The sequence below is a fragment of the Dyadobacter jejuensis genome, from assembly GCF_003149085.1.
Taxonomy (GTDB): Bacteria; Bacteroidota; Bacteroidia; order Cytophagales; family Spirosomataceae; genus Dyadobacter; species Dyadobacter jejuensis.
This window is the reverse complement of record NZ_QGDT01000008.1, coordinates 1-115,343: the sequence shown is the minus strand read 5'-3', so window position 1 is coordinate 115,343 and position 115,343 is coordinate 1. Positions and strand designations below refer to the sequence as shown.

Annotated in this window: 94 protein-coding genes and 1 tRNA gene (1 of these 95 running past the window's edge); 52 read left to right on the top strand and 43 right to left on the bottom strand. The window is 44.8% G+C overall.

From position 1 onward, the window contains the following. The 14 genes from CLV98_RS15365 to CLV98_RS23460 form a co-directional block, all read left to right on the top strand. Positions 1–299, top strand: the 3' portion of a protein-coding gene (locus CLV98_RS15365; RefSeq protein WP_109675474.1) for a hypothetical protein. 547 nt of this gene lie to the left of the window's left edge; the window shows 299 of its 846 coding nt (coding positions 548–846); the start codon falls outside the window, past its left edge; the stop codon is at positions 297–299. Positions 300–937: 638 nt separating this feature from the next. Further along, on the top strand, positions 938–1,576 hold the full coding sequence (locus tag CLV98_RS15360) for a Crp/Fnr family transcriptional regulator (protein ID WP_146202290.1): 639 nt from the start codon (positions 938–940) through the stop codon (positions 1,574–1,576). Between the two features lie 157 nt (positions 1,577–1,733). Then, the gene (gene serA, locus CLV98_RS15355) at positions 1,734–3,638 is read left to right on the top strand and encodes a phosphoglycerate dehydrogenase (protein WP_109675470.1); all 1,905 of its coding nucleotides are present in this window, start codon (positions 1,734–1,736) and stop codon (positions 3,636–3,638) included. Positions 3,639–3,751: 113 nt separating this feature from the next. Continuing rightward, a complete protein-coding gene (locus CLV98_RS15350) occupies positions 3,752–4,825 on the top strand; it encodes an aminotransferase class V-fold PLP-dependent enzyme (protein WP_109675467.1) in 1,074 nt (357 codons plus the stop codon). Between the two features lie 196 nt (positions 4,826–5,021). Then, positions 5,022–5,597: a Crp/Fnr family transcriptional regulator gene (locus CLV98_RS15345; RefSeq protein WP_109675662.1), complete on the top strand. Its 576-nt coding sequence runs from the start codon at positions 5,022–5,024 to the stop codon at positions 5,595–5,597. A 197-nt stretch (positions 5,598–5,794) separates the two neighbouring features. Then, entirely contained in the window at positions 5,795–6,529 is a 735-nt protein-coding gene (locus CLV98_RS15340) for an SDR family oxidoreductase (RefSeq protein WP_109675465.1), read from the top strand. A 120-nt stretch (positions 6,530–6,649) separates the two neighbouring features. Beyond that, positions 6,650–8,101 (top strand): Gfo/Idh/MocA family protein, encoded by a 1,452-nt coding sequence (locus CLV98_RS15335; RefSeq protein WP_109675463.1) that lies wholly within the window; start codon positions 6,650–6,652, stop codon positions 8,099–8,101. A gap of 128 nt (positions 8,102–8,229) precedes the next feature. Beyond that, positions 8,230–8,850 carry an RNA polymerase sigma factor gene (locus CLV98_RS15330; RefSeq protein WP_229203402.1) on the top strand — a complete coding sequence of 207 codons (621 nt, stop codon included), beginning with the start codon at positions 8,230–8,232 and terminating at the stop codon, positions 8,848–8,850. A gap of 89 nt (positions 8,851–8,939) precedes the next feature. Further along, entirely contained in the window at positions 8,940–9,188 is a 249-nt protein-coding gene (locus CLV98_RS15325; RefSeq protein ID WP_146202289.1) for a hypothetical protein, read from the top strand. Positions 9,189–9,512: 324 nt separating this feature from the next. After that, on the top strand, positions 9,513–13,037 hold the full coding sequence (locus CLV98_RS15320; RefSeq protein WP_109675459.1) for a PVC-type heme-binding CxxCH protein: 3,525 nt from the start codon (positions 9,513–9,515) through the stop codon (positions 13,035–13,037). Positions 13,038–13,056: 19 nt separating this feature from the next. Next, positions 13,057–13,791, top strand: coding sequence for a ThuA domain-containing protein (locus CLV98_RS15315; RefSeq protein ID WP_109675457.1), 735 nt, complete (start codon positions 13,057–13,059; stop codon positions 13,789–13,791). 63 nt (positions 13,792–13,854) lie between these two features. Beyond that, the gene (locus CLV98_RS15310) at positions 13,855–14,973 is read left to right on the top strand and encodes a Gfo/Idh/MocA family protein (RefSeq protein ID WP_109675455.1); all 1,119 of its coding nucleotides are present in this window, start codon (positions 13,855–13,857) and stop codon (positions 14,971–14,973) included. Positions 14,974–15,048: 75 nt separating this feature from the next. Then, positions 15,049–15,894 (top strand): sugar phosphate isomerase/epimerase family protein, encoded by an 846-nt coding sequence (locus CLV98_RS15305; protein WP_109675453.1) that lies wholly within the window; start codon positions 15,049–15,051, stop codon positions 15,892–15,894. A gap of 369 nt (positions 15,895–16,263) precedes the next feature. Further along, positions 16,264–16,428, top strand: coding sequence for a hypothetical protein (locus CLV98_RS23460; protein WP_158281272.1), 165 nt, complete (start codon positions 16,264–16,266; stop codon positions 16,426–16,428). 113 nt (positions 16,429–16,541) lie between these two features. Here the strand turns inward: CLV98_RS23460 and lysA are convergent, their stop codons facing one another. Together lysA and pyrF are read right to left on the bottom strand one after the other, a co-directional pair. Further along, positions 16,542–17,771 (bottom strand): diaminopimelate decarboxylase, encoded by a 1,230-nt coding sequence (gene lysA / locus CLV98_RS15300; protein WP_109675451.1) that lies wholly within the window; start codon positions 17,769–17,771, stop codon positions 16,542–16,544. A gap of 42 nt (positions 17,772–17,813) precedes the next feature. After that, a complete protein-coding gene (pyrF, locus tag CLV98_RS15295) occupies positions 17,814–18,644 on the bottom strand; it encodes an orotidine-5'-phosphate decarboxylase (RefSeq protein WP_109675449.1) in 831 nt (276 codons plus the stop codon). A 105-nt stretch (positions 18,645–18,749) separates the two neighbouring features. Between pyrF and rfbC the strand changes: the two genes are divergently transcribed. Continuing rightward, entirely contained in the window at positions 18,750–19,295 is a 546-nt protein-coding gene (rfbC, locus tag CLV98_RS15290) for a dTDP-4-dehydrorhamnose 3,5-epimerase (protein WP_109675447.1), read from the top strand. A 28-nt stretch (positions 19,296–19,323) separates the two neighbouring features. Here rfbC and CLV98_RS15285 read toward each other — a convergent pair whose 3' ends face one another. From CLV98_RS15285 to CLV98_RS15265, 5 genes are all read right to left on the bottom strand, one after another. Further along, positions 19,324–20,004: a type 1 glutamine amidotransferase domain-containing protein gene (locus CLV98_RS15285; protein ID WP_109675445.1), complete on the bottom strand. Its 681-nt coding sequence runs from the start codon at positions 20,002–20,004 to the stop codon at positions 19,324–19,326. Positions 20,005–20,109: 105 nt separating this feature from the next. Then, the gene (locus CLV98_RS15280) at positions 20,110–20,787 is read right to left on the bottom strand and encodes a response regulator transcription factor (protein WP_109675443.1); all 678 of its coding nucleotides are present in this window, start codon (positions 20,785–20,787) and stop codon (positions 20,110–20,112) included. 41 nt (positions 20,788–20,828) lie between these two features. Next, a complete protein-coding gene (locus CLV98_RS15275; RefSeq protein ID WP_109675441.1) occupies positions 20,829–21,686 on the bottom strand; it encodes a sensor histidine kinase in 858 nt (285 codons plus the stop codon). Further along, the gene (locus tag CLV98_RS15270) at positions 21,673–22,344 is read right to left on the bottom strand and encodes a hypothetical protein (RefSeq protein ID WP_146202288.1); all 672 of its coding nucleotides are present in this window, start codon (positions 22,342–22,344) and stop codon (positions 21,673–21,675) included. Before CLV98_RS15270 ends, CLV98_RS15275 begins: the two co-directional genes overlap by 14 nt. A gap of 102 nt (positions 22,345–22,446) precedes the next feature. Continuing rightward, positions 22,447–22,845 (bottom strand): hypothetical protein, encoded by a 399-nt coding sequence (locus CLV98_RS15265; RefSeq protein ID WP_109675437.1) that lies wholly within the window; start codon positions 22,843–22,845, stop codon positions 22,447–22,449. A gap of 336 nt (positions 22,846–23,181) precedes the next feature. Between CLV98_RS15265 and CLV98_RS15260 the strand changes: the two genes are divergently transcribed. The 3 genes from CLV98_RS15260 (at position 23,182) to CLV98_RS15250 (ending at position 24,676) form a co-directional block, all read left to right on the top strand. Further along, entirely contained in the window at positions 23,182–23,463 is a 282-nt protein-coding gene (locus CLV98_RS15260) for an Rdx family protein (protein ID WP_109675658.1), read from the top strand. Between the two features lie 169 nt (positions 23,464–23,632). Next, positions 23,633–24,052 carry an Hsp20/alpha crystallin family protein gene (locus CLV98_RS15255; protein ID WP_109675435.1) on the top strand — a complete coding sequence of 140 codons (420 nt, stop codon included), beginning with the start codon at positions 23,633–23,635 and terminating at the stop codon, positions 24,050–24,052. A gap of 288 nt (positions 24,053–24,340) precedes the next feature. Beyond that, complete coding sequence (locus CLV98_RS15250) at positions 24,341–24,676, top strand: hypothetical protein (protein ID WP_229203401.1); 336 nt, start codon at positions 24,341–24,343, stop codon at positions 24,674–24,676. Positions 24,677–24,734: 58 nt separating this feature from the next. Here the strand turns inward: CLV98_RS15250 and metG are convergent, their stop codons facing one another. Next, complete coding sequence (gene metG, locus CLV98_RS15245; protein WP_109675431.1) at positions 24,735–26,813, bottom strand: methionine--tRNA ligase; 2,079 nt, start codon at positions 26,811–26,813, stop codon at positions 24,735–24,737. A 190-nt stretch (positions 26,814–27,003) separates the two neighbouring features. On the opposite strand from metG, the gene CLV98_RS15240 reads away from it, so the two are divergent. Together CLV98_RS15240 and CLV98_RS15235 are read left to right on the top strand one after the other, a co-directional pair. Next, a complete protein-coding gene (locus tag CLV98_RS15240) occupies positions 27,004–28,002 on the top strand; it encodes an NAD-dependent epimerase/dehydratase family protein (RefSeq protein WP_109675429.1) in 999 nt (332 codons plus the stop codon). 191 nt (positions 28,003–28,193) lie between these two features. Then, a complete protein-coding gene (locus CLV98_RS15235) occupies positions 28,194–29,561 on the top strand; it encodes a tetratricopeptide repeat protein (protein WP_229203400.1) in 1,368 nt (455 codons plus the stop codon). Positions 29,562–29,575: 14 nt separating this feature from the next. On the opposite strand, the gene CLV98_RS15230 is transcribed toward CLV98_RS15235, so the two are convergent. Further along, positions 29,576–30,565 (bottom strand): glycosyltransferase family 9 protein, encoded by a 990-nt coding sequence (locus CLV98_RS15230; RefSeq protein ID WP_109675425.1) that lies wholly within the window; start codon positions 30,563–30,565, stop codon positions 29,576–29,578. Positions 30,566–30,649: 84 nt separating this feature from the next. On the opposite strand from CLV98_RS15230, the gene CLV98_RS15225 reads away from it, so the two are divergent. Beyond that, entirely contained in the window at positions 30,650–31,939 is a 1,290-nt protein-coding gene (locus tag CLV98_RS15225; RefSeq protein ID WP_109675423.1) for a M16 family metallopeptidase, read from the top strand. 122 nt (positions 31,940–32,061) lie between these two features. On the opposite strand, the gene CLV98_RS15220 is transcribed toward CLV98_RS15225, so the two are convergent. Further along, positions 32,062–33,300 (bottom strand): M16 family metallopeptidase, encoded by a 1,239-nt coding sequence (locus CLV98_RS15220; RefSeq protein WP_109675421.1) that lies wholly within the window; start codon positions 33,298–33,300, stop codon positions 32,062–32,064. 136 nt (positions 33,301–33,436) lie between these two features. Between CLV98_RS15220 and CLV98_RS15215 the strand changes: the two genes are divergently transcribed. Beyond that, positions 33,437–34,555: a hypothetical protein gene (locus tag CLV98_RS15215; RefSeq protein WP_109675419.1), complete on the top strand. Its 1,119-nt coding sequence runs from the start codon at positions 33,437–33,439 to the stop codon at positions 34,553–34,555. A 7-nt stretch (positions 34,556–34,562) separates the two neighbouring features. Here CLV98_RS15215 and CLV98_RS15210 read toward each other — a convergent pair whose 3' ends face one another. The 6 genes from CLV98_RS15210 to CLV98_RS15180 form a co-directional block, all read right to left on the bottom strand. Beyond that, positions 34,563–36,017 (bottom strand): DUF1501 domain-containing protein, encoded by a 1,455-nt coding sequence (locus CLV98_RS15210; protein WP_109675417.1) that lies wholly within the window; start codon positions 36,015–36,017, stop codon positions 34,563–34,565. Between the two features lie 8 nt (positions 36,018–36,025). Beyond that, positions 36,026–39,298 carry a DUF1553 domain-containing protein gene (locus tag CLV98_RS15205; protein ID WP_229203399.1) on the bottom strand — a complete coding sequence of 1,091 codons (3,273 nt, stop codon included), beginning with the start codon at positions 39,296–39,298 and terminating at the stop codon, positions 36,026–36,028. Positions 39,299–39,625: 327 nt separating this feature from the next. Next, positions 39,626–40,834: an endonuclease/exonuclease/phosphatase family protein gene (locus CLV98_RS15195; RefSeq protein ID WP_229203398.1), complete on the bottom strand. Its 1,209-nt coding sequence runs from the start codon at positions 40,832–40,834 to the stop codon at positions 39,626–39,628. Between the two features lie 23 nt (positions 40,835–40,857). After that, on the bottom strand, positions 40,858–41,730 hold the full coding sequence (locus tag CLV98_RS15190; protein ID WP_109675411.1) for an alpha/beta fold hydrolase: 873 nt from the start codon (positions 41,728–41,730) through the stop codon (positions 40,858–40,860). Positions 41,731–41,806: 76 nt separating this feature from the next. Then, entirely contained in the window at positions 41,807–42,970 is a 1,164-nt protein-coding gene (dnaJ, locus tag CLV98_RS15185; protein WP_109675409.1) for a molecular chaperone DnaJ, read from the bottom strand. Positions 42,971–43,069: 99 nt separating this feature from the next. Further along, a complete protein-coding gene (locus CLV98_RS15180) occupies positions 43,070–43,645 on the bottom strand; it encodes a nucleotide exchange factor GrpE (protein ID WP_109675407.1) in 576 nt (191 codons plus the stop codon). A gap of 113 nt (positions 43,646–43,758) precedes the next feature. Here CLV98_RS15180 and queG point away from each other — a divergent pair, with 113 nt between their 5' ends. From queG to ppk1, 11 genes are all read left to right on the top strand, one after another. After that, positions 43,759–44,700: a tRNA epoxyqueuosine(34) reductase QueG gene (queG, locus tag CLV98_RS15175; RefSeq protein ID WP_109675405.1), complete on the top strand. Its 942-nt coding sequence runs from the start codon at positions 43,759–43,761 to the stop codon at positions 44,698–44,700. A gap of 458 nt (positions 44,701–45,158) precedes the next feature. Continuing rightward, positions 45,159–48,251: a SusC/RagA family TonB-linked outer membrane protein gene (locus tag CLV98_RS15170; protein ID WP_109675654.1), complete on the top strand. Its 3,093-nt coding sequence runs from the start codon at positions 45,159–45,161 to the stop codon at positions 48,249–48,251. Between the two features lie 8 nt (positions 48,252–48,259). Beyond that, positions 48,260–49,861, top strand: a complete 1,602-nt coding sequence (locus CLV98_RS15165) for a SusD/RagB family nutrient-binding outer membrane lipoprotein (RefSeq protein ID WP_229203397.1) — start codon at positions 48,260–48,262, stop codon at positions 49,859–49,861. Positions 49,862–50,001: 140 nt separating this feature from the next. Then, positions 50,002–53,304, top strand: coding sequence for a VCBS repeat-containing protein (locus CLV98_RS15160; protein WP_109675401.1), 3,303 nt, complete (start codon positions 50,002–50,004; stop codon positions 53,302–53,304). Between the two features lie 20 nt (positions 53,305–53,324). Further along, positions 53,325–54,659: a vanadium-dependent haloperoxidase gene (locus tag CLV98_RS15155; protein WP_229203396.1), complete on the top strand. Its 1,335-nt coding sequence runs from the start codon at positions 53,325–53,327 to the stop codon at positions 54,657–54,659. 74 nt (positions 54,660–54,733) lie between these two features. Further along, positions 54,734–55,678, top strand: a complete 945-nt coding sequence (locus tag CLV98_RS15150; RefSeq protein WP_109675399.1) for a hypothetical protein — start codon at positions 54,734–54,736, stop codon at positions 55,676–55,678. 266 nt (positions 55,679–55,944) lie between these two features. Then, entirely contained in the window at positions 55,945–56,787 is an 843-nt protein-coding gene (locus CLV98_RS15145) for a ThuA domain-containing protein (RefSeq protein ID WP_229203395.1), read from the top strand. Between the two features lie 42 nt (positions 56,788–56,829). Continuing rightward, positions 56,830–59,994, top strand: coding sequence for a PVC-type heme-binding CxxCH protein (locus CLV98_RS15140; RefSeq protein ID WP_109675395.1), 3,165 nt, complete (start codon positions 56,830–56,832; stop codon positions 59,992–59,994). A gap of 181 nt (positions 59,995–60,175) precedes the next feature. Then, complete coding sequence (locus CLV98_RS15135; RefSeq protein ID WP_109675393.1) at positions 60,176–61,882, top strand: hypothetical protein; 1,707 nt, start codon at positions 60,176–60,178, stop codon at positions 61,880–61,882. 156 nt (positions 61,883–62,038) lie between these two features. Further along, on the top strand, positions 62,039–63,997 hold the full coding sequence (gene gyrB / locus CLV98_RS15130) for a DNA topoisomerase (ATP-hydrolyzing) subunit B (RefSeq protein ID WP_109675391.1): 1,959 nt from the start codon (positions 62,039–62,041) through the stop codon (positions 63,995–63,997). A 271-nt stretch (positions 63,998–64,268) separates the two neighbouring features. Continuing rightward, positions 64,269–66,494 (top strand): polyphosphate kinase 1, encoded by a 2,226-nt coding sequence (gene ppk1 / locus CLV98_RS15125; RefSeq protein WP_229203394.1) that lies wholly within the window; start codon positions 64,269–64,271, stop codon positions 66,492–66,494. Between the two features lie 58 nt (positions 66,495–66,552). On the opposite strand, the gene CLV98_RS15120 is transcribed toward ppk1, so the two are convergent. The 4 genes from CLV98_RS15120 to CLV98_RS15105 all read right to left on the bottom strand — a co-directional run bounded on the left by CLV98_RS15120 (position 66,553) and on the right by CLV98_RS15105 (position 72,056). After that, positions 66,553–69,021, bottom strand: coding sequence for a bifunctional UDP-N-acetylmuramoyl-tripeptide:D-alanyl-D-alanine ligase/alanine racemase (locus CLV98_RS15120; protein ID WP_229203393.1), 2,469 nt, complete (start codon positions 69,019–69,021; stop codon positions 66,553–66,555). A gap of 108 nt (positions 69,022–69,129) precedes the next feature. Next, complete coding sequence (locus tag CLV98_RS15115) at positions 69,130–69,753, bottom strand: nucleotidyltransferase family protein (protein ID WP_109675385.1); 624 nt, start codon at positions 69,751–69,753, stop codon at positions 69,130–69,132. Continuing rightward, on the bottom strand, positions 69,737–70,903 hold the full coding sequence (locus tag CLV98_RS15110) for an XdhC family protein (protein ID WP_109675383.1): 1,167 nt from the start codon (positions 70,901–70,903) through the stop codon (positions 69,737–69,739). Before CLV98_RS15110 ends, CLV98_RS15115 begins: the two co-directional genes overlap by 17 nt. A 13-nt stretch (positions 70,904–70,916) precedes the next feature. After that, entirely contained in the window at positions 70,917–72,056 is a 1,140-nt protein-coding gene (locus CLV98_RS15105; RefSeq protein WP_109675381.1) for a cysteine desulfurase family protein, read from the bottom strand. Between the two features lie 323 nt (positions 72,057–72,379). On the opposite strand from CLV98_RS15105, the gene CLV98_RS15100 reads away from it, so the two are divergent. Then, entirely contained in the window at positions 72,380–73,015 is a 636-nt protein-coding gene (locus CLV98_RS15100) for a peroxiredoxin (RefSeq protein WP_109675379.1), read from the top strand. A 58-nt stretch (positions 73,016–73,073) separates the two neighbouring features. Here CLV98_RS15100 and CLV98_RS15095 read toward each other — a convergent pair whose 3' ends face one another. Continuing rightward, positions 73,074–73,811: a DUF6962 family protein gene (locus CLV98_RS15095; RefSeq protein WP_109675377.1), complete on the bottom strand. Its 738-nt coding sequence runs from the start codon at positions 73,809–73,811 to the stop codon at positions 73,074–73,076. A gap of 275 nt (positions 73,812–74,086) precedes the next feature. Here CLV98_RS15095 and CLV98_RS15090 point away from each other — a divergent pair, with 275 nt between their 5' ends. Beyond that, complete coding sequence (locus CLV98_RS15090; RefSeq protein WP_109675375.1) at positions 74,087–74,788, top strand: MCP four helix bundle domain-containing protein; 702 nt, start codon at positions 74,087–74,089, stop codon at positions 74,786–74,788. 104 nt (positions 74,789–74,892) lie between these two features. Here CLV98_RS15090 and CLV98_RS15085 read toward each other — a convergent pair whose 3' ends face one another. Then, positions 74,893–75,441 carry a hypothetical protein gene (locus tag CLV98_RS15085; RefSeq protein ID WP_109675373.1) on the bottom strand — a complete coding sequence of 183 codons (549 nt, stop codon included), beginning with the start codon at positions 75,439–75,441 and terminating at the stop codon, positions 74,893–74,895. Positions 75,442–75,666: 225 nt separating this feature from the next. Here CLV98_RS15085 and htpG point away from each other — a divergent pair, with 225 nt between their 5' ends. Then, positions 75,667–77,493 carry a molecular chaperone HtpG gene (gene htpG / locus CLV98_RS15080; protein ID WP_109675371.1) on the top strand — a complete coding sequence of 609 codons (1,827 nt, stop codon included), beginning with the start codon at positions 75,667–75,669 and terminating at the stop codon, positions 77,491–77,493. Positions 77,494–77,543: 50 nt separating this feature from the next. Here the strand turns inward: htpG and CLV98_RS15075 are convergent, their stop codons facing one another. From CLV98_RS15075 to rho, 4 genes are all read right to left on the bottom strand, one after another. After that, positions 77,544–78,092, bottom strand: a complete 549-nt coding sequence (locus tag CLV98_RS15075) for a helix-hairpin-helix domain-containing protein (RefSeq protein WP_109675369.1) — start codon at positions 78,090–78,092, stop codon at positions 77,544–77,546. 29 nt (positions 78,093–78,121) lie between these two features. Then, the gene (locus CLV98_RS15070; protein WP_109675367.1) at positions 78,122–78,628 is read right to left on the bottom strand and encodes a hypothetical protein; all 507 of its coding nucleotides are present in this window, start codon (positions 78,626–78,628) and stop codon (positions 78,122–78,124) included. Between the two features lie 16 nt (positions 78,629–78,644). After that, on the bottom strand, positions 78,645–79,541 hold the full coding sequence (locus CLV98_RS15065) for an OmpA family protein (RefSeq protein WP_109675366.1): 897 nt from the start codon (positions 79,539–79,541) through the stop codon (positions 78,645–78,647). Positions 79,542–79,667: 126 nt separating this feature from the next. Next, a complete protein-coding gene (rho, locus tag CLV98_RS15060; protein ID WP_109675364.1) occupies positions 79,668–81,392 on the bottom strand; it encodes a transcription termination factor Rho in 1,725 nt (574 codons plus the stop codon). 459 nt (positions 81,393–81,851) lie between these two features. On the opposite strand from rho, the gene CLV98_RS15055 reads away from it, so the two are divergent. From CLV98_RS15055 to lptC, 3 genes are read left to right on the top strand one after another with little or no spacing between them, the layout of a single operon-like run. Next, the gene (locus tag CLV98_RS15055) at positions 81,852–82,571 is read left to right on the top strand and encodes a type III pantothenate kinase (RefSeq protein ID WP_229203392.1); all 720 of its coding nucleotides are present in this window, start codon (positions 81,852–81,854) and stop codon (positions 82,569–82,571) included. Next, entirely contained in the window at positions 82,561–83,844 is a 1,284-nt protein-coding gene (gene bamG / locus CLV98_RS15050) for a BamG family beta-barrel-assembly machinery protein (protein WP_229203391.1), read from the top strand. The genes CLV98_RS15055 and bamG overlap by 11 nt, the downstream gene beginning before the upstream one ends. A gap of 14 nt (positions 83,845–83,858) precedes the next feature. Beyond that, positions 83,859–84,404, top strand: a complete 546-nt coding sequence (lptC, locus tag CLV98_RS15045; RefSeq protein ID WP_109675360.1) for an LPS export ABC transporter periplasmic protein LptC — start codon at positions 83,859–83,861, stop codon at positions 84,402–84,404. On the opposite strand, the gene CLV98_RS15040 is transcribed toward lptC, so the two are convergent. The 11 genes from CLV98_RS15040 to CLV98_RS14990 form a co-directional block, all read right to left on the bottom strand. Continuing rightward, on the bottom strand, positions 84,401–84,820 hold the full coding sequence (locus CLV98_RS15040; RefSeq protein WP_109675358.1) for a c-type cytochrome: 420 nt from the start codon (positions 84,818–84,820) through the stop codon (positions 84,401–84,403). The two genes, lptC and CLV98_RS15040, sit on opposite strands and share 4 nt — an antisense overlap. Continuing rightward, complete coding sequence (locus CLV98_RS15035) at positions 84,813–85,481, bottom strand: SCO family protein (RefSeq protein WP_109675356.1); 669 nt, start codon at positions 85,479–85,481, stop codon at positions 84,813–84,815. Before CLV98_RS15035 ends, CLV98_RS15040 begins: the two co-directional genes overlap by 8 nt. After that, positions 85,471–85,917, bottom strand: a complete 447-nt coding sequence (locus CLV98_RS15030) for a viral A-type inclusion protein (protein ID WP_109675354.1) — start codon at positions 85,915–85,917, stop codon at positions 85,471–85,473. The genes CLV98_RS15035 and CLV98_RS15030 overlap by 11 nt, the downstream gene beginning before the upstream one ends. Before the next feature lie 21 nt (positions 85,918–85,938). After that, on the bottom strand, positions 85,939–87,597 hold the full coding sequence (gene recN, locus CLV98_RS15025) for a DNA repair protein RecN (protein WP_109675352.1): 1,659 nt from the start codon (positions 87,595–87,597) through the stop codon (positions 85,939–85,941). 142 nt (positions 87,598–87,739) lie between these two features. Continuing rightward, positions 87,740–87,967: a hypothetical protein gene (locus CLV98_RS15020; protein ID WP_109675350.1), complete on the bottom strand. Its 228-nt coding sequence runs from the start codon at positions 87,965–87,967 to the stop codon at positions 87,740–87,742. 23 nt (positions 87,968–87,990) lie between these two features. Next, on the bottom strand, positions 87,991–88,896 hold the full coding sequence (porD, locus tag CLV98_RS15015) for a type IX secretion system protein PorD (protein WP_229203390.1): 906 nt from the start codon (positions 88,894–88,896) through the stop codon (positions 87,991–87,993). Then, positions 88,893–90,143 (bottom strand): bifunctional phosphopantothenoylcysteine decarboxylase/phosphopantothenate--cysteine ligase CoaBC, encoded by a 1,251-nt coding sequence (gene coaBC / locus CLV98_RS15010; RefSeq protein ID WP_229203389.1) that lies wholly within the window; start codon positions 90,141–90,143, stop codon positions 88,893–88,895. Before coaBC ends, porD begins: the two co-directional genes overlap by 4 nt. A gap of 117 nt (positions 90,144–90,260) precedes the next feature. Then, positions 90,261–90,572, bottom strand: a complete 312-nt coding sequence (locus CLV98_RS15005; RefSeq protein ID WP_025762380.1) for a DNA-directed RNA polymerase subunit omega — start codon at positions 90,570–90,572, stop codon at positions 90,261–90,263. Positions 90,573–90,634: 62 nt separating this feature from the next. Beyond that, positions 90,635–91,576 carry an outer membrane protein assembly factor BamD gene (locus CLV98_RS15000; protein ID WP_109675346.1) on the bottom strand — a complete coding sequence of 314 codons (942 nt, stop codon included), beginning with the start codon at positions 91,574–91,576 and terminating at the stop codon, positions 90,635–90,637. 73 nt (positions 91,577–91,649) lie between these two features. Beyond that, positions 91,650–92,258: a T9SS type A sorting domain-containing protein gene (locus CLV98_RS14995; RefSeq protein WP_109675344.1), complete on the bottom strand. Its 609-nt coding sequence runs from the start codon at positions 92,256–92,258 to the stop codon at positions 91,650–91,652. A gap of 146 nt (positions 92,259–92,404) precedes the next feature. Beyond that, positions 92,405–93,970 (bottom strand): OstA-like protein, encoded by a 1,566-nt coding sequence (locus CLV98_RS14990; RefSeq protein ID WP_229203388.1) that lies wholly within the window; start codon positions 93,968–93,970, stop codon positions 92,405–92,407. A gap of 158 nt (positions 93,971–94,128) precedes the next feature. Here CLV98_RS14990 and tilS point away from each other — a divergent pair, with 158 nt between their 5' ends. Next, positions 94,129–95,508 (top strand): tRNA lysidine(34) synthetase TilS, encoded by a 1,380-nt coding sequence (gene tilS, locus CLV98_RS14985; protein ID WP_109675340.1) that lies wholly within the window; start codon positions 94,129–94,131, stop codon positions 95,506–95,508. A gap of 35 nt (positions 95,509–95,543) precedes the next feature. On the opposite strand, the gene purL is transcribed toward tilS, so the two are convergent. Continuing rightward, a complete protein-coding gene (gene purL, locus CLV98_RS14980) occupies positions 95,544–97,814 on the bottom strand; it encodes a phosphoribosylformylglycinamidine synthase subunit PurL (RefSeq protein WP_374755193.1) in 2,271 nt (756 codons plus the stop codon). A 181-nt stretch (positions 97,815–97,995) separates the two neighbouring features. On the opposite strand from purL, the gene CLV98_RS14975 reads away from it, so the two are divergent. From CLV98_RS14975 to CLV98_RS14965, 3 genes are all read left to right on the top strand, one after another. Beyond that, positions 97,996–98,080: transfer RNA gene (locus tag CLV98_RS14975), tRNA-Ser, on the top strand. A 729-nt stretch (positions 98,081–98,809) separates the two neighbouring features. Beyond that, positions 98,810–99,286 (top strand): SRPBCC family protein, encoded by a 477-nt coding sequence (locus tag CLV98_RS14970; RefSeq protein ID WP_109675338.1) that lies wholly within the window; start codon positions 98,810–98,812, stop codon positions 99,284–99,286. A 271-nt stretch (positions 99,287–99,557) separates the two neighbouring features. Continuing rightward, positions 99,558–101,630, top strand: a complete 2,073-nt coding sequence (locus tag CLV98_RS14965) for a sensor histidine kinase (RefSeq protein WP_109675336.1) — start codon at positions 99,558–99,560, stop codon at positions 101,628–101,630. A gap of 34 nt (positions 101,631–101,664) precedes the next feature. On the opposite strand, the gene CLV98_RS14960 is transcribed toward CLV98_RS14965, so the two are convergent. Then, the gene (locus CLV98_RS14960; RefSeq protein ID WP_109675334.1) at positions 101,665–102,342 is read right to left on the bottom strand and encodes a response regulator transcription factor; all 678 of its coding nucleotides are present in this window, start codon (positions 102,340–102,342) and stop codon (positions 101,665–101,667) included. Between the two features lie 234 nt (positions 102,343–102,576). Here CLV98_RS14960 and CLV98_RS14955 point away from each other — a divergent pair, with 234 nt between their 5' ends. The 3 genes from CLV98_RS14955 (at position 102,577) to CLV98_RS14945 (ending at position 109,465) form a co-directional block, all read left to right on the top strand. Continuing rightward, complete coding sequence (locus CLV98_RS14955; RefSeq protein ID WP_109675332.1) at positions 102,577–103,218, top strand: response regulator transcription factor; 642 nt, start codon at positions 102,577–102,579, stop codon at positions 103,216–103,218. 507 nt (positions 103,219–103,725) lie between these two features. After that, positions 103,726–106,092: a T9SS type A sorting domain-containing protein gene (locus tag CLV98_RS14950; RefSeq protein WP_109675330.1), complete on the top strand. Its 2,367-nt coding sequence runs from the start codon at positions 103,726–103,728 to the stop codon at positions 106,090–106,092. 1,381 nt (positions 106,093–107,473) lie between these two features. Continuing rightward, entirely contained in the window at positions 107,474–109,465 is a 1,992-nt protein-coding gene (locus tag CLV98_RS14945) for a T9SS type A sorting domain-containing protein (RefSeq protein WP_109675328.1), read from the top strand. Positions 109,466–109,784: 319 nt separating this feature from the next. Here CLV98_RS14945 and CLV98_RS14940 read toward each other — a convergent pair whose 3' ends face one another. After that, complete coding sequence (locus tag CLV98_RS14940; RefSeq protein ID WP_109675326.1) at positions 109,785–109,991, bottom strand: helix-turn-helix domain-containing protein; 207 nt, start codon at positions 109,989–109,991, stop codon at positions 109,785–109,787. A gap of 2 nt (positions 109,992–109,993) precedes the next feature. After that, on the bottom strand, positions 109,994–110,566 hold the full coding sequence (locus CLV98_RS14935) for a DUF2975 domain-containing protein (RefSeq protein WP_109675323.1): 573 nt from the start codon (positions 110,564–110,566) through the stop codon (positions 109,994–109,996). A gap of 304 nt (positions 110,567–110,870) precedes the next feature. Between CLV98_RS14935 and CLV98_RS14930 the strand changes: the two genes are divergently transcribed. The 4 genes from CLV98_RS14930 to CLV98_RS14915 all read left to right on the top strand — a co-directional run bounded on the left by CLV98_RS14930 (position 110,871) and on the right by CLV98_RS14915 (position 112,316). Further along, entirely contained in the window at positions 110,871–111,212 is a 342-nt protein-coding gene (locus CLV98_RS14930; RefSeq protein ID WP_109675321.1) for a four-helix bundle copper-binding protein, read from the top strand. A gap of 72 nt (positions 111,213–111,284) precedes the next feature. Beyond that, the gene (locus CLV98_RS14925) at positions 111,285–111,812 is read left to right on the top strand and encodes a DUF421 domain-containing protein (protein ID WP_109675319.1); all 528 of its coding nucleotides are present in this window, start codon (positions 111,285–111,287) and stop codon (positions 111,810–111,812) included. Positions 111,813–111,925: 113 nt separating this feature from the next. Continuing rightward, on the top strand, positions 111,926–112,135 hold the full coding sequence (gene tnpA / locus CLV98_RS24315) for an IS66 family insertion sequence element accessory protein TnpA (RefSeq protein ID WP_109675317.1): 210 nt from the start codon (positions 111,926–111,928) through the stop codon (positions 112,133–112,135). 19 nt (positions 112,136–112,154) lie between these two features. Then, a complete protein-coding gene (locus CLV98_RS14915; protein ID WP_109675316.1) occupies positions 112,155–112,316 on the top strand; it encodes a transposase domain-containing protein in 162 nt (53 codons plus the stop codon). A 196-nt stretch (positions 112,317–112,512) separates the two neighbouring features. Here the strand turns inward: CLV98_RS14915 and CLV98_RS14910 are convergent, their stop codons facing one another. After that, positions 112,513–112,935: a PH domain-containing protein gene (locus CLV98_RS14910; protein WP_109675314.1), complete on the bottom strand. Its 423-nt coding sequence runs from the start codon at positions 112,933–112,935 to the stop codon at positions 112,513–112,515. 452 nt (positions 112,936–113,387) lie between these two features. Further along, positions 113,388–113,909, bottom strand: a complete 522-nt coding sequence (locus CLV98_RS14905) for a hypothetical protein (protein WP_109675312.1) — start codon at positions 113,907–113,909, stop codon at positions 113,388–113,390. Between the two features lie 21 nt (positions 113,910–113,930). Here CLV98_RS14905 and CLV98_RS14900 point away from each other — a divergent pair, with 21 nt between their 5' ends. Continuing rightward, the gene (locus tag CLV98_RS14900) at positions 113,931–114,209 is read left to right on the top strand and encodes a DUF421 domain-containing protein (protein WP_158281271.1); all 279 of its coding nucleotides are present in this window, start codon (positions 113,931–113,933) and stop codon (positions 114,207–114,209) included. A 283-nt stretch (positions 114,210–114,492) separates the two neighbouring features. Further along, the gene (locus CLV98_RS14895; protein WP_310588726.1) at positions 114,493–115,284 is read left to right on the top strand and encodes a PDDEXK nuclease domain-containing protein; all 792 of its coding nucleotides are present in this window, start codon (positions 114,493–114,495) and stop codon (positions 115,282–115,284) included. The last annotated feature ends 59 nt before the right edge of the window (positions 115,285–115,343 follow it).

Here is a 115,343-nt window from a genome sequence, read left to right as displayed (position 1 = left end):
CCCTCCAATTTGTAGATATGACTACGGTCGGTAGGCCCGATTCGCGAAGCTGGAGCGTGGCCGGTATGACCAGTGTCGATTCGGTGGCTACCTTCACCTTTAATACGCCAGGTACTTTTACGGCCAGCTTTATCAGCAGCCGTACCAATCCGCTGATTCCTGCTGGCCAAAAAAGCTTGAAAGTACCGAATCCTATCAAGGTGATGGCACCGGCTTCCCCCGTCAGGCTGCCGCTACAAAAGGAGTCGTCAGGTACCTTAGGCGTCATGACCACCAGGCCGGCCGAATCAAAGAAATAGTGAAGGGGAATACCCAATTTGCGTTTGTCTGAAGCAGTGGCTAATACTTCGCCGTGGAGGAAAGAATGGAGGGTCATCGCTAGCTTGCAACGAAACACCCTATTTACACCCTCTCCAACGGGGCTCGCTACGAGAGTTGCTGGTTGGGGAGGGTTGTTTTTTGGCCCAGTTAGGCCTGACTGGGCCAGGAATACGCAAAAATATAGGTCGACGATTAAAAAAAATGCTGCAAATTCTATTTCAAGGCCTGGACAGGCTTCTATTCGAAAGTCGTTTAGAATAGTCCATTTGAGTAGTACACCGCATTCAAGAGGCCATTCTTGCCGTATGATGTAACCAGTATCTATCACCTAGGCTTTATGAAGTGGTTATAGTAGATTCTTTACAAGAGTCGTCCAATGATTTACCTACATAATTTCTAATTTGTTTCTGTTCAATCGGATAGTCTTCTAAAGTATCCTTTACGGTTCTGTCTACGGCTCAAACTATCTGGACAAATATCGGTACAAAGCCTGGTTGTTTAGGTGTATTGGTAGTAAGTGTACTACATATTATTTCTTTCAAATTGCTTATATTGAGTATGTTGTACTCATTAATTAGTCGATTGTTGGGAGGGTTATAATATAACGAGCGACGGCATGGAAACCTTATTACAGCAATTAATGCATCTGACAAGGCTCGATAAAAGCAAGGTAGAGCCAATAATGTCGTATATGAAACCGATAAAAGTGCCTGCCAAAAAGACCCTATTGAAGCCAGATGCCATCAGCAATACGGTGTGGTTTGTGGGGAATGGGGTATTGAGGGCCTATCATACCATTCAAGAAGAGAAGCGCATGAGCGAGCTGAAGTCTGGAGAGTTTTTGGAACGGGAAATCACCAGTTGGATCGTGGCGGAGGGTGGTTTTTTGACGGACATACGGAGCTTCCTCCATCAAACCCCAGCGACCTCCTATATAGAGACCTTGGAGCCCTCGAAATTGTATAGACTTTGTTTTGAAGATTACTTATCGATTCACCGTGCCCATCCAGACATCGCCCGGGTGCTCTTCGAAAATACCATGATTATGGCCGATTTGAGGGTGAAAATGTGTTGTTTTCGGAATCCTATGAATCGGTTACGGATGTTCGAAAAAATGTACCCTGGTATGTCTGGGCGTATCTCGGTGGCCCTTCAAGCCTCCTATCTGAATGTCGACCCGGCCACCTTAAGTAGGCTGAGGGGGAAAGCCATGATGGAAGCCAGCGCTTCAGATATGCCTATCACCAGTTCTTAGCGATATTTAACGGTAAATTAAAACGGAAGCATTGCAAATTTTGTTAGGGCGGTAAGAATCAGATTTGTAATTTTGTGGCCTGATTGGATAAAGCTCTACTTTAGGCGATCTGATTCTTTAAATACAGCTAGAAATTAATTCCGTTATCTACCGTTTCATGTCAACATTAACGCTTACGTCTCCGTACATTATTATCGATTTCGACAGCACTTTCACCAAAGTGGAGGGGTTGGACGAACTGGCCGCCATTGCTTTAGCCAATAATCCCGAGCGGGAAAAGATTGTCGGGCAGATCCGTAATCTGACCGATAAGGGAATGAGTGGAGAAATGTCATTTGCTGAAGGTCTTCGGCAGAGAATCGATTTGTTGAGTGGGAATCGCTCCCATATTGAGGAGTTGATCTCCTTCCTAAGAACGAAGGTTTCCGATTCATTTTTACGTAATAAGCAGTTTCTTTCTGAAAATACAGATCAGATCTATATTGTATCGAGCGGCTTTAAAGAATTTATAGTTCCGGTAGCTACCGAATTGGGTATCCGGGCCGACCATGTTTTTGCCAATGAGTTTCTTTTCGACGAAGAAGGAAATATTGTTGGAATTGATACAGACAACGTGCTATCTACCGACGGAGGTAAAATTAAGTTGCTGGAAAATCTAAAGCTAGAAGGTGAGGTTTACGTGATTGGCGATGGCTATACCGATTATCAGATGAAAGAATCGGGCTTAGCCGACCGGTTTTATGCCTTTACCGAAAATGTTGAAAGAGAGAAGGTGGTGGCCGTGGCCGATCATATCGCTACCTCTTTGGACGATTTCCTTTTCGACAATAAGTTAATGCGTAGCCAGTCTTATCCCAAGAGCCGTATCAAGGTATTGCTTTTGGAAAATGTGCACCCCGCCGCCCTCAAGGCATTTGAAGAAGAAGGATTTAATGTTGAATTCGTAAAAGGGGCTTTGGACGAAGACGAACTTTGTGAGCGCATTAAGGATGTGTCCATCATTGGGATCCGTTCGAAGACTAATATCACCAAAAAAGTATTGGAGCATGCCAACAAGTTGATGGCGATCGGTGCTTTTTGTATCGGTACTAATCAGATCGACTTGGACGAAGCTGCCAAGCGCGGCATCGCCGTCTTCAATGCACCTTATAGCAATACCCGTTCGGTAGTAGAGCTGGCTATAGGGGAGATGATCCTGTTGATTCGTAACATTGTCCCTAAGAGCAATATGATGCACGAGGGTAAATGGGACAAGTCGGCCAATGGTAGTTTCGAGGTAAGAGGCAAGAAGCTAGGAATGGTAGGCTATGGTAGCATTGGAACCCAGCTTTCGGTCGTAGCCGAAGCCATGGGTATGGAAGTGTTTTTCTACGATGAGATAGAAAAGCTATCACTAGGAAATGCGCGTAAGGTGAGTACCCTAGACGAGCTCCTGAGTATCTCCGATGTCATCAGCCTTCATGTGGACGGTCGCAAGGAAAATACCAATATCATCGGCAAGCGGGAGTTCGATTTGATGAAAGACGGGGTGATATTTATGAACCTGTCGCGGGGCCATGTAGTGGACATCAAGGCTTTGGCCGAGGCCATTAAAAGTGGTAAGGTCGCTGGTGCTGGTGTCGATGTGTTCCCTAAAGAACCCAAAACGAATAAGGAAGCCTTTGAGAGTGAGTTGATAGGCCTGCCCAACGTGATTTTGACCCCTCATATTGGAGGCAGTACCGAAGAAGCACAGGAAAACATAGGCCATTTTGTTCCGGCCAAATTGTTGGAGTTTATGAATAATGGAAGCTCGTATGGTAGTGTCAACTTCCCTGAGGTGCAGCTACCTAAGCTCAAAGATTCGCATCGTTTGCTTCATATACACGCCAACGTGCCAGGTGTTTTGGCGAAGTTGAACCGTATTTTTGCCGATACGAATGTTAACATCACGGGTCAATATTTGAAGACTAACGAACATATTGGATATGTAATCGTGGATATTTCTAAAAAATATACCGAAGAGTTTATCCAAATGGTGAAAGAGGTAGATGGGACCATTCGGTTTAGAATGCTGTACTAAGATGTCACCAAGTTAAGCTGAAAAGGTTTGATTAAGGGTGTTACTTCTTTAATCAAACCTTTTTGGTTTTTTGCAAAACAACGAATGTAGAATTCACTCCAATTACTAATTATATGTCCCAAATTTACTTTACTCCAGGTCCCGCTCAGCTTTATCCAAGCTTCGACAAGCACTTACAGAATTTTGTGAGCCAGCAGCTAGGGTCCATTTCTCATAGAAGTGCCCAATATAGGTCCTTGCACCAATATACGGTGGAGCAGGTACGTGCCCTTCTTAATGTACCCGAGTCCCATCAAATCCTATTCTTAGGGTCAGCCTCCGAAGCCTGGGAGCGTATTGTCTTTAGCTGTGTGGCCATGGAAAGTTTTCACCTGGTAAACGGCTCGTTTTCGACAAAATTTGCCGATTATTCACATGCCCTCAACAAATACGCTCATAAATTAGAAAAGCCCATGGGAGAGGGATTTTCAGCTTCGGAAATAGTGGTACCGGAATACGCCGAACTGATTGCCGTGACGCATAACGAAACGAGCTCAGGGGTACAGATGCCCGTGGAGGAGATACATCGGTTAAAGGCCAAGCACCCCGATCGGTTTATGGCCGTCGACATGGTGTCTTCAGCCCCTTATCCGGCTCTAGACTACGCTATGATCGAAAACGCATTCTTTTCCGTTCAAAAGGCTTTTGGACTGCCAGCAGGCCTGGGGGTATGGATCGTGAGTGAAAAATGTTTGGAAAAGGCTCAGGAGATCAAAAAGACCTATTCCATAGGGGCTCATAACGATTTGCCTACCCTTTGGAAAAATGCCTTGAATCATGAAACCCCTGCTACGCCTAACGTGATGGGGATCTATCTGCTAGGCCAAATAGCGGCGGAGATGAATGCCATAGGCGTAGATACGATTCGCCAACAGACCGAACAGAAAGCGGCAATATTGTACGATTTTATAGAGAAAACCCCCGGTTTTTCTGCCTTCGTAAAGGAGAAGCCTTTCCAGTCGCAAACGGTTGTCGTGGCCGACACGGAGCGTCCTTCATCGGAGGTTATTAAGGCCCTAAAAACCAAAGGGATGGTAGTAGGTAGTGGCTATGGCAAATTCAAAGAGCAACAGATCCGTATTGCCAATTTCCCGGCTACTTCCTTAGAGCAGGTGGAACAGCTGACGGCCGGACTTGCTGGCATATAAATGAAATAAAATATTAGACTAGGAGCGCAGGACCATCGGTCGCTGCGCTCTTTTGGTAGGTAGCCAGTTATTTTTAAATTCTTGCCAATTTGAGATAATAAGCCCTAGGCTTTTAATTTTTTGTCCTATATTTCAGGGCAATACGATAGGCCTTTGGAGTCTTCCAGTTTTTTTGTACCTACTAAATACAGGAGTCGTGCAGCAGCTGTTCCAATATCTATGTTCTATCTCTCCGCTAACTCCCGCTACCCTGCGTGAATTGGAGGGGATCTTTTGTGAGGTCGCACTCAGGAAACACGAATCGTTTGTGGAGGCTGGAAAGGTGGCCAAAAAGTTTGGGATATTGGAACACGGAATCCTTCGAGCCTACTACCGTACAGAGGGTGGGCAGGAGTATAACAAGCATTTTTTTAGGGCTCCTTGTTTTATTGGTGGATTTTCTTCCCTGGTTACGGGAGAGCCTAGTCCTATCAATCTGCAGGCGCTTACCGATTGCCATATTTGGGAAGCCGATTACCACTCCCTCACGAAGCGCTACGATGAGTGGCCCGATTTGGAACGGTTGTCAAGGATACTTGCCGAACAATATTTTGTACAGAAAGAAAGGCGTGAGGTTGAAATCGTATTGCTAAATGCCGATAAACGTTATCAGATTTTCAAAAATGAATTTCCTGAGCTAGAAAACCTCATTCCGCAATATCATATAGCCTCTTATCTCGGCATTACACCCACGCAGTTGAGCCGGATTAGAAAAATGCGGACCAAAGGATGATTTCTTTACCTATGTAAATGGACGGCCCGTAAACAAGCCGGTTATTTGTAACGCTATTTCATGAAGGTCATAGGCCCTTGCCAAGCAGGCTGTCGATCCACCACCGTGGTATGGCAGGTATTGTTAATGCTTGTACAAAGGGCCGTTGGTGTATTGAAATGGCGGGAGAAAACGATGGATTTTAACCTTTACATAAAATGGAGCTTAGTCAACATAAAATCCTGATCACCGGGGCGACTCGGGGGATCGGATTAGCACTTGCCAAGAAGTTTTTGTCACTGAACAACCGGGTGATTATTACCGGAAGAAACGAAGCTGATTTGGATTCTATTCAAAAGCAATATCCAACCCTGGCCACCTTTATGGGTGATTTGGCAGTGCCAGCCGATTTGGATCGCCTTATTCTCTTTATTGAACGAGAACATCCCGATCTGAATATCCTCATCAATAATGCGGGTATTCAGTATAATTACCTATTTGCAGAGGAGCCCCATATTTTCAGTAAAATCGATTATGAAATGACCGTCAATTTCCTAGCTCCAGCCAAATTGACGGCAGCGCTATTGCCTATACTGATGGCCAATCATCGATCGGCCATTATTAATGTATCGTCTGGGATGGCCATAGTACCCAAAAAGTTGGCGGCTGTCTATAGTGCCAGTAAAGCCGCCATGCATTTATTTTCCCAGTCGCTCCGTTATCAGCTGCCCAATACCAGGGTTTTTGAACTGATCCCCCCGTTGGTGGCGACCGATATGACCCAAGGCAGAGGGAAGGGGAAAATATCCGCTGACCAGCTTGCCGATGCCTTCGTAATATGCTTTAAGCACGATCGGTTTGAGGCCAATATTGGGAAGATAAGACTGTTGCGAATCCTTCATAGGCTCTGGCCAAGGCTGGCCGATAGGATCATTAATAATAACGATGGATGAAGTAGGTTGGTTGGTTTTGTGGCTTTGGGTTTTGTAATATTTGGTATGTGAATAGTCCTGTTATAGGCCTTTGGCGTATACCAATTACCAACCCAATAGAAACCCATATCTAACGAAAGTATGAAAGACCAAAAGTCAACTAAAGCGAATGCCCCGACACGCCGGGAATTTATCAAAGCGAGTAGTTTAGCGGCCAGCTCTTTCTTTATTGTTCCACGCCATGTTCTAGGAAAAGGATATATCGCTCCAAGTGATAAACTCAATATTGCTGGTATTGGGGTAGGGGGCAAGGGGAGAAGCGACTTGGCGAGCTTTGCCAAGAGTCCCCATGTGAATATAGTGGCCCTTTGTGATGTTGATGACAGGCAGGCGGTTACTTCTAGGGAGAATTTCCCCAAGGCCAACTACTATAGGGACTTTAGAGAAATGCTACAGAAGGAGCATAAAAATATCGATGCATGCTCCATTTCTACCCCCGACAACACCCACGCGGTGGCTACATTGGCGGCTATGCAACTGGGCAAGCATGTGTATACCCAAAAGCCCCTGACCCACGATATTTATGAGGCCCGAATCCTTGGTCAAGCGGCCAAGAAATACAAGGTAATCACCCAAATGGGGAACCAAGGTGGTTCGGGGAATGGGGTGCGCCGCATGCAGGAGCTCTATAACTCAGGAATTATTGGGAAGGTAGAAAAGGTGTTATGCTGGACCAACCGTCCGGTTTGGCCACAGGCCGTACCTACTGACACCATAGACCCCATCCCTAAAGAGCTCGATTTTGACCTATGGCTAGGACCTTCACCCAAGGTGGGGTATAACAAATCCTACTTGCCATGGAACTGGCGAGGCTGGTGGCCTTATGGCACCGGAGCGCTTGGCGATATGGCCTGCCATATTATGGATCCTGTGTATAGGATATTGCCGATCCTTTATCCTACTTCAGTGGAGTGTAGCGTAGGAGGTACTTGGACTTTTACTTTAAGAGAGCAAGATAATAACCCGGCATGGACGCCCTTTACCACTTCTATTCACCTCGACTACCCCCGCAACGACGGGGAAGGGAATATTAAGGTCAGCTGGTACGACGGCGGGATATTGCCTGAACTGCCCGAGGAGCTCGAGCCTGGAGATGCATTTGGAAATTCGGATGGCGGGGTGCTCTTTATCGGTTCCAAAGGAAAGCTGATGGCCGACTGCTATGGGGCCAACCCTCGGTTGCTTCCGCTGAAGGAGAATGAAATCGTGAATGTTCCCGAAACTTTGGCGCGCGTACCCAACGAGGACCACTATCTGCAATGGGTAAATGCATGTATGGATGGCTATGGCAAGGGGGTTACTAGTTCGCCCTTTGAATACGCCGCTCCCTTTACTGAAAGTATCCTCATTGGCAACTTGGCCCTCAGAAGCTGGATGTCGCGCGATAACCCCACAGCGAAACGTTCGGCAGATAAATATTTAGGACGTAAAAAACTGTATTGGGATGCCGAGAATATGAAGGTGACCAATTATGAAAATGCCAATCAGTTCGTAAAAAGAGAATACCGCGATGGCTGGGATTTGAAATTATAAGGTCGATTACGACTGGGGAATAGTGCAAAAGGCTATTCCCCTCCCGACTTCGGTGTAAGAATAGAATACCATTCCAATGAAAAATTATTATATTTGACCATTGATGATTTTGCAGCACCTAGTCTATCGTGAAAAAAATAGAACCTTTCGGAGTTTGGGAAACAGAACCACAGCTGTGGAAGGCCGTACGTTCTGGCGATGAGGCCGCCTTTACCTTCCTATTTGAAAAGTACCATCCCCATCTTTATAATTATGGCAGCAAGCTTACTTCGGAGACCGACCTGCTGGAAGATGCCATTCAGGATGTGTTCATAGATATTTGGAGGCTAAGGGAAGGGCTTACAGAACAGGTTCTGTCCATCAGATACTACTTGTTGCGTTGTTTGCGTAGGCGTATTCGTAAAGGAATGGATCGGCATAGCCACACCGACGACCTGAGTGCGGTGCCCGAGGAAGTCCTTTTGGCTCAGTCTTTGGGCGATACCGAACAGCTTATGATCGCTGCCGAGTCCGAAGGTCAGCGCAAAGAAATGGTGCAGAAACTGATCAACTCCCTTCCTCAGCGCCAGCTGGAAGCCATTACCTTGCGGTATTACGAAGGCCTTTCCAACGAGCAAATAGCCCAGATGATGGGAGTAAGCCAGAAGTCGGTTCGAAATTTCTTATATAAAGCCTTGACCCATATGAGATTGGCTCAAGAATTGGCACACCTAACCTTGTGGTGCTTGGCTCTCCTCCTGAATGTTTAAAATTTTATTCGAAATACGCATGCATTGAAGGGGTCGTTTACCGATTTCCCGACTCTTAGTATATGAATGGCACCAGAAAGGCAAACCAGATGAAAGCAGTACCCTTTACCCTTACTGAGCTGATACGGCACGACAAGTTTATCGATTGGGTACTTAATCCGGATACGATACAGGATCGCTATTGGCATGACTATCAGGTGCAGTTTCCGGAATCGACGGGTTTAATAGCATCTGCCCGTGAATATGTATTGCTACTGGCTGTGGATACGGGGCGTCACAAACCCAGCGCCGAGCAAAGTAGCAAAATGTGGGAGGTGGTAAAAGGTAAAATGAAGTGAAAGGCAGGTTTTCCTGAATATTTGAAGTATCAGCGTGTATCGACAGGTCGATCGGGTATCGGCTGGGTGGGTTACGTGTATACTATAGCGTTATTGTTCGGTGGGAGGGTAAAGGCTACTTTAGGGCCATATGCTGGGGTATTTAAACGAGCTAAGGGTTCCGTTATAGGGGCTGATTGAAGTAATTTTCGCGGCCTAAATTCATCCATGCCTAAGGGCTGATGTTCTCCCAAGGGCCATACGTCGAGTCGTTGGACTTGGAGAATAGAATACTATTCTGTGTTAAGAATTACCTAACGTTTTTTTTAGATAAAGTAAGTAAATATGAAATATTGGAAAGCGTTGATCCTGTGGGTCATCGTAGTAAGTTGTGTTAAAAGTCACCAAACGGTGCAGCATACCAGGCAGTCGGAGGGGGTACCTTCAGCACGTCGAGGCGAAGTGCTTTTTTTGGGGCATCAGAGCAAGCACCACGACTCGGGGAAATATGCACCTTGGCTGGCTATAAAGCTATTTCGGAGTGGGGTGAATATGTCCTATACCACCGATTTGGCGGATCTCAATACGGAGAACCTTTCCAAATTTGATGGCCTGATTATCTATGCCAATCACGATTCTTTACCTCCACAGCAGGAGGCTGCGCTCAAGGCTTTCGTAGACGGGGGCAAAGGCCTTATCCCTATTCATTCGGCATCGGGTTGTTTTCGGAATTCGGATTGGTATATCTCGGCTATCGGGGGGCAGTTTGCCTCGCATGGTACTGGTTCCTTTGCCAATACCATTCTACAGCCTCAGCACCCAGTCCTGAAGGGTATCACCCCCTTCGAGACCTGGGATGAAACCTATGTACATCAACGACTCAACCCCGATAACCTGATATTGGGTGAGCGGGTCGATGGTACCCATCATGAGCCTTATACTTGGGTACGCACCCAAGGTAAGGGGCGGGTGTTTTACACGGCCTATGGCCATGAAGACAAAACCTGGACCAATATTGGTTTTTTGAATTTGGTACGTAACGGCGTCCTCTGGGCGATTGGTGACAGAGTGTCCGAACAAATTGCGGCCTTAGACATTCCAGATCCCGATATTTACGAGTCCGATACCATCGCAGGGTTTACCCAGCGCCATGTAGTACCCCAAGAACAGGTCGCTCTTTCTCCAGCCCAATCGAGCAAGTTAATTCAAGTGCCGGCCGATTTCGAAATCCAGCTTTTTGCAGCAGAACCCGACATTCAAAACCCCATTTCTATGGCTTGGGATGAAAGGGGTCGGCTTTGGGTAGTGGAGTCGGTGGACTACCCCAACACCTTTAAGGAGACCGATGGGCAGGCCAACGACCGCATCAAAATCTGCGAAGATACCGATGGCGATGGCAAGGCCGATAAATTTACCGTTTTTGCCGATGGGCTCAATATCCCCACGAGCATGGTATTCTCTCAGGGCGGGGTGATCGTCTCTATGGCGCCCGATTTTGTTTTTTTAAAGGATACCAATGGGGATGACGTGGCCGACGTCCGACGGGTGATTATGACCGGGTGGGGTAAAAACGATACCCATGCCGGTCCTTCGCATCTGCAATATGGCTTCGATAATAAGATATGGGGAGTCAATGGCTACTCTGGGTTCGACGGGGTAGTCGATGGGCAGAAACTGAAATTTCCTCAGGGAGTCTATCATTTTAATCCCGACGGCTCCGATTTTGCCTTTTTGGGCAATACCAGCAATAATACCTGGGGATTAGGCTTCACCGAAGACAATAACGTGTTCCTATCGACGGCCAATAATACCCATAGTGCTTTTTACTCCATGCCAGCGCGATATATGCAAAGGCGGCTTGAGGGGGAAGAGAAGGAAATTCAGTCTGTGCAAAAAATTGACGGACATTACGATGCGCATGCTATGACGCCCAATTTGCGCCAAGTGGATGTGGTAGGAGGCTTTACCGCCGCCTCAGGACATCATTTTTATACGGCACGCGACTACCCCAAGTCCTACTGGAACCGGGTGGCCTTTGTGTCGGAGCCTACCGTTCGGCTTGTTCATCATGCCATTATCGAAAAAGATGGAGCCGGCTTTAAGGAATCGGATGGATGGAACCTAATGGCCAGCTCCGACGAATGGTTTGGGCCGGTGCATGCCGAAGTGGGGCCCGATGGAGCCGTTTGGGTGGCCGATTGGTATAACTTTATCATACAGCACAACGTATTCGTTCCGCGTCAGTCGCCTTCAGAGTTTATCCTTCCGTTTACAGAGCAGCCTCATGGACAGGGAAATGCCTTCGAAAGCCAGATGCGCGATACCAATCACGGGAGAGTGTACAGGGTCGTTTACAAAAAGGCGGTGAAGAAACCTCAGCCAAGGCTGTCGATAGAGGACAAACCTGGGCTTTTAGCCGCCCTCCGAAACGACAATATGTTCTGGAGGATGACCGCCCAAAGGCTATTGGTCGAATCGGGGGATCGGTCGGTGGCCCCCGTCTTATATCAAATAATTGGGGATAAGGCCGTGGATTCCATTGGGTTAAATAGTCCAGCCGTGCACGCATTATGGACCTTGCATGGCCTGGGTATGCTGGATGGCAGCCACCCAGAGGCCGTTCGTGTGGTAGTGCAGGCCTTGAAGCACCCGGCAGCGGGAGTTCGGAAAGCGGCAGTGGACGTATTGCCAAGAAACCGCCAAAGTTTTGATGCGATGGTGCCTTTGCTTAAAGATACGGATCTGAATACCCGGCTGGCGGCCCTAGTGAGCCTGATCCATTACCCGGCCGATCCGGCCATAGGAGAAGCGCTTTATAATGCCACGAAAGTAGAAGAAAATGCAGCGGATCCGTGGATAGCCAAGGCCCTCCTAGCTGCGGCCATAGCACAGGAAGAGGGGTTTTTGGCTGCCGCCATAAGGGATAACAGCCCGACGGCATTTGCAGAAAAAATCCGTAACTCCTTGCGTCAGGAAGTATATCATTTGGGACGCAGAACCACCATGCAGTTTGCACCCGACGTTACAGGCAAGGAGATTGCACTGTCGGTCCTCATTACCAAAGATCAAGACTATGAGCTAGAGGGCTTTATTATGGGACAGGGAGATGCCACAGCGGGCTATGCCCTCTACATTGCCAATGGGAGGGTGGTAGTACAGGTAAACCAGCACGGGATGCAGACCAAGGTGCAATCTGATGCCGACCTGCCCGAAAAATTTGAGGTACTGGCTCGCTTAGACAATTCTGGTAAGCTGACCCTGGAGATTGACGGGGAGTTGGCGGCTACAGGAAATACGCATGGTTTGTTTCGCGCTCCTTTGCCGGAGACAGTAAGGAGTGGGGAGGATCGAGAGACTAAAATTGGGGCTTATCCCGACAAGTTTTCCTTTAGGGGGAGTTTTCAAAAGGCCAAGCTCATGCTCAATAGGCCCGAAGTTAGCCAAAGTCCAGTAACCGTCATTAAGAAATCGACCTTTAAGCCCACCACCGATGTGGAAGTGATCGAGCTGTCGGTGGTGCCCGAGATGTTGCAGTATTCTAAAACATTGATAAAAGTAAAGGCCGGACAAAAGGTGGCCATTATTCTTGAAAATCCCGATGGGATGCAGCATAATATGCTGATTGCCCGTCCAGGTACTTTGGAAACCGTGGGAAAGGCTGCCGATGCCCTACTTACCGATCCACAGGCCGCTCAGCGATACTATGTCCCCGACATTCCTGAGGTGCTTTTCTCTACCAAATTGGTGAACTCTGGAGAGACGGTAACCTTAGAGTTTACAGTTCCGGCTGAGCCCGGCGACTACCCATTCGTATGTACCTTCCCGGGACATTGGCGGGGAATGAACGGTATCCTGCGGGTTGTCAAATAAGAAACGGAATTTTTACCTCATGAAAATGCACCAAAGTATGCGAAGTACGTATTATTTGTTATCATTATTGCTCCTTCTGAGCATTGGAGGCCAAGCCCACAGTTCTGTTAAGAAGAAAGGGATAAGGGTATTGATGGTGGGAGGAGGGTCCTCCCATGACTTCGATCGCTGGTATAAGCAGGAAGATGTGGCAACCCTGGAGCGAGGTAAGCTGGCCAAGGTAACCTACACCCAGGATCCTAGTCAAATACTAACCCTGCTACCCGATACTGATGTCTTGTTTTTGGCCAATAATCAACCTATTGAGGATAAAACGATACGAAAAGCAATTATGGCCTTTTCGCAGGCGGGAAAAGGGGTGGTATTGGCACATCCGGCCCTTTGGTACAACTGGGCCGATTGGCCCGAATACAATAAAAATTTGGTAGGAGGTGGGGCTCGGGGGCACAACAAATATGGCCCCTTTGATGTGAGCATCACCGCCCCAAGCCACCCGGTAATGAAAGGTGTGCCAGCCGTTTTTGAGCTCGATGATGAGCTCTATTATTTCAAATCGGATCCAGAAGGTTCGCCCATCAAGGTGCTGGCAACGGCTAAGTCTACGCAATCAGATGCCGTTTTTCCGAGTGTTTTTGAAGTCCAATATGGAAAGGGGAGAATTTTGGGCATAGCCTTAGGCCATGATGCCGGTTCACATAGCTTGCCGGCCTATCAAAGCCTTATTAGGAATGCGGTGAAGTGGGTGTCAAAATAGGTCCCCCAAGCGGGTGTCTTGAAGCTAAGGAATGAATTATATTATACAATCTATTAAAAGAGTATGAATCAGAAACAAATAACGGTGGTAATAGTAGGAATGGGTTTCGGCAAGGAATTTATCCCTATTTATCAGAGTCATCCCCATATAAAGGCGGTAGGGATATGTACCAGAAATCGGCAGACACGTGAAGAACTGACGAAGAAGTTTGACCTAGACCCAAATCTCGTTTTTGAGCATTTTGAAGACGTCCCTTTACGAGACGATATTGATGCCATTCATATCGTGACGCCCGTCCCCGAGCATGCCCGTATGACCTTGGCCTCCTTAAATGCCGGTAAGCATACGGCCTGTACCATTCCCATGGCCATGACGGTAGCCGACTGTGAGGCTATTGTGGAGGCTAAGCGCCGAGCTAACAAAGTGTACATGATGATGGAGACGGCGCTTTATACGCGTGAATTCTTATTTGGCCTTAAAAAAGCGGAGTCAGGAGCGCTAGGGAAGATTCAGTTTGTACGCGGCTCGCATATTCAGGACATGAGTATGGAGGGCTGGGGAGAATATTGGAAGGGCTACCCCCCAATGCTCAATGGTACGCATGCCATTTCCCCCTTGTTGAAGATCAATAATACCGTGGCGGAGTCGGTGGTATGCCACGGTTCTGGCAGGCTCTCTGAGGACCTCACCAGTCGTTATGGCTCTCCGTTTGCGGTAGAAACGGCCACCTTCAAGCTAAAAGACTCGGATGTGGTGGCAGAAGCAACCCGCTCTCTCTTCGACGTCGTTCGCCAGTACCGGGAGAGCTATGATGTGTACGGTACCAAAATGTCCTTCGAATGGGAACAACTGCAGGATGAGCAGCATGTGGTGTTCGATGGAGGTGAGAATGCCGTCAGAACCGATGTGCCCGATACCGATGAATTGCTGATAGAGCCCATCAAACATTTTACCAAAAGGGAGAAAATCGATGACCCCAATCATGTGTCTTTCTTGCAAGGAGCCGGGCATGGAGGCTCGCATCCTCATTTGGTGCAAGAGTTTGTTGCGGCCATTATAGAGGGGCGTGACTCGGCGGTGGACGCTGCGTTGGCGGCCAACTATACTTGTGCGGGTATCTGTGCCCATGAATCGGCCATGAAAGGTGGGGAGCGTGTAGAGGTGCCTACCTTCGGACTATAAATTATTTACAGGGCCCGCCTCCAAGTTATTGAGGTGGGCCCTTCATTCGCCTTTGGCGAATAATTGACTTGTGTTATGATATTTGGTATTAGTACCTTCGTTTGGGCTTCTCCTTTTTCTACCGCTCAGCTTCCTTTGCTTAAGAAGGTAAAAGCCATGGGTTACGATCTGATCGAAATTGCGGTAGAAGACCCCTCTCTAATCGATTGGAAAAGCGTGCGCCTGGCAGCCAGGGAGCTGGATTTGAAAGTTACCATCAGTGGAGCCTTCGGTGCTGAGCGTGATATTTCTAGTACCAACCCCGACTTTCGCGAAATCGGTAAAACCTATATTCTGGATTGTATTCGCATTGCCGCTTATATGGAGAGTCCACTCTTTGGCGGTCCCCTCTATTCGGCCGTCGGCAAGACACGGCTGGTGAGCGCCGAGCAAAAAGAACGAGAAAGAAGCTGGTGCGTCGAAACCCTCCATGAATTGGCCGAACTGGCGCGGGTAGAAGGAGTTGTTTTGGGTTTGGAACCTTTAAACCGCTTCGAAACGGATATGATCAACACCGTAGACCAGGCCCTAGCGCTGGTAGGCGAAGTAGGTCACCCTTCTCTCAAAATCGTTTTGGATACCTTTCATGCCAATATAGAAGAGAAAAATATAGCCCAGAGTGTCCGATCGATTGGCAAAGATCTGCTATGCCATGTGCAAGGTAATGAGAGCGATAGGGGCACTCCAGGTACGGGCCATTTGGAATGGGAAGACCTACGTGACGCCCTACGAGAGATCCAGTATGAAGGCGCCATCGTGATAGAGACTTTCGGCCAACCTTCTAAGGAACTAGCTAAGGCTGCTAGCATCTGGCGCCCACTCGCCAACAGCGCCGATGACCTGGCCACGGAGGGGTTGGCGTTTTATAAGTGGCTTTTTTAAATCCTAAAACAATATAATATAGATATAACTACAAATTGTGCTAAATAATAGCATCAATAAGGGTTTGATGACGAATATTTAAAAGGTTGCCGTTATTACGTATTGGTATTTTTTACTTCATACAGCAATAAGGGATGTCAAATTGACGAAACCGACAGGCAGCGTAGTATTTGAAGTATATAACAGGCGAGCCAATGGTATGCCAGGGAACCTGAACTTTGGTTTATGACAGCTTCTATCCAGATGGTCGTGCCTATCGGCCCGGAGAAGTGGCCCTAATCAAAGGGCTCACCGGAAGGAAATTGGGTACTTTGTTACAAAAAACAAATAGTTAATAGATTTTTCGCTCTAAAGTCAGATTTAATATCTATGACCGATTCCATACTTAGCTATGTTAATGTCCTTGAAGCGGATAAAGGGTTATTACATTGGTTAAAGTATGTTTTCTATAGGGCCATAGAGGATTTTCGGGCTAGTCTATATTTGACCGATGATGCCGAGGGTGGGAGTGGTAAATCCGAATTTGTTACCTAATAACCCTGGTTTTTAAAACTAAAGATGATCGATAGCCCTACCTAGGATTAACGACTAGGGTTTCCAAAAAATAAAGGAGCGCCTTTTGGGTGCTCCTTTATTTTTGTACTTACTTATAATCCCATTTGAGTTCGCAGCAGGTCCTCTAAGGTTTCCCTTCTTTTGATTAGGCTGGCTTGACCATGGTCTACCAGTACCTCGGCAGGGCGGAAGCGGGCGTTATAGTTGGAGCTCATGGTGATGCCGTAGGCTCCGGCATTCATAAAGGCGAGGATATCATTTTGCCGTACTTCTGGCAGTACCCGATCCGAGGCGAACGTGTCGGTTTCGCAGATGTACCCTACCACATTATAATGTTTTTCGGGTCCTGACGGATTAGAGGTATTGAGGATATGGTGATAAGAGCCATACATCATAGGGCGTATGAGGTGGTTGAGTCCCGAGTCGATATGGACAAAGTTACGAGCAGGGTCTTCTTTTACCACGGTCACCGTAGTGAGCAAGTAGCCCGATTCGCTGACCAAAAATTTTCCTGGCTCAAACCATAATTGCAAGGGCTTGCCATATGCCTGGCAAAACTTTTGGAAACGTTCCGATATTTTTGATCCTAGCAATTTCATATCGGTGATTCCATCCCCAGGCTTATAGGAAACCTTGAAGCCTCCTCCGAGGTCGATAATTTGAAGATCCTTAAAGTGCTTGGCCGCATCGAATAAGATATCGGCCACTTTCAAGAAAGGAGCGGCATCTTTGATGTCGGAGCCAGTATGCTGGTGAAGGCCTATTACTTTAATATCGTACCGGTTTACTATGTCCAGTATAGAGTCCAAGAGCAATACAGAGATCCCAAATTTAGAATCGGCATGAGCCGTCATAATTTTTTCGTTTCCTCCGGCAGCAACGTTAGGCTTGATGCGAATCATACAAGGCTTGGTAGCCCCATATGTTTGGCCAAACCATTCCAGCAACGGGAGGCTGTCCAGATTGACGATGGCGCCCGCATCGACGGCCTGTTTTACTTCTGAAAAGGGTACCCCACTCGGGGTAAAGGTGATTTGGCTGGTCGTATACCCGGCCAATACGCCCATCTGCATTTCACCAGGAGAGACTACATCGAGCTCCACACCGAGTTCCCGCATCAAACGGAGTATCGATAAATTGGTGTTGGCCTTGCAGGCATATTTAATTTTTAGATCGACGGCCTGAAATGCCGACTGCAATTCACCCACCTTTTGGCGGATGGTGCCTGCATCATAGACATAAAGTGGACTTTCGAATTCTTGAACGAGTTTCTCAGGACTTAGGCCTTGGATATGGTATTGGTTACTTTCGTTACGTTGCATGGGTTGTACTTCTATAAGACGGGTTGTGATGGTAATGTGGTGTCAGACACCCCGGTATTGTTGTAGGTATTGGGCCATTTCTTGTTGCAGTTTGTGCGCCTCTTCTCCCGCCCTTAGGGCAAAATCCTGGCCATTGCTCGCATAAATGATACTTCGGGAGGCGTTAATGAGCAGTCCGCAACGGCTGGTCATTCCGATACGAGATACTTCCTGAAGGCTGCCACCTTGGGCGCCTACACCCGGGACGAGCAGAAAATGATCGGGTACTAAGGTTCGGATATGCGCTAGGTCTTGGGTTTGGGTGGCTCCCACGACGTACATCATGCGGTCGGCTCCTGCCCATTGCTGAGAAGTACGCAAAACTTGTTCGTATAATGGACCTTCAGGAGTTTGTAACCTTTGAAAATCACTCCCTCCCTGGTTGGAGGTTAGGGCGAGTAAAATGACCCATTTATTTTCGAATTCGAGAAAAGGCAGTACGGAGTCGCTGCCCATATAGGGAGCCACCGTTACCGAATCAAAATCGAATCCGGAGGCGGATGGGTCGAAGAAGGTACGCGCATAAAGGCTGGAAGTATTACCAATATCCCCTCTTTTGGCATCGGCAATGGTAAAGTGAGTTTTGGGGATATACTCCATGGTCTTCTGGAGGCTCTCCCAGCCCTTGGCTCCAAGCGCCTCATAAAAGGCGATATTGGGCTTATAAGACACGCAATAGGGGAGCGTGGCGTCGATGATCTGACGGTTAAATTCGAATATAGGATCCTTCTCCTTCAATAGATGGCTAGGGATTTTACGGATGTCCGTGTCTAACCCTACACATAGGTAGGATTCTTTCTCTAAAATATGGGCGTAAAGCGTATCGTAAGTCATGATAATTAAAATATTGCGCCGAAATTACAACCTCTGCCAATAGATTCATAAATTTGCGCCTATATTCAGACTTTTTCAATACTTATAATCACAATATATCCAACTATGCGCATTCAAGAAACTTCCATTTCCGGACTAGTAGAGCTATTTCCTAGGGTGTTTGAAGACGAAAGAGGGCTGTTTTTTGAATCTTTCAATGCCGAAGTTTTTAAAAGCCTGGGATTGCCTAGCGACTTCGTTCAGGATAATCAGTCCTTTTCCAAAAAAGGGGTAGTAAGGGGGCTGCACTTTCAGAATGCTCCTTATGCACAGGGTAAGTTGGTGCGTGTAGTGTCTGGCAGGGTGTTGGATGTGGCCGTGGATGTACGCCCAGAGTCCGCAACTTTTGGGAAGTATGTAATTTTTGATTTGAAAGCCGAGCTCAATAATATGGCCTATATCCCGGAAGGGTTCGCCCATGGATTCGCGGCCTTAGAAGATTCAGTCTTTAGTTATAAATGTACCAATGTATATAACAAGGCTGCCGAATCGGGTATTATTTGGAACGATCCAGAGCTGGCCATCGACTGGGGAGTGGCCGAGCCTAATGTTTCCGAAAAGGATCTGTTATTGCCTAGTTTTAAGTCGCTCTTTAAAGAGCAAGGCATTTGATATTTCAGCCAGTACAGCCGTAGCGAGATTATTTTTCAAAAAGTTCTTCTACTGCTTTACTGGCGACTTTATAGGCCGATTGGGGGTTTTGGCCCGTGATCAGCCTTTCGTCTAGCTCAATATGTTCCAGGAAAGGCAGTACCGATTTGGTGAAATGTGCACCCTTTTGCTTGAGGCTGTCCTCCAACGAAAAGGGCGTGTCGCTAAGGAAACTTACTAATTTATCTTCCAAATTGGTAAAGCCAGTAAGGTATTTGTCGGCAATGAAAGGGACTCCATGGTCTAGCATGATAGGTAAAAGTCCGGCTACCCCGTGTCCTACGGCGGTGATATGACCACCCCGTTGATAAATTTCTAAGGCTATAGCAGCCAAGGTAGCCTGATGGGGTAAATCCCACATGGAACCTGGCCCCCCTGCAAAATAGATGAGGCGGTAGTCGCTCGGATGTATATCTTGAGGGCTGAGGGACTTTTCTAATCGCTTATTCCACTCCGCATCGGCCATATATTTATGGTTCAATTCGTCTTTTCCTTCCTTGCTACGGGGGTCTATCGGGATGGTGCCACCCAAGGGACTAACGATATCGATGAGCACTTTCTTTTTGTTGAGTACTTCAAAAAAATGAGTCACCTCGTTGAGCCAAATTCCAGTTTGGGTCGACTTGCCGGGATACTGACCTTGATTGGTACAAACTATGAGTGCTTTCATATAGAAAAGAGGATATTGCCCCTAACCATCAAAAGTGGTAAAGCGTTTTTTTGATCAATATAAAATAAATATATCAAGAATCCGCTCGGCCAAGGCCTTCCGTCTTTATATTAAATGGTTCTTATAGGCGAACGCCACCGCCGCCGCTGTATTTTTGGTTCCGGTTTTATCCAAAACTCTTAGTCGATGTCCTTCTACCGTTCGGATACTGATAAAGAGCTTTTCCGCAATTTCACTCGTGGATAGGCCATCACAAATAAGCTGCAATACATCCTGTTCCCTTGGCGATAGGGCTACATTGCAGGCATTAGGGAAATGCGGGTGTTTGTTGGTTGCGCGGGTAGCCATTTTCCTATGCATGGCTTTAGATACGAAATCATTATAATAAAAACCTTCTTCAGCTACCCGGTGAATGGCTTTTTCGACCTCGTCGGGACTGGTATCCTTTAACAGGTAGCCCTGAACCCCTTTTTCGAGCATATCGATTACAAACCGATCTTCATTATACATCGATACTACGATGATCTTAATATTGGGGAATCGTTCAAAAGCGAGCTCGGTAGCCTGTATGCCATCCATAATGGGCATTTGCAGGTCCATAAAAACAATGTCGGGAGTGTCCAAGGCCATTTTGTCCAATAACTCCTGTCCGTTACCCGCCTCTAGGATAAACTCGTACTCCGTAATCCCACTGAGCATGGCAATAAATCCCTTTCTGAATAATTCGTGGTCATCGGCAATTCCTAGTCTGAGGACCTTATTGGTGGTTGTTTCTGTTTTCATAGGATCTTAATTGAGGACTCCCTGGCTAATGATGGTGCAATTTAGGAAATCCTGGCTCTTTTATATGGATGTAGCGGTTCAGGTTTGCCGGCAGTCACCGGGGCTACGGGTATCTGAGCAATGGCCATGGACCCACCCGTGGCAGGAGATACATACCGTACGATACCATTAATGATGGCTAAGCGACTCTCAATACCCAGGAGGCCAAGGCCCGTCATATTGCTGTCTTTCAATTGTTGGGCATCGAATCCAATGCCATTATCGGTAACTCTTAGAAAAAGGAACTCAGTGGTTACTTCTAACTCAATTTCTATAAAGGTACATTTGGCATGCTTAATGGCGTTATTAACAAGCTCTTGCATGATCCGGTATAGGGTGAGTTCTACTTTCTGCTGTTGTCTGGGGAATTCGTCGGCGTTAGAATGAAAGCTTATTTTTAATTGATTGTCTGCCTCTAATTTATTGATAAATTCACTGATGGCTTCCGATAAGCCAAAGCGTTCCAAGGTCGTCGGGACTAAGTCCCTGGTGATCCTTCGGACATGTAGGATGGTTTCTTCGACCAGACTCTGAGACTTCCTGATTAGGGCTCTTTCCTTGCTATCACTTTCTAGGGCTATTTTATTAAGTTGGTTTAGGCTTAGCTTGGTGAGCGACAGCATGGTGCCAATATCGTCGTGAAGGTCTTGGGCGATTCGCCTCCGCTCGGTTTCTTCCGAATCCAAAGCCGTATCGAGCAGCCTTTTATTATGCCCCTTTTCTACTTCATTCAGTTTTTTTTCGGCTTCAAATTTCTTTTTTTGATAGAGCATAACGAAGGAGATGACAAAAAATGCCATCAATAACATTGCCAGGGTCGCAATTACTAGCACAAATTTAAGCTCCTCAATGTCTTGCATAATTATGTTTTTGGAAATTCATTAATCCTATACTCATCATGATCAAATAAAAGATTTCGAATAGGTAGGAAATGTTGGCGGCGAAGCCTATTGATAATGGATTATCCCATTTTTCGGTATAATGTAGTACTGGCGCAATAAATACAAAACTCGAATAATATAATAATAGCCCGCAACAAATCCAGAAAAAGGTAGAAGTGAATAAATTAGGCACTTTCATCGACTTCATTAATTCATAAAAGTAAAGCAAAATCCATAATAGCATCAGAATACATTGAATGGTGGAGGCATAGGGCACCATGGCATGGTGGTGGTTGTCCTCGAGTTGCGGGTTTACATTGAGCATATCCCAAACAGAAAAAATGGCAAAAGCTACTATGCTGGTGGCTACTAGCCTTTTAAGAACTCCAGAATCCAGTTTATAAATGAACATCCCCGCTAGTAATGTATATGAAATGGGTAAGCTTAAGTTGTATAAGATGATATTGTTTATTCTATTAGCTGCCAAATGGAACATAGCCAAGTCAATAGCCAGTTTGGTGATCAGGAATATGAGTAAAATTAAATAAGGGGCTATGACATACGCTTCCTTTTTAATGAGTATCAATAACGGTATTAGTGTGATGAAGACGGGTATACATTGCAGCGGATGTCTCATGCATAACCCTATATAGTTGTCAAACATATTGGAATAATTGGTTAGGCGCTCCCAGCCTGGGCTGGCTTGCTGAAGGGGAGCCCTAGTTGGCCCCCTCTAGGACTAGCAATAATGCGGACAAGTAGGGCCGTCTCCCATGGCCTCCCCGTCGTCGTCTGCGTCTTTATGGCCCGGGAGTGTTTTCCCGCCCATCAGGTTGTTGCCATCGGCGTCCACGGGGACAATGATGATCCTGGAGGTTGGCCTGCCATTTACATCGGGCATAGGCTCTTTACCTTCCCGGTTTTCTAGCTGGTTGCCATAATATACTTTAAAACCAACTGGATTTCCACCACATTTTTCTAGCATGTGCTTAAAAGTTTCTAGACCGAAAAATTCCGATTCAATAAAATGATGCCCCCGGCTTTCTTGATCCTCCCGTTGCTTCTTATGTCCCTCCAAAAGGCTCTTTATTTGCTTGGCCGGTAGTAATTTGCCTTCTTTTCCTGTGTATTTTGGCATGATCTTAAAAGTGTAAAGTTGAATATTAGGATAGTAACTAGAATAAAATTAATCCTTGGGTTTATCTTTAACAAACCAAATAGATGGAACTTATTTAACGGTATCTTATGTAATTAGCTACTATTTAGGTAGTTGTGAATAAATTGTCTAAAAAACAGGTAAATTTACTTAGTTGGCTGAGAATTAGTAATTCTATATCTAGTACGATTATTTTCTATATTTTTTCCAGTTATCAGTTTTAATTTTAATTAGGATAATTCAATTAGAGCCGAGTTTAAGGTTGCAAATTTATTCATCTGGTTATCTATATAGTAGCTTACTCAAAAAATGGAGTTTATGTTGAAAGCGAGTATTATAATTTCTTATTGCCCCCGATGTGGCTGGCTGTTACGTTCGGCTTGGCTAGCTCAAGAGCTCCTGACCACCTTTGTGGAGGATCTCCATTCCGTAAGTTTGGCCCCAGCAGAACAGGCCGGAGAATTTAAGATCTGGGTGAACGATTCCCTTATTTGGGAACGTAAAAGAGATGGAGGTTTTCCGGAAGCGAAAGCGCTAAAGCAATTGGTTAGGGACCAGATAGCCCCTGATAAACCTTTAGGGCATAGTGATAAAAAGTAGGATAGTGACATAATGTCACTTATTGTTGTGAGCGGTGATATTGTGACATGGTTGGGTGGGAAAAGCGTGGACTTAAGTACTTGGTTTGGTGTTTTTCTTTACTTTAGGAAATTTTTGGTATGGTATTTTTTTTGTTTAGCTAGTATCTTTTAAGCTAAAACAAGAAGCCATGGAAAGCAAACTAAAAATACCCCAGGAAATGTTGATGAATATCGATTTCATCAATACAGTGAGTGGCGGCATGAGTGTGCCGGCGATAGATTTGAAAGAATTAAAGCATGAATATCGGGTGACCGTAAAGACCCCTGGTATTGAAGTAGAGGACCTCGAAGTCGAAATAGAAAAAAATAGCAAGGGTAAGAATACCATCAAATTGTATCATTTGATACCGATCTTTGCAGACCAGAACGACGAACAGCATCAATGGAAGTCGATCAGGGTAATCAACCATTTTGTGCTGCCCGATGGGGTTGACACTCAGGAGATAACCGCCAATTATGACCAACAGCGGAGGGCCTTAGTGCTTCATTTGCCTTTTGGTACCGACGATCATAATTTTCGTAAAAAAGTGGATATAGGCAAACTGTAGTCTTTCCATGTTCTAGGATAAGGTCAGGTAGGTTTAGGTGCTGTTGGTGCAGTTGTATTTATCTGTGATCACGGGAGCTGCCTTTTTTATTTTAACCGCTTAAGTTAAAATCAGTTACCTATATTAAATTATCTAAGAAACAGGATTTGTTGGAGGACCAATAGGAATATGTAAGGTTTGTGGTTGGGGGGAAGCTATAATTTAATGGCTGGGATGAAATAATAGTTCTACATAGCTGTATCTTAGAGGCAAGTTTTAAAGTTACTCCTCCAATCAATACTTAACGTTATGAAGAAATCTAACATCTTCGCATTTATCGAACTCTCCAAACTGGTAGCCGAATTAAAATCTATCCAACAGCCTCAAGAACTAAAAGAAAAGTTGAAATCACAGTCGGCTTATTTTAATATACTTGAGTCACGTTATTTTTCGGACCCGCTGGTGGCCGAATGGCAAGAGATATTAAAATTAGTAAAACGGAATGAAGCCGTAGTAGATCAGCAGGGACGGGTGGTCGTTAATGCTGTTACAAACTCACTGGATCATCTTTCATTGCAAGAGTGTGAGGGCTTATCCAAGCAAATCGTAGCAATTTTTGAGAAGGTGCGGCAAGAATTTCAATAAAAATAAGGATTAAAAAGACGGGAAGGGGTCTGTTATGGCCCTTCCCGTTTCGATCGTCTTAGTTGACCGTAGCGCCATTCCAAGTAGCCGCCTTAGGCTGAACGAAGTGCAGACTTCCATCTCGATCTTCCGCCATCAGGATCATTCCTTGGCTTTCGGTTCCCATCATTTTGCGTGGAGCGAGGTTAGCCAGGTATAGTACCTGTTGCCCTACAATTTCTTCGGGCTTAAAATGCTCGGCAATTCCACTGAGGACCACTCTCGTCTCCAGACCGGTATCCACCACGATTTTTAATAACTTTTTGCTCTTGGGGACGGCCTGCGCTTCTACGATGGTAACCACGCGTATATCCATTTTAGAAAAATCGTCAAATTGAACCTCTTCCTTTACGGGGGCGACGACCTTACTCTCTAATTCGTTCTGGCGCTTGGCTTCCTGCAATTTTTCAATCTGGGCTGCGATAACACTATCTTCAATTTTTTCGAAAAGCAAGGCTGCCGTACCTATAGCCTTGCCGGGTTCCAGTAGGTCGGCCAGGCCAGCATCTTTCCATAAGGCCGATTCCATTCCAAATTGATCCATTATTTTGGCAGAGGTATGCGGCAATACTGGCTCAGACACGATGGCCAAAGTGGCGGAAATTTGTAACGCAATGTTCATGATCGTATTGACCCGCTCCGGATCGGTCTTGATCGTATGCCAGGGCTGCGTGTCGGCCAGGTATTTGTTTCCGCTGCGGGCTAAGTCCATGATATGGGCTAGAGCCTCACGGAAGCGGTAGTTTTCCATCGACTCGGCTATCTTTCCAGGGTAAGCGGCTAGTTCTTCCAATACTTGTTGGTCTATTGGCTCCAACTCCCCACGCTGGGGCACCTGACTATTGCAGAACTTCTGAGTTAGTACCACGGCTCTGTTGATAAAGTTGCCATATATTCCGACCAGTTCGCTGTTATTGCGCGTTTGGAAGTCCTTCCATGTAAACTCACTGTCCTTGGTTTCGGGAGCATTGGCGGCCAGTACGTATCTTAATACGTCTTGTTTGCCGGGGAATTCTTCTAGGTATTCATGAAGCCACACGGCCCAGTTGCGGGAGGTCGATATTTTGTCTCCTTCCAGGTTCATAAACTCATTGGCAGGAACGTTTTCGGCCAATACATAATTTCCTTCGGCCATCAGCATGGCCGGGAATATGATGCAGTGGAACACGATATTGTCTTTACCAATAAAGTGAACCAGTTTAGTATCTTCTTGATCGGAATCTTTGTCTTGCTTGAGCCACCATTTACCCCAGCCTTCATCGGTGCCATTCTGCTGAGTCAGCCAGTCTTTGGTGGCCGATATATAACCTATTGGGGCCTCAAACCATACATACAGGACCTTGTTGTCGGTGTCGGGCAAGGGAACCTTTATTCCCCAGTCCAGGTCGCGAGTCATGGCACGAGGCTTTAGGCCATCTTTTAGCCATGATTGGCACTGTCCAAGCACATTAGTTTTCCATTCGGGATGGCTGCCAATATATTCCTCGAGCCTGGTTTGCATCTGATCGAGGGGTAAAAACCAGTTTTTGGTCGTTCTCAATACGGGTTTGGATCCCGACAACGCCGAATGAGGGTTTATCAATTCCATGGGACTCAGGGTAGACCCACATTTTTCACACTGGTCGCCATAGGCATTAGGAGACGCACACACCGGGCAGGTGCCCACAATATAGCGATCGGCCAAAAACTGTCCTGCCTGCTCATCATAATATTGTTCGGTGGTTTGCTCCATAAATACTCCCTTATCGTAAAGATCTGTGAATATTTCTTGAGCCGTCTGATGATGAATAGGCTTGCTCGTACGAGAATAAATATCGAAGGATACACCGAGTTCCTTAAAGGAGGCATCGATCTGGCTGTAATATTTATCGACCACCTGTTGAGGCGTTAGCCCTTCCTTTTTGGCTCGAATGGTGATAGGAACACCGTGCTCGTCGGTGCCGCTGACAAACACGACCTCACGCCCTTGGGAGCGTAGATAACGAACGTATATGTCGGCCGGAATATAGCAGCCAGCCAAATGTCCAATGTGTATGGGGCCATTGGCGTAGATGAGTGCTGCAGTAACAGTATATCTTTTTGGGGTGGTTTTGGACATGTGTCTCGCGTTATTAGAGATTGGTAACGTGGCTCTTGCTAGGAAGCCAAATAGTAATATCTTGCGAAATTAAGAAAAAGGAACTTTAAATGGTTGATAGTTTTGGTAAACTGCATAAGGTCTTTTTTTATCTAAATTTTTGCCAACCGATATTTAAGCCCGAACTTTGATTGACTCGCAACAAAAAAGAATGAATGTATTAATCACAGGCGCCACGGGTTTAGTTGGCAGCATCACTTGTAAATTATTGTTGGCAGACGGGCACCAAGTATTTGCCCTCGTACGAGCCAATTCCGAACGTTCCCTGCTGGCAGGGATACAATCTCGGATCAACTGGGTGGAGGGCGATGTGCTCGACCCGGGTAGTCTAGAGCAGGCCATGGAGGGTATGGATTATGTGGTCCATGCGGCTGCAGTGGTTTCATTTGTCCCCAAGGACCGGCCCATGATGTACCAGGTTAATCAACGCGGGACTGCCAATGTCGTAAATGCCTGTTTACAATTCGGGGTGCGTAAGCTATGCCATGTGAGCAGCATTGCCGCTTTGGGCCGGCCCGACTCTCGAAAATTGGCAACAGGAAGTACGGTAGTGCTCAACGAAAATCAAAAGTGGGAGGATTCACCTGAAAATTCGGAATATGCAAAAACCAAACAATTGGCTGAGCTAGAAGTTTGGAGGGGCATAGCCGAGGGACTTGAGGCAGTCATTGTAAACCCGACCTTAATATTAGGCGAAGGCGATTGGGGGAAAAGCAGTACCCAGATTTTTAGATATGTATATCAGGAGAATCCATTTTATACCGAGGGGGTAGCCAATTATGTGGATGTGCATGATGTGGCCTCGGTGATTATTAGGCTGCTATTTTCAGAGATTAGTGGTGAGCGCTTTCTGCTGAACGCCGGGAATATATCTTATAAGGACTTGTTTTTTATGATTGCCGATGCCATGGGAAAGCGGCGCCCTCGGTATGCCGTAGGAAAGACCCTAGCCGGGGTGATTTGGCGGGTAGAGGCTGTAAGGACCTGGCTATTGGGTACCAAGCCTTTGATCACCAAAGAAACGGCCCAATCCAGTGCTAGGAAGATTACTTATGACCATTCAAAAATAAAGAATACAATCGGTTTTGAATTTACTCCTTTGCAGGATACCATTACCCGTGTCTGTGAAAGTTTGAAGGCGGGCGTTTGATAAAAGCATAAAAATTTATAACTTTCTACTATCTCCAATTTGGATTTATTTTATTGCAGGTAACTGGTGCACTAAATTTTCTAAAATGGTGTTTTCATTTGGCTTTTAGAAGGAATAAGAAGGAAGGGGTTCATCACTGTAACGGAAGCATAGTTGAAATGGAGAAAAATTTCGGAGAAAGGAAAAAAAATATGAACGAGACTCTCCAAAGGTTTGAAAAAATGTTGGAGTCGAGTGAACAGGAGTTTGTGGATCTGGAAACCTTTGAAAAGGTTACGGGTCATTACATGGAAATGGGCGATTGGGAAAAAGCCCTGCTGGCCTGTGACAGGGGGCTGGCCGATTTTCCTTATTCCCTTGACCTGATCCTGAGCAAGGTGCAGGTTCTCGCCAACAAAGGCGACCACGAACAGGCTCATGAGCTGCTCGACCGAGCGGCATTATTTCACCCTGGTGACGTAGAAATAACCTTTATGCAGGTGGCCTTGGCCAATATGGTAGGGGATTTTGAAGAGGCTGTGGAGCTATTGGAGAGCCTGGCCTATAGGGTCGACGACCAAGATGAAATCTACTTTCAGCTGGGCCAGACCTACCAAAATGCAGGCAAGCTCGAGGAGGCTGTCGGCTATTTCAAAAAGACCCTTGCTCATAATTTGGATCATGAGGATGCCCTTCTAGAACTTACCCATTGCTTGGAAATGCTGGGTCAGCTGGAATCTCACCTGGACTATTATACCGACTTAGTGGATCAGGCCCCGTTTTCTTGGTTGGCGTGGTTCAATCTGGGGGTGGCCTACCGGAGGCTCGACAGGAATATCGATTCTGTTCAAGCCTTGGAATATGCCATATTGATTAAGGAAGACTTTGCCTCCGGTTATTTTCAGCTAGGGAATGCCTATATGAGCCTCGAAAAATTTGAGGATGCCAAAGCCCAATACCTCATTGCTTTGAAGTTGGAAGATGACCAACCCGAAATCCATTGCTGCTTAGGGACTTGCTATGAAAGGCTGGAAGCGTACGATCAGGCCATTAAATGCTATCAGAAAACTGTGAAGTTGGATCCCATGTGGGACGATGGATGGTATGGTCTTGGGATATGTTTCAACGAACTAGAACGATGGTATGAAGCAGTAGGCTTTTTTAGAAGGGCCATACAGATAACCGCCCTTAATCCTGACTATTGGTTGGCCTTGGCAGAAACGGAATTTAAAGTGGGCAATGTGATTTCAGCCTTTGAAGCGTTCGAAAAGGCCGCTGAAATAGAACCTTCCAATCCGGAAATCTGGTTAAAATGGTCCTTGGTGCTCTTTGAACAAGGCAATTATGCCCGAGCTATTGACTTGCTACAGGCAGCCATAGAGGATCTTCCCGAGGAGGCCGACTTGTACTACCATATGGCGGTGTATCACATTCATTCTGGCGACTACCGCGAAGCTTTAATATTTTTGGAAACGGCTCTTACCCTCGACTATGACGGACATATACAGCTTTTCGATTTCTTTCAAGAACTGGATAAACAGAAAGCCCTGTACAAAATCATAGAACAATACCGTCAATAAAGCAACTGGGTGGTTTATGACTCCAGGAGTTGTTCGGTGCTGATACTCGTGGCGCATTTAAAATGACCCTCAGGGCATGCTTTATGCCCATGCAATCCACAAGGTCGGCAGGCTAAGGTCTGCGGAGTTTGGATGACCTTGGCCTGTGGCGATAGGGGCCCAAAGCCAAACTCGGGAACTGTAGAACAAAAAATTGCCTTTACCGCTGCGTCGGTGGCAGAGCAGATATGCAAAGGAGCCGAGTCGTTCACATAGTTCATCGTAGCTTGTTGCATCAGAGCCGCCGACTGTAGGAAGGTGAGCTTGCCCGACAGATTGGTCACCCGGTCGGTGCTAAGGCACCGTTGACGGATGCGCTCGGTGAGAGCCTGGTCCGTTGGTCCACCCAGTAGGTATACTTGAGTAGGGGCGTCGAGCCGGTCGATCAAGTCCACCCATCCCGCCTCGGTATACTGCTTGGTAAACCAAACCGACGAAGGCGCTATGCATACATATGGGGCCGTTTGCATAGCGGCTACCTGCTGCCGGTCGGCAGTGCTGGGATATAGCCTGGGGGCCTGGCAGACTACCGTAGTGAGAGGGGCCAGCAAACGATGGTTTCTGTGGATTTCGTGCAAGCCCGAGCCTATTTCGTGAGGAGCCGTATGGGTAAAAAGAAATGAAAAAGGGTTCTTAACGAAGCCGACTCGAATGGGAGCTTTAGAAAAGCCAGTTAGGATCCCGGTAGCACCAAAGCGCTGTAGGTTGATTACGATATCAAATTTCTCCTTGCGAAAAGCCTTCAGTAGCTTCCATAAGCTTCCATATTTGGATTCTTTCTTTTTCCAAACCCAGGTACGATGTACAAACGGATGATTCTCTAGTAACCCTTCGTTTCCTTGCCGAAGCAAAAAGTCGATTTTAGCCGTAGGAAAGGCCTTATAGACGGTTTCTAAAAGTGAGGTAGCCAGAATTACATCTCCTATAAAGGCCGTTTGAATAATCAGAATGCGTTTAGAATCCATTTATTTCACAGTGTTTCACGCAAAAGTCCGTATTTTTGCAGAGACCACCCTAAATTATCGGTGGGTTTTTTGTGTTTATTAGGAATGAAGAGAAACAGTTCAGGCAAACGGATTCCTCCGAATGCTTCCCCCATAGTGCTTTCAGAAGAATATCAGGTATTTACTTTGCCGAACGGGATTCGCATAGCCCATAAGCAAGTACCTCATACCCAAATAGCCCACTGTGGCATTATGCTCGACATAGGCAGTCGAGATGAGCTGCCACATCAACAAGGATTGGCTCATTTTTGGGAACATATGGCCTTTAAAGGAACGGAAAAACGACGTTCTTATCATATCATTAACCGGCTCGAAAATGTAGGCGGAGAACTCAATGCCTATACCACCAAGGAGAAAATATGTTTCCATGCGTCGGTATTAGATGCTCATTTTGAGAAGGCCCTGGAACTATTGGCTGATATTACGTTTCATTCCGTGTTTCCGGAAAAGCAATTGGAAAGGGAGCGTAATGTGATCCTAGAAGAAATGTCTATGTATGTAGACTCCCCCGAAGATGCGATTCAAGATGATTTCGATCAGTTGGTATTTCCGAATCATGCCTTGGGCAATAATATCTTAGGGACTTCCGAAACCGTCAACGGCTTCGGTAGGCAGGAGTTGATCGATTTTATTGAGCAAAATCTGGATACCGAACAGATCGTCGTAGCGTCGGTGAGCCGGTTGCCCTTTGCGAAGGTGGTAAGAGTCGCAGAGAAATATTTGAGTCATATACCCCATCGGAGAACGAGTAGGATACGGCTGGCCCCTCAGAGCTATACTCCCAAGGTGGAGCAGCGTGAGCGGGCGATCACCCAGGCCCAATGCGCCATGGGGCATCCGTCCTATGCCTTGCTCGATGAGCAGCGCCTGCCCTTTTTTATGTTGGTCAACTTATTGGGTGGACCCGGTATGAACTCTCGTTTCAATTTATCGCTTCGCGAAAAATACGGATTTGTTTACTCGATAGAGGCCAATTACACGCCTTATCTGGATACAGGTTTTCTCGGGTTTTTCTTCGGTACCGAAGCCAGGCAGCTTTCAAAAAGCATAGCCCTAATCAAAAAGGAGTTGAAAAAGGTTCGGGAGGTTCCTCTTTCTACTTCCCAGCTACACCAGACCAAAGTTCAGCTCATGGGCCAGTTGGCCATGTCGGAAGAGAGTAATATGAACTTCATGCTCATGATGGCCAAAAGCTTGTTAGACACGGGTAAAGTGGATTCCTTACCGGAGATTTTTCAGGAAATAGAACAGGTTACCTCTAGTCAGCTTCAGGGAATCGCCCAGGAGATGTTTCATGAGGACGACTTTAGTTACCTTACTTTCCTCCCAGAATAGTATAAGGTGCGTAATATAAAAAAGGGAGAAGGGTTTTTGTAGAAACCTTTCTCCCTTTTTGTATGGAGAGCTAAATGAAAACTTCCTCCTATGGCAAGGCCGTTGAGCCGTAGCCGAGGAGGTTAGCCTTCCGATCGATAGTATAAGGTCGATGCGTTTTCGGCCCTCAGTACGGTTTGTGCTGCTTGGTGCATGTCTTCGGCGGTAAGCTGCCTAATGAGGGCGGCATCGTCGTTAGCCCAGTCTACATTGCCGGCATTGGCAGCGAAGGCCAGGTTCATGGCCCTGTTCAGAAGCTCCACCTCCGAAAATGCCAACGTGGCTTCCGTTTGGTTCTTTACCTTGGTGATTTCCTGTTCATTGGCCGCCTCTGCAACCAGTTCCGCCAATATTTCGTCAACGGCCGAGTCGGCATCTTCTAGTTTTACTCCGGGATTCAGATTTCCTTTGATAAGTAGTAAGCCGGGGTCCAAAGATGCCGTTACGCTGGCACTAATACTGTTAAATATTGGGAGATCTTTCAAGAGGCGTTGGTAGAGCCGGGAGGATTTGCCCCTACCCAGAATGTCACTGAGCAAGTCGGCGGCATAGTACCCCATGTCATAGCGTCCAGGCATATGAAATACCTTGACCAGGGAGTCTAGCGGTACTGCTGCCGAGGTTTCCAATATCCGGGCTTGAAGCTGCCGAGGCTCTGGCGGAAGGGCGCGGTGATAGGCCTTGCCTGCCGGAATATTTCCAAACCATTTTTGAGCGAGTTTCTTGATATCGTCGGTATGAACGGCCCCTGCCACTACCATTACGGCATTATTGGGCCTGTAGAATTTATAAAAAAACTCCTGAACATCGTCCATCGTCGCTTGTTCTATATGGCTGATTTCCTTCCCAATGGTAGCCCAGCGGTAGGGGTGTTGGGTATAGGCCAACGGACGAAGTTTTAGCCATAAATCCCCATATGGTTGGTTCAGATAGCGTTGTTTGAACTCCTCTATGACCACCTTTCGCTGAACTTCCAGCACTTCGGGGTCGAAGGAGAGGCTCATCATACGGTCCGACTCCAGCCAAAACGCCGTTTCTATATTGTTGGCTGGCAGTGTAATGTAATAATTGGTAATATCGGGGGAGGTGAAGGCATTGTTTTCTCCTCCTACCCGTTGAACGGGGATGTCGTAATTGGGGATGTTTTTGGAACCCCCAAACATCAAATGTTCAAACAAATGCGCAAACCCGGTCTTCGATTCATCTTCATCCCTAGAGCCCACATTGTATAGGATGTTAACGGCTGCCATAGGAGTGGCAAAATCTTCATGAACGAAAACTTGTAGGCCATTGTCTAAGGTAAACTGGTCGTAACGAATCATATTTTAATATAATATTTTTATCAGTTGGGGTTATTAAGCCATCGCTTAGAAACCTGTGTGATTGTTTTTCGGTTATAAGCAAAGCTACTCGTAAGGAAGCATACTACCAAAATCATTTTTTTACTACGTCAACAGCATGAAGTTACATTATTTAAGACTAATACTCGGTCTATTATTTGCATTAGGAAGTACACAAGCGCATAGCCAGCTGTTGAATGATGCCAATGCCATCAAAACGATACAATCGAGCTTGGACAAAATATACAATTACGAATTTTCGGAAGCTCAGTTGTTGATCAACAAAATAGAACGTCAGTATCCTGGTCATCCCGTATCGCATATCCTCGACTCTTTCGTTTTGTTTTGGAAGTACTTGCCGGTAAAGGATCATAAGACCATGTCTAAAGTATATGTTGATCATCTGAATAAATGTTTAGAAGCCGTCGAAAAAAAGTTTGGAGACGATAGTAAGGATCCCGAAGCGGTATTTTATACCATGGTGGCCCGTGGGTACCTGGCCATGATGCATAATTATAATGGGGAGCTTATCAATGCGGCTACCGAAGGCAAAAGGGCTTATGGGGCATTTACAGAAGGGCTAAAACTAACCGGTAAGAATCCTGAGTTTTATTTCACTTCTGGGATGTACAATTATTATGTGGAGTTATATCCAGAGGTGCATCCCATCGTAAAACCACTCATGATATTTTTTAAGAGTGGAAATAAAGAGCTGGGGTTAAAACAGATGGAAATTGGGACGCGACTAGGGACCATTACGAGGGCAGAATCGTGCTATTATTTGGCGCATATTTACACCAAATATGAGACGCGCACAGACAAAGCCGTTTTCTTTATGCAAAAACTGGTGGATTGGTATCCCGAGAATCCGCTTTTTATGATGAAATATATAGAGGCTCAACTTCTGGCTCAGCAATATCAGCAGGCTAAGGCTAAAATGACCAAACTAAAAAAATATAATACCGGCTTTTATCCCGGTGCCCATCAATTATTTGCTGCGATGCTTTTGGAAAAAGAGGACAAAAATGACCAGGCTGCCAAGAACGCCTATCTTGCGGCTATTCGTCTGCCTCACGACAGCCAATATACCGACGAGTATGTGCCTTTGGCTTATGCGGGTTTGGCGCGTATTGCCCATCGGGAAGGGGATAGGGCCAAGGCCAAAGCGTATTATAAAAAATGCCTGGAAACGGCGGAGTATCGATCCCTCATCAAAGAAGCCAAGGCTTATAAATAGGTGTTACTTACGATAATATGGCTTGGACGACTTTTCCATGGACATCGGTAAGTCGGTACCTCCGGCCTTGGTGTTTGAAAACCAATTTTTCGTGGTCCATTCCAAAGAGGTGTAGGACGGTGGCTTGGAAGTCATGGACATGCACGGGGTTATGGGCTACATTATAGCTGAACTCATCGGTTTCGCCGTATACCATGCCCGGTTTTACGCCGGCTCCGGCCATCCACATCGTAAAACAACCGGGATGGTGGTCGCGGCCATAATTATTTTTGGTGAGCTGCCCTTGCGAGAAGCTGGTCCTGCCAAATTCGCCACCCCATACCACCAAGGTGTCGTCCAGTAGTCCCCGTTGTTTGAGGTCTTGAACTAAGGCTGCCGAAGCTTGATCTACATCTTTAGCTTGTTTTTTTATTCCCGAAGGTAGATTGCCATGTTGGTCCCAGCCCATATGATAGAGTTGAATGAATTTAACATCTTTTTCTGCCATTCTTCTGGCCAGTAAACAGTTGGCTGCGAAAGTTCCCGGTTGCCGGGCCTCTTCTCCATACATTTTGTAGATGTAGTCGGGCTCCTGGCTGGTATCGACAGCCTCGGGAACGGAAGTCTGCATCTTATAGGCCATTTCGTATTGACTGATTTTGGAGTGGATCTCTGGGTCGCCCCACAGCCCAAACTGCTGCTCGTTGAGCGCCCTTACTTGGTCCAGGGCTTTTCGCCTATCGGCCCTGTCGACTCCCCGAGGGTTTTGTAAATATAAAACGGGATCTTTTCCCGCTCGGAGGTGTACCCCTTGATGGTGGGAGGGAAGGAAGCCGTTGGCCCAGGCGGCGGTACTCAAGGGCTGGTCGCTGAGGCCTTTGGAGATAAGGACCATAAAATGGGGGAGGTTCTCGTTGTCGGAACCCAGTCCGTAGCTTAGCCAAGAGCCCATCGATGGGCGGCCACTTTGTTGAGAGCCCGTCTGCACGAACATGACCGCCGGCTCATGGTTGATAGCCTCAGTCTGGACCGACTTGATGATACATAGATCGTCTACAATTTTTGCCGTATAGGGCAGTATCTCACTTACCCAGGCGCCGGATTGGCCATATTGTTTGAAATCATAGATCGATTTTACCAATGGGAATGTCGATTGGCCCGCTACCATTCCAGAGTTTCGCTGGGTGCCTCTCACCGAATCGGGAATCTCCTGGCCGTGCCATTTGGCCAGGGCCGGTTTGTAGTCGAAGGTCTCGAGCTGGGAGGGGCCTCCACTCATAAACAGATAGATGACACGCTTGGCCTTGGCCGGGAAATGTGGCCCTTTTATGAAGGCTTCTATGGCCTGGGTGCTACCCGCCGGCGCTGTCGACTGAGAGGACCCAAGCATGCTGGTAAGTGCCAAGGAGCCGAACCCTAGCCCTGCTTTGGTAAGGAAATCACGTCGGTTGAGTTGTGCAAAGGCTTTTTTGATATCGTCCATAGTAAACTTTATTTGCGGGTATAGGCTTCGTCGGTATTCATAATGGCATGGGCTACGGTAGCCAATGCGGCCACCGGGGCCGGAGGCAGCCCCGGTGCTAGGGGTAAATATCCCGTGCTCAAATACGCACGGGCCTTTTGAGGCTGCTCTTTGAATTTTTTGAGTTCATCCTCATAATATTGGCTTAGTATATCCATTTCCTTGGCTTTGGGCGACCTGCCTGTAAGGAGCCGGAAGGCCTGTCCGAGTAGCTGTTGCTGGTTCGACCCTCCAGCCATCCATAGCCTTTCGGCCAGCTTTCGTGCGGCCTCCAAATACTGGGGGTCGTTGAGCAATACTAAGGCTTGAAGTGGCGTGCTGGTTGGGCGACGCTTTACCACGCATTCGCCCCGTTCTGGTGCATCGAAGATGAGCATGGCAGGTGGTGGGGAGGTACGCTTCCAGATCGTGTACAGGCTCCTCCTGTACAGTCCATCACCAGGCTCTTGGAGGTATTTATAACGCCACGATTTGTCGCTCAGCTCATCCCATATCCCTTCGGGCTGGTAAGGATACACACTGGGCCCACCTAAGCGGCTCACGAGCAGGCCACTGACAGAAAGGGCGTTGTCGCGGATCATCTCGGCACTTAGCCGGAATCGAGCCCCACGGGCTAAGAGTAAGTTTTCAGGGTCCTTTTCTAGTAGTTTGGGGTTCAATGCCGAGCTTTGGCGGTAAGTGGCCGATAGCATAATGGTTTTGTGTAGCTTTTTTACGTCCCATCCCGACTCCATAAAGTTTAGCGCCAGCCAGTCCAGTAGGTCTGGATGGGTAGGTAAGTCGCCCTGATTGCCGAAGTCGGCAGCAGACCGGACAAGGCCATGGCCGAAATGCATTTGCCATATTCTATTCACATATACCCTAGCGGTGAGGGGGTGGTCTTTGTCAAAAAGCCACTGGGCCAACCCCAGTCGGTTGGGAGGGAATTTGCCTGCAAATGGCAGTACGGTTTCTATGGCCGATGGTTTCACTTCTTGTTCATGAATATTGTACACCCCACGCCCTAGCACATAGGTAGGCCGGGGCGAGGGTAAATCGCCCATGACCATTATTTCGGGAATAGCATTGAGCACCTGGTTCTCCTGATCCATCAGTACTTTTAACGATTTTTTTTGCCGCTTATAGCCTTGGTCTGCCCTAGCGAAATAGTAGGGCCTAAGGAGTTTGTTTTTGGTATCATCATTGGCCAGGGCTTCCCACACCTTGGCGGGTTTTTCCGAATACAAAACCTCTATGGGCGTCAGATCTCTGTCATAGATTTTTAATTCGTCGATACCGCCGTCCTTAAAAGGAATTAACAGGTTGCGCTGGCCTAAGGTAAAGCCTTCGAAAGTGTAGGTATGTATATTTTTTTCATATAAAATTCCTTTATATAAATTATCGAAGTCTTGGCTTAAGGGGGTGGTCTCTCCGTTCAAATATATTTTTGCCCCTTCGGCCTTGCTCGATCCGTCGTAGGTCACCGTTACCCGAGTCCAGCGGTTAGCGGGGACAGCCTTTTGAGTGCTCACCTGAATCGCATTTTGGGGATAGGAATGGGCCACTATGAATTGTAATTTGTTGTCGGCCAGCCGTAGGGAGTAGCCTTTATAGCCGAGCCGGATATCCTCGCAATGGTAAAAAATGCCCGCATCGGGATATACCCGTTTCGGGTAGATCCAAAGGTCGACCGTAAAGGCGTCGGTACGCTCTTTCCAACCTATGCCATGGCCTAGCTTGATACTGTTATAGTCGCTTACGAAATAGGCATTACCCTTTTTGCCTGACTGTAGGATAGGTTCCTTGCATAGGGCAGGCTGCTGGGGTTGGGCTAGGTTTGGCGTACTGATCTGGCTTGGATTGGAATTATTTATCTTGTCGAAAGGGTAATAGGCCACCAGGCTCTTCTCCATACCGGCGTTCAGGACTTTGGCGTCTACCGTGGTGGACGCAAGCCATGTGTTAAATGCGGATGTGGCTTGAGTTTTATGTGTTTTAATCCCGTTTTCTTCTTTTTTAATTTTTGTTCTTATCGTGGTTAGGAGCGTTTCACTTTCCTGATCGGTAAGCAAGAGTGCTGGGCCCGGGGTCTGATCGGGCCCGTAGACTGGGCTACCTATTTCGTTGGTGCTGTTAAAAAGTCCAAACATCTTGTAATAGGCTTCTTGACTAATGGGATCGTATTTATGGTCGTGGCAACGGGCACATTGTACCGATAGCCCCAATACGGCCTGGCTGACGGTCTGTACGCGGTCGGCGTTATATTCTACCCGATATTCCTCAAAGACGATACCTGCTTCGGAATTTTTTTTGTGTAACCGGTTAAAGGCCGTAGCCAGTATACTCTCCTGGGTTTTGTTGGCGACCAGGTCGCCGGCTAGCTGCCAGGTGATAAATCGGTTATAGGGCATATTTCTATTATAACTGTCTATTACCCAGTTGCGCCATGGGGAGAAGTCCCGGTGTTTATCGTCGAGATACCCGTCGCTGTCGGCATACCGAGCTACGTCCATCCATTCGCTAGCCATGCGCTCACCATAGGCAGGAGAGGCCAATAGCCTGTCTAGGAGTGCTTCGTAAGCCTGGTCGGTGGGCGAGGAGGTGAAAGCCTCTATTTCTTCAAGACTTGGGGGGAGCCCTAGGAGGTCGAAACTAGCCCTGCGTATCAGATCTTCGGCAGTGGCGGGTGGCGAAGGTTGTAGGCCTTGTTGTTGCAGCCTTGCGGCTACGAAGGCATCGATGGGGGAGCGCACCCAAGCCTGATCCTTCAGTGTAGGAATCTGTGGGAGAGCGGGTTTAATAAATGACCAATGTGGCTTGTAAACGGCCCCTTGTTCGATCCATCGGCTTATGATGGCGATTTCCTTAGCAGAAAGCGTGAGGTTCGAATTGGGAGGAGGCATTTGTAATTCCGGATCGGTGCTGATCATGCGGGTATATACCATGCTAGCCGAAAGGTCGTTCGGTACGATGGCATGCTTGTTGGGGTTGTCTTTCAAGGCGGCATAGGCCCCCTCGGGCGTATCCAGCCTCAAACCCCCTTTTTGTTTCTTTTCATCGGGCCCATGGCAGGCATAGCATTTGTCGGAGAGGATCGGTTTTACGTCATAATTGAAGTCGATGAACTCTGGTATTTCTGTTTCTGCCAACAGTATTTCCTCCGGTTTCTTTACCCCACAGCTCCACAGGCCGATTCCTAAAAGGATCCAGCATATGTATTTAATACCTGCAATTCGCACATCCATCTCTATAACCGTTATCACTTAATAATCGTTTTTATGCGTTGAAATGGGAAGAATGCCGTTAGGGGTTCATTCTTAATATTCAGCAATCGATTGCAGAATGGGTTTTGCCCATAGCTTACTATCCCCAGTTTCTTCGTCTTTATAGTATAAAGACGAAGGGTTGGGAATTTACCCGAATGGAATTAAAACAAAAAAATATTATTTTAGTGCTAGATGTGCCGAGGTGGGTTTATGTTGTGATGAAGCTCCTGATAGCAGGGGGTAAAGGTGGCCCCACAGTCCTGATACACCCAGTTTCGTATATGGACTGTGAGGGAAGGGGGCTGTGGGCGCTTGTTCATAGGACTATTCCTTAAAACGGAGCGCTACCCATACCAAGCGGTGGTCGGAGCTGGCGCCGCGGTTGTCTATTAGAGCGTAGTTGGGGGCATCTTTGGTAGGCCAAAAAATTCCAGAATCCGTGATCGTGAATCCAAAGCGTGAGGGAAGCACGTAGTCGGCGCGCATACGCCAGGAAGCCGTATGATGCAATGCTACCGGGTTATTGGGGCTATGCTGTGCCCCACCGTCGCTGGCAGGTGTCGGCTGGCTTAGCACCAATGGGTCTTGTAGCAAGGATTGAATACCTTCCGTGCGCGCATTTCCCTCATCTGGAGAGGCATTTTGGTCTCCTAGGATAACGAATCGCTTTGGTCCGGTAAGGCCTCCACGCTGACCCTGGTCGTCGTATATATAGCCGCCAGCGGCAGAGCCGTTGATATAATCCTTCCAGAATCTTATTTCGTCATGATTACGCTTGCCATTGCGATCTTCGGGGCCGTCGAAGGCCGGTGGAGTAGGGTGACTGGCCAGAAAGTGGACGGTGTTTTTGCCCACCCGTATGGGTATATCCCAATGTGCTTTCGACGACAGGGGGAATTGCTCCCAGGCTTCTTTGGAGTACCAGTTACTGCCATCGGCCTTTTTAGTAAGGAGTGCACCGGGCATATCCTTCCATTTGAAATGTTGAAAAGTGCGTACCTTTTCTTTCTGTATGGGGTACTTAGAAAGCAATACCATTCCATACTGACCAGGATAAAGCCCATACCCCCAAGCATCGGCGCCATATTGGGACGCTTTTCCGTCATTGTCAAGGTCGAAGGGGCTGGGTTGTCCGGTGTTTACCGTATTATAATAGAAATATGGATAGTCTATCGGTGACTCACCTTTCTGGAGATAGTTTTTTATAAATAACTGTATACCTTCTTCGGGGTTTTCGATATAGTCGAACTCATTGAGTAGGATTACATCGGGACGGACCATTTGTATGATGCGGGCAATATTGCGAATCTGATCGTTTTGTCCGGATGCCAACTCATTTTTTAAAATAGCCTCAGAAAGGGGGGGAGTGGTGCCCTTCTGATAGTTTTGAGATTCCATGCTCACGTTAAAAGTAGCTACTTTTAGGGATGAGACAGCGCCTGATTGCTGAGCTGAAGTATGGCTGGGGTGCATAACCAGTACAATAAAGAGAGTAAGAAAGGAAAGGGAGATATTTCGAATAACAGCGTTCATGATGGTCATTTCAATGGGGGATGCTATAGGGTTAAAAGGTGCTTCACGATGACCTCTTTATGTTTCCATGGGATAAAATGGTCGGCGTCGTGGATAATCATTTTTTCGACATGCGGGTTATGTTTTAGCTTGCTAAGGCCATAGGCTACATTATTGACTGTTACAAAGTTATCGGCATCGCCATGTATGAAGGTCACGGGCATAGTAAGCCGGTCATAGCCCTTGTCTAGTTGGTAAAGGTCCTTTTTGAAGAATACAATCTCCTGATTGGAGGGGCGAAAGGCGCCGGGTAAGAGGTACTTCAATGGGAAGTAGGCTAAGGGGTAGCGCCACAGTTCTCTGGGTTCGTCTTTTGGAGAAATAGACCCTGCCAATATGGTTAACGAAGCGAATAATGTTGGATCGTTCTGGGCCAGTTGCACAATAACTGGGCCTCCAATGCTATGGCCCACTAGGTGTATCGGCGCACCATTGGCTTCTTTTTTTATAATCTGTGCTATAAAGTGGGCTTGAGTTTCTAGGTGCTGAGGCTTTCCAAAATTACTATATCCAAAACCAGGCCGGTCGATGGCGATCATCCGGAAGCGTCTTAATAGGCTGGAGTCGGACAGGTAGGATTGGAAGGCATCGGTGCTGCCTGGGGAACCATGCACGAAAAATAGGGTGGGAAGGCCCTCCTGGCCAGTCTTTAAATAATGTAGGGGCTGGTCCTGAACAGTAAAATGAATGGACTCCACCGGCACTTGCTTTTCCTTAAAATAGGTCCTTACTTCCTTTTCGTTGGAGCGAAATCGCATACAGGACTGCGCAACGAGGAGCCAGGAAACTAAAAGACCGGCTAAGCTAATTCGAATCCATAAACGGGGACTCGTCTTTTTACCTGGACTGGAATTCATAAATAAATTTATGAGGGAGATGAAGTGATTTTAAAAAAGCCGTTGAAAACTCAACGGCTTTTTTAAAGGGGTAGTATCAATGAAAGAAGTCTTTCATTTTATCGAAAAAACCTTTTTCATGCTTCCCAGGTTTGGGCTGGAAGTTAGGTGAGTTTCTCAATGACTCTAAAGTTTCTCGCTCGTCGGACGAAAGCTGCTGTGGGGTCCATACATTAATATGTACCAGCTGGTCGCCTTTGCCATAGCCATTCAAGTCCTTAATTCCTTTTCCTTTTAGGCGAAGAATTTTACCGGCTTGTGTACCGGCATCCACGGTGATGCGCGCTTTACCGTCTATGGTTGGTATTTCGGTGGTGGTTCCCAATGCCGCTTCTATAAAGCTTAAGTGCATATCGAATACCACATTGGTGCCATCTCTTTTGAGTTGTAGATGCTCTTCTTCCTCAATGACGATCAGCAGGTCTCCGGCTACGCCTCCACGAGGGGGCACATTGCCCTTACCCGACATAGAGAGCTGCATGCCCTCGGCTACTCCACCAGGAATATTGAGGGTGATCAGGTCGTCCTGAAGTAGACGGCCCTCTCCTGCACAAGAGTCGCAACGCTCGCTGACGATCTTGCCATCGCCATTACAAGTAGGGCAGGTGGTGGTCGATACCATCTGTCCGAGCATGGTACTAACTACCTTACGTACTTGGCCCGAACCATTGCAAGTACCACAGTTGGTAAGTGCGGTGCCATGTTTGGCGCCATTGCCACCACAGGTGTCGCAGGATACATGTCTTTTAACTTTTATTTTTTTCTCAACGCCATTAGCCACCTCTTCTAGGTTAAGCTTAAGCTTGATGCGTAGATCGGACCCCTTGCGCATCCGACGTCCACCGCCACCGCCCGAACGGCCAAAGATGTCACCAAAGGGGCTGCTCTCTCCAAATATATCGCCAAATTGAGAGAAAATATCGTCCATGGTAAAGCCTCCACCGAAGCCTCCAGCTCCAGCTCCCGCCGCACCACCTACACCAGCATGACCAAACTGGTCATATCGCTTGCGCTTGGCCTCGTCGCTAAGGATCGAGTAAGCCTCAGCCGCCTCTTTAAATTTGTCCTCAGCAGTGGGATCGTCCGGGTTCTTGTCGGGGTGAAACTTGATGGCTAGCTTCCTGTACGATTTTTTGATTTCATCGACTGAAGCACTTCGGTCAACGCCTAGTATTTCGTAATAATCTCTTTTCTTTGACATACTTGATATGGGATGTGTACTGCGACGATTATCGTCATCTACTTACTCTAAAGCGTATGATTCTTTTCACCGCTACATCATGCTTAATAAATACAGTTTTTAAGATCCAACCACTACTTTAGCGAAGCGGATCACTTTGTCGTTAAGATAATACCCTTTTTCTATTTCATCGACTACCTTACCTTTAAGGTCCTCGGTGGGGGCGGGGAACTGCGCTATGGAATCGTGTAATTCCGCATCGAAAGCCTCGCCTTTGGCACTCATCGGTTTTAGTCCCTTCGATTCTAAAGTTTTGATCAATTTCGAATAGATCAAATCCACACCTTCCTTTAAGGCCTCCAAATTGTTGGAAGTTTCGAAGGATTGATTGGCACGCTCGAAATCGTCCACTATGGGCAACATGGCCTTCATCATGTCGGCATTCGCCGAAGAGAACATCTCTAGTTTTTCTTTGGCGGTGCGTCTTCTAAAGTTTTCAAAATCCGCATATAGCCTTAGGTATTTGTCTTTTAATTCGGATACTTCCAGTTTGGCTGCATCCAAGGGATCCAAAGCTTCTGGCCCTTCCACAGGTGCTTCTGCTGGTGTCTGTGCATCCTCCAGATTGTCAGCATCTGTAGGCATGTCGGCAGTATTTTCTGCGTTTTCTAATTCTTGTTCCTTATTCTCGGGCATATTCTGGCTCTGTTTAAATCGCAAAGTTACGCAGAAGCCTGCTAAATTACTTTGCCAGGAGTCCAAATACTGACAAGATGACATTTTGCTACTCAGTTTTGTATCTTTGTAGTATGACTCATCCCGATATTGTACGACAGGAGCGCAGCCGTATTGTCAAACAAAAGGCGCAAGAGATTGGTTTTGATTTCTGTGGAATCTCTAAGGCCGAGTTCCTCGAGCAGGAGGCCCCTCGTTTGGAGCAATGGCTAGACCGTGCCGCACATGGCCAAATGCACTATATGGCCAACCACTTCGATAAGAGGCTCGACCCCCGCAAGCTGGTCGATGGGGCCCGAAGTGTGATTTCGGTATTATTGAATTATTATCCTGAGCACGTTCGTAGTGAGGGTCCAGAAGACCTCAAAATATCGAAGTATGCCTATGGGGTCGATTACCATTATGTGTTGAAGGAGAAAATGGCCCAACTCGTAGAAGCTATAGAAGTGGAAATTGGCGAGGTTCAAGGTCGGGTTTTTGTGGACTCGGCCCCCGTGATGGATAAGGCCTGGGCTGCCAAAAGTGGTTTAGGATGGATAGGTAAAAATGCCAATCTAATCAATAGGAGCATGGGAAGCTTCTTTTTTATTGGAGAAATTATTTGTGATTTGGAACTGGAACCCGATGGGGCCATTCGGGATTACTGTGGGAACTGCACCCGCTGCCTAGATGCCTGTCCGACCGATGCGATTTCGGAGCCATACGTAGTAGATGGTAACAAATGCATCAGTTATTATACGATCGAACTTAAGGAAGCGATTCCAGAAGATGCAAAAGGGAAGTTTGAAAATTGGATTTTTGGCTGCGATGTCTGCCAGGACGTCTGCCCATGGAATCGATTTTCTTCCCCGCATCAGACTCCAGGGTTCACCCCTTCTATTGCCTTTATGGAGCTTACGGATGCAGATTTCATCGAAATTACCAGTGAAGTTTTTTCTAAAGTGTTTAAGAACTCTCCAATTAAAAGAACAAAATTTTCTGGACTAAAGAGAAATATAGGTTTTGTAAGGGATTAAAGTATTGTTAATTAATAAATTAGGCAAATATCCGGTCTTGTTCGAAATATTGGGTCTCATTATGCATACGGTTTGATTCCCCTTGTTGACATTGGTTTTTACCTCAAATGGTATTATCTTTGATCCCTATCCCTAACGTAAAAGACATGTATCTGGTAGTATACTTCTCTTTTATTCTGTTTTACCCCACAATTTTATTGTAATTGTCTTTCTCTAATATTCATTGTTAGAATTGGGAATTGATATGTTTTGCTTGGATTAATCCAGGAAAATTTATAAATTAAACTACCTATATTATCTTTTTATTAATAATAATTCCTATTTATTAATTTTTTTTATTAAATATTTTTTTTTCATATTTGGGCCTCTAAACCTATTGTATGTTTTGGTGTAACTATTGTATACAAAACATTATGTGGTATAGAGGTTTAATTAACACTTTTAATTTGGTTCGTATGATGGAACAATTTATGAAGATTTCTCTTAGAGCTATAATCCCTTTGTGGATGGTGGTTCTGCTGATTTCCCCGGCTATGGCTCAGGACCGGTCGATTACGGGAAAGGTATTAGATGAGACAGGACAGGGCTTGCCTGGGGCTTCTGTCACGATATTAGGAACTACACGCGGAACAAACGCGGATGCCGAAGGTAACTTTACGATATCAGGCGTCACTGAAAGTACTACCTTGGTTTTTTCCTCAATAGGATACCTTAAAAAAGAGGTGGCCGTGGGTAATAGAAGTGAGATAACCGTCGATCTGGCTCCAGATGTAGCCAACTTGCAAGAGGTGGTGGTGACGGCACTTGGGGTATCGAAAGAGACCCGGAAGTTAGGTTATTCGGTGACTACCATTGGCGGGGACGTCATGACCCGTGCACGGGAAACCAACGTTGGTAACTCTTTGGCAGGTCGAGTGGCCGGCTTAAATGTTAAAGGAACCAGTGGTGGTCCCGGTGGTACTTCCAAGATTTTGATGCGGGGTATGCCGAGTATGAACTCTGGAGGTTCACCGCTGATCGTGATCAACGGGGTGCCTATGGACAATACCCAGAGGGGTAGTGCAGGTGAGTGGGGTGGTGCCGATGGTGGCGATGGCCTTGGGAACTTAAACCCTGATGATATCGAAAACATGACCGTTTTGAAGGGACAGTCGGCATCGGCACTTTATGGTGCTCGGGCTTCGAATGGGGTGATTCTGATTACCACCAAAAAAGGTAAAAAAGGTAGCTTCTCCGTAGATTATAATATGAACTATGCGGTAGATAAAGCCATGGACCTGACTGATTTCCAGTATGAATATGGACAAGGGGTTGGGGGTCAAAAACCAACTACTGCGGCATCGGCTCAGCAAACCGCTCGAATGAGCTGGGGAGCTCCCTTAGACGGATCACAGGTAATACAGTTCGATGGTAATACCTATGCCTATTCGGCACAAAAGGATAATATCAAGAATTTTTACAGAGATGGAACAAACTTTACCAACAGTGTATCTGTAACCAAGGGTGGTGATAATGGATCATTCCGGTTTTCGTTCGCCAATTTGGATAATAAGGCCATTGTTCCAAATAGTGGACTTAACAGAAAAACTTTCAACTTGACGGTCGACCAAAACATTACCAGTAAGTTGAGTGTGAATGTAATGGCTAATTACGTGGATGAATTGGTAACCAATAAGCCCATTTTGAGCGATGGCCCGATGAATGCTAATAACGGGTTGTTCTTGGCTACTAATATCGATCAAAGGATTTTGGATCCAGGTTATGACCTTGTAACTGGCAAAGAAATTCAATTCAGTGACGATGAATACGTGACTAACCCGTATTTTGTGATTAACCAATTCAAAAATGATGTAGGTAGAAAGCGGATTATTACGGCGGCCTCGGCGAAGTATGACTTTACCGATTGGCTGTATGCTCAAGCTAGAATTGGTTACGATAATGCCAACGACCGAATATTTAAGGTGACACCTTGGGGGACGGCCTATTCAACGGAGGCTAAGGGAGCACTGGACGAACTCTCTACCGCTCAACGTACTGAGTTGAATCTAGATGGATTAATTGGGTTGAACAAGAATTTCGGAACCGATTTCTCTCTTGATGCCTTAGTAGGAGGTAACATTCGGAAAAACCAATACGAAAAAGTTGGGATCAGTGGAAGTCCATTTGTACTGCCGTATCTATATAGCTACAATAATGTGGTCAATTATAACAGATCGTATAACTATTTTCAAACAGAAGTACAATCGGCTTATTATAGTGTAGATTTGGGTTATAAAGGGTTCCTTACTTTGGGGACTACAGGTCGTTATGATACCTATTCAACACTTCCTAAGGAGAATCGCGGGATCTTTACTCCTTCGGTAACTGGGGCATTTATATTTAATGATCTGGTTGAGGTACCTAATCTTAGCTTTGGTAAGCTACGGGCATCTTATGCGGTGACCAGTGGCGAACCTACTACGGCTTATGGTACGGCCATTTATTACGGCGTAGGTAATGCACTTAATGGTGTAGCAACTGGTAACTTTGGTTTCTCCCTTCCTAACTTGTTCCTTAAACCATTTACAAAAAGTGAAGTGGAAGTTGGTTTGGAGTTGAAATTTTTCGGAAGTCGCCTAGGTCTTGATCTTAGCTATTATGCTCAGAAAACCAAAAATGAAATTATGCCTGCTAACTACAGTGCTGCAACGGGCTATACCAGTGGGGTAGTGGGTACTGGGTCAATTCAGAACAAAGGGTTGGAAATGCAATTGACTGGAACGCCTGTCAAAACGGATAAATTTGGATGGAATGTGTCCTTCAACCTAACTTCGGTTAAAAATAAAATTTTACAGACCGACGAGAATAACCAGACCATTAACTTGGGACGTAACCGTGCAACTCTTGGAAATGCTGTAACGGCATTTGTAGTGGGTGAGGCCGGTCCTCAGATTAAGGCTTATGATTACAAATACTCTGCTGATGGACAAATTGTCGTAGATGCGGCGGGCTATCCAGTAAGAGGAGATCTTAAAAGCTATGGTTCGGTGTTGCCTACTTTATTTGGTGGTATTAATAACGATTTTACTTTCGGACCTTTTAATCTATCCTTTTTGATCGATTACAACTATGGAAATAAAATTCTTTCGGCCACTGAAAACTATGCTATCCGACGTGGGTTACATCAAATGACCCTAGAGGGTAGAGATGGTATAACAACCGGCGTTACCGAGAGTGGAAATGCCAATACAGTTACGGCCAGCGCAGAAGGTTATTATACTGCTCTAGCTAATAATGTAACGGGAGTGAGTGTGGTTGATGGTGACTTTATAAAGCTACGCCAACTTACATTCGGCTATAGCATTCCTGCAAGGGTACTAGAAAAATGGCCTCTAGTACGGGCTGTAAACATCTCTTTGGCTTCGCGTAATTTAGCTATTTTGATGAAGAAAACAACCAATATTGATCCAGAGGCTACCTTTGGTGCCAACCTGAGTTATGCAGGTATTGAGGGAACGAGTCTTCCATCGACCAGGAACTTTGGTGTTAATGTAAGTATCAAGTTTAAATGATGATGACCATGAAAAAAACGATTTATACCCTGGCACTGATTGGCTTATTCCAATTCGGGTGTACAGATAATTTTGATGAAATTAATACGGATCCTACCCGGGCATCACAGGATATTTTCGATGCGAACTTATTACTGCCGAGTATACAATGGCGAAATGCTTCGGCCACTGCCGGTTATAACGGGGGGATCCTTTTTCAGAGTATGTGGGTGAAGATCCTTGCATCTACTACATCTGGAGCGGCCAACTATTATAGTAATGCCGACAAATATGTGATTTCCAGTAATACGAACTCCTATTTAGCGAGTGTTTGGAATACCGATTTTGGGGCGGCTAGCTTTGCCTTCGAAATGGAGCAACTTACGAAGGATCGTCCCGAGTTGGCCAATTTGATGAATATTGCTATCATCATGCAGGTTCAGAGTTTGGCCAATATCTCCGACGTCTATGGCGATATACCTTATTCGGAAGCCTTGCGTGCCAAGTCGGATCAAATTACGCTCCCCGCTTATGATACTCAGGAAAGTATTTATGGCTCTCTTTTGAGTCGATTGGATGCTGCAGTTTCTGCTTTGGATCCAGCGGGAATTGCCCCTACCAATGATGCCTATTCCTATGATGGAGATATTACTAAATGGAAAAAATTTGGCTACTCGTTAATGCTTAAACTAGCCATGCGCCTGACGAAGGTCGATGAAGCAATGGCCAAGACCTATGCCGAAAAGGCAGCGGCAGGGGGGACCTTTGCTAGTATTGCCGACGATGCCTATATCATGGCCGACCAGGCCAATGGATATAATAACGGGAATGGATCGGCTTTGTCTACTCCAGCTGATATTTATCAGGTGCGTTGGAGCCAACGTATGATCGATTACCTACAAGCGAATGATGACCCCCGTCTGGGTAAGATAGCCGAAGTGCCGGCTGCCGGCCTTGCTGCTAATCAAAGTATCGACGAAGCCGGTGACATGACCCCGGCCAATCAAATAGGCCTGCCCAATGGGTATGATTTAAATGGAGGAGCTACCGATATCAGTAACGCTCCAAATTATCCAGGCCCCAGCGGGTCGGGGGCGAACGTTACTCCAATTGGTAAATATTCGAGACCAACGTCTTTCTACAGAGACAGAAGTGCACCTTTGTTCGTACTGACCTATGCTCAGACAGAGCTTCTTCTGGCGGAAGCCGCTACTAGAGGCTTTTCTGTGGGCGGGACTGCAGCCGATCATTATATGAAGGCAGTTTCGGCTGGTATCCAATCCTTGGCTCCTTTTGGCAGTAATGCAGCCATCGGTGCGGCCACAGCCGATGCCTATGCGGCCGAACACCCATTGGTTGAGGCCATGGCTTTGCAACAAATCAATGAGCAATATTGGGCTACTACTGGTTTGCTGTTCAACTTTGTAGAAGCATGGAACAACTGGAAGCGGACTGGCTATCCTGAATTAACTCCAATCAATTATGTGGGTAATTTCTCGGGTGGGGCTATTCCCCGTCGTCAGCCTTATCCTACTACGGAGGCCACCTATAATGGGGTGAACTACCAAGCTGCCGTCGGTAGGCTCAGCAGTGGTGATAACTGGGTCTCACGAAGCTGGTGGGATAAATAAAATGATACAACTCAGGGCTAAGGGCATTTCTTCCCTAGCCCTGAGTAATTCTAATTGCAATTCACTAACTTCAACTAATCGTTGGAGTTTTTTAGTTTTACTTCATCCCTACTTGATCGTGTTATAGAAAAACCATGTCGATGCCACGTCTTATCCCATCTTTAGTTTTTGTTATCCTTTTGTTAGGAAGCCTCTATGCCTGGGGGCAGCAGCCTTTGTTCCGCCAAGTTCCCAGCAAAGAGTCCAATATCTCGTTCGAAAACACCCTCGACGATAAGGAGAATCTGAATGTTATGGCCTATGAGTACTTCTATAATGGGGGCGGCGTGGCCGTGGGAGACCTTAATAACGATGGGTTGGAAGACCTCTTCTTGACCTCCAATATGAGTGAAAATAGGTTATACCTCAACCAGGGTGGGCTTAGGTTTAAGGATATCACCAAGGCGGCCTCCAAAGAGCTGTTGGGCCGAAAGGGCGGCTGGAAAACGGGTGTTACCATGGCCGACGTCAATGGAGATGGCTTATTGGATATATATATCTGCTATTCTGGGAAAGTCGAAGAGGCTCTTCGGAAGAATCAATTGTTTATCAATCAGGGTGTAAAGGGAGGTGTGGTGCAATTTGAGGAACAGGCCGAAAAGTATGGACTGGCCTCGTCGAGCTATAGCACCCAAGCAGCGTTTCTAGATTATGACCGAGACGGGGATTTGGATATGTTGCTGTTAAACCATAGCGTCAAGAAAATCGATAATATGGAACTGGCCAAATTCCGTCAACAAACCGACGAGTGGGCCGGAAACAAACTATTTGAGAATAAGGGAGGGAACTTTGTAGATGTAAGCGAAGCGGCTGGTATACATCAATACCCCCTTACATTTGGCCTAGGCGTAGCAGTAGCCGATGTGGATATGGACGGATGGCCGGATATGTACGTGACCAACGATTATAATGAGTCGGATTACCTTTATATCAATCAAAGAAATGGGACTTTTAAGGACGTAACCAAGCAATATTTTCGTCATTTGGCGCAGTTCTCGATGGGGGTCGATATTGCCGACTTCAATAACGACGGCCTACCCGATCTGATGTCTTTAGATATGCTTCCTGAAGATAATCGTCGGCAAAAGCTTTTGCAACTGCAAGAGAATTATGAGGCTTTTGAGTTGATGTTACGACAGGATTTGCATCAGCAATTTATGCGGAATATGTTACAGTTGAATAATGGGGACGGCACTTTTAGCGAAATTGCCCAGCTTGCTGGCGTTTCCAATACCGACTGGAGCTGGAGTCCACTATTGGCCGACTTTGATAACGATGGTTATAAGGACTTGTTTGTAAGTAATGGGTATTATCGAGACTATACCAATAAAGATTTCTTGAGGTATTGGGGCGATTATAAGATTCGTAAGGCCATAGACAGGGAGCCTGTGCACCTGCTCGATCTGGTCAACGCCATGCCTTCTACGCGGCTTTCCAACTACATTTTTAAGAATAATCGGGATCTTACCTTTTCCAAAATGCAGCAGGACTGGGGCCTGGACCAGGCGGCGGTGTCGGCCGGGGCTATTTATGCCGATTTGGATAACGACGGCGATCTGGACCTGGTGGTCAATAATATCAATGAACCCGCATCACTTTACGAAAACCGTCATAATGAAAATACACATCATTATATTCAGTTTCGACTGCAACAGCCCACTGGAAATATTAATGCCCTAGGGGCAAAGGTATATCTGTATGCCGATGGGAAAATGCAATACCAAGAAGTAAGTCCCACCAGAGGTTATTTATCGGCGGTATCGACCAGGATTCATTTTGGCATGGGTGCATATCACCAGTCCATCGATTCGGTGCGCGTGGTATGGCCCGATGGGGCGGAGCAGCGGCTGGTGAACCTAGCCCTGGACCAGCTGCACACGATCGAGAAAAAGGACGCAGGCCATAGAAAAGAAAGGCTGTCCTCACCCAGCATGAGCAGCCTGTTGGAGCCAGTAGATGGGCTCTTCCCTTATACCCATGTCGCCCTCGATGAAAATGATTTTAAAAGGCAACCGCTCATGTTATCGATGTACTCTCAAGTGGGTCCTGTGATGGCCCAAGGCGACATTAATAACGATGGACTTGCCGATATATATATTTCCGGGCATTTAGAAAGTCGCGGTAATATATGGATGCAACGCCCCGATGGTACCTTTGACAAGCTGGCCGATTTTAATATTGGCGACGAGAACAGCAGTGCGCAGTCGGCGGCCGTATTTTTCGATGCCAACGGCGATGGTTACGACGATCTTTATATTGCCAAAGGTGGGTATTCGTTTTATACTGCAGGAAGCCTAGCCCTACAAGATGAGCTCTATATAAATAACCAGAAGGGGGGACTCGAGCTATCGGTGCTTTCATTGCCTAACCTAAAGGCCAGTAGTAAGTCCTGTGTGCGACCCGTCGATTTCGATTTGGACGGGGATATGGATTTGTTCGTAGGGGGGCGCATCATTCCTGGCCGGTATCCAGAAAGCCCCACCTCGTTTCTGTTGATCAACGATGGGAAGGGGACTTTCCAAGTGGGAGAGGTGCCATTTTCTCATATAGGCATGGTAACCGATGCCCAATGGGCCGATATTAACGGCGATAGCCGCCCCGACTTAGTGCTTTGTGGAGAGTATATGCCGATAAAAATATATCTGAATACTCAAGAAGGTTTCAAAGATGCCACCCTTCAATACTTCGACAAAGAGCCAGAGGGGCTATGGAGTACCTTGTACCTCGCCGATGTAAACGGAGACCAGATGGTGGATATCTTTGCTGGGAATTTTGGTTTAAACTCCCAAATTAGGGCCACAGAGGAAGAACCTGCCGAATTGGTTTATGGTGATTTCGATGAAAATGGCTCTCTCGATCCATTTTTTAGCTTCTACATTCAGGGGAAGCCTTATCCTTTCGTGAGCCGCGACGAGTTAAACGATCAGATATTTGGAATGCGCAAGAAATTCAGATCGTACCAGGCTTATGCTGACGCCAACATCCAGGATATACTCGACGAGGAACAGAGGCAGCGTGCGAAGGTTTTAAAAATTAACACCTTAGAAACCTCTCTATTTATACAGAAGAATGGAAAGCTAATCAAGCAAAAATTGCCGATCCAAGCCCAATTTGCCCCTGTAACCAACCTTTTGTACAAGGATATAGACTCGGATGGGATCAAAGACTTCCTGTTATTGGGCAATAAATCGGCCAATCGCCTGAAAATTGGGGCTGTCGATGCTAATTATGGCTTCGTGTTGAAGGGCCATGACGATGGACGATTCGAATATATATCCCAACCCAAGGTAGGTTTATCGGTATTGGGCGATGTGAAATCGGTACTTCAGGTGCCCGTAGGAAAGAAAGAAGTGATTTTTATTGGTGCCTTCGATAAGCCTTTACAAGGGTATCGAGTGCGATAAGCTTAAAATTATAACCCGAAATGATGAGATCCGTATATCTGTATATCTTAGCTCTGCTAGTGCCTATAGCTGCTAGAGCATTGCCTCAACAGCCCCTTGAAAAGCATTTACAAACCGCAATACGTGCGACCTCCATCGTGATGATACACGACGTGGTCAATCCTCCGGCGGCGAGCCGATTTTATGCCTATAGTTTACGTGGTGCCTATGCCCTAGTGGCCGCTCATAATGAATCCATCATATCCCCCGATCGTTTGGGGACCCATCTGGAACCGCTGCAAATACCCAAAGTGGGGGATTATAATTATCAAGTTGCTGCTTTGTTTTGTATTTTGAAAACGGCGGAAATCCTGCTGCCTTCAGGCTATATGCTGGAAGAAGATCAGGCCCAGTTGAAATCACTATTGATGAAAGAGGGTTTAAAAGAAAGCGATCTTCAGAAAGCCCTAGAAGTGGCAGATCAGGTGGCCAAGCAGGTGGTGGCTCAGGCTGCTTCCGACAATTATTCCAAGCTCAGTGCTATGCGGCGGTATAGGCCCCTAAAAGGTGATGCTTATTGGTATCCCACTCCTCCGGGCTATATGGAGGGGGTGGAGCCCAACTGGAATATTATAACGCCTATCTTTCTGGATAGCTGTAGCCAGTTTGTGCCAGCTGAGCCTGTCCCATACAGCAGCCGAGAGGATAGCCCATTTTATAAAATGACCATGGAAGTGTATGAGGCGGTAAATGGCCTCACGGAGGAGCAGAAATTGATTGCCTCTTTTTGGGATTGTAACCCCTTTGCCATCAATACCTCCGGCCATATGATGATTGGTTTTAAAAAAATAAGCCCTGGTGGGCATTGGATGGGTATTACGGGGATTGCCGTAAGTAAGGCTAATTTGAATCTGGACGAAGGGATCTTGGCCCATACCTTGGTGTCTTTTGCCTTAATGGATGCGTTTATTAGCTGTTGGGACGAAAAATATAGGAGCAACAGGGTACGGCCCGAGACCGTCATTAACCGACTCATCGACAAGCGCTGGCAACCATTATTGCAGACTCCACCCTTCCCCGAATATACCAGTGGGCATAGCGTAATATCGACGGCCGCAGCGGAGGTATTGTCTTTCTTGTTAGGCGATTCGTTCCACTTCACCGACGATACCGAGGTGATGTTCGATCTTCCAGTACGAACGTTTACCTCATTTCGGTCGGCAGCCAATGAGGCGGCGATCTCTCGATTGTACGGGGGGATTCATTATAGGGATGCCATCGAGATAGGGCAGCAGCAGGGTAGGATGGTAGGGCAGTATATCGTGAATCGTTTAAAACGAGCCGGACTAAGACCCTTTGACGTATCTACTCCTTAATAGATTTATAGGATGAAAGTTCTATCTTTGGCCCGTAATACCAATTGGGTCCGTAGTTACTATCCTTGCCAAGTTTGAAAACAATAGTCTATTATTTTATCGCCATATTTTTAGGGTGTCATCTCCAGTTGAATGCCCAGGATTTGTTGGTGACCGTCGCAGGCGATTCTCTAAATGTACGTATGCATGATGGAAATGGCGATTATGTGCGATTCGACTATACCGATTACCTAAGAACAACCGTGCGCCAGTTGCCTAAGAATCGGGTGAGGACCATCGTTCCCAATTATTTTGCATATCTCAAGATGGCAGCCCAAACCAAGGTCCCCGGCTCGGCGGATACCTTAGTCCATACGCCGGAGATAGGACTAGCGCTACCCATCGAAAATGCCTTTTTGGATACTGTCCAAGTTCGTATAGCCTATCAGCCCACGTGGAATATGGGCGTCTATACTGGTCTTTCCAAACGGCTTTATGGGACCAAAATTGGGCTAAATCAAATGGATTTGGATTACGATAAAAAAGTAAAATCGGGTTTTACAATTGGGGCTAAAGCCGATTATTTTTTTAAGAAAAAATGGGGCCTGGGTATTCGCTACGATATATTCCTGTCGAATGCCCGAAAAGATGCGTCTAACCGGAGTCAGGTAGGGATTCAATTTTTGGGGATCTCGGCATTGCACCGAAAAGCCTTGTCAACCACCGGGCAGTATATACAATCCAGCTTTGAGCTAGGGTACCAACCCTTTTCAAACCGGCTAAGCATCGACGATTCCCTCAAGAAGTTACGTGCTAAGTCATTGGGTTGGGGCCTTTCTGTGGCTTTTATCCAGCCCATCCATCAGCGGCTTAGCTTAAGCCTTACTGGGTCCTGTTTCTTGGGGACCAGCTATAAAATGGTTTCCAAGGCCGATGGGAAGTCTCAAACCATCCACCTCAATCGAAACAATTTTAACGATTTATCCCGCGCCGCTCTTACCTTAGGCATTCATTTTTCTGGAAACACGGGCTCCAAATAACCACTTGTACCTATGTGGAAAGTGTTTTTAGATTTTGTTTTTTGAATTAATTGAAGGGAAACTAGAAAAAATAATAGACATACTAAGGGGGAAACTGGAATTTTCAGTCAAACTACTAGGAACTGGTTTCACTGAGTTATTTGCCTAACCTGATTTTAGGTAGAAAACGAATGAGTCTGCCTTAAAGAATGGAGATTAAGAGTTTATGTACCATACCTAATGATGTAGTAATGAAATTGTATCACAAATATTGGATTATTATAACATTGTTTATTTCTTTACCAAGCTTCGGCTTTGAGGGAAACGACAAGTCCAATAAAAAAGAAAAGCCACTGGTCGTATTTGTCACTGGCGATCATGAGTATAGTGGCGAGAATACCCTGCCTATAGTCGCCCAAGAATTGGAAAAAGCGTATAATATTAGGGCTGTGGTGCTGAAGTCGTCGCCCAACCAAAATAGCGAAAAGAATATACCTGGATTAGAAATTCTAAAAGAGGCTGACTTAGCGGTGTTTTATTTGCGGTGGCGTCAACTTCCGGCCGATCAGCTGGCTATGATAGAGGACTACCTGAAAACGGGCAAGCCTGTAATGGGGTTCCGTACCAGCACCCATGCTTTTAACTTTCCAAAAGGACATACCGATGAGCGGTGGAATGCCTTTGGTGAATTTGCCTTAAACGCTCCTCCCGGATGGGGCGGTGCCCACAAGCATACCCACTACGGACACGAAAGCAGCACCGACGTTTACCTGGCCCCCGGACAAGCGAAGCACCCTGTTCTAACGGGCGTGAACCCATCTTTTCATGTGCGTTCCTGGTTGTACCACGTTCTTCCCAATTATCCAAAGGAATCTTCGCAGGTGTTGCTGATGGGGAAAGCCGTAGATCCAAACAGAGCGGCGGTAGATAACCCCATTGCTTGGACTGGAACGAACGGATATGGGGCGCGGATTTTTATGACTACCATGGGCCATCCCGAAGACTTTCGGGTGGAATCGTTTCAACGTTTGGTTATCAACGCCATACACTGGGAACTTGGGCTGAAAGTCCCTAAGAAATGGAAAGGTGTTATGGACATACAGGTTCCCTACCGGGGAATGGTCAAATAACGACTTTCGAACGTATTTTATTATTCCTAAACATTTATACTAATGCGTAAAACCAAAAATTTAAGTTTCGCAGCCCTCATGATTGTTGGCGGTCTGATTCTGGCCTTTAGCGCCTTCAGATCTGGGCCTACCGAGACTTTGAAAATTAAAAAAGGAAGCCATATCTCTATGATAGGGAATAATCTTGGCTCCAGAATGATGCACTACAATCTCTTTGAAACGGAATTGCAAGTTCGTTTCCCGGATAGCTCTCTTGTAATCAGAAATATGTGTGACCCTGGCGATACCCCTGGGTTTCGTCCACGGGCCAGCCGCAACGACCCCTGGGCCTTTCCTGGCGCCGAAAAGTTTCAGACAGAGCTGGCGACCAATTCCAATAGTATTGGGCATTTCGAATCGGCAGATGAATGGCTGACCCGATTGAAAACCGATATCGTCATTGGTTTCTTTGGTTATAATGAGTCGTTTGAAGGCCCTGAAGGCCTTGAGAATTATAAAGCCGAACTAGAGGCATTTATTAAGCATACCAAATCCCAGAAATATAATGGGGTCACTATGCCGCAGTTGGCATTGGTGTCGCCGATCGCCTTCGAGGACTTGTCGGGGAAAATGGATGTGCCTAATGGTAAGAAAGAAAATGTAAATCTTGCCCTGTATACCAAAGCCATGAAAGAAGTGGCAGAACGTAACCAGGTACTTTTCTTAGACGCTTATACCCCCTCCAAGGGCTGGTATGCTTCCAGCTCCAAGGATCTGACAATCGATGGCTCTCAGCTCAATGAGGATGGTTACGAAAAATTAGCCAAATTATTGGCCGATCATTTATTTGGTGGTAGCCCTAAGGCCGAACAACGCCGTGCGATGATCCGTGAGGCGGTCGATGAAAAGAACTGGATGTGGCATAATGATTATAAAATCCCCAATAGCGTTCACGTGTATGGGCGTCGGTACAATCCCTTTGGCCCTGCCAACTACCCTGCTGAGATTGAAAAAATACGTCAAATGACCGATATTCGGGATCAAGCCATATGGATGGTAGGTTCTACGGGCAAGAAAATGGATGTGGCTAGTGCCGATAAGAAAACGAAAGAGTTGCCAGAGGTTAAAACCAATTTTAACCCAGACAAAAATGGATCCCTAGAATACCTATATGGACAAAAGGCATTGGATCAAATAAAGGTACCTGAAGGGTATAAGATTGAGCTTTTTGCTTCTGAAGTAGAGTTTCCAGATCTGGCCAACCCAGTACAAATGTCCTTTGATACCAAGGGAAGGCTATGGGTGGCGGTAATGCCGAGTTATCCCCATTACAAGCCTGGCGATGGTAAGCCCAACGATAAGATACTGATCTTAGAAGACACCAATAACGATGGCAAGGCTGACAAGCAAATTACCTTTGCCGATGGCCTACACCTTCCATTAGGATTTGAAATTGCCGCCGAAGGGGTATATGTTTCCCAAGGACCTAACCTAAAGCTTTATATAGACACTAATGGCGACGACAAAGCCGATAAGGTTGAGATTCTATTAAGTGGATTCGATGACCACGATACCCACCATAATAGCAGTGCCTTTACGGCGGATCCTTCGGGAGCGATTTATTCTGGAGAAGGTGTATTCTTACATACCGACGTAGAAACTTCTTACGGACCTGTACGTGCCACCAATGGAGGGTTTTACCGCTATGCCCCTCAATTACACAAGTTGGAACGGACGGCTCAGCTGTCTATCCCCAATCCATGGGGGATCATGTTTGACGAATGGGGGCAGCCTTTCTTTGCCGAGACTTCAGGACCTGACATGCGCTGGATGCTTCCAGGAAGTGTGTTACCACGATACGGGAATGCCAATCATAAGGGAGATAACCTCATCGAAGATGCCCACCGGGTGCGTCCGACTTCGGGTTTAGAGATCGTTTCGAGCCGTCACTTCCCCGATAACGTGCAGGGCGATTTCCTTATCAATAATACTATTGGTTTCTTAGGTACTAAGCAGCATACATTGGTCGATGATGGAACAGGATACAGCAGTAAGCACCGTCAAGACTTAATTGTAAGTACCGATCGGAACTTCCGGCCCGTAGATATGGAGTTTGCGCCGGATGGTTCACTTTATGTGGTCGACTGGCACAATATACTTATTGGACATATGCAGCATAACGCACGTGACCCCTTGCGGGATCATTCACACGGAAGGGTGTATCGGGTAACCTACCCGTCACGCCCGTTGGTGAAGCCAGCAAAAATAGCTGGAGCTAGCCTCGATGTACTGTTCGACAACCTTAAATTACCCGAATTCCGTAGCCGGTATAGGACAAGAGCCGAATTGCGAGGTCGGAATAAACAGCAGGTTTTGGCCAAAGTGAAAAGTTGGACGGCCGGTTTAGACAAAAAGGATCCTCGTTACGAGCATCATCTCCTAGAGGCCCTGTGGGTAAGTTGGGGGATGGATCAGGTAGACCAGGACTTGCTTCGTAAAATGTTAAAAGCGAAAGACTATCGTGCGCGCACGGCCGCCGTTCAGGTTTTACGTTACACGGGTCATCAGGTGGCCGATCAGGCCCAATTATTGGAGCAGGCGGTTCAGGATGAGAATAGCCGGGTAAGACTTGCAGCCATTGTTGCCACTTCGTGGATAGGCAAAGAGAAGGGGCTACCTATACTGAAAGTGGCTGGCAAGCAGTCGATGGACAAATGGACCATACATGCTTATGAAACTGCTGTTGCACACTTAGAAGATCGGTCGGTAAAAGAGACCAAAAAAGTGGAAGTTGCCTCTGGCTTAAAGGGCAAAGACCAACAGCTTTATAAAACGGGACGGGAGATCTTCCTAAGAGAGGGCTATTGTGGTACTTGCCACCAAGAAGATGGTAAAGGACTTACCGCAGCGGGTTTCCCGCCACTAGCCGGTACTAAATGGGTCGTAGGCAATGAGGAAAGGCTGATTAAGTTGGTTCTTAATGGTCTTATGGGGCCTATAGAAGTGCTCGGTAAGGAGTATCCTGGCCAAGTGCCCATGACCCAGTTTGGTGGACTGTTGAATGATACTGAAATTGCGAGCGTACTCACTTATGTGAGGAATTCCTTTGGGAATAAGGCTCCAGCCATATCTCCAGAAAAAGTGAAACAAGTAAGGAATTCTACGGCTAGTAAGCAAGGATTTTACAAACCCGAAGAATTATTGAAGGTTCATCCTTTAGAGAAATAAGTAACCGTAATACTAGTTAATTTATATTATAACGGATATCAAATTTGATTAAAATCGAGGGGACGGCGGGTGTCGTTTCCTCGATTTTTTTTATCTTGTGCCCTTACATGATCGTAAGTCCTTATAAGTTCATAAATAGAGGTACAATTAGAGTGATCATTTAACGTGATATAAATTAATTATGTTGAAGTACCTGTCTTGGGTTGTATTGTTATTGCTGCTATTCATATTCTTATCTTATAATTTCTTCTACGCCGTAGATTTTCCTTTTCAGGACGATTTTCTATTGATCCAATTCGCGGAAGGGGTGACACGTCCCGATGCCACGGCTACTATATTTTTCAGGGAGCTATTTAGCGTACATAACGATCATAAGGCCGTTATTCCTCGTTTGATTGCCTTGGCCAATTACATGCTAACGGGATCCCTGAATTTTCGTACGTATATCGTTTTGTCGTTGGTCAATCTGAGTTTGATTTTTTACTTTCTGTACGTACAGTTTCGGAAATTAAAGCTTCCCATATATTATTTTCTCCCAGTGGCTTTTTTGTTTTTTCACCCCTTGTATTATGATATCTCTGGGTGGTCGTTGAATGGGATGCAACATACGTTTACGACGGTTTTTACCCTTGGGGCCATTGCGTTGGTGGGGCGAAACGACTGGAAGGGCACTTGGTGGGCGCTTTTATTCTGTTTGCTTGCGACTTTTACCCATGGCAACGGAATATTCTCTTTCCCAGCAATTATCTTTTATTTGGTCATACAGTCAGAATGGAAAAGGACCATGGCGGCATTTGTAGCTATGTTTTTTGCATTAGGCTTTTATTTATACGGTTATCAGTTTGGCCAGGCAGCGGGTTTTCCCGATAATTTTTGGGCTCCTTTCGAGTCCTTTACGGGTTTTATAGGAGGGGGTATGATTGTCTGGTCCGATGCCACCATCTGGTCGGTCATTTGGGGCGCTATGCTCACCTTATTTGCAGTGGGACTGCTGCTGCTTACCCTTTTTAATACCTGGACACGTGCCAAGGCGAGCCCAGCTGTTAATATACAGTTGTTGTCGGTGTTTTTGTATATGTTGGTCATGAGTATGGTGATTGCCCTATTTAGGTCCTCTGCTGGCGGGGCCATAGCCAGCCGGTTTCAGCTTTACGCCGTCTTGGCGAGCATCATCGCTTACCTATGGTTACTGGAGTTGGGATTGTTTAGAAAGAAGCTTCACATTCAGTTTTTAATACTACTTACTCTAGGGTACAATTTATATTCGCACTACCGGTTTACTAGAACCGTCATGAACAAGAAAACCACTTACCTTGCGGATGTATATAACTGGCATTATCAAAAACAATTATTTTCGGTGGAGCGTACCATACGCAATAATGCCGACTTTTATTTGTCGCCTGCTACTGAAAGAGGCATATTGAATATGCCCACTCCGGTGGTCACTAAGCAGGAGTTGGAGGAGGCCTTTAGCACTGCACGGGTAGCCAAGCCGGCCATTGCCGGGACATCCATTACCGATTGGCATTTGGAGCGGCGAATACTGGATAAGGTCGATTCATTGGTCTATTTTTACGTTTCTAACGATAGGCTTCCTGCCATAGGAGCAGCCTTTTCTAACCGTTTCTTGGCGCTAAAAAATGAATCCGACGGGCATATCCTACTTCATGCCGCCACACCAAAGCTAGAAGGAAGGCGCGCATTAGTGAGCCAGGCAAGGTATTACAAAGATGGTTTCGACGCCCTGTTTCGGGGGGATGATCTGGATCCAGGAAGATATCAAATGATGCTTGTCGACGTCGATTTAAATGGTAAAAAGACTTTTTATTGGCTCGATAATGCGTTGTCAGTCAATAATCAGCGTCTTCAATTGACCCTTCTGGACTAAGGCTTTGGGGACGGTGAGGTCTTGGTAATCTACATGATAAAACTTGTTGGGCTCAAATCAGTTTTTTGCTAAGGAAAACTTGGTAAAAAGTCGTATCTTTACGCTTTGCTTTAAGTGTGCTTAGGGCAATTAAAGATACTGAGTAAAAATAAATTTATGTCAAACGAGATTGTGTTAGGAGTTAATAATTATTCAGCCGATAATATACAAGTACTAGAAGGGCTGGAGGCCGTACGTAAGCGTCCGGCCATGTATATTGGGGATACCGGTTTTAAGGGGGTTCACCATTTGATTTGGGAAGTTGTTGACAATTCAATAGATGAGGCCATGGCCGGTTACTGTGACACGATTCACGTAACTATTGAAAAAAACAATTCTATAACTGTTCGAGACAATGGCCGGGGGATTCCCACCGGGCACCATGCTAAGGAGAACAAGTCGGCTCTAGAGGTCGTTTTGACAGTCTTGCATGCGGGTGGTAAGTTTGACAAAGACACATATAAGGTTTCTGGTGGTTTGCATGGTGTGGGGGTGTCCTGTGTCAATGCCTTATCGATACACCTGCGGGCCGAAGTCCACAGAGAAGGTAAGATTTTTGAGCAGGAATATAGCGAAGGAAAGCCCCTTTATCCGGTACGGATCATCGGGGAAACCGAACGGACTGGGACCACCATTCATTTCTTGCCCGATAGTACCATCTTTACCGTTACAGAATATAAGTACGATACCGTTGCGACTAGGCTTAGGGAGCTGTCGTTCCTCAATAAGGGGATACGCCTGACCCTCGAAGACAAGCGGGAAGAAGATGAAGCTGGCAAGTTTCGGTACGAAGAGTTTTTCTCGGAAGTCGGCCTCAAAGAGTTTGTTCGCTACTTGGATGCTACCCGTCAACCATTAATACCCGAACCGGTGTATATGGAAAGCGATAAAGGTACCGTCCCTGTGGAGGTTTCTATGATGTATAACACTTCTTATAGTGAGAATGTGTACTCTTATGTCAACAATATCAGCACCATTGAAGGGGGGACACACGTGTCGGGTTTTAGGGCCGCACTTACCCGTACCCTCAAAGGCTATGCCGATAAGTCGGGGATTTTAGCCAAAGAAAAAATCGAGATTAGTGGGGATGACTTTAGGGAAGGGCTCACCGCCGTTATCTCTATCAAAGTTGCCGAGCCGCAGTTTGAAGGTCAAACTAAAACCAAGCTAGGAAACTCTGAAGTTACTGGTGCGGTAAGCCAGGTGGTGTCCGAAATGCTGGAGACCTATTTGGACGAGCATCCCAAGGAGGCGCGCACGATTATTGACAAGGTGATATTAGCCGCTAAGGCACGTATTGCCGCCAAGAAGGCCCGTGAAATGGTCCAGCGCAAGAATGTGCTGACCGGAACTGGACTCCCTGGCAAGCTCGCCGATTGCTCTGAAACCGATCCTAAGGTATGTGAAATATACCTGGTAGAAGGGGACTCGGCCGGTGGTACTGCCAAGCAAGGCCGAAACCGGGCATTCCAGGCTATTCTTCCGCTTCGGGGTAAGATTCTGAACGTTGAGAAGGCGCAGGAGTACAGAATTTATGAGAATGAGGAGATCAAGAATATGTTCACCGCCATGGGTGTACAGATCGGTAAGGACGGTGATGAGCGGGCGTTGAATATAGAAAAGCTTCGCTATCACAAAATCATTATCATGACCGATGCTGATATTGACGGTAGTCATATTCGTACCCTTATCCTTACTTTCTTCTTTAGGTATATGAAAATACTTATTGATGAAGGATATATATACATTGCTCAACCTCCCCTTTACTTGGTTAAGAAGGGACGGGAAGAAAGATATTGTTGGACGGAAGCCCAGCGCGAGCAGGCTGTGAAGGAAGTTGCCGGTGGCGGTAAAGAAGAGTCCGTGAACGTTCAGCGGTATAAGGGTCTTGGTGAAATGAATGCCGAGCAATTATGGCAAACAACCATGAACCCCGAAAAACGTAGCTTGAAACAAGTGACCATTGAATCGGCTGCTGAGGCGGATCACCTGTTCTCTATGTTGATGGGGGACGAAGTGGCACCTCGTCGCGAGTTTATCGAAAAGAATGCCAAATACGCTCGTGTAGACGTTTAGGTCGTCTTTAGCTTGCTTTTGTAAACGGATGACTGTACACTCGGTCATCCGTTTATTTTGTTAACCAAATGATAATAAATATTGTTTGAATACAGAAACAATTATTGCTGAAATTCGTTGAATTTTTTTAGAAGTAGATCCTCAGACCCGATCATTACTTCGAACCATGTTAGGAAAGCTTTAAGGAAAGAATATGCTATACAAAACGGACACAATAAGAAAATTTTCGGATATATTGTCATTTTTTAAAACGAGTAGGTCAGAGTCAGATATGGATGAATCCAAAACCTTGAGCCCTTCAGAGAAGGCTATTTCACTCGTTCAGCAAAGCGACCTGATCAGCCGCGACCTTAGTTGGCTGAAATTTAATGATCGGGTATTGGACCAGGCGCAAAATGAGGAACGAAATCTTTTTGATCGCCTGAAATTTTTGGCCATTACCTCCTCGAACCTCGATGAGTTCTTTAGCATCAGGGTGGGTAGTTTGTACAACTACCTCGATTTTGGTAAGGAACGCATGGATTACTCGGGATTACGCGAAGTCCCCTTTCGGAAGTTGCTCTTCAATGAATCACAAGACTTTGTTCGGCGTCAAAATGAGTGCTATACCAAAGAGCTTATGCCTTTGTTTGCCAAGCATGGATTTAAGGTGATGAACCTGGCCGATCTTACTGACGAGGAACAAAGGAATTCGGAGGAGTATTTCGATAGGACGGTCTATCCTATGCTGACGCCTATGCTCTTCGATTATACCCATACCTTCCCCGTTTTATTGGCCAAAGTATTGGTGTTTGGGGTGATTACCCAGGTGAAGGGGAGTAGCTCTGAAGAGGACCGGAAGCTATCCTTCGTTCAATTGCCGATGAACCTTCCACGGTTCTATGCGATTGAGCGGGTGGATCAAATCGTCTTCGTACCTATTGAAAGTATTGTCCGTAGCTATATTCATAAGCTTTATCGCAATGTAGAAATTGTTTCCACCAATTTATTTCGGATTATCCGGAATGGGGATTTCTCTATGGAAGAAAGCGATGATGTGGAGTCTGATTTTATAGATGAAATAAAGCAGAAAATCAAGAGTCGCCGGCTGGGAAGGGTCGTACAGGCCTCTATAGAGCCGGGCTTTGATCCTGATTTGCTGAGTTTAATTAAGAAACGCTGGGAGGTAGACGACTCTAATATTTTTGCTTATGAGGGGTTAATCGATTACACCTCGCTATGGAGTATTATAAAGCATCCAGAGTTTAAGGATCAGATTCCTCCCACACGCCCATCGGTAGCCCCTTTGGTGTTGGAACGTGAGCGAATACCGGACGTGTTTGAGGCCATGAGGGAGAGGGATATATTTTTACATCACCCTTACAATAACTTTGAGCCTGTGCTCCAATTGCTCGAGCAAGCTGCTGAGGATCCTAAAGTTTTGTCGATCAAATTGACCATCTATCGGTTGGCTAAGAACTCCCGGGTTACGGAGGCCTTGTTACATGCCGCCGAGAACGGCAAGAGCGTGGCGGTGTTGTTTGAGGTAAAGGCTCGGTTCGATGAGGAAAATAATATTAAGGAGGCACAGCGCCTTCAGAAGGCGGGATGTTTCGTCATTTATGGGATAGGCCTGCTGAAAACCCATACGAAGCTATTGCTGATCGTCCGTAATGAGGGGACTCAGGTGAGGCGTTATGCGCATTTGTCGAGTGGGAATTATAATGAAGATACCTCTAGGCTCTATACCGATACGGGGCTGCTGACGACCAATGAGGAGTATACACACGATATTTCAGAGTTTTTTAATGTAATAACGGGGCATTCCAATCCTAGTGAATATCAAAACCTTATAACGGCGCCTCGCTATATGCGGGATAAGCTATTGGCATTGATAGAGCAGGAAACAGAAAATGCCCTTGCAGGCTTACCCAGTGGGATTTGCATAAAAATAAATTCCTTAGAAGACCGGGCCACTATACATCAGCTTTATAAGGCCTCTCAGGCCGGCGTTCCCGTGAAGCTAATCGTACGGGGGATGTGCTGCCTGAGGCCTGGCAGAGAAGGGCTTAGCGAGAATATTAGCGTACGCTCTTTAGTAGGGGATTTCCTAGAGCATTCCCGGCTGTTTTATTTTCACCAAAACGGGGAGCCATTGATCTACGGAGGAAGTGCCGATGCGATGGTTCGTAGTTTTGACCGACGTATCGAATCGCTTTTTAAGCTGGTAGACCCACGTGTAAAGCAAGAGGCTATCCATATTTTATACTTTAGCTTGCAGGACAACGTCAATTCCTACGACATGCTCGAGGATGGTACGTACCGCAAATGTGAAGTTCCTGAAGGAGAACAGCCACTTAACGTTCATAAGGCTTTTTATGATGTTACCCTCGAAGAGGTGATGGCAACAAAATTATTCGAAAATGAGGTAGTACCTGCTGCTGAAGATGAGGAGGATGAGCAAGCGTCGGAATCCCCAATAGACGGTGAAGCCGATTGTAAAATCATAGGAGAGTAAATCACATCGGAATAAACAGAATAAAATGAAAGAGCGGCTTCTAGGCCGCTCTTTCATTTTATTCCTTATAGAATACCCTTTTGACTCTTGTGCCAATACCCGTAAGTATTTCGTAAGGGATGGTGTCGATCCGGTTGGCGAGCTCAATGATGCTCATTTCTTGTCCAAATACCAATACCTCGTCTCCCTCCTCTACGTCAACGCCCGTAATGTCGACCATGGTCATGTCCATACAAATATTGCCAATGGTGGGGCATCGCTGGCCATTAATCACTACTTGACCTACTCCGTTTCCAAGTCGGCGGTTATAGCCGTCGGCGTAGCCAATGGCGATAGTGGCTATGGAGGCGTCGCGCTCCAATTGGCCTTTTCTGCCGTACCCAACCGTTTCTCCTGCCTGAAGGTGTTTTATCTGCGAAACGACCGTTTTTAGCCGTCCTACACTCTGTAGTTGGTTTTGCATCTGTCCGGTTGCCTCTACGCCATATAGGCCTATCCCCAGCCGCACCATATCGAACCGATAATCGGGGAATCGGATGATCCCTGCCGAGTTAAGAATATGTTTGATGACTTTATAACCCAAAATGGATTCTATTTTCTCGGAAGCCTCTTTAAATCTTTCGCATTGCAAGGTCGAGAAGGTATTATGGACTCCTTCATCGGCTCCCACCAAATGAGAGAATACCGATGCCACCCTAACGAAGGGGTGGGCTATTAGGATTTCTTCTAAAGCGGCCAGGTCGTCGGTAACGAAGCCTAAGCGATGCATGCCAGTGTCCAGTTTAAGATGGACTAGGGGCATTTGGGTGGGTTCGTTGCGAAGCACGGAGTATTGTATCCACTCCAGCATCATGGACTCACTATATATTTCGGGCTCCAGGTTGTACTGCCACAATAAGTCGAAGGTTGCGGTGGAAGGATTAAGAACCATAATCGGAAGTGTGACACCACTCTGCCTTAGGGCCACACCTTCGTCGGCATAGGCTACGCCTAGGTAGTCGACCCGGTGGTACTGAAGTAGGTTTGCTACTTCTGTACTGCCACTTCCATAGGCGAAGGCCTTCACCATCGCCATGATTTTTGTTCCTTTACCCACCTTATTTTTATAATAATTCAGGTTGTAGGTAAGCGCATCCAGATTGATCTCCAGGACGGTATCATGTGCCTTGCGTTGCAATCGATGAACTATTTTCTCGAAAGAAAAGGGCCGCGCTCCCTTGATGAGGATCAGGTTGTCGGTAAGGCTGGCAAAGGGATAGTTTTTTAAGAATTGATCGGTGTCTGAATAGAACTCCAGGTGAGGAAGGTCGAAGAAGTGCTTTTGTTGCATCATTTCGGGGCCGATCCCAATTAATCGATCGATGTTTTTTTCTTTTAATATGCTGGCCATGTTTTGGTACAGGTCGATAGGCAGCTGACCTGAATGCAAAATATCGGAAAGAATCACCGTGCGCTGGGTGTGTTGCTCTTGTTGGTCGAGGAAGCCCAAGGCCATAGCTATTCCCTGCATGTCGTTATTATAGGCGTCGTCGATGATATAGCATCGGTTGATCCCTTCCTTGAGCTCTAGCCGCATAGAAACCGGTCTAAGGAACTGTATGCGCTGCTGAATTTCGCTGGGTGGTAAGCCCCAGTCCAGCATAAATATCAGAGAATGGGTAAGGTTTTCGAGGGATGCCTCATCCCTAAAGGCCGTTTCGAACCGAAGGACACCGTACAGACCCGTCAATGCAATAAATGTCTTATCTTTTTGAGGGCTGAAAACCACCTGTACATCGGCGCCAGTGAGGGCATTTCCCCAGCTGATGGTCTTCAAAAATGGATTTACAGGTTTCAGAATCAGGTCTATCTCCTCCATGATAGGGGTATAGTCCTTCCGGTAGATTAGCTTCCGTACCTTGGTGAAAAGCCTGAGTTTTTCGGTGATTTTCTGCTTTCTACTCTTGAAGCCGTCGTCATGTGCTGGGCCTATATTGGTGAAGATTCCAATGGTTGGGGAGATGACAGGCTGTAGAAATTCCATTTCATGGGCTCTTGAAATACCCGCTTCAAAAATAGCCAAACTGTGCGATTCCTTGAGGTTCCATACTGAAAGTGGTACACCAATTTGGGAGTTATAGCTTTTAGGGCTGGCAATGACATGCTCGCTGGGAGCCATCAATTGGCTCAGCCATTCCTTTACGATAGTCTTTCCATTACTCCCTACGATACCCACCACATCGATGTTGAACTGCCTGCGATGCTGGGCTACCGTAAGCTGTAATGCACGTATACTGGAGTTGACCGCCCAGAAATGGGCGTCGGCTAGCTCTTCGGTAAGGTCTTGAAGGCGTTGATCGAGACTGGTAGCCTCAATGACAAACTGGCGTACCCCTTTATGGTACAGTTCACCAATAAACTGGTGACCGTCGTGTCTTTCACCTTTAATACAAAAAAAGATACTTTGTTCTGGAAAGCTCAACTGGCGGCTATCCGTTAATAAATAGTGGGCAGTGGTGTCTATGGCTGCCAATGTATGTTCAATCACAATAATGCATTTCTAAAAATAAGACTACAAAGGTATCAATACCCTGTAGCTTTGCACACGGATCGACTTATAAATTCCTAGAGAAATGTCTCATAGTCAGAAAGCGACCTACTTAAACGCCCTTAGATAGGCCTGATAATCCTCCCATTGGTCTAGGTCAATATGGCCTAGGGGGAAGGGGACGGAAATAACCTGTTGGTGCTCCTGTCGAATTAGGGCGCTGGCACCGATGGGCCCGTCGAGTCGTTGTAAGGCCTTAAAATAGCTTTTGTAGAATAAGGCGGGAGTGCCCTTACCTTCTTGATACTGAGAGATAACGATGGGGCGTTGGCTGGATATATGCGTATCGATGAGAGAGTTAAGATGGGTTGAGGCCAAGTGAGGCTGGTCGGTGACGGCCAGTATCACCGCATCCAGCTCGGGGTGGTCGGCCAGCATACTTCTTACTCCCAAGCTGATGCTACTCCCCATTCCTCGTGCCCAATGACGATTTTGATACAGCCTAACCGGGTAGGAGGCGAGTTCTAAAGACAATTCCCGATGATAAGGCCCCGTAACGACGGCAATGGTAATGGCTTGAGTTTGGAATCCTTCCGACACCACCTTTTGGATCAGACTTTGTTGTTGGCGTATCGGCAGTAATTGCTTGGGCTGGCCCATCCGTGAGGAATTGCCCGCGGCGAGGTACAATATGCCTACAGCCGGGGTGTGGTGGCTATTGGTGAGGGTCATGACTCTGGAGTTTCTGTGAGGGCCTATGATGAATAGGAAGGGTCTTATTCCTTAAAAATCCACCCTGTTTTCCTGAAAAAACGGCCTGAATCTCAGCAAGAATAGAAAGGGCTATTTCTTCGGAGGTCTCCGCTCCAATTTCCAGTCCAATGGGGCCATATATTTTATTTTTTTGTTGGTCTGTGATATTTATTCCTGTGGACCGAATTTCATCATACATTCTTTCCAATTTAGATTTGGGACCTAGTACACCTACATAAGGACATACATCGTTGGGCAATAGCCGCGCCAATAGGCTACGGTCGTAGTGGTAGTTATGTGTCATTAACAGAACGGCCGTTCGTGCATCTACCTTTATATCTTCTAAAACCTCCTCTGCTGCGAGGGTATAGATTTCTGTAGCCAGAGGAAAGCGCTTTGAGGTGGCATGGGTAGCCCGGCCGTCGACCACCACGGTGTGCCAGCCCATGAGGCCAGCCATCGTACACAGGGGAATGGTATCGTTACCAGCTCCTACAATAATAAGCTTGGGCACCAGAGGAATCCATTCGCCAAAGGCTGTTAGCCGTTGCCGTTGCAATAGGAAAGTCTCAAACTGGGACGCCTTATGGTTAAAGACACGCTGTGCTAATTCGTGCAACTCCATGGAGAGTTCCATAGCCCTTTCATTTTCTGAAGCCCAAGAATGAGCGTTGGCGTAAAGGAGGCAGGTCCCCGGCTGGGGCGCCGTAGGTTTTTTTAATTCAAATAGTGTAATCAATACACTGGGGCTGCGGGTTTTCGTTGCCGCATGTAGCAGGGCTATGGGGTTATGAGGATCGTCGGAATGGATGGGCTCAAAGAGGATATGCACGATTCCGTTACAGCCTAACTGCACGCCCAAAGTGGTGTCGTGCCCTTCTGTAGTGTCGTAAGTGACCAGCTTATTTTTACCTTGACTTATGGCCAGGAGTGCCTTTCGTAGGGCATCTCCTTCGAGGCAGCCCCCGCTTATGGCTCCGGTGAGTTGGCCGTCGTCGGTAACGAGCATTCGGGCTCCTGGCCGCCGATAGGACGACCCCTCCACCAGTACTACCGTGGCTAGTGCCATGGCCTGGCCTTTTACTACGGCCCGGTGATAGGCGATCAGTATTTGTTGTATTTCTGTCATGGTTTTGTTTTTCTCAGGCCCTGAATTTTTTGATAGCGGCAATCAGCATATCCGTCGCTAGGTTTATTTCTTCCTCCTTGTTAAAGCGTCCGAAACCGAAACGAAACGAACGGAGGACGTCCTCAGGAGCCATGCCCATGGCCAATAATACATGACTGGGCTGACTGGTGACGGCATGGCATGCTGCACTCTGGGAGAAGGCCAGCTTACTGCCTAGGCTAAGGGCAAACTCTTCGCCCTGTACTCCATCGATGGTGAGGTTGGAACAATGCGGCAACCGATGATAGGGATGCCCATTGATCCTAACGCCGCCAAGGGCAGTCAATTGGGATTCGAACCGATCCCGTATCATCTTCAGGTATGCTGACTCCTGGGGCATGAGCTCCGCCGATAGGGTACAGGCCCTGGCTAGCCCCACTATGCCAGGGACATTGAGCGTCCCACTACGGAGCCCTGCTTGCTGCCCACCACCGGTTATTTGTGGTTCTAAGGCTTGTGTGCTAGAAGATTTATAAAGAACGCCTATGCCCTTTGGACCGTACATTTTATGTCCGCTAAAGCATAGTAGGTCTATGGCATGCGCCTGTACGGACAGGGGTAATTTGCCTACCGCTTGAGTGGCGTCGCATAGGAAAGGAATTCCATGCTTGCGTGCTAAGGTACCCACCTCCGAAATGGGTTGGAGCGTTCCGGTTTCATTATTGGCATACATAAGTACGATAATGGCCGTATGGGGCCTTATGGCGGCTTCCAATTCCTGAATATCGATGGTGCCATATTGGTCAACATCCAGATAGGTGACCTCTGTTCCCTGTTTTTCCAGTCCCGCACAGGTATCCAAAACAGCCATATGCTCGGTCTTACAGGTGATGATATGGGCCGGAGCTCCATTGGCGGACAATACGCCTTTGATGGCCAGGTTAACCGCTTCGGTAGCGCCAGAGGTAAAAATAATTTCGGATGGATGGGCGTCGATCAACGCGGCAACGTGCTCTTTGGACTCTTCCACGGCCTCTTGAGCTTCCCACCCAAAAAAGTGATTCCTGCTCGAAGAGTTTCCAAAGTGAGTAGTAAAATATGGAACCATGGCCTCTAGTACCCGTGGGTCCATAGGCGTAGTTGCCTGATGATCGAAATAAATGGGTTTTTTCATGTGCCTAGCCACTTCCTGTATCAATTAATGAAGATACAAATTAGCCATATATTCTAAATATATAGGGATTTGACCAGTATAAACTCTGTTGGAGTTCCATTTTTGGTCTTAATGACTTGAAATAGGGATAAAAATGGGTAGGCAGCCTAAAAATAGATTTAGGGATGCTTGCTCCCTAAGTACGATATATGGGTATGCAGCATTTCTGAAGCGACCTTCAGAAAGCAATTCTAATTTAAGGAAAAATGAAACCTTTTGGTTATTTTTAACATTAACCAAGTAGTATTATAGATTATTTTTTCATCCTTAAAATACCCTTTATTATGACGCTTAGATTAGGAGACATTGCTCCAGATTTTGAAGCAAATACCACGCAAGGATCTATTAAGTTTCACGAATGGCTTGGGGACAGCTGGGGCCTTTTGTTCTCTCACCCTGCCGACTTTACTCCAGTATGTACTACTGAGTTAGGGAAAACGGCTTTGTTGAGTGGAGAATTTCAAAAACGAAATGTTAAGGTATTGGCCGTGAGTGTGGATGATATCGATTCGCATAACCGCTGGATTCCAGATATTAACGAGGTGAATGGTACTGAGGTGAATTTCCCTATTATTGCCGATGAAGGACGTAAGGTAGCCGAATTGTACGATATGATACATCCGAACGCCAGCGAAAAAGCTACGGTGCGCTCTGTATTTGTGATTGGCCCCGATAAAAAAGTAAAATTGACTTTGACGTATCCAGCTTCTACAGGCCGTAACTTCTATGAAATACTTCGTGTGATCGATTCCCTGCAGTTAACTGCCGACTATTCTGTAGCAACGCCTGCAGACTGGAAAGATGGTGAAGATGTGATTGTGGTACCTGCCATAAGCACCGAAGATGCCAAAAAGAAGTTTAGCAAAGGAGTGACTGAAGTTAAGTCGTACCTACGATATACCCCACAACCTAATAAGTAAGCGGTTGAGAGGTGTTTCGGATTCTGGATGAACTTAACATCCAGAATCCGAAACTATTTTAGGACTCAATCTGCATTTGTTGTTTTACTTTTTCTATCACATCGTGCTCTGGGCCATAATATTCCATATGGCGAGCTCCCTGATAATAATACCAGATGGCGGCGCCCATACTGATATGGCTGATGTCGTTATAATTGAACCAAGGTCCAAAGCTAAGTTTTAGGGCATGAAGCAATGCCGAAACAGCCCCCAATCCAGTGGCGATAAATATATATTTGCTACCCGGATCTTTACGTTTTTTGTACATAAAAACTTCTATGGTGAAGAGCATTAAGAATAAACCATAAAAGGCATGAATTTCGACGACCACAAAATTGAGTGTGAAAAAGGTAAGTGCGAAAAAAATGGCTAGCTCCACATAATTCAACCACCCCAATAGCTTGCCAAGGTGGTCGGCCAATAGGGGTTTGACGTGCCAAATGGCGGCTCTTTCAAATAAGGCTACGGCAATCATGCTGGCGAACCAGCCGGGGATTTTACCCTGAAGCCCTGTTATATATATAAAACCATGGCCTAGAATACCACCAATAGCCGTTGCTAGGCCCATAAATAGGAAGAAATACTGGATTTGTGTATACATCCTATGGGTTCGTCCCAGCTTTTGTAAGTGGATAAAAGCATAAATGCATACCAAGGTCATCATCAGGCTGGAGATAACGGTCGAAGGCTCCAGGACGGTGATGCCGAAGAGCTCGACCTGGTGCACATGGCTGTATTCCATCGGGACATTATTCATAAACGTAACGTTAATCGGGTTATATTCTGGAAAATTATTCAAATTAAGCACAATTGATTCAGTTATTACAATTTCCTTGCCAGATACCCATCATTAATACTAGCAATAGCCGCAAGAGCCTAAGGATAATGCGGCGCCTATCCTCATGGAACCCTGTGACGCGGCCAGGGAGTGGCATTAATAAACCAATTTAACTTCTTTGTTGTTTTTACAATAATATCTAGTATTTTTAAAATATTATCTATCATAAAGTAGATACTGTAAACGATTTTATTATGAAATGGTCTTTCATTATACAGCAAAAATTAAAAGCGGCTCTGATCCTTAGCTTGATTATGCTGGTTATTATTTTAGGCACTATGGTGTCTAAAAATAACATCAAGGGAATTGATCAGTCCTTTTCGTCCATTTACAAGGACCGTTTGCTGCCGGCTACCACCATTATTTATCTGACGGAGAATCTGTATAACAAACGGCTTAGTCTAGAAAAATACCTATTGTCTGAAACTCCTGTTACAAAACGTGATATTCAGGGCGATTTGTCGGGGTATGATCAGAACATAGATTCCCTGATCAAATCTTTTGAAGGTACGTATCTGGTAGAACAGGAGGCTAAAAGTTTGGTAGCCCTCAAAAATAGGATCCAGGAATATGTGTTATTAGAGAAAATGATCATCAATCTTTGTCAGGCGGGACATCTGAGCGATGGGAAGAGCTTATTTGAAGGAGCAGGGGCAAATACCTTTCAGCGTACTATTTTGAACTTGAACGAGCTTACGGCCATACAGTCGCATGTGGGGCAGGAGCTCATTACGGAATCGAAGGGTAATATGGCCAGTGTGCATAATATTATGGCCTTTCAGATTTCGATTGCCGTGGTGGTCGGTCTAATCATTTTGACATTGATCAAAAACTCCCAAATCATCAGTAAGCCCAAGGTCAAGAAGATGAAAGAACAAAACTTTAACCTGAATTAGGCAAGGAATTCGTTAGGGTTCAACATACCCCAACCCATAAAAAAGCGGGAGAGGCTGAGCCTCTCCCGCTTTTTTGATAATATGCCTAAAGAATCGCGGACCAATTATTGGCCTACTTTACGTCCTTTTAGTGTTTCTCTCGAATTGTTGACCTGCTTCAGTAAGTCTTTCTTGACAAATAAGCGCGTGCCGTTGCCCGCCTGTAGGTCAAATGTCCTTTGTTTGTATTCAAACTTGCTCTCAGGAAGCACATCTATAAAATAATGCTGACCGCTAAGGTTGAACTTCATCCCCTTGGTATCCTGCTGGGTATCGTCCCACGACACATAGATAATGCCTTGATCCGACGACAGGGCCACACCGGGAGTAAATGGTAATACATTAATGGTTTGGATGCTCTTTCCATTGCTCATGGTGATTTGTCCTTCCGGATTCACTTTTATGTCGTTAGGGTCGGATACTTCCCTTCTAATTGTAATGTTCTTGTCATTAAAGAATTGGACCTTTTCTAAGGGGATTCCCGCCCCTTCCAAGCTTGCTCTAAGGTCTTCGGTGAAAACCGTATAATTCGACAGAGGTACCGAATTCATGGTGGTACAGGCGCTCATGGCAGAGTAAAGCAGGCAGATCAGTAATGTTGATTTAATTTTCATAGGTATTGGTGGTAAGCACTTTATTGCAATTGGTTAGAGGGCCAGTCTTGAAGCCCAGCACAATATTAATAAAAAGCAATACGGTTCACAAGTTGGTTTATTTAAGGTATATTCTGTCAATTTGGCAGAAGCTTCCCGATTGAATTGTAATTGGAACGTTAATTTCTAATCCATATTGCAACAGAAAATGCATAACCAAATATAAATTTAAATTTTCAGATAATTATGGAATCAGTGATTCAGGAAAAGGGAAGTCTGAGTATACACACGGAAAATATCTTTCCGATTATTAAAAAATTCCTTTATTCGGACCACGAGATCTTTCTAAGGGAATTGGTTTCCAATGCCGTTGATGCCTCTCAGAAGATAAAGAAGTTGGCTTCTTACGGTGAATTTGATGGGGAATTGGGAGAATTGAAAGTTCAGGTAAAACTGGACAAGGATGCCAAGACAATAACTGTCAGTGACAATGGCGTGGGGATGACGGCCGATGAAATTAAGAAATATATCAACCAAATCGCTTTTTCGGGCGCTACGGAGTTTGTTGAGAAATATAAGGATAAGGGCGAGAATGGTAATATTATCGGAAACTTCGGCTTGGGATTCTACTCGGCCTATATGGTGGCCAAAAATGTGGAGATCATCACCAAGTCGTTCCGAGAAGGCTCGGAGGCCGTACGTTGGGTATGCGATGGCTCCACGGAGTTTGAACTTAGCGGCACCGAAAAGCAAAGCCGAGGAACGGATATTATCCTTCATATCGCCGAAGACTCCGAGGAATTTTTAGATGAATTCCGCTTAAAAGGAATTTTGGAGAAATATGGTAAGTTCTTGCCAATATCTATCGAATTCGAAGAGAAGATCATTAATAATACGGAGCCTATCTGGACCAAAAATCCGTCGGATCTGACCGACGAAGATTACCTGGCTTTCTATAAGGAGTTACACCCCTTCTCGGAAGATCCTTTGTTCTGGATCCATTTAAATGTGGACTACCCCTTCAACTTGACGGGTGTTCTTTACTTCCCTAAACTGAAGAACGATTTTCAAGGGCAAAAGGAGAAAATTCAACTGTATAGCCGTCAAGTATTTATTACTGACGAGGTGAAAGATATCGTCCCCGACTTCTTACAGTTGTTGCACGGGGTGATCGACTCCCCCGACATTCCTCTAAATGTTTCTAGGAGCTATTTACAAGCTGACGGAAATGTCAAAAAGATCAATGGATATATTACCAGGAAAGTAGGGGACAAGCTAGCGGAGATTTTCAAAAATGACCGTCCAGGCTTCGAAGCTAAGTTCGATGATATTGGTTTGTTTATAAAGTATGGTATCATTAGCGATGAGAAATTCTATGATAAAGCGAAGGATTTCTGTTTACTGAAAAATGTAGATGGAAAGTATTTCACTTTCGAAGAATACAAAGAAGTGGTTAAAGAAAACCAAACTGATAAAAACGGAAATCAGGTATGGTTGTATACCACCGATGAAAAGAAACAGGATTCTTTCATCATTTCTTCTCAAAAAAGAGGGTATGATGTTTTGAATCTTGGAAGCATGATCGATTCACATTTTATTAATACCCTCGAGCAAAAACTAGAGAAGGTGAATGTGAAAAGGGTAGATGCCGAAACTCTGGATAAGCTTATCGAAAAAGATATCCAACTGGAGAGCATATTGTCGACGGAGGAGACCGATGCCTTAAAGCAACTTTTTGAAGGAGTAGCCTCCGATAAGAGTGCGCAGATTCAGGTGGAAGCTATGCCAGTAGACGAGCTTCCGGTAGTGATCACTTTCCCCGAGTTTATGCGTCGTATGATGGATATGCAAGCTAGTTCGGGGCAGCAAGCCATGTTTGGCAATATGCCAATGATGTACACCGTATCGTTGAATGCCAATAGCCCGGTGATCAGTAAAATTCTGAAGACTGAGGATACCACTTTAAAAAGTGCCTTGGCCAAGCAAGTGTACGACCTAGCCATGCTTTCTCAGGGTATGTTAACAGGGAAGGACCTTACTCAGTTCATACAGCGTTCTGTGGAGATTATCTAAGAATAGAATTGAGTAATAAGCATAAAAAAACCGCCAACTGGCGGTTTTTTTTATGCTGTAGGGGGAGTAGGGGGTTCCTTCCCTCCCATGAGTTGTTCTTTTAGGTGTTCTAATTCTATCCATTTTCCAAATTTGGCCAGGTTGGCCTGTTTGGGCCAGGAGCTAGGGTCGTGAATCTGGAACCTAGGGCCGGCATTCCGAAGGATAGACGACAGCCGTATGGGGGAAGTATTGGCCAGGTCTCCATAAGTCAAAATGCCCTCTTTTTTGAGGAGTTCTTCTATTTTTGGCCCAACTCCCTCTATGATTTTAAAGTCGTCGGATTTGCTTTGGTCGCGCTCTAGTTTGGGATATACCGTTTTCCGGGTCGATATGGTAGAGCGTCTTTCTGTGGATACTGGTTGCGGTGCCTCTGGAGTCCGTTGAAGGTCGGCAATCTCGGCTTTTAAGTGGTCGATGGACTGCTCAATACCTTTGGACTTCGAAACGAGGTAAAGACGCGCCAATGCGTAGCCCACTACAGCAGCAATGACTAGCGGCAAGGCTATTTCGGTAATGGAGTTCCCGAGGAATAAGTTTTGGTTTAGAAGGGCAGTCATAAGGAATCAAGTGTCGAATTACAATGAATTTACTTTTTACTTCTACGGTCGAGCTCAGCTTGAAGGGAGGATAGGTCGTCCCATTTATGGGAGGCGGCCAAGGCTGCCTGTTGTTGCCAAATGATGATTTCCCCAATATCCAGATCATCTTCTTCCGAAGAAAGGACCTGTTTTAAATTGAGTGGATTAAAAAGTTGCAGTTGTCTATAGGTCCGAATGCCTAGCTGATTCAACTTCTGTTGCGTTGAAAGATCGATATGGTGAATTTTGGTTAGGTCGTCCCGGTATATTTCCGTTTGGGGTTCTGCAGTAGGTTTTACCTCGGGCTGGGCCTGAACTTGCTCCGGCTTTGCGGCCGGTTGATTGCGTAGTTTTTGTAATTCATAATTATACTTAGTTTCTGATTGGAGCAGATCGTCTAAGTCCTGAATATGGGAAAAATATCCTGCTCCAAAAGCCAATAATAGCGTAATAGTGAGCATTATAATATAAATAATCAGGTCCGAACTATTGGATGGGCTATAAAATGTAAACATGAGGGTTGAATTTTAGCTACTGAACAATTAGGGTTACACGGCGATTGGCTCTTCGGCCCTGCAAGGTGCTATTAGAAGCCTTCGGTTGGGTTTCGCCCTTTCCTACCACCGTCATTTTTTCGGCGGGGATCCCCATGGCCATCAGCTTAGCCTTTACAGCGTTGGCCCTTTTGATCGATAATTGTAAATTCCATTCGGCACTGTCCTCATTGTCGGTGTGTCCCGTAAGTATTAGTTTTTTGGAGCCAGCTTGGGTAAGGTATTGCTTAGCAGCTTGAAGGAACTTTTGGTTTTCCTCCGTCTGAATATAGTTTACACTGGCATAAGGGAAATATAGTTCAATTTTATTAAAGATACTGGTGAATCGCTCATCCGTTGCCAGGTCTTTCTCAGTGAGTGCCTCTCTAGTGCTATATCGGAAGCGTATACCATCCTGAATGGGCTCTTTGGGGAGCACATCAGTATACGAGGAGTCGTATGCTATAATCATCACGGTGGAGTCGACCCCCATAGCGGTTAAGCGAGCCTTAATTTGTTTGGCCCTGGCGAGCCCGAGATGACCACTTGCCGTACCAGTCTCTTCGGCAGTATGGTAGTTGCCTTCTATGGTTAGCCGCTGATTGGGATGGTTGCGCAAATAGCCGGCTATAGAGTCCAATAAGGCCGTACCGCTGTTTTCTATGGGCGTTTCTTTGGAAGGTTCAAAGCTCAAGGCCATAGGATCTATCGATGCCTGTTTTTGTGCAGGGGTGTTTTCTACACTATAAATAGGAGATTCTTTATTAGTAAATAGAGTAGGGATTTCGAGTCCAATAGCCTCGCAGTTTTGCTTAACATGGCAGACATGCCAATAAATGGCCACCGCCATCCAAATTATAAGAGTACTCCACCAAAATGCACTTTTCTTTAACATATTTTTAAGAGATAGGGTTATTTGGACTTCTACAAAAGGCAAAAGTCACTTAAATCTAATTACTCCTTCGTTAATGCACAAATGGAATACAAAAAAGCCACTTAATTTCTAAGTGGCTTTTGTAGTTTATCGGTTCATCGAAATAAGAAATTCTTCATTACTTCGAGTCCCTTTCATATTATCGAGTAGGAAATCCATGGATTCCATGGCATTCATGTCGGACATGTGTTTTCGTAGTATCCACACCTTTTTAAGGGTTTCTTTGTCTTGCAACAGATCTTCTCGGCGTGTACCGGAAGCCATTACATCAATAGCGGGGAACACCCGCTTGTTGCTAAGCTTACGGTCGAGTTGGAGTTCCATGTTACCGGTACCTTTAAATTCCTCGAAAATCACTTCGTCCATTTTGGAGCCAGTGTCAATCAAGGCCGTGGCTATGATCGTTAGTGAACCTCCGTTTTCTACGTTCCTAGCCGCACCGAAGAATCTTTTGGGTTTGTGGAGTGCATTGGCATCCACCCCACCCGAAAGGATTTTCCCTGAAGAAGGAACTACGGTGTTATAAGCCCTCGCCAATCGGGTGATAGAGTCCAATAGTATAACTACATCGTGTCCACATTCAACCATTCTTTTGGCTTTTTCCAGAACAATACTAGCCACTTTAACATGTCGGTCAGCTTGTTCGTCGAAGGTAGAGGCTATTACTTCTGCTCTTACACTCCTTTGCATGTCTGTTACCTCTTCTGGGCGTTCGTCAATCAGAAGGATTAACAAAAATACCTCAGGGTGATTCCGAGTAATGGCATTGGCTACCTCTTTAAGCAGGACGGTCTTACCTGTTTTGGGCTGAGCGACTATCATCCCTCTTTGACCTTTTCCGATGGGGGCAAAAAGATCTAGTATACGTGTGGAGTATTGATCGGGGCGTGAGCTGAGCTTCAAACATTCATTTGGAAATAAGGGGGTTAAATATTCGAAAGGAATACGATCCCGAATTTCTTCTGTGGTTTTACCATTGACGGTCTCTACACGTAATAAAGCGAAATACTTTTCTCCCTCTTTAGGAGGACGAATCTGACCTTTTACGGTATCACCGGTCTTAAGTCCAAAAAGCTTTATTTGAGAAGGAGAAACATATATATCGTCGGGAGATGCTAAATAATTGTAGTCAGCAGAACGCAAAAATCCGTATCCGCCATCTTGCATAATCTCCAGAACGCCTTCATTCAATATAAGGCCGTCAAACTCCCTAACATAATTGTTATAGTTGCGCTTGATCTTAGCTGAAGTATCTTCTCTGGATGGATTGGGGGTGGGCCGCTCAGAGGGCTCTCTAGTCTCTCTGGATGGTCTTTCTGAGGTGGATTTTTGTTCAGAAGGAGGGTTTTGCTCTTGTTTTTCTGAAACCTGGTCTTGTTGCTTTTCGGTTTCTATTACCGCTTCCACTTTTTCTTCCTTACCCAGGTCATCGCTCGTATCTTCTTCGGCATCTGAGTCGGAGAAGAGCTCTAAGTTCCGATTACTTTTGTCGAATAAAGGGGGCTTAGTACTAGCTGCTTTTTTACCACGGTTCCCTTTGGTAGCTCCCTTTGGCGAAATAGCGTCGTCGGTAGGGCGTCGGGTTCTTTTCTTTTTGGGTTCTTCCTCGATCGATGCTGGTTGGTCATTCTTGGGTGCAACTTCCTTAGGAGCGGTCTCGGTTGGAGCGGCAGAGGTCCCTTGTTGGTGGGTGATTATCCTATTTATCAGCTCCTTTTTGGTAGTTTTGGGTTGGTCAGAGATTCCTAAAGTCGTTGCTATCTCTTTTAGCTCGGATACAAGCTTAATGTTCAATTCATCGATTGTAAGCATACAAATATTGTTCAGTAAGTTATTGTACTTACCCCTTGATTATTAAAGAATGTGAATGTTAATATAAAATGTCGAGGGCTGAGGCCTCGAATTCAAGTGGCGGTCATTGATATAGGTATAGATATTGATTACATCAAAACGGGTTTCAAGAAGCTGGAATGTTCAAAAGAGGCTTTTTTTTAAGAATATTTGACAGATCTAGCAAAAGGAACGGACACACGATTTTATCCTTCCATGGATTCACCCGCTACGATGAGAAAAATAAAATTTGAAAAATATTCGAAGGAATTACTTTGGTAAGTTTTATCTCCACGAAATTAAATATTTGTGATTAACAAAACAAGAAATTTTCAATTATTTATTTTTAAATCATCTTCTTATGGTATCATTGCAGCTGAGGGAGTTGGCCAATCGTGGAGCATATTGAGATGATTTTTTTGTTAATAAAATAATTTTGCTTTGAGAAATTTGGTTATCGATGCGGGTAATACCCAATATAAGATGGGTTTTTTTGATAATAATCGATTAATACGCCATGAAATTGGATTGAGTATTAGCGGTCTTCAGGGCTATATCGATCAGTTTCAGCCCCATCACGTCCTTTTTTCTTCGGTAAATATAAGTTTCGAGGATTTTAAAACGTCTATCACCGGGGAGTTTGAACTGATGAACCTGAGCTCCTCCTTGCCCTTACCCATAGGAATGGACTACGATACGCCCCATACCTTAGGCATGGACCGTGTGGCGGCGGCGGTAGGGGCTTACGATTTGTATCCTGGTATGGATCTGTTGGTGATCGACATGGGAACTTGTATTACCTACGATTGGGTCAGTAGGGATGGAGTTTATCAAGGGGGTATCATTGCACCCGGAGTTCAGATGCGCTTTAAGGCCATGCACCAATTTACTAAACGCTTGCCTTTATTGTCGCCTCTGTCGGATCCTCCCGTGGTGGGCAAGTCTACTGCTGCCTCTATGCAGAGTGGGGTTATGAATGGTATTTTAGCAGAAATGGAAGGAATAATTGGTCGGTACCGAAACATTTCAGCATCAATGTGCGTAGTATTATGTGGCGGAGATGCTCCATACTTTGAAAGTAGCTTGAAAGACACCATCTTTGCAGTCCCGCAGCTCGTCTTATTCGGTTTGAACAGAATTTTAACATATAATGTCGATTAAAAAAAGAATTAATTTACTTGCCCTGGTCTTAGTACTATCTGTTGGATCTGGCACGATTCGTAACGCCCATGCACAAGGCTTGGGTAACTCTCCTTACACCTCTTTAGGTATTGGCGAACTGTACGGAGATTCCTTTTCTGAGAATACAGGAATGGGGCAGGCCGGTGTAAGTTCAGGAAATGGCTTCCAAATTAATAATATTAACCCCGCACTCTGGGTGCGTAATAAGTTTACTACCCTCGATTTTGGCGTAATTGGACAATACAAACAAGTTGATTCGGGCACCAAGTCTCAGCAGAATGCAGGGGGGAACCTGGGGTATGTAGCCCTGTCGTTCCCGGTAAAGACCAATTGGAATCTTGGTGTAAGCCTGAAGCCTTATAGTTTTGTAGATTATAGCAACGTCTTTACAAGGACCGTGCCGGGTACGGCTACGGAGGCCTATTATACGACTACTGGCAGTGGTGGCATCAATAAGGTATCGTTTACCAATGCTTTTCAAATCGGCAAATATTTAAGTCTAGGTCTGGAGGCCTCTTACTTTTTTGGGAATATTTCTCGAACCTCCTCAGTAAGTTTGGCTATCAGCGACTATAATGCCTCGTTAACTGAACGAAATTCCGTTTCGGATTTCTCTTTTAAAGGAGGGGCCGTATTACGGGTTCCTATCAAAAAGGAAAACAAACTTTATTGGAATTTAGGAGGGACCTATAGCCTAGGTTCCAAGCTAAACGCTACGGAGACTACCACCTTCGACCTTACCCAAAGTGGTACCAACATTATAGCCCCCGATACCCTGTCGAATCAACTCGGCGGCACCCTCACCTTGCCTGCCCTTTATCAGGTGGGTACTAGCTTCGAATGGCCCTTTAAACTAACCGTTTCGGCGGATTATAGCTATCAGGATTGGTCGAACTACCGAGGTTTTACAAGCAGCAATGATGGACTGAAGAGTGTAGGGCGTTTTCATTTGGGAGCCGAATATCTTCCCAATTTCACCTCACTTAAATACTTCGATGTGGTGCGTTATCGGTTAGGCTTTAGCCATGGTAAACTCCCTTATAGCATCAACGGTACTACCCTCAACGATACCAATGTAAGTTTGGGGCTGACCTTCCCAATGGGAGGGCGGTATTCCAACTATATCTCTGTGGCTTTTGTAGGAGGGCAACGGGGTAGTACGGGAGCTGGCCTGATTCGAGAAAGGTATGCCAAAATGGTATTCGGGATTACGCTAATGGATCGGTGGTTCGTAAAACAGCGCATTGAATAAGGTATTTTGACCGAATGAAAGCTATTAAAATCAATTCTTTCTTTTTAGTTTGGCTTGGCGCCTCGCTCTTTTTATCCTGTGAAGATAAAAAAGAGGTCGCCAATGTTCGGTATGAAGGACCAGTAGAGGAGGTTCAAAACGTTAAGGTGCTCTACAGCGAACAGGGGGATCTGAAGGTTTTGATGCGTACTCCGAAACAGCTCCGGTTTCTGAATGATAATAAGGTATTTCCCGATACGGTCAATATCGATTTTTATGACCCCAATGGGTCCGTCACTACCCACTTACGGGCCGATTCGGGGAATTACCAGAAAAATGAAGATATCTATGTGGTGAAGGGCAATGTGCGGGTTAACATGTCCTTGACCAACCAATTGCTCACGACCACCGAGCTCAAGTGGAGCCCTCGCACGAAGAAGGTATTTACGGAAAAGCACCTGACGGTTCGCAATCGATCGACGGGTGAGATCACCCATGGGGTCGGCATGGACGCCGAGCAGGACTTTTCACGTATTAAGTTTCGGAAAGGAACCGGTAAATACCGGGTCGATATTCCTTAGGGTTGACATGCCTTTAGGGCCGTTCCTATCAATTCAGTTTGGGTATACACCGTATCCTGTGCCCAATTTACGTTCAGGTAAGTAATCACCTCGGCTATTTCTAGCTCCGTCAGTTGTGGGTTGGGAGGCATAGGGCGTTGCAACTCCCCACTGCCGTTGGTACCATAGCGGATCAGGCAGGCCAGCTGTGCATCGGACAGTAGCATTTTGGAGGTAGCTACACTCGGATATAAGTTGGCCATTCCGGCGCCGTCTTCTTGATGACAATTGCTGCAGTGCAGCTGGTAGAGCCGATAACCCTCTACATAATATTGCTCCTTTTTTAACTCCTCTTTCGATTGACATGCGACCCCGCCCCATGCTACCAATAGGCTAAGAAGGGCCACAGAAATTCGCCCAGTCGTTAGCTTATTCATATTCTTTCAGTAATATATTAATGTCTGTAATCAACTTTTGAGTGCCTTCTTCGGTAGTACCGTCGTACATACCGCGAACATGCCTGTCCTTATCGCAGAGAATAAAATAACCTCCATGAATGTAGCCTCCTTGAGCCGTGCTGTCGGCCTGAGCTGGCGTCATATAGAACTTCTGGCCTATCTCATAGATCTGCTCCTTAGGGCCCGTTAGAAACCACCACTGGTCGCCTGTTACGCCCAGGTCTTTGGCAAAGGTGTTCAACACTTCGGGGGTGTCGTGGTCGGGATCTATGGTATGGGATAGGATCTTGAGCTGGTCGTTGTCCTTAAAGGCCTCGTGCACCTTGAGCATTTGGCGCTTCATGACCGGACAAATGGTGGGGCATGAGGTGAAGAAAAAGTCTGCGACATAAATTTTGTCGGCCACCGAAGCCTCCGTAATCGTATCGGAATTTTGGTTGACAAACTTAAAAGCCGGTATCTGGTGGTAGATGGTGTCCACCACCTCTTTGCCGTCCACTGTTTTGGTTACCCAATCTCTTTCTCCAAATATCGGTAGTTTTTTTTCTGTTTTAGAGCAGCTCGTTATAAATACTGCTATTAATAGGATGATTCCGAGGTCTAATACCCCATGTCTTTTCAAGCGGTTGTTAATGTTCATTCTGTTTTTCAAAATAAGTTTTTACTTCTTGTACACTTTTCTCTGTGTTCGATTTTAGTTGATCTATTTTTTCCTTTTCGACTTCAAAGTAACGCATGGCTTCTTGGGTATTCAGGTTCTTGGCTGAATCCCCGTTATAGGCTCTCATCCACTGCATCATTTGAGCATCCGACTGGTCCAGTTGGTCGTCTAGCTGCTGGAGGGTAAGCCTTTGTTGCGCACCGTTGTTATCGGCTATTCCTTCGTTTTCCAGGCTGTCTATCGAGGCGAGCTCTTTTTTGATCCGGTTCCTAAGCGTCATGATGTCGTCCATATAGGCCATGACGTCGTCGTGGGTGTCGAGGACTTCTTTCTCGAGCTCATTGACTTGTTCCTTGTTGTCAGAACAAGATCCTAGCAAGCAAAATAGGAATATGATGGCTAAATATTGTTTCATATAGGATGGAGTGGGTTGGTTTCAGTCAGTTTGGGTGATCATGTCGCGGGCGTTATTGACGATGGCTTCCGAAGGGTTGTGGCCGCCTATCATCTGTGCAATCTCTTGGATTCTTTCTTCCTTCGATAATTTCCGGATATTGCTTTCCGTTTTGGCCGAGCTATGGTCCTTGTACACGAAGTAATGAGCATGTCCACTAGAGGCGATTTGATGTAAATGGGTGATGGCAATAATTTGGTGGTTGACCGCCATATTCAACATCATCTTGCCCATTTTGATGGCGATTTCGCCAGATACACCCGTATCGATTTCATCGAAAATGATGGTAGGCAACCGACGCTTGTCGGCTAGAATGTACTTGATGACCATCATCAATCGTGAGAATTCGCCACCGGAAGCTACCTGTTTGAGCTCTTGTGGCTGAATACCTTTGTTACCGCTAAACAAAAACGATACGGCGTCCATGCCGGTAGGGCTAGGATCGGTTTTATTCGTCTTAATAGAGAACGATGCATTGGGTATTCCCAGATCTCTGAGGCGATCCAAAATAATCGTTTCTATGGGCTGCGCCACTTTTTTTCGCTGTTCAGACAATTCCTCTGCGAGCCGAAGCATTTCGGACTTGGTTTTTTGGAGCTCTTTATCCGCGCGGTCTATGGATTCATCCATATTTATTACCGTATTCAGTTTATCGTCCAATTGGCTCTGAATAGCCAACAGCTCGGCGAGACTATTGACCTGGTGTTTCTTTAATAACGTGTACAGGGTGTTCAATCGTTCTTGTACCAGGTCGGTTCGAGATTGGTCAAAATCGATATTCTGTTGAAACTGATTGATTTCGTCGGCAATGTCTCGGAGTTCTATGAGGCAGCTTTGAGCCCTCTCCTTAAGGAAGTCGTAGTCCGATACCAGCCTTCCCGCCTGGGTGAGCGCCAATACTGTCGACTTTAACGATTCCAGGGCTGAGCTCTCCGGGTTGTCGAGAAAGGTATGGGCCAACTGAAGCTTCTCCTTAATGTCTACGGCGTTCTCAAGCACCAGCAACTCTTGTTCGAGTTTCTCCAATTCATCGGATTGTATTTTGACCGATTCTAATTCTTGAAATAAAAACTGGTCGTAATCAAATTCTTTACGAAGTTGAGCCGAACGAATTAAGAGTTCCTTATAATATTTCTCTTTTTCTTTATAGCTAAAATAGGCCGTACGGTACTGCTTTAACAGGCTGTCATTATTGGCATAAGCGTCCAAGGCCTTCAGTTGAAACTCGTTGCTACCCAGCTGAATCGAGTCGTGTTGAGAGTGTATATCTAAAAGCTGGTTGCTGATTTTACGGAGGGTCTCCAGGTTTACCGGGGTATCGTTGATAAAGGCCCGGGACTTGCCCGATACCGATATTTCCCTTCTTACCAGGCACTCGTTAGAGAAGTCAAGATTTTCCTCGTCAAAATAGTCGGTCATGTCGTAACCCGACAAGTTGAAAGTCCCTTCAATTACGCATTTGGTCTTGGGGTCGTAAAGAGATTTGACATCGGCTCGGTTGCCCAGAAGCAGTCCTATAGCTCCTAGCATAATCGATTTTCCCGCCCCTGTTTCTCCTGTAATAATATTTAGGCCGGCATCTGGACTCATTTCCAGGTGCTTGATCAAGGCATAGTTTTTAATGAGCAGGTTTGAAAGCATTTCTATATCAATAGACGATTTAGCAATATTCCTTGGCTAGCAGCCGAGCAGGGCCGTTTTACTTGCACGAATATAGTCAGTATATAGTCAATTTAGAAATAAACGCACTGGTACTTTACCTCGTGCCAGTGGTTTCCCGTAGCTAAAATGCCGCTTTCTGATCTAGGACAATTTCATATAGCTCGGCATCGACGAAGTGATGCAGATGATTGCGCTGGTCGGAGATGGTAAAGCCGTCTTTTTCTATCTGAACGAGTTGCCCATAGTAGGTTAAGCCATCTTGCTGTACTACGTTGAGCATCTGGCCCGTTAGCTGTAGTAGTTGGGGGCGAAGCCGGTTGCCAGCAATTCTTATGATTCTCTTACTCATGATAGGTGGGGCCCTCCTCAGACTTAATTATTGAGCTTTTGATATACTTGGGTTTTGGCAGGATCGAGGCTAGAAAGCAGGTTATAGGCCTCCTTTTTTTCTGTTGGAGTAGCCTCTAGCATAATGCGGTAGAGTTCGTCGGATTTGGCATCGAAAAATGAATTGATCACCACATTGGCTTGGTTTTGGCGGGCAATCGCATCGATCGTATTCAATGTTTTTAGTACCGTAGCCCTCGTTTCGGTGGGCTTCTGGCTGGCTACGTCCAGGCCTAAGCGGTAGTATTCGTACATGCTCTCGCGAAACGGAATGAACTGTTGACTCATGAGACTGCTGATCAGGGCATACCGGTTTTTGGAGTCCACATTTTCCCAGCCCTTTTTGTTGCTCGAGGAATTCCGTGCTTGATTTACGATATTGAAGGCTTTCTGTAGATAGGGGTTGCCGCCCAGTTTACTAAAAGAATCGTAATCGTAGATCAGCGCCGTGTAGGCATAAAAGGCCAATAAATAGGGTAACTCTTCGGTGTAGCTATTTTCGTTAAAGTACAACTGTGTACTTGGCAAATAGGTAAAGGATACGTTTTTGTCGATAAAGGTGAGTAGTACCGTTTCGTAATTCGAATTATATACTGGCCTGGTTACGACCAGCTGCGCATTGGCCTCATAATTCCCTTGAGCAATGGACTTCGTTAAATTGATATTAAGCTTGCACTTAATCCTTTCATCCTTTGTGAAATTGTCCTCTGAAAACTTATAAGTATTCAGAAAATCGCTGATATAAGTTTGTAGCTGGGACATGCTCTGTGGATCGGTGTTCTGCTGGGAGATCAACTGATCATAATTCACACTTACTGTAAACTGCAGGGCCTGCGAATAGGCCATGGGCCGTACGATAAGGCAGCAAAAAAGGAATAATAGTCTTTTCATAGCTCTGTCCACTTACTTAATACCAGGTTCAAAATATCTCCTGCAACCTCAGTTTTCGACTTCAAATCGAAACGCGATATGGTTTTGTTTTTATCAATAACGGTAATTTTGTTCGTATCGTGCGTAAAGCCTGCTCCTGGGTCGTTTAATGAATTCAGTACAATATAATCAAAAGCTTTACTTTCGAGTTTTCGAAGGGCATTGTCGAGTTCATTTTCTGTCTCCAAGGCGAAGCCTATGGTGAGTTGATGTGGCTGCTTTTTTTGCCCCATGGCAGCCGCTATGTCTACTGTTTTAACCAAATCGATCTGCATGTCTTTGGTTTTCTTTTTGATCTTCTGTTCGGCCACTGTTTTGGGCGTATAATCGGCTACCGCGGCCGCAAAAATAATCAGGTCATGCTGGGCAAAATGTCCTTCTATCGTCTCATACATCTGCTGTGCCGACTCGACGGGTAGCACCCGAATAGTACTGTCCTGGAGCTCGATAGATACGGGGCCACTTACCACCGTTACCGCAGCGCCAGCCGCTGCAAATGCCTCCGCTATGGCATAGCCCATCTTGCCCGTCGACCGGTTACTGATAAACCGTACCGGGTCTATGGCTTCCACGGTGGGGCCGGCCGTAATGAGCACTCGTTTTTGAAAGGCTACTGGGTTAAAGCTGAAATGTTTCTTTAGAATTGCAACGATGGTTTCGGGCTCGGCCAGGCGTCCTGAGCCTACCAATCCACTGGCCAATTCCCCTTCCTCAGGTTCGATGATTCGGTTGCCGTAAGAAGCGAGTTTCTGCAAGTTGTGCTGGGTGGAAGGGTGAGCAAACATGTCCAGATCCATGGCTGGTGCCACAAATACCGGGCATCGCGCCGACAAATAAGTCGCCGTCAGCAGATCATTACAATAGCCATTGGCAAAGCCAGCTAAGGTTTTGGCCGTTGCTGGGGCCACCAGCATGAGGTCGGCCCATAGGCCCAGCTCCACATGGTTGGTCCACTCCCCGAGGGGGCCTTCCGTGAACTTCGTAAATACAGGCTTTTTGGAGAGTGTGGATAGGGTGAGGGGGGTGATGAATTCCTGAGCGGATTCCGTCATGATAACCTGTACTTCGGCTCCTTCCTTGACGAGTAGTCGAATCAGAAGGGCTGATTTGTAAGCGGCTATACTACCGGTCACCCCTAACACTATTTTTTTTCCTGCCAAAGGCGTTGCCGAAGGCGTTGCCGTAGGCTGTGGTTCGAATAAGGACACGTACTAAAGGCTTTATGGTGATGGGTATTGACGAAGTGCCATAGGAGCTAAATGAAAAAAGCCAGTCGTGTTAGATCCATAAGGGGTATCACGACTGGCCAGCTCCATTAAAATGGACTATTCTTCTGTATTCTCTCGGTAAGCATGGTAAGTCTTACCCTCCATAAATTCGTCTATAGAGATGCTGCCCGCTTTAGGCATACGCTCATAGAATTTCGAAATTTCAATTTGCTCGCGGTTTTCAAAAACCTCTTCCAAATTGTCGACACCGGAAGCAAATTCTGCCAATTTGTTATTGAGCTCTTCCTTCATTTTACTCGAAATCTGACGGGCTCTCTTAGAGATAACCGAAACGGATTCGTATAAATTTCCCGTAACATCAGCAATCTTGTCTGTATCGCGGGTAATAATGGATGGATTCGTTGCCATATCTGGTATCTATGCTTGTGTTAATTATTGCTTTAGTAAAAATTGGGGATCTTATCAGGATCCTATTGGGTATCGCTCTTGGCAGTGGTAGGTGCCGTAAGTTTGGTAGGCTTCTTGCCAGGGTCCACCTTGTCTTCCTTCAGTTTCCTGTTCTTCTCTTCTATCTTAATAATATTGGCCAACTCCGTCTGGCTGCTCGCATACATTTTCTCAGCATCCTTGCCATATTTACCTTCCGGATATTTGTCTATCATTTGTTGGTAGAACTTGATGACGTCCTGGTATCTTTCTTTTTGGGTTAAAAGCTGCTCCAATGTGTAATTAAGACTGTTGGAGGCGAGGCCATATTGCGCATCTACCTTCAAAAAGGCTAGTTCTTCATTGTATGGGGAGTCGGGGAAGTCTTTCTTAAAATTCTCTATGGATATAACCGCCGACTTCAGCGAGGACATATTAAAATCACTGATTTTGTGATACAACTTCGCCTTCTCATAGGCTTTTAGCTCTAGCTTATCCCTTAGCTCCAATATAAATCGCGTACATTCTTCGCGGAAAGGACTGTCGGGATAGGTGTTAATAAAGTCTTGAAGAGCCGAGATTGCCGTAAAAGTACTCGTCTGGTCCAGATTGAAGGGTGCTGAGTCTTTATACAAAGAGTAGGCATGCATGTAATAAGCTTCCTGGGCAAAATCACTCCTTGCGTAAGTGTCGTAGAATTTCTTAAATAAAAATTGACTGGTATTATACAGGCCTTGCTGATACTGCGTATAGGCATAATAAAACTGTGACAGTTCCGACTCCGTACTACCCTTTAGGATGGGAATTAATTCCTCAAATAAAATTCCCGCTTTATAGAAGTCCCCTTTTTTATAATAGGTCATGGCAGCATCATATTTTTGCTGGTCTGTGCCTGTCTTTTGGAGTTTAGAGAACTTACCGCAGGAACTAAAAATAAAAACGGACAATAGAAGCAAGCTGATACTTGCCAAGACATTTTTTCGCATATAAACGCAAAGGTAATAAAAAAGCTACTTCATCCCTAACGATTTAGGGTTCAAAAAAGTGTTTGTTGGGGGATTATTGTTGGTGCCTAACCAGCATTTTTTTTGTGGCTACTTTTTTGCCATCTAGGGATAATTGATAAAAATATAGCCCGGTAGGCATTTCTCTCGTATTAATCCTGATTTTTCGGTCCGATTTTTTAAGATTGTATTCCTGCATTTGTGAGCCCAATATGCTATAAAAAATAACCTTAGCCTCGCGTACATTGGGTTGGATCGTGAAATCGAGCTCTGCGTACTCGCTGGCCGGATTGGGGTATACATTGGAAACTGTGATGAGCTCATTGGAAAACAGTTGCTCTTCACCATTGGTGTTCATCTCGATAGGGGCGCTCTTTCTTTCTACATTGCTTTCCGAAATCTCCGAAACCATTACTCCGCCGCGCTCCGAATCGTCACTGCTGAAAAACAGGGAACGATAGAAGCTATTTAAAGTCTTGGGTTTCTGAAGGGATAAGGGTTTGTAGTCCATCGCTTTGGGGCCATTATTGAAACGTACCCGCTCTATGACCGCCTTTTTGTTGGTGCCCATGTTAAGCCTACTGCCACTCTGGGTACTTTGCGCTAAGGCAAAGGGTCCCATGATGGCAATAAACATTAAAGTGTATAGTATATTTCTTTTCATAGTAGCTGTTTATCCGGGGAGGCGATTTTGCAAATTAATTCGCAATCGGCCTCATGTATACAAAAATATATAGAACTTATTGTAAAATCAAAACTTATTGTGTAAAAGGTTGTTTTTATTTTCAAACAAAATAATCGTGCCAGTACTTATTGTAACACTACTTGCCAGGTTGTCTTGGCTTTAGTAGGTCTTTCGGTAATTCTCCAACTAAATCCATCCAACTGCCTTTCGGTAGTGATAATTTTTTGTGGGGGAATGAGTCGGCCATCTGGCTTCCCAATAAAGGATATCTTATGTACTTTATTATCCACAAAAAGTAGGTTCATTTTTCCACATTCTACCCTGTTAAGCCCAATCATCTTCTGTTTGTCGTCTACTGCATAGTAGGCACTTTCGCCATTTCCGTCTACTAAGACCTGTTTCAAGGTATTTTTTTCGGCAAAGTAGGCATTAATGGTCCGGCCCTTAACTTGGTTGTGTTGCTTCACGAGCGTATCCTCAGTGATCACAAAAGAATGTCCCGTCAGGAGCATGCGATGTACCTGGTTATTGACCAAAAATGTGGTGATGGTGTCGGCTTCCATCTGAGAGGTGGCATTGCTCCATAATATGGGTTTCTTGTAGAATTTAATGATCGAGTCTGCTGTATTATAATAGATCGAGTCACACTGTCCCTGGAAGTCGGACTTATATATAAATACATTTTTATTCCCTATCAATTGGCGGGTACTATCCACTGTATTTTCGTAAGAGTACAGGGTGTCGGCGCGGATATAGAGGGTATCGTCGGCGATAACGTTGCGTATGAATGCATGGCCATACATTTTGGAAAGGCCCTGAGCTTTGTTGTAAAAGCCCTCGTCTCCGTTTAGTATGGTATTGTCTTTTTTGGCCACAATGACCACATTGCCCTTTCCTACCCCATTATTACTCTTGCCATCGACGGCAATAGAATCGGCAGTGAGGGTGTAAGTCTCATTGTCGACGGTGGTTCGGGTTACAAACTCTGATTGGCTCGATTCCGTGTTATACCTACCTCTGGTGGCCAATACCGTGCCATCTTTGTTTACAATCTTACTAGGTCCCCTAAAGTCGCTCCATTTGGTAATGGAATTGTAGAAAAGGGTGTCCGTAGTAAGGGTATATTTTTGGTTGACTAATACAACATTTTTATAGTAGGTGAACTCTTTGCTGCGTGTATTGTAGAAGCCTTCCTTACTGGTAAGGACATCTCCCTCATCGACCGTCTTGCCGGGTACTTTATAATATGCAATTCCTCCTGCCATATCGTATTCCAGTTTTTTGGTAGTCAAAGTTCTTTTCTGATCTTTCATGACAACCTTGCGGCCGCTAACGATGGCCAGTCTCGTGTTGCCATAGTAGTACAGGGTGTCTCCGGTTATGGTGATCGTGTCGCCCTGTACGATCTTTACATTGCCAAAGGCCTCTATTACATTAGTCGTTCTGTTCTGAACTGCTAGGTTACTAAACATAACTGCCCCTTTATGTCGGAAGGTGCCGTTGGTAACCTTCCGTATTTCGGTGTCGTTTTCGTTGATGATCTCCAGCTCGTCAGACTTGAGAATCTCGATCAGGTCGGTGTTGGTGGTACCGGCACCCTCTCTCGTTTGGGCCTGAGCCCTTTGCCCCATCAGGACGCATATCAAGCCAATAGCTGCCACCCATGAGCCTTTGATTAACTGGACGCTCAAAAGTTTAAAAATGTGGCAAGTTTTTATATGATTATTTTGCATTTATTTATGGGCTGTTCCCTTAACTTTGGCTGTTGGTTGGTGAGCCATAGCGATGGGATAGGGTGTTCCTAGTCTAATTTGAGCTCAAAATTACATCAAATACGAATGAATGAGGTATGTTGGATTCTTTTTTAACTTTTATTAACCATTTTAATCCAGCGCTCCACCAACGCCCTACTTTATTGGCCGTAAGTGGTGGGGTGGATTCCATGGTGATGCTCGATCTGTTCTCGAGAGCAGGCTTGCCGGTTGTTGTGGCTCATTGTAATTTTGGCCTACGAGGAGAAGCGTCACTTAACGACGAGGGCTTCGTACGAGAGAAAGCCCTTGCCTACGGTTTTCCTTGTGAAGTCACGCATTTTCAAACCAAGGCCTTTGCCAAAGAAAATGGACTGTCGACCCAGATGGCGGCGCGCGAATTACGCTACCAGTGGTTCGAGTTCCTAAGGGAAACCCAACAATTTCACTGGATTGCTACGGCGCATCATCTCAACGATTCTTTGGAGACTAGCCTCCTGAATCTGGTGCGAGGCACGGGCATTGCGGGTTTAAAAGGCGTGCCGGTACAAGCGGAAAGGGTGATACGTCCTCTTTTGTTTGCCTCTAGAGATCAGATTCTCGACTATGCCCAAGCTCAAAACATCAGTTGGGTGGAGGATCAGTCCAATGCTTCTTTGGACTACGATCGCAACCTGATACGTCATCGGGTAGTCCCTGTTTTAAAAGGACTCAATCCGTCATTAGAGGAGGGGTTCAGGAGCTCATCAGAACGGTTTAGGGCAGCGGATCGGCTTCTTTCGCATTTTCTGGGCCAATGGAAGCAGGAGGTGTTACGCCTTCGGGACAACGCCTGGTATATAGACCTCGAGCGCCTTTGGTCCGAACAGGAGGTGGCTTATAGGCTTTTCTTTCTGCTTAGTGACTTTGATTTCAACGACCGGCAAATTCCTTCTATCCTCGAGGCGGGGAGGCATCATTCGGGCAAAAGGTTCTATTCGAATACCCATTGTCTGCTGGTCGACAGAGGCCAATATATCATTAAACAACTCAAGGAACCCGAAGAAATCGGTTCTCAATACATTTGGGACTTACCCGCTCAGCTGAGGGTAGGGGGTGGGCAGCTCCTGCTCGATGAACGTATACGCAGCTCCGAAATAAATCTTCAGGCCGACCCGGCCATGGTTTTCCTGAATCCCGAAGGTCTAAAATTTCCTTTGGAGCTAAGGCGCTGGGTTCAAGGCGACCGCCTCCGTCCTTTTGGGATGAAAGGACGATCCAAAAAGGTAAGTGACCTATTGATCGACTCCAAGATGAATGTCTTTGAAAAGGATAAAGTGAGGGTCCTCGTCAATGCGGATGGGGAGATTATCTGGGTGGTGGGGCTGCGGGCGAGTGAAAAATACCGCCTCGCCGAAGGCTTCGCCGAAGGCCTCGGCGACCCAGTGGAACGGATGGTGGTAGGAATATGGAAGGCACAAAAAAATGCCCAGGACTAAGTCTAGGGCATTTTTTGTTATGCTCTAAGGGATTTTTATGAGAATAGTTTCCCTAATGAGCCGTTATAGAGTTCTTGTGCCTTTTCAGATGCTATAATGGTTTGTCCATCTACTACGAAGCCCCCGTTGGTAACTTGGCCTATTAGGGCATGTGGGGTCTTGAGCGCTTCGCCCAATAGTTTTTGGAAGGCACCTTGCATGGCAGGCTTGATACTTACCACCGCACGACTTTGCGCTTCGCCAAACAGATAGGCGTCCTTGCGGAAGTTGGAGTCGGTGGCGATCTGGAAGCCTAGGTTGTTGGGGAGTGCCGCTTCGGCTACCGCCACAAATAAACCTCCATCGGATACATCGTGAATAGAGCTCGCCATTTTGCTGCTGATAATGGCCTTAAGGCTTTCTTGGAGGCTGTGCTCTTCCTCTAAGTCGAAGGCAGGTGCAGGCGATTTCTTTACTTCTCTAAAGCTATATAGATATTCGGAAGAAGCGATATCGTCTTTGGGAGCCCCTACTAGATAGATCAAGTCGCCCGATTCCTGGAAAGCCAGGGTGGTTTGGCGCTCTGGATCTTCTATAAGTCCTATCATCCCGATGGTAGGCGTTGGGAATACTGGTCCGTCGTCGGAGCTTTGGTTGTAGAAACTCACGTTACCACCTGTTACGGGGGTGTTGAATTTCAGGCAGGCCTTGCTCATTCCTTTTACGGCTTCCACAAACTGCCAGTATACCTCAGGCACGTAAGGGTTTCCGAAATTAAGGTTGTTGGTAACGGCGAGGGGTTCCGCTCCAGAGCATACCAGGTTTCTGGCAGCTTCCGATACGGCAATTTGAGTGCCAACAAATGGGTCGGCATTCACGTAGCGGCTATTACAGTCTACCGTCATGGCGATAGATTTGTTGTAGTTAGGGCGCTTCACATCGCGAATCCGCACTACTGCCGCGTCGGAAGGGGCGTTAGTGGTGCGTGTGGCGGTACCTACCATAGAGTCGTATTGTTGCGACACCCATTGGCGTGAACAGATATTGGGGTGCGAAAGCAGGTGTTCGGCTACCGTAACGATCTCGGCCGCATCTACATCTTTTACTGCATTTGTATCGAATTTTTTGAATTCTTCGAAGTAAGCTGGCTCGGTATAGGCCCGGTGGTATTGAGGAGCTCCTCCGCCTAGTACCAGGTCGTGTGCGGGCACGTCGGCAATCAGTTCACCATGTTGGTAAAAATGTAGACGCTTGCTGTCGGTTACTTCGCCGATTTGCATACAGTGAAGGTCCCATTTATCGAAGATGGCCTGGATATTCTCTTCCTTGCCTTTTTCTACGACTACCAACATCCGTTCTTGCGACTCCGACAAAAGGATCTCCCAGCCATGCATATTGGCTTGGCGGGTAGGGACCTTGTCGAGGTCGATCATCATCCCGAAGCCATCTTTGGCGCTCATTTCGGAAGTGGAGCAGATAATTCCTGCCGCACCCATGTCTTGAATACCGATCACATCGCCAGTAGCGATAATCTCCAAAGTAGCTTCTAGGAGTAGTTTCTCCATAAAAGGGTCACCCACCTGCACGGCAGGAAGCTTCTCGTTCGATTTGTCGGTAATATCTTCTGAAGCGAAGGTGGCACCGTGAATACCATCTTTCCCCGTAGCAGATCCTACGATATAAACGGGGTTTCCTACTCCATAAGAGGTGGCTTTGGCTACTTTGCCTATTTCTACAATACCAGCCGAAAATGCATTGACAAGGGGGTTGGTATTATAAGATTCGTCGAAGAATAGCTCGCCACCCACCGTAGGGATCCCGAAGGCGTTACCATAGTCGCCGATTCCTTTTACGACACCTTTTACCAGCCATTTTGTTTTGGCCAGCTCAGGGTTGCCAAAACGTAGGGAGTTAAGCTGAGCGATAGGACGTGCACCCATCGTGAAAATATCGCGGTTGATGCCGCCTACTCCCGTAGCCGCTCCTTGGTAAGGCTCCAATGCCGAAGGGTGGTTATGCGATTCTATTTTAAAGCTGCAGGCCAGTCCATCACCGATGTCTACCAATCCGGCGTTTTCCTCACCCGCTTTGGCTAGCATACGGTCGCTTTCCTTGGGTAAGGTTTTGAGCCAAACGATAGAATTCTTGTAAGAACAGTGTTCCGACCACATTACCGAGAAGATACTGAGCTCAGTGAAGTTCGGAGTGCGGCCAAGGATGTCCTTAATTTTATCAAATTCTTCGGGAAGAACGCCTAATTTGCGGGCCGTTTCGACGGTAGGGAGGGCGTTGCCATCCTGTATTTCGGTATTTGACACTATTTTGATGGTTTAACTGGGAATGTTTCTAAGGCGTGATTTTGTATGACGCCCGTATCTTGCCGCAAAATTAAGCTTTTAGAATAAGAGTAACGATATTGAAATAAAATTTCTGTAAAACTATTGCAATTAAAAAGAAAATATCTACCTTTGCCCCACGTTAAGCAAAAAGCTTGACGGTTCGACTTAAAGAGAGATGGCAGAGTGGTCGATTGCGACGGTCTTGAAAACCGTTGACTGTAACAGGTCCGGGGGTTCGAATCCCTCTCTCTCTGCAGAAACCCGCTTCAATTTTTTGGAGCGGGTTTTTTTTATGTCTTTTTGGAATTGTTTTGATACTCTGGTCTGGATTCAATGGACTCTTTATCAGATAGTGAAATGGAACGGATTTATTAGGGTCTTCAGATTCCTTGACGATCGCAGGGGCTAATGGGATGAACAGAAAGCTCATGTCAAACTAAGGGCACATGGAATTCATGAAAAGACTATGACCAGGCGTAGCAGCATGGCTCCTTAAAGTCATTTATTTCCTGACATCTTTAGCGTAAATCATACAGGTGCATGCCGTACCTTAAAGGGATCGAGATCTAAACTGTTGTTTGGATTATCGGTAACAAAACAACCCAGAGTCCACTTGATTTTCATAAAAATTTCGATATCATTGTAGGGATATCAATAAACTAATACGAATTCGAAACAACGTATGCCGTAATTGGTTGTATTGTAAAATATTTGACATGACCTAAAGAAAATAGTGATTATTCTATTTTTAATCATAATTATTTCAATGGGGTATTCTCTATTTTATAAGTAATTGAAATAGGATAAGTTTTGGATGTGGTTTTCTAAAGATTATGATACTGAAGTATAGAAGCTTGAACTCAAGAAAAAATATTCAAGGACTTATCGACTGAATTATAAAAAGCCCATCGGAATTTGGTCCAATCGTAATCCTGCAGGATGTCATATTCTAAAATGGTCACTTACATACTCTAAATCTCTATATGCCAAGAATCGAATTGCGTACGGAAATCAAAGCCAGTAAGGACATTGTATTCGACTTATCTAGGAGCATTGACTTACATAAAATTTCTACTAAACATACCCACGAAACGGCAATTGCTGGTAAAACTAGCGGGTTAATTGGAATGGGTGAATCGGTTACTTGGAGAGCAAAACACTTTGGTGTATATCAACTGCTGACTTCAAAAATTACGGAATTTGAACGACCAAATGTATTTGTTGATGAAATGGTCAAGGGAGCTTTTAAATGTTTCAGACACGAGCATCATTTTACGGACTTGAATGGAGGGACCTTAATGATCGATTATTTTTATTATGAAGCTCCTCTCGGAATCTTGGGTAGGTTAGCTGACAAGCTATTCTTGCTCAGCTACATGACTCGCTTATTAATAGACCGAAATAGAGTCGTTAAGGAGTTTGCGGAAACAGACAACTGGGAGAAAATACTGGTTCAGTAAAAGTTTATCTAAACAAGCTTTAAATTCATTATGGCCTTTGAGGTTAATAGATAAATTTCTTCAGATGGGAGCCGTTAAAACAAATTCCGTCGACATTTGCCATCAGGAATGCTGACTATGGCCAAGTAGACCTATTAACAATTGTTCAGCCTGATGCTTGAGTACCTTTATCGTGGTCAGATCCACTGCTATACCCGTGTGATTGGCGATATATTACGTGAGTTTCCAAAAAATTAGGGTTGATAACCCCTGCTAAGGTTAACTATTTTCAATGAAAAGCTACCCCCATTACCTCTATATACTGCTGATTTTTGTTTTGTTCGGTGCTCCAGGATATGCCCAAATAAGCGATAGCTTATTTAAGAATTTGCCAGATAGCCTAAAGCCAGTGGATAAAGACCAATTGAGCTTTATGGAAGTCGACAAAATTCTAATCAATGCTTTTAAATATTCTGATTGGTCTCCAGCGATGTATGCCGAAACGGATAAGCTATGCTACAACTTTGCTGGGAAATATCATGAAATAGAAAATGAGAAAGAGCTGTATGAATTCCTGCATGCCGTTTGCAATTATTTATACTATTCCATGTATTATAAAAGGAACAGGAGCAAAGTTGACCATAATTCGTTAAATATATTAAAGAATCATTATATTATTGGTATAAAATATTGTGATTTGTTTATCAAGGAATTTCCTACCAACGTCATTACCTCAAAATATTATCTACCTAATATCTACTTGTATAAAACACATTTTCTAGTCGAACTTGACCGGCAAATTGATGCCTACTACTCAATTGTCAAATCCATGGAAATATCCCGAGAGAGGAATTTACTGACAAGTATTTCAATATCTTATAGCTCTATGGCATACATTGTTGGGGTGTTAGACTTGTCCGATCAGGCCTTAGCTCATTATGACAGTGCATTTTTAGCTATTAAAGATATGCCAGAGACTAACAGTTGGGTTGTAGGGCAGCGTGTTTATCTTCAATTATGCAAACAATTAGCCTTTTTATCAAAATATAGAAAAACGGGTCAAAAGCAATGGGCCGACAGTGTGTACCGCATGTATCATTTAATAAAATTAGCAGATAGGCAGTTTAATGGGGCCGTTGAAGCGGAGTCACATGTGGTTCTGGCAGGGATTGAATACAACCAAAAAAACTTTTATAAAGCCATCAGTCATATTGATTCTGCTTTTCAAATATACCCCGATCTGTTTAGGCTGGGGTCTGCCGCTGATGGTGTGGCTTATAAGGCGCTGAGTCTTTTAAAAATGGGCGATACGCAAGCTGGAAGATCTTTACTGAAAACGCTAGACTTTTCTAAGCTGTCAGACCCGGTGAGGGTAGAGGTATTGGAAGAGCTATATAAGTTTGAGAAGCAGCAGGGAGATCTTCGCAAAGCCATGGCGTATCACGAACATTTACTTGCCTATGTTAAGAAAAAAGCGCTATTGGACTTAAGAGGCAAGGCACTTGAAATGGAACAATTTTATAAAGTAAAGCAAAAAGAGAAACAAATACTGCTTCTGGAGGCAAGCCATAGGCAAAACCTAATTGTGGCTGGGTTTTTAATTCTTATCATTATATGCGCCTTAGTGGCGATCATGTTCCGATATAGAGCGAGTCGGCTAAACGCTCAAAGGCTGATCAGCCAGTTAGATGAGCTTACTCAGGGTCAAATTGTTCTGATAGAAGAAGCAGAGGAAAATGAAAGGAAAAGATTGGCTCAGAATTTGCACGATGATATTGCTGCCTCCATCGCTTCATGCGTAATTTATTTAAGAATGTTAGCCGATCAATTGACCGATGAAAAGAAAACAAGCAGAGATTTAAGAAGTATTTCGGACATGATGGAAGCTAGTTATGAAAGCGTACGGGCCAAATCCCATCAACTATTTTTAAGTAGCGGCAACAAGCAGTTTATTAATAAGTTAGAGGAGCAGGTTAATCTTTTAACAGTTGCAGCGCAAATGAAAGTGCATTTGAATGCAGTCATTGAAAACACGCAGCTTCTAACCGAAGTGAAGACGGCTATCTTATTAATTCTAAAAGAATCCATCACCAATATAATCAAACACTCCTCGGCATCGGAAGTAGAAATTCTGCTATATCTAGACAATGGGAATCTTATACTTGAGGTTACGGACAACGGCAAAGGATTTGTGGATAAGAAATTAGCGCTTGATGAAGGCTTTAAAACATTCGGTCTTAAATCTATCAGAGAAAGGACTCAAAAATTAAAAGGAACCTTTCATATTTTTTCGCCTAACCAAAAGGGTGTTTCAATTGTTATTAATATTCCGTTGCAGCACGCCACAACGGATTCTATGAGGTAAGTATGCCGTAATGTAGGATATTCGATTTTTTACTTTAATCATTAGATATCAAACCGGTACGCAGGGTATAGGCGATCAATTCAGTCATGGAGTGAAATTCGGATTTCGAAAGCAGATTTCTACGGTGGGTAAGGACGGTGTTTTTGCTGATATGAAGTAGCCTTGCAATTTGTTCAACGTTCTGGCTTTTAGCGAATAGGCTCAGTATTTCTAACTCCCTCGCTGTAAAGTCCAAGTGCTGTTTTCCTGAAGTTTGTTCATGGAGCATTTCCTGTATCCTAGGAGAAAGGTATATTTGGTTGTCAGCAAATGCTTTCAAACATGGAAAAATATGTTCCATTCCATCCGTTTTACTGATAATTCCTTCTACCTGGTTTAGTTTGATTTTTTGAATCAAGGATGCGTTTGTAAAGCTGCTTACGATGACGATGCGAATCTTAGGGCAGAATCTGCGCAGGTCGGACATTAGAAATAAGGTGTTGGTATCTGGTATAAAATAATCCAGAAAGAGTACCACCTTGCTTATGGAATTCTCCTGAATAAAATCTCTTAGTTCTTGTTCCTTATCATAATATCTTACAGATAAAAACAACCCGGTTCTTTCTAGAATCATTGCGAATATAGAAGCAAACATTCTGTGGTCGTCCAGTACTAATGCGGTCCAGTTTTTAAAGGCTGTTTTCACTTGATGAGTGGCTATTATAGTATTCATTCGGAAGGACAATATTAAAAGGTTTTGCAGGAAATTAAACTAAATACCAGAATAAGCAACTGTAACTACCTCTAGAAAGGTAGAAATATATTCAAAATACTGCTAGAAAAGTATTTTAGTAGACCATGTCTTTTCTAAAATTTGTACTGTCTAAATGCCACACTATTAAAGAATTACTAAACAGGGAAATATTACAATGCTGTGGTAAAATTTTCATCCCAAAACTAGTACACTATGCTAAACATTTTTATTATCGATCATAGACCAATCCCAAGATTTGGAATTCGATATCTTCTCAATCAAAGTTTAAAGAATTTCCAATTACATGATTTTAATTCAGTGAATGAAATAAGTTCACGAATCAATCTCCCCACTCCAAATTTGATTTTTATAGGTGCCGATCCGGAGCTACCAGGAATACAAATTCTGCAAAGATTGAAAAGGGTATTCTGTGACAGTAGGTTTATTGTATATGACTTAGAGACAAAAGCCGGTGAAGGGGTCAAATTTTTTCGTTCTGGTGCCCATGGGTTTCTATCGAAATTGAGTGATTTAGATTCTTTAAGTCAGTGCTTGAAAACGGTTATGGATGGTAAATTATACTTGGATGCTAAGGATTTAACAATGATTCTTGAAGAGATACTAGTCGGTAGTAAACCTTCTCAACGCTCATTTCGGCAGTTTACCCTATCACAAAGACAAAAAGAAATTGCTAGTTTATTTGCAAAGGGAATGGGAACCTCCGGAATTGCAAAAAAACTAGGATTAAGTCCTTCCACGGTGAGTACCGTAAAGGCAAAGGTCTACCAAAAGCTTAATATTAATAACGTTGTAGATTTGAAAAGTACTTTAGCACAAACAAGATCTGACTTGTAATATATTGCGAAGACTAGGAAGCTGCGACATTCATACTCTCTCTAATTTTTTCTATTATAAAGCAAGTATTTTCTGAATGTTTGGGCATGAGGTAAGATCAGCCTATTGAAAGTTAACGTATCGTTCAGAAACCTATTAAAGTTTGATCTTATCATCATTTTAATCGTATAAATGTACACCAAATAAGGACTAGTGATGCTTTATAATAATCCAATCACTTAATTTATTCACACCTCTCTATTGTGAAAAGAGTAATGGATGATGACTAGGGTCAATCCAATCCATTAAAACGATATAGAGAATTACTACACAATCAATTACCCATATTAGCCGGAGGAAAAGGATCAAAAGCCACAACAGGAATGCTACAAATTCCTCTTTCAAATCTAGATACTAAGTATTAGAGGTTAATAATCTATAAAAGTCGTAATAGAATAATTTTCATCACAAAAATGACAGGCCCTTTTAGCCTAAACTAATTTTTATTGAAATTTTAAATATTTAAAAATGAAACATTTCAACTACATACTTAAGTCGAAACACCATTTGTTAAACACACAAGCAGTAATATTGTTTGCGTTAATGATTCTTTTTTTTGCATCAACTTATGCCCAAACTCCGTTGAAGCAAAAAGCAGGTAGCCTCACTACTGCGAACGGACCCGTTTATACACCACAGGTAGTAACATTGTATAACGGTGCCTCTGCAGCTATGCCTAATATTACTGTAACCTACACCCTATCTAACCAGCAATTTGGACCCTCTATGCCTGTGAGGCAATTAGAGGGATTGCCAAACGATTATGGGATTTCCTTTGGTGGAGGTTCACTAACTGAAAATTTTCAGATTGGATCACGTGCCAGAAATGCTGTAATAAATTCCGTAGGAAATCCACTCAATAATATGTTTACAGCTTGTGGCACGTGTATCGATGGAATAGATGTAGCGACCGATTATGCAGTAGGATTATTTACAAGTAGCGATGCCTTAATTATAGATGACAATTCATCGATTACGAAAGGTAATAACTTGGAGGCACTGGATGCTAGAATTTATTATGGCGACCTAACCATTTCATTTAATCGCCCAGTCTCAAATCCAGTCTTACAATTAGTAGGTTTAGGAGGAAATTTTATGAATTACGTCTCTAGCTCACGTAAAACAGATTACTACGTACAGGGCTTTTCTACCGAATTTGATCTGGCAAGCACTGAATATACATTAAGTAAATTGGATGGTAATGATTATTTAAATGTTACACCCACTCAAATAACCAATAATGCATCTAAAATAGGAGCTATTTCACAGGGTTCTACCGAATCAGATTATTCAGAAACCTTTAAGAGATATGCTGCTACTGGTAGCGTAAAAGTAAATGGTACCAATATAGTATCCATTACCTTAAAGGTATATTTAAGGGGCGATGGTGGAAACAAAAGCCCAGCCTCTGCCCCATTGGACCCTCTTTGGGCAGGAGATGAGTCTGCTGAGACAGTTTCTGGAGATGCATTTTTAATTTCTACGACTCTTCAGGCCGCTGTTATAGTTGAAGGGAATGTATTTAACGACCCCAATGCCGGTAATGTAAATAACAGTACAGGTTCCGCCAATGTGATTCCCAATAATATTTATGCAAGTTTGGTAGATGATAATGGGAATGTAGTTGAGTCGCAGTTGGTGGCTACTACTGGTACCTATAGTTTCTCCTCGGTTTGGGAAGGGACTTATAGTGTAGTTATAAGCACAGCAGAGGGTGTACAGGGTAGTCCAGCCCCTTCCTCTGTTTTACCTAGTGGTTATGTCCATACCGGGGATTTTAATGGAACTCCTAACTCTGGAAATACAAATATAACCTTTGGTACTAGTTCCCCATTTTTAGTTTCTAATGCTAATGTTAGTAACATTAACTTTGCTATAGAGAGACTTCCAGAAAGCTTTGATCAGAGTTATACTATCAATAAACCGACTGTTGGTCAGACTCTTGTTTTAAATTCATCAGGACTGACAGATAGCCCTGGGCCACTCACTGGCAGCGATCCTGAGGATTATGCCAACCCAGGAGGGACATTGGCTGGGAAAACAGTGAATATAACCTCACCCCCTTCAAATGGAACATTATATTATGACGGGGCAGAAATTCCTGTAGCAACATCGGCCAGTACGCCATTCGTAATCAATAACTACGATCCATCTAAACTTACGTTGGTTCTAACAGGATCAGGATATGTAGAAGTTATTTTTGAATACGCATATGTGGATCTCGCAGCTAAGGCCGACCCTACCCCTGCAACATATAAAATCGACTGGTCTGGGGCTTTGCCAGTAAACCTTATGAGTTTCTATGCTATTAATGTTGAGGGCAATGCTATTCTTTTGAGTTGGGAAACAACAGAAGAAACTAATAGTGAAAAATTTGAGATACAGCATAGCCTAAATGCGAAGGTATGGAGCCCAATTGGAAGTGTACTAGCACTAGGAGAAAATAGGGATCTGACTACCTACAGCTTTACGCATACTTCTCCTGTAAGTGGTGAAAATTTGTACCGCCTAAAAATGATAGACCAAGATGCGACTTTCGCGTACAGCCGTATTCAAAGTGTGAAATTTGAGGACAAAGAGATAAAATTAATACTTCACCCGAATCCAGCTTCAGACTATATATTTCTAAAAGATGCAGATGGACAAACGTTGTCATCCGATAAAGTAGTAGAATTGTCTATTATGAATACAAAAGGTGAGGAAGTTTACAAAATTACATCCTCTGTTTCATCCCACGGGATTAATATGACTGGTTTAGCTATAGGTATGTATATTATAAAAATCACCCTTGCTGACGGATCATTGAGCACCCATAAATTGTTGATAGAGAAATAATCATTTTTGACTTGTTAATACCTTGCCCCTTCCGAAGAAATATGCTTTTGAAGGGGCGTTTTTTGTACTAATTCTATGATCATGAAGGGGGGGGAATATAATGCGGATCGACACCCCAGTGTCATACGCCTATTGATATGGTAAAATACGTTTAATATTTTGAAATATTTCTGTATTGGAACTAAAAACTTTTACCAAAAATCGCCTACTCAATATGAATTTGGTCGTAACCATCGGTGGTTATTTGTAAGAATTTAACATTTTGTAGGCATCAATTATATATGAGGGTCCTTTTAAGAACGGATTTTACTTCATGCTTTGCCTTTATAGGATTCTGCCCAATATTATTAATTGTTTTAATAGAATATAATTCTCTTAAAGAGTGGAAAAAATACCTCGAATACCCTGTAAAAGGTATAGTGTAATCTTAATATACCATTGAAATGGTATTTTTATAACTACTTGATTTTGCAAGATTTGTACTACTGAAAGCCACCCGCTAGGAACTAATTAATTGATGACATGACAAGCCTGTGGATCGTTTTACATTTCTTTAATTAGCAGATTATGCTGAACATTTTCCAAAGAGGTCGTAAACCCTTTCCAAGATTTGGAATTAGGTATCTACTGAATAATAAACTAAAGTACTGTCCATGACATGGTTTTAGCTTGGTTGAGAAAAAAAGCTCGAATTTGGATGTTCACTCTCTAGGGTTAACATTTATAAGTGCAAATGTCGAGCTATATGCAATACCCTTTCTCCGAGGCAGAGAAAGAGATTCTCTAGCATCTGATTTCAATAGTCTTATTAACGATTTGTTCTAAGGCAACGTCGAAATGAAAATTACCGTTTATTTGCGCTTGGCACTGGTACTTGTGGGATTGCTGTAAAAACGGTTGTAAGCCCTTCAACACTAGCACGATAATAGCCATACTCTACGAAAAACTTAATATCAATCATGGTTTGTATCTTAAAAGTACTTTGTCACACATGAGACATGATTAATAAATTTTTCTGACACCAGGGTTTTTAAGATGCCAGTACCAGGTGATTCTTTCCTACTGACAGGGGCGCTTGTGCTTATTATAGCTGGACCAATCCCCATTCTAATCGTTGAATTTTTTACTGATAAACGTCTGTAGTCCTAATTATATTTTAATAATATCACTTTATACTGAATAGTAGATGGTGATGATTAGTACTAATTAAATCACATAAATCAAACACAATAATTCTGCTATGATAAAATCTACATCTTTTGACCGAGTTCATGTTATTTCCATCCAAATCCAAAGGTACGAGTTATAATGCTTTGTCTTTCGCTTGGTAGCTAAACGGTACACACTATCTTTTTTAAACAATTTTAAATTACAAACTATCATGAAAAAAATACACACTTCACAAAATAGATTTTTACTTTTCTTGGCCATAATATACTCTTTCAGCACAATTTCCTATTCGCAAAACTGTCCAAGTTTACCGGGAGGACATTATATTGGTTCATTTGGTTCCTCGTCTCAGGAGTATTTATTCCCAGGTACGGTTCCTTCGGGTTCACCATCAGGTTCTCAGGGAGGCAAAACAATTGGACATTTATATTTTGAAGGTAAAAATATCACCTATGCAAATAGGAGATTGATCACCATTAGGCCAACACTTGATGGATCTAGTTATGGTAAGGTATTACTTCAATTATTTAAACTTCGCTTTAATTCTGGAACTTATTTGAAAATATACCGTGGAAGTAATGAATCGGGAACGCTTGTAGATGAAATCACATCTTCCAATTATGCCTCAAAGGTAGGAGATGAATATATCATAGATGGAGCAGCCACACTTGTTTTTTACGGTCAAACTCCAAATGTTGCTGATAATAATATAATCCGATTTTTAACAGGAGATATTCTGATACAAACTTGTAATGAAGGCAGGAGCGGGCTGGTATGGAAAGACTTCATATCTGCTAATTCCTATGTACTTGTGGACGATCAGGAGGGCCCCTTGAATCCTGATGGGAGTACAAGTTACCCTAACTTTCTACCTGCTTGTATGGCCTATTTTGATGAAAACAAGAATTTCGTGCGGGTTGAAACTGCATTTTGTATAGACCAATTGAAAGATGCTCCAACTCCAGGTTATTGGGAATATCCCGGAGAATATCAATTTTCGATTCACTCAACGACCAATTATGATATTGATCGAGATGGCTTTAATGCGAGTAAGGATAATTTAAAAATTGCAAGGATTTTATGGTTGATCAGTCAAGCTGAAGGAAAAACGTTCGAGATCAAAGGTGATATACAGTGGGGGATATGGGATACACAATATTACTCAGTCACAACAAATTTTTCTAGCAGTAGCTGGGCAGCCAAGGCAAAATCGGCAGTGCCTACAATTCCTTCACCTGTTGAACCAACATTCAGTATGAATTTCCCCAGTGACGAAACTGGTGAGGATGTCGTTAATACTGGTACCATCCAAGTTGACATTCCGTTTTCATGGTCGTCCGTACAAACAGGCCAAACAAAAGTTGTAAAACTTATTATACCTGCGGGTATTGCTGTTCAGTCTGTAACGGGCGGAACACTTTCAGGTTCAAATCTTACAATTACAGCAGCAGTAGCAACACTAACTTTATCCTCATCAGTAATTGGCGAGTTTACTATTAAGGCAGTCTATGATGATCCTTTCTATTGTAATGTAAGCAATCTTAAAGTGTATAAACCATGTAATGCTTCCCCGCAATCTCAGGAATTTTTGCACGTAGGTGAGGAGAATTTGGCACGCCCTTTCCGTTCCATTTTGGTTAAATGGGTTCAGAATCCATTGCCCGTTCGTTTGATGAGTTTTGATGCGTCACTTGAGAATAAAAACGCTGTTCTACAATGGAATTCAGCTGAGGAAGTGAACTTTTCACATTATATAATAGAGAAAAGTACTGATGCAGAAAAATGGAGCTCAATTTCCATGGTATCCAGTAATTCAACTGGGAACTATCAGTTTGTCGATTCAAACATCTCATCGATGACTACTTTTTATTACCGCCTCAAAATGGTCGACCATGACGATACTTATTCCTATAGCCGGATCCAAAATATTTCTTTTGATCAGAAAGGATTAAAATTAATACTTCACCCAAATCCAGCTTCAGACTTTATTTTTCTAAAAGATGCAGATGGACAAACGTTGGCATCCGATAAAGTAGCAGCATTGTCGATTATGAATACACAAGGTGCAGAAGTTTACAAATTAACTTCCCCTGTTTCATCCGACGGAATTAATGTGACCAATTTGACATCCGGAATGTATGTTATAAAGATCACACTAACCGACGGAACACTCAGCACACATAAATTGGTGGTGGGACGATAATCATCCCCTGCCTTTATATACCTTCCCCCTTCGAAAGAAACAAGCTTTTGAAGGGGGATCATTGTATTGTGATTTAGAAGTTGGTCACTCCGCTTAAGGCCCAAGAGCCACAAAGCTTTTCACTCGGTCATGGTTCAGTTTGCATGCACAGGTATTGGTGACGCCTAGAATTTCTTGGAAACTAAAAGCAGCCGAATTACAGAAAAGAGAGAAATTCTCCCATTAAATTAAAACATTGACCCAATGGATGTAAAGTGCAGTACTTCTATTCAAAGGGCTGGATATACGCTTTTTTGTGTTTGTGAACCAAATAGATCAATCAAATAGCCTGGTACTCTAATAGATCTCCTGGCTGACAATCGAGTTCTTTACATATAGATTCCAGTGTCGAAAATCTAATCGCCTTGCCTTTGCTGTTTTTTAGGATAGAGATATTGGCCATAGTTATGCCTATCCGTTCTGATAATTCAGTTACAGACATTTTTCTCTTGGCCAACATAACATCCAGGTTGATTATAATGGGCATTTTTAAATGGTTAATTGATTCTCTTCCAACAATTGATTCCCTTGCTTAAATATTTCGGCCATAATTAAAGCGGCCAGTGATAGAATGATGGGCGTAAACCGTAATGAATAGCTATACAAGTTGGCTTCCTGAGCATTCACAATGGTGATACTTGATAAAATAAAAATGACAAAGAGGTATTTGCACATTTTTTGGAACGATAAAATATTTCTCTGGTGAAAGGTCTCTATTAACTTAACGGATTCAATGACTTTTAGAAACTCTTTTACCGTAAGGAATATAAGGGTTAGTATTCCGATGATTTGTAAATAATTGAAATACAGCGATGTTACCTTGATCTTATCGAGTGCTATCAGGCTATTTGCCTTTGTGTGATCCGTATGCCAGCTTTCAAAAAAGCTATAGGATAATATGCCCTTTTGAGTGAGAAAGCTGACATTCCATCGTGTATAATACAGTGGATCCATCTGTAGATGTATAAAAATGACCGTTGCACCGATCGCCATAAGGGCAATAAGGATATACAATGATTTGCATAGTAAAACAGAAAATTCAAGCGTATTGACCTTTTTCATAGTATTCCGTTTAAAGTTTATTCAAAGATAGTAATAGTAGTTGAATTGCAATAAATAAATATTGATAAACGATATATTTTTATTGAAGTTTATTCTTTAGGCACAAGAATCCGAACCTATTAAATGGTAATTTATCTTAAAAGAAGGATTTGCTTTGCAGCGTTTTATAGTTATGATAATATTCCAGGTGTTTTCGTTACCTGTGCAGGACCTTCCCCAAATCCAGTGAAAATGCCTATGATACTATGCTGGATCGACTTTTTAGGGATACTGGATATTTCCCGTAAAATACGTAAAACGTCTTATGAAACATACAAATCAAGATTTTCAAAAAGTAATTGACGCTTGTGCTGAATGTGCGGTGACTTGCACCCAGTGTGCTACAGCCTGTTTGCAAGAGGAGAATGTGGCCAAATTGGTTCCTTGTATCCGTCTCGACATGGCATGTGCGGCTTTATGCCGCAGCGTAGTGGAGCTGTTGAGTTTAGGAAGTACTTTTAGTGCCCATTTATGTCGGATATGTGTGGATGTCTGTTTGGCTTGCGCCACCGAATGTGAGAAGAATGGCGAAATGGGTATCCGTGAATGTGCCGAGGCCTGCCGCCGCTGTGCGTTGGTCTGTGAAGAAGTTGCCACTGCAGCTTAGCAATAAATTTTGAACCTACTCCGGGTATGATGCCCTTGCAGAACCCCGGAGTGGTATGAACAGACAATCACTATGGAAAATATTTTTTTTACTAGTTGGGAGAGCCTGATTCGAACCTTTATAATCTGTATACTTGCCTATTTCTCGTTGGTGCTGATGTTAAGGATTTCGGGAAAAAGAACCTTGTCACAGATGAAGGAGTTCGACTTCATTGTCACGGTAGCCCTGGGCTCTACCTTGGCTACGGTATTGCTGAGTAAGGATGTAGCCTTGGCAGATGGTACCTTCGCTCTGGCCCTGTTAATTTCCCTTCAGTACCTATTGGCCACTGCCTCGGTACGTTCCAAAAAGTTTTCTAGGCTTATCAGCTCTGAGCCTACCTTGGTATTATACCAAGGGGAGTTTCTGCAAGAAGCCCTAAAAAAGGAAAGGGTCACCGAAAATGAAATACGTTCGGTGCTAAGGAGCCAAGGAGTAAGTTCTATAGCCAAGGTGAAGGCAGTCGTAATGGAGTCCAACGGCAAGTTTACCGTCGTGCAAGAGGGGAGTTTGTCTAATCCCGATTCTCCATTGTCCAACGTCCGCAAGGTAGACGAATAAAGTTTAAGCGCATGCTTCCATGCGCTTATTATATTGGCCGATAGGACAGAGAATCGTAAGCAACCACCCATCCCCATCTTTCCACCCAACGCTTTTCTTTGGAGCTTTGTAGCATGGAAAATATACAAATAAAAAACGAGCATTACTACCGGCAGCTGTACGGGCAGTGGAAGGATAGCAACTTAGGCGTCAAGGCATTTTGGGAGCAGCAATCGGTCAAATACGCAATATTTAGATATTGGATTCGGAAATGCCATCAGGCCTGTAGCCTTAGGCCGGAAAAAGCGAAACGTCGCACCGTACCTATTCGCTGGTACACATGAAACAGCCCAAAATGCGGCCATGATCTATTCCTTGTTTGCTACCTGCAAAAAACACAACGAGAATCCAAACGATTGGCTACTGGACGTACTACGCAAACTCAACGATAACCATTACGATGGTAAGTTCTCCGACCTGCTTCCGCATAGGTGGAAAACATCCCAAACCCTATTAATTAAGTAGCAATAGGGGGATGGTCGACTGCTTACAGTTTTTCTCAAATGTGTGGTAACGGTCTCGGCTATGTGTAGTTGCGTAAATTTAGCAATAATTTTCCAAGTACGACCAAATTGAAAATCCGCGAGGATTTTCAAAAGGAGCACGAAAAAAGCAATTACATATAGCCATTGTTGCCAGTAGTTTTTATTAATTTAGGTTTTTATTCTGTTATTTTTATTTCAGAATTTAGCTTTATTAAGTCCGAAATCAGCTCGTCGTTATTTTCAGGTGCGACATAAACTTCATCATATTTATTGAACTTTATAATAAGTCCATTTCTAGCCAATGCGGGTTTAATTCCGCTCCACTTTGTTTCTCCTTTCAGAATTTCTTTTATGTTCAGTATTTCAATTTTTCCTCTTAAAAATCCAGAGCGATAAATCAGTTTGTTATTTTCAATTTTATAATATGTATCAAAATATATCCAAAATATTAATATCAATGGACTCAATAATGGCAATAATATAAATGGTTTTTCCGTAAAAGTGCTTTTTTCAAGATAGAATACAATAATCGGTAAAATCAAAGAACCAATTAATAAATAATTGATAAATCCTTTTCTATTTGCTTTATAAATTTTCATTCTATTCGGTTTTTCTCAAATTACTGGCAACATTAGTATAAACACCCACAATAAAAGCAATGTCGTATATATCGTTAATGTCAATACCTATTTTTTCTTGAAAATATCGAAATTATCTAAATAATCAAGCGGACTCTTTACAACTTTATTATTTACAGACAATACGTGGGTTAAACTTCGGTGGTTTTGCTACTACTATGCCCAAGGATTCAAGCAGTTAAGAACATGGAGTTCCCGGATGATGTGCTCGTTGTGAGCAATCAGACAGATGCCTAAATATTGACAGATCCTTTATGTAATTTCTTTTTAAAGCCGCTGCAATCGTTAATTCTTCTATATAGAGTAATGAAAATATTCGCATCGCACATACTAATTACGCTAAACACTATACGTGTTTACCAGTACTTAAAAACAATGAGGCTGTTTCTATAAACAGAAACAACCTCATTTTTCTAGCTGCATGGAAATAATCTCAAACGTCGTTTTATTCCTTTTGGCGTTTGCTCTTCCTTTTTGTCTGTCTTTTCAGATTCCTTTTTGGCCAGGTTCGATGGTTTATCTGTTTTCATCGATTTTTCTATGCACTGCTCAACCTCCCTAAGTATATTGTTTAGTTCTTTTAACTGGCCTTCTTTTGGGTACGATTTATTGATAAATTGTTCATGTGATTTTTTATCTGCGTTACATTCGGTGATTCTTTGTTTATGTTGGGTTATTAGGTTTTCAATCTTTTCAAAGGAGACTGCCTTATTTATGAATTCACCTGCCGTAGAAGGTTTCTTAGTGGCCAGATTGCCATTGTTGTGCGAATATCTAATGCAATTTGGTGATACTACCTCCCATCGGGTCAATAATCTTGATGCCCCGTTTACCGGATTAAAGTCTACGTACGCATTCATGATCAGCTCAAATCCCGCAGTCTTTAATAAAGTAGTTTTGTCGCCTTTTTTTGCATTATATTCAAGCTGTAACATTTAATTTCCCTTCAGTACCTATTGGCCACTGCCTCGGTACGTTCCAAAAAGTTTTCTAGGCTTATCAGCTCTGAGCCTACCTTGGTATTATACCAAGGGGAGTTTCTGCAAGAAGCCCTAAAAAAGGAAAGGGTCACCGAAAATGAAATACGTTCGGTGCTAAGGAGCCAAGGAGTAAGTTCTATAGCCAAGGTGAAGGCAGTCGTAATGGAGTCCAACGGCAAGTTTACCGTCGTGCAAGAGGGGAGTTTGTCTAATCCCGATTCTCCATTGTCCAACGTCCGGAAGGTAGACGAATAAAGTTTAAGCGCATGCTTTATTTTTCGCTGAAGTCGGGCCTAAAACTTAATAAGAGAGCTACTTTTGAGCGTCTAGAAGAACAAGGGAAGACTAATTTAGTGAAATGGTCCAACTAACTCATCCAAGAGCCTGTGAAGCGATGGGAGCCATTCAAGCTTCTTGGTTCAATTCCATCCGGCATTCTCATGGATATCCTTTTATTTGAAGTCGAAATTGACGAAATTGAAGGATTGAATCGTGGTGCGAATCGTATCATCAAGCCATTCATACCCCGCGTAGATAAATGAAAGAGGTGAATAGCGCTTGGCAATTTTGCCATTCATTGATTTCGATTTTCTTTATTCTGACGAAGCAGTCAAGATTGCTTATAACGACCATGAAACCAGAAAGCTCAAATATACAGCATATAACGACGGAAGTAAGGCGGCTAATTGCACAAAGTCGACAGAACGTCGCGTTAGCAGTGAATGCTTCCATGAGCTTATTATATTGGCAGATAGGACAGAGAATCAACCAGGAAGTTTTGCAAGTTAAGCGTGCAGAGTATGGCAAATATGTCATATCGTCGATATCTAAACAATTAATGGCAGAATTTGGGGGGTCATTTTCTGAAAAGAATTTGCGAAGAATGGTTCAATTTGCAACTGTTTTTCCAGACGAGCAAATTGTCGTATCGCTGATACGACAATTATCATGGACACATATTCTTGCCCTAATTCCAATTACAGACCCACTTAAAAGGGCATTTTACATTCAAATTTGCATACATGAAAACTGGAGTGTGCGAACTTTTAGAGAAAGAATAAACTCCATGTTGTATGAGCGAACTGCCATTAGCAAAAAGCCCGAACAAACGATCACCAACGATTTAGACCTACTGAGGTCCGAACATCAACTAAGTCCAGACTTGGTGTTTAGAGATCCTTACGTTTTGGATTTTTTGGGCCTATCAGAGACGTATTCCGAAAAGGATTTAGAAGCCAGTATTATTGTAGAATTACAACGGTTTATCGTTGAAATGGGAACCGATTTCGCATACTGCATATTCTGTTCTATACTGACCCCCTTCTGGTGATACTGACCCCTCTATAAATAGTTTTGGAGCGTAGACTCCAATGGTCTGACAATTTTACA

Excerpts from the sequence above, each read along its gene's own strand:
- ppk1 (WP_229203394.1), top strand. The coding sequence starts at position 64,269 with ATGGATGAATCCAAAACCTTGAGCCCTTCAGAGAAGGCTATTTCACTC.
- CLV98_RS15325 (WP_146202289.1), top strand. The coding sequence starts at position 8,940 with ATGAAAGCAGTACCCTTTACCCTTACTGAGCTGATACGGCACGACAAG.
- CLV98_RS15105 (WP_109675381.1), bottom strand. The coding sequence starts at position 72,056 with ATGAAAAAACCCATTTATTTCGATCATCAGGCAACTACGCCTATGGAC.
- porD (WP_229203390.1), bottom strand. The coding sequence starts at position 88,896 with ATGAAAAGACTATTATTCCTTTTTTGCTGCCTTATCGTACGGCCCATG.
- CLV98_RS15255 (WP_109675435.1), top strand. The coding sequence starts at position 23,633 with ATGGAAAGCAAACTAAAAATACCCCAGGAAATGTTGATGAATATCGAT.
- CLV98_RS14950 (WP_109675330.1), top strand. The coding sequence starts at position 103,726 with ATGAAACATTTCAACTACATACTTAAGTCGAAACACCATTTGTTAAAC.
- CLV98_RS14935 (WP_109675323.1), bottom strand. The coding sequence starts at position 110,566 with ATGAAAAAGGTCAATACGCTTGAATTTTCTGTTTTACTATGCAAATCA.
- CLV98_RS14925 (WP_109675319.1), top strand. The coding sequence starts at position 111,285 with ATGGAAAATATTTTTTTTACTAGTTGGGAGAGCCTGATTCGAACCTTT.
- serA (WP_109675470.1), top strand. The coding sequence starts at position 1,734 with ATGTCAACATTAACGCTTACGTCTCCGTACATTATTATCGATTTCGAC.
- CLV98_RS15360 (WP_146202290.1), top strand. The coding sequence starts at position 938 with ATGGAAACCTTATTACAGCAATTAATGCATCTGACAAGGCTCGATAAA.
- CLV98_RS15310 (WP_109675455.1), top strand. The coding sequence starts at position 13,855 with ATGAATCAGAAACAAATAACGGTGGTAATAGTAGGAATGGGTTTCGGC.
- CLV98_RS14930 (WP_109675321.1), top strand. The coding sequence starts at position 110,871 with ATGAAACATACAAATCAAGATTTTCAAAAAGTAATTGACGCTTGTGCT.
- CLV98_RS14905 (WP_109675312.1), bottom strand. The coding sequence starts at position 113,909 with ATGTTACAGCTTGAATATAATGCAAAAAAAGGCGACAAAACTACTTTA.
- CLV98_RS14960 (WP_109675334.1), bottom strand. The coding sequence starts at position 102,342 with ATGAATACTATAATAGCCACTCATCAAGTGAAAACAGCCTTTAAAAAC.
- CLV98_RS15265 (WP_109675437.1), bottom strand. The coding sequence starts at position 22,845 with ATGCCAAAATACACAGGAAAAGAAGGCAAATTACTACCGGCCAAGCAA.
- CLV98_RS15040 (WP_109675358.1), bottom strand. The coding sequence starts at position 84,820 with ATGAATAAGCTAACGACTGGGCGAATTTCTGTGGCCCTTCTTAGCCTA.
- bamG (WP_229203391.1), top strand. The coding sequence starts at position 82,561 with ATGTCGATTAAAAAAAGAATTAATTTACTTGCCCTGGTCTTAGTACTA.
- CLV98_RS15100 (WP_109675379.1), top strand. The coding sequence starts at position 72,380 with ATGACGCTTAGATTAGGAGACATTGCTCCAGATTTTGAAGCAAATACC.
- CLV98_RS15280 (WP_109675443.1), bottom strand. The coding sequence starts at position 20,787 with ATGAAAACAGAAACAACCACCAATAAGGTCCTCAGACTAGGAATTGCC.
- CLV98_RS15210 (WP_109675417.1), bottom strand. The coding sequence starts at position 36,017 with ATGGACGATATCAAAAAAGCCTTTGCACAACTCAACCGACGTGATTTC.
- CLV98_RS15035 (WP_109675356.1), bottom strand. The coding sequence starts at position 85,481 with ATGAACATTAACAACCGCTTGAAAAGACATGGGGTATTAGACCTCGGA.
- CLV98_RS14955 (WP_109675332.1), top strand. The coding sequence starts at position 102,577 with ATGCTAAACATTTTTATTATCGATCATAGACCAATCCCAAGATTTGGA.
- pyrF (WP_109675449.1), bottom strand. The coding sequence starts at position 18,644 with ATGACTTACGATACGCTTTACGCCCATATTTTAGAGAAAGAATCCTAC.
- CLV98_RS14910 (WP_109675314.1), bottom strand. The coding sequence starts at position 112,935 with ATGAAAATTTATAAAGCAAATAGAAAAGGATTTATCAATTATTTATTA.
- CLV98_RS15085 (WP_109675373.1), bottom strand. The coding sequence starts at position 75,441 with ATGAAAATTAAATCAACATTACTGATCTGCCTGCTTTACTCTGCCATG.
- CLV98_RS14895 (WP_310588726.1), top strand. The coding sequence starts at position 114,493 with ATGAAAGAGGTGAATAGCGCTTGGCAATTTTGCCATTCATTGATTTCG.
- CLV98_RS15095 (WP_109675377.1), bottom strand. The coding sequence starts at position 73,811 with ATGAATAATGTCCCGATGGAATACAGCCATGTGCACCAGGTCGAGCTC.
- CLV98_RS15270 (WP_146202288.1), bottom strand. The coding sequence starts at position 22,344 with ATGAGACATCCGCTGCAATGTATACCCGTCTTCATCACACTAATACCG.
- CLV98_RS15155 (WP_229203396.1), top strand. The coding sequence starts at position 53,325 with ATGATGAGATCCGTATATCTGTATATCTTAGCTCTGCTAGTGCCTATA.
- CLV98_RS15235 (WP_229203400.1), top strand. The coding sequence starts at position 28,194 with ATGAACGAGACTCTCCAAAGGTTTGAAAAAATGTTGGAGTCGAGTGAA.
- CLV98_RS15170 (WP_109675654.1), top strand. The coding sequence starts at position 45,159 with ATGGAACAATTTATGAAGATTTCTCTTAGAGCTATAATCCCTTTGTGG.
- CLV98_RS15190 (WP_109675411.1), bottom strand. The coding sequence starts at position 41,730 with ATGAATTCCAGTCCAGGTAAAAAGACGAGTCCCCGTTTATGGATTCGA.
- gyrB (WP_109675391.1), top strand. The coding sequence starts at position 62,039 with ATGTCAAACGAGATTGTGTTAGGAGTTAATAATTATTCAGCCGATAAT.
- CLV98_RS15225 (WP_109675423.1), top strand. The coding sequence starts at position 30,650 with ATGAAGAGAAACAGTTCAGGCAAACGGATTCCTCCGAATGCTTCCCCC.
- CLV98_RS15315 (WP_109675457.1), top strand. The coding sequence starts at position 13,057 with ATGAAAATGCACCAAAGTATGCGAAGTACGTATTATTTGTTATCATTA.
- CLV98_RS15140 (WP_109675395.1), top strand. The coding sequence starts at position 56,830 with ATGCGTAAAACCAAAAATTTAAGTTTCGCAGCCCTCATGATTGTTGGC.
- CLV98_RS15165 (WP_229203397.1), top strand. The coding sequence starts at position 48,260 with ATGAAAAAAACGATTTATACCCTGGCACTGATTGGCTTATTCCAATTC.
- CLV98_RS15070 (WP_109675367.1), bottom strand. The coding sequence starts at position 78,628 with ATGTTTACATTTTATAGCCCATCCAATAGTTCGGACCTGATTATTTAT.
- CLV98_RS15275 (WP_109675441.1), bottom strand. The coding sequence starts at position 21,686 with ATGCAAGACATTGAGGAGCTTAAATTTGTGCTAGTAATTGCGACCCTG.
- CLV98_RS15005 (WP_025762380.1), bottom strand. The coding sequence starts at position 90,572 with ATGGCAACGAATCCATCCATTATTACCCGCGATACAGACAAGATTGCT.
- rho (WP_109675364.1), bottom strand. The coding sequence starts at position 81,392 with ATGCTTACAATCGATGAATTGAACATTAAGCTTGTATCCGAGCTAAAA.
- CLV98_RS15215 (WP_109675419.1), top strand. The coding sequence starts at position 33,437 with ATGAAGTTACATTATTTAAGACTAATACTCGGTCTATTATTTGCATTA.
- CLV98_RS15030 (WP_109675354.1), bottom strand. The coding sequence starts at position 85,917 with ATGAAACAATATTTAGCCATCATATTCCTATTTTGCTTGCTAGGATCT.
- CLV98_RS14940 (WP_109675326.1), bottom strand. The coding sequence starts at position 109,991 with ATGCCCATTATAATCAACCTGGATGTTATGTTGGCCAAGAGAAAAATG.
- CLV98_RS15075 (WP_109675369.1), bottom strand. The coding sequence starts at position 78,092 with ATGACTGCCCTTCTAAACCAAAACTTATTCCTCGGGAACTCCATTACC.
- recN (WP_109675352.1), bottom strand. The coding sequence starts at position 87,597 with ATGCTTTCAAACCTGCTCATTAAAAACTATGCCTTGATCAAGCACCTG.
- tilS (WP_109675340.1), top strand. The coding sequence starts at position 94,129 with ATGTTGGATTCTTTTTTAACTTTTATTAACCATTTTAATCCAGCGCTC.
- htpG (WP_109675371.1), top strand. The coding sequence starts at position 75,667 with ATGGAATCAGTGATTCAGGAAAAGGGAAGTCTGAGTATACACACGGAA.
- CLV98_RS15220 (WP_109675421.1), bottom strand. The coding sequence starts at position 33,300 with ATGATTCGTTACGACCAGTTTACCTTAGACAATGGCCTACAAGTTTTC.
- CLV98_RS15335 (WP_109675463.1), top strand. The coding sequence starts at position 6,650 with ATGAAAGACCAAAAGTCAACTAAAGCGAATGCCCCGACACGCCGGGAA.
- lptC (WP_109675360.1), top strand. The coding sequence starts at position 83,859 with ATGAAAGCTATTAAAATCAATTCTTTCTTTTTAGTTTGGCTTGGCGCC.
- CLV98_RS15195 (WP_229203398.1), bottom strand. The coding sequence starts at position 40,834 with ATGAACGCTGTTATTCGAAATATCTCCCTTTCCTTTCTTACTCTCTTT.
- CLV98_RS15180 (WP_109675407.1), bottom strand. The coding sequence starts at position 43,645 with ATGCCCGAGAATAAGGAACAAGAATTAGAAAACGCAGAAAATACTGCC.
- CLV98_RS15260 (WP_109675658.1), top strand. The coding sequence starts at position 23,182 with ATGTTGAAAGCGAGTATTATAATTTCTTATTGCCCCCGATGTGGCTGG.
- CLV98_RS14915 (WP_109675316.1), top strand. The coding sequence starts at position 112,155 with ATGATCTATTCCTTGTTTGCTACCTGCAAAAAACACAACGAGAATCCA.
- dnaJ (WP_109675409.1), bottom strand. The coding sequence starts at position 42,970 with ATGTCAAAGAAAAGAGATTATTACGAAATACTAGGCGTTGACCGAAGT.
- CLV98_RS14970 (WP_109675338.1), top strand. The coding sequence starts at position 98,810 with ATGCCAAGAATCGAATTGCGTACGGAAATCAAAGCCAGTAAGGACATT.
- CLV98_RS15285 (WP_109675445.1), bottom strand. The coding sequence starts at position 20,004 with ATGAAAGCACTCATAGTTTGTACCAATCAAGGTCAGTATCCCGGCAAG.
- CLV98_RS14995 (WP_109675344.1), bottom strand. The coding sequence starts at position 92,258 with ATGAAAAGAAATATACTATACACTTTAATGTTTATTGCCATCATGGGA.
- CLV98_RS14945 (WP_109675328.1), top strand. The coding sequence starts at position 107,474 with ATGAAAAAAATACACACTTCACAAAATAGATTTTTACTTTTCTTGGCC.
- CLV98_RS15350 (WP_109675467.1), top strand. The coding sequence starts at position 3,752 with ATGTCCCAAATTTACTTTACTCCAGGTCCCGCTCAGCTTTATCCAAGC.
- CLV98_RS14965 (WP_109675336.1), top strand. The coding sequence starts at position 99,558 with ATGAAAAGCTACCCCCATTACCTCTATATACTGCTGATTTTTGTTTTG.
- CLV98_RS15000 (WP_109675346.1), bottom strand. The coding sequence starts at position 91,576 with ATGCGAAAAAATGTCTTGGCAAGTATCAGCTTGCTTCTATTGTCCGTT.
- rfbC (WP_109675447.1), top strand. The coding sequence starts at position 18,750 with ATGCGCATTCAAGAAACTTCCATTTCCGGACTAGTAGAGCTATTTCCT.
- CLV98_RS15135 (WP_109675393.1), top strand. The coding sequence starts at position 60,176 with ATGTTGAAGTACCTGTCTTGGGTTGTATTGTTATTGCTGCTATTCATA.
- CLV98_RS15110 (WP_109675383.1), bottom strand. The coding sequence starts at position 70,903 with ATGACAGAAATACAACAAATACTGATCGCCTATCACCGGGCCGTAGTA.
- CLV98_RS15320 (WP_109675459.1), top strand. The coding sequence starts at position 9,513 with ATGAAATATTGGAAAGCGTTGATCCTGTGGGTCATCGTAGTAAGTTGT.
- lysA (WP_109675451.1), bottom strand. The coding sequence starts at position 17,771 with ATGCAACGTAACGAAAGTAACCAATACCATATCCAAGGCCTAAGTCCT.
- CLV98_RS15065 (WP_109675366.1), bottom strand. The coding sequence starts at position 79,541 with ATGTTAAAGAAAAGTGCATTTTGGTGGAGTACTCTTATAATTTGGATG.
- CLV98_RS23460 (WP_158281272.1), top strand. The coding sequence starts at position 16,264 with ATGACCGATTCCATACTTAGCTATGTTAATGTCCTTGAAGCGGATAAA.
- CLV98_RS15340 (WP_109675465.1), top strand. The coding sequence starts at position 5,795 with ATGGAGCTTAGTCAACATAAAATCCTGATCACCGGGGCGACTCGGGGG.
- tnpA (WP_109675317.1), top strand. The coding sequence starts at position 111,926 with ATGGAAAATATACAAATAAAAAACGAGCATTACTACCGGCAGCTGTAC.
- CLV98_RS15250 (WP_229203401.1), top strand. The coding sequence starts at position 24,341 with ATGAAGAAATCTAACATCTTCGCATTTATCGAACTCTCCAAACTGGTA.
- CLV98_RS15090 (WP_109675375.1), top strand. The coding sequence starts at position 74,087 with ATGAAATGGTCTTTCATTATACAGCAAAAATTAAAAGCGGCTCTGATC.
- CLV98_RS15115 (WP_109675385.1), bottom strand. The coding sequence starts at position 69,753 with ATGACCCTCACCAATAGCCACCACACCCCGGCTGTAGGCATATTGTAC.
- CLV98_RS15305 (WP_109675453.1), top strand. The coding sequence starts at position 15,049 with ATGATATTTGGTATTAGTACCTTCGTTTGGGCTTCTCCTTTTTCTACC.
- queG (WP_109675405.1), top strand. The coding sequence starts at position 43,759 with ATGACTCATCCCGATATTGTACGACAGGAGCGCAGCCGTATTGTCAAA.
- CLV98_RS15020 (WP_109675350.1), bottom strand. The coding sequence starts at position 87,967 with ATGAGTAAGAGAATCATAAGAATTGCTGGCAACCGGCTTCGCCCCCAA.
- CLV98_RS15230 (WP_109675425.1), bottom strand. The coding sequence starts at position 30,565 with ATGGATTCTAAACGCATTCTGATTATTCAAACGGCCTTTATAGGAGAT.
- CLV98_RS15240 (WP_109675429.1), top strand. The coding sequence starts at position 27,004 with ATGAATGTATTAATCACAGGCGCCACGGGTTTAGTTGGCAGCATCACT.
- metG (WP_109675431.1), bottom strand. The coding sequence starts at position 26,813 with ATGTCCAAAACCACCCCAAAAAGATATACTGTTACTGCAGCACTCATC.
- CLV98_RS15160 (WP_109675401.1), top strand. The coding sequence starts at position 50,002 with ATGCCACGTCTTATCCCATCTTTAGTTTTTGTTATCCTTTTGTTAGGA.